100 protein-coding genes and 2 pseudogenes (1 of these 102 running past the window's edge) are annotated in these 114119 nt (G+C 69.7%); 50 read left to right on the forward strand and 52 right to left on the reverse strand.

The features are described 5' to 3' along the window. The 3 genes in view from pqqB to CF165_RS15900 are tightly spaced (at most 54 nt apart) and all read left to right on the forward strand, a layout consistent with a single transcriptional unit that may run on beyond the window. Positions 1-64, forward strand: the final stretch of a protein-coding gene (pqqB, locus tag CF165_RS15890) for a pyrroloquinoline quinone biosynthesis protein PqqB (RefSeq protein ID WP_093948271.1). It extends 770 nt beyond the left edge of the window; only the last 64 of its 834 coding nucleotides appear in the window; its start codon lies beyond the left edge, outside the window; it ends in the stop codon at positions 62-64. 54 nt (positions 65-118) lie between these two features. Next, positions 119-655, forward strand: a complete 537-nt coding sequence (locus CF165_RS15895; protein ID WP_093948272.1) for an ArsR/SmtB family transcription factor — start codon at positions 119-121, stop codon at positions 653-655. Beyond that, positions 652-1884, forward strand: a complete 1233-nt coding sequence (locus CF165_RS15900) for an MFS transporter (RefSeq protein WP_093948273.1) — start codon at positions 652-654, stop codon at positions 1882-1884. The genes CF165_RS15895 and CF165_RS15900 overlap by 4 nt, the downstream gene beginning before the upstream one ends. Here the strand turns inward: CF165_RS15900 and CF165_RS15905 are convergent. Further along, on the reverse strand, positions 1862-2311 hold the full coding sequence (locus tag CF165_RS15905; protein WP_093948274.1) for a MaoC family dehydratase: 450 nt from the start codon (positions 2309-2311) through the stop codon (positions 1862-1864). The genes CF165_RS15900 and CF165_RS15905 overlap by 23 nt on opposite strands. Positions 2312-2375: 64 nt before the next feature. Between CF165_RS15905 and CF165_RS15910 the strand changes: the two genes are divergently transcribed. Further along, on the forward strand, positions 2376-3053 hold the full coding sequence (locus CF165_RS15910) for an ArsR/SmtB family transcription factor (RefSeq protein ID WP_093948275.1): 678 nt from the start codon (positions 2376-2378) through the stop codon (positions 3051-3053). Positions 3054-3234: 181 nt separating this feature from the next. Here CF165_RS15910 and CF165_RS15915 read toward each other — a convergent pair whose 3' ends face one another. Genes CF165_RS15915 through CF165_RS15925 form a run of 3 tightly spaced genes read right to left on the reverse strand, consistent with a single transcriptional unit; the run spans position 3235 to position 5928 of the window. After that, entirely contained in the window at positions 3235-3492 is a 258-nt protein-coding gene (locus CF165_RS15915) for a hypothetical protein (protein ID WP_093948276.1), read from the reverse strand. Positions 3493-3550: 58 nt separating this feature from the next. Further along, positions 3551-4933, reverse strand: a complete 1383-nt coding sequence (locus tag CF165_RS15920) for an amidase (RefSeq protein WP_093948277.1) — start codon at positions 4931-4933, stop codon at positions 3551-3553. Continuing rightward, complete coding sequence (locus CF165_RS15925) at positions 4930-5928, reverse strand: D-2-hydroxyacid dehydrogenase (RefSeq protein WP_093948278.1); 999 nt, start codon at positions 5926-5928, stop codon at positions 4930-4932. Before CF165_RS15925 ends, CF165_RS15920 begins: the two co-directional genes overlap by 4 nt. A gap of 101 nt (positions 5929-6029) precedes the next feature. Between CF165_RS15925 and CF165_RS15930 the strand changes: the two genes are divergently transcribed. The 3 genes from CF165_RS15930 to CF165_RS15940 are packed head-to-tail and all read left to right on the forward strand — an operon-like array spanning position 6030 to position 8298. Next, positions 6030-6770, forward strand: a complete 741-nt coding sequence (locus CF165_RS15930) for a maleate cis-trans isomerase family protein (RefSeq protein ID WP_093948279.1) — start codon at positions 6030-6032, stop codon at positions 6768-6770. Between the two features lie 60 nt (positions 6771-6830). After that, complete coding sequence (locus CF165_RS15935; protein WP_093948280.1) at positions 6831-7577, forward strand: maleate cis-trans isomerase family protein; 747 nt, start codon at positions 6831-6833, stop codon at positions 7575-7577. 1 nt (position 7578) lies between these two features. Next, positions 7579-8298 (forward strand): GntR family transcriptional regulator, encoded by a 720-nt coding sequence (locus tag CF165_RS15940; protein WP_093948281.1) that lies wholly within the window; start codon positions 7579-7581, stop codon positions 8296-8298. Positions 8299-8458: 160 nt separating this feature from the next. Here CF165_RS15940 and CF165_RS15945 read toward each other — a convergent pair whose 3' ends face one another. From CF165_RS15945 to CF165_RS15955, 3 genes are read right to left on the reverse strand one after another with little or no spacing between them, the layout of a single operon-like run. Further along, positions 8459-8929: a DUF4262 domain-containing protein gene (locus CF165_RS15945; protein WP_093948282.1), complete on the reverse strand. Its 471-nt coding sequence runs from the start codon at positions 8927-8929 to the stop codon at positions 8459-8461. A 60-nt stretch (positions 8930-8989) separates the two neighbouring features. Beyond that, positions 8990-10048, reverse strand: coding sequence for a tartrate dehydrogenase (locus CF165_RS15950; RefSeq protein ID WP_093948283.1), 1059 nt, complete (start codon positions 10046-10048; stop codon positions 8990-8992). Continuing rightward, entirely contained in the window at positions 10045-11508 is a 1464-nt protein-coding gene (locus CF165_RS15955; protein WP_093948284.1) for an NAD-dependent succinate-semialdehyde dehydrogenase, read from the reverse strand. The genes CF165_RS15950 and CF165_RS15955 overlap by 4 nt, the downstream gene beginning before the upstream one ends. 90 nt (positions 11509-11598) lie before the next feature. Between CF165_RS15955 and CF165_RS15960 the strand changes: the two genes are divergently transcribed. Further along, positions 11599-12855, forward strand: coding sequence for an aspartate aminotransferase family protein (locus CF165_RS15960; RefSeq protein WP_093948285.1), 1257 nt, complete (start codon positions 11599-11601; stop codon positions 12853-12855). 2 nt (positions 12856-12857) lie between these two features. Beyond that, positions 12858-13355, forward strand: a complete 498-nt coding sequence (locus tag CF165_RS15965) for a DUF3830 family protein (RefSeq protein WP_093948286.1) — start codon at positions 12858-12860, stop codon at positions 13353-13355. A 46-nt stretch (positions 13356-13401) separates the two neighbouring features. On the opposite strand, the gene CF165_RS15970 is transcribed toward CF165_RS15965, so the two are convergent. Beyond that, positions 13402-14223, reverse strand: a complete 822-nt coding sequence (locus CF165_RS15970; protein WP_093948287.1) for an aldo/keto reductase — start codon at positions 14221-14223, stop codon at positions 13402-13404. A gap of 216 nt (positions 14224-14439) precedes the next feature. Between CF165_RS15970 and CF165_RS15975 the strand changes: the two genes are divergently transcribed. The 6 genes from CF165_RS15975 to CF165_RS16000 all read left to right on the forward strand — a co-directional run bounded on the left by CF165_RS15975 (position 14440) and on the right by CF165_RS16000 (position 20109). Next, positions 14440-14811 (forward strand): hypothetical protein, encoded by a 372-nt coding sequence (locus tag CF165_RS15975; protein WP_093948288.1) that lies wholly within the window; start codon positions 14440-14442, stop codon positions 14809-14811. Positions 14812-14816: 5 nt separating this feature from the next. Continuing rightward, a complete protein-coding gene (locus tag CF165_RS15980; RefSeq protein ID WP_093948487.1) occupies positions 14817-15293 on the forward strand; it encodes a roadblock/LC7 domain-containing protein in 477 nt (158 codons plus the stop codon). A gap of 108 nt (positions 15294-15401) precedes the next feature. Then, the gene (locus tag CF165_RS15985; protein ID WP_093948289.1) at positions 15402-16787 is read left to right on the forward strand and encodes an FAD-binding oxidoreductase; all 1386 of its coding nucleotides are present in this window, start codon (positions 15402-15404) and stop codon (positions 16785-16787) included. Next, complete coding sequence (locus CF165_RS15990; protein ID WP_093948290.1) at positions 16784-18346, forward strand: acetolactate synthase large subunit; 1563 nt, start codon at positions 16784-16786, stop codon at positions 18344-18346. Before CF165_RS15985 ends, CF165_RS15990 begins: the two co-directional genes overlap by 4 nt. Before the next feature lie 42 nt (positions 18347-18388). Beyond that, the gene (locus CF165_RS15995) at positions 18389-19192 is read left to right on the forward strand and encodes an SAM-dependent methyltransferase (RefSeq protein ID WP_093948291.1); all 804 of its coding nucleotides are present in this window, start codon (positions 18389-18391) and stop codon (positions 19190-19192) included. Between the two features lie 119 nt (positions 19193-19311). Next, positions 19312-20109 carry an SAM-dependent methyltransferase gene (locus CF165_RS16000; RefSeq protein WP_093948292.1) on the forward strand — a complete coding sequence of 266 codons (798 nt, stop codon included), beginning with the start codon at positions 19312-19314 and terminating at the stop codon, positions 20107-20109. Here the strand turns inward: CF165_RS16000 and CF165_RS16005 are convergent. Both CF165_RS16005 and CF165_RS16010 read right to left on the reverse strand, forming a co-directional pair. Continuing rightward, positions 20106-21506, reverse strand: a complete 1401-nt coding sequence (locus CF165_RS16005) for an MFS transporter (protein ID WP_205660869.1) — start codon at positions 21504-21506, stop codon at positions 20106-20108. The genes CF165_RS16000 and CF165_RS16005 overlap by 4 nt on opposite strands. Before the next feature lie 91 nt (positions 21507-21597). Beyond that, entirely contained in the window at positions 21598-22047 is a 450-nt protein-coding gene (locus tag CF165_RS16010) for a DUF3761 domain-containing protein (protein ID WP_093948294.1), read from the reverse strand. A 142-nt stretch (positions 22048-22189) separates the two neighbouring features. Between CF165_RS16010 and CF165_RS16015 the strand changes: the two genes are divergently transcribed. The 3 genes from CF165_RS16015 (at position 22190) to CF165_RS16025 (ending at position 26099) form a co-directional block, all read left to right on the forward strand. Next, the gene (locus CF165_RS16015) at positions 22190-23257 is read left to right on the forward strand and encodes a sensor histidine kinase (protein WP_093948295.1); all 1068 of its coding nucleotides are present in this window, start codon (positions 22190-22192) and stop codon (positions 23255-23257) included. A gap of 7 nt (positions 23258-23264) precedes the next feature. Next, a complete protein-coding gene (locus tag CF165_RS16020; protein WP_093948296.1) occupies positions 23265-23933 on the forward strand; it encodes a response regulator in 669 nt (222 codons plus the stop codon). 114 nt (positions 23934-24047) lie between these two features. Next, a complete protein-coding gene (locus CF165_RS16025) occupies positions 24048-26099 on the forward strand; it encodes an MMPL family transporter (protein WP_093948297.1) in 2052 nt (683 codons plus the stop codon). Here the strand turns inward: CF165_RS16025 and CF165_RS16030 are convergent. After that, complete coding sequence (locus tag CF165_RS16030; protein WP_093948298.1) at positions 26096-28429, reverse strand: GH92 family glycosyl hydrolase; 2334 nt, start codon at positions 28427-28429, stop codon at positions 26096-26098. The genes CF165_RS16025 and CF165_RS16030 overlap by 4 nt on opposite strands. 139 nt (positions 28430-28568) lie before the next feature. On the opposite strand from CF165_RS16030, the gene CF165_RS16035 reads away from it, so the two are divergent. Then, a complete protein-coding gene (locus CF165_RS16035) occupies positions 28569-28874 on the forward strand; it encodes an antibiotic biosynthesis monooxygenase family protein (RefSeq protein ID WP_093948299.1) in 306 nt (101 codons plus the stop codon). Positions 28875-28920: 46 nt separating this feature from the next. Here CF165_RS16035 and CF165_RS16040 read toward each other — a convergent pair whose 3' ends face one another. Continuing rightward, positions 28921-31092, reverse strand: coding sequence for a 3-hydroxyacyl-CoA dehydrogenase NAD-binding domain-containing protein (locus tag CF165_RS16040; protein WP_093948300.1), 2172 nt, complete (start codon positions 31090-31092; stop codon positions 28921-28923). Between the two features lie 8 nt (positions 31093-31100). Further along, positions 31101-32312 carry an acetyl-CoA C-acetyltransferase gene (locus CF165_RS16045; RefSeq protein ID WP_093948301.1) on the reverse strand — a complete coding sequence of 404 codons (1212 nt, stop codon included), beginning with the start codon at positions 32310-32312 and terminating at the stop codon, positions 31101-31103. A gap of 149 nt (positions 32313-32461) precedes the next feature. Between CF165_RS16045 and CF165_RS16050 the strand changes: the two genes are divergently transcribed. The 3 genes from CF165_RS16050 (at position 32462) to CF165_RS16055 (ending at position 35912) form a co-directional block, all read left to right on the forward strand. Further along, positions 32462-33643 carry a TetR/AcrR family transcriptional regulator gene (locus CF165_RS16050; RefSeq protein WP_093948302.1) on the forward strand — a complete coding sequence of 394 codons (1182 nt, stop codon included), beginning with the start codon at positions 32462-32464 and terminating at the stop codon, positions 33641-33643. Positions 33644-33905: 262 nt separating this feature from the next. Next, positions 33906-34097 (forward strand): hypothetical protein, encoded by a 192-nt coding sequence (locus tag CF165_RS50250; protein WP_143268600.1) that lies wholly within the window; start codon positions 33906-33908, stop codon positions 34095-34097. Between the two features lie 288 nt (positions 34098-34385). Next, the gene (locus CF165_RS16055) at positions 34386-35912 is read left to right on the forward strand and encodes an aKG-HExxH-type peptide beta-hydroxylase (protein WP_240521624.1); all 1527 of its coding nucleotides are present in this window, start codon (positions 34386-34388) and stop codon (positions 35910-35912) included. A gap of 5 nt (positions 35913-35917) precedes the next feature. Here the strand turns inward: CF165_RS16055 and fxsT (CF165_RS16060) are convergent, their stop codons facing one another. From fxsT (CF165_RS16060) to CF165_RS52645, 5 genes are all read right to left on the reverse strand, one after another. Then, positions 35918-40189, reverse strand: a complete 4272-nt coding sequence (gene fxsT, locus CF165_RS16060; protein WP_093948303.1) for an FxSxx-COOH system tetratricopeptide repeat protein — start codon at positions 40187-40189, stop codon at positions 35918-35920. A gap of 1 nt (position 40190) precedes the next feature. After that, the gene (locus CF165_RS16065; RefSeq protein ID WP_093948304.1) at positions 40191-41252 is read right to left on the reverse strand and encodes an AAA family ATPase; all 1062 of its coding nucleotides are present in this window, start codon (positions 41250-41252) and stop codon (positions 40191-40193) included. Next, positions 41230-42807 carry a VMAP-C domain-containing protein gene (locus tag CF165_RS16070; protein ID WP_240521625.1) on the reverse strand — a complete coding sequence of 526 codons (1578 nt, stop codon included), beginning with the start codon at positions 42805-42807 and terminating at the stop codon, positions 41230-41232. Before CF165_RS16070 ends, CF165_RS16065 begins: the two co-directional genes overlap by 23 nt. Positions 42808-42884: 77 nt before the next feature. Beyond that, the gene (locus tag CF165_RS52640) at positions 42885-43046 is read right to left on the reverse strand and encodes an effector-associated domain 2-containing protein (protein ID WP_240521626.1); all 162 of its coding nucleotides are present in this window, start codon (positions 43044-43046) and stop codon (positions 42885-42887) included. A 286-nt stretch (positions 43047-43332) separates the two neighbouring features. Beyond that, positions 43333-43626: a hypothetical protein gene (locus CF165_RS52645; protein ID WP_240521627.1), complete on the reverse strand. Its 294-nt coding sequence runs from the start codon at positions 43624-43626 to the stop codon at positions 43333-43335. A gap of 151 nt (positions 43627-43777) precedes the next feature. Between CF165_RS52645 and CF165_RS50255 the strand changes: the two genes are divergently transcribed. Next, complete coding sequence (locus CF165_RS50255) at positions 43778-44029, forward strand: hypothetical protein (protein ID WP_143268601.1); 252 nt, start codon at positions 43778-43780, stop codon at positions 44027-44029. A 2-nt stretch (positions 44030-44031) separates the two neighbouring features. Beyond that, the gene (locus CF165_RS16080) at positions 44032-45843 is read left to right on the forward strand and encodes an HEXXH motif domain-containing protein (protein ID WP_240521628.1); all 1812 of its coding nucleotides are present in this window, start codon (positions 44032-44034) and stop codon (positions 45841-45843) included. 6 nt (positions 45844-45849) lie between these two features. Here CF165_RS16080 and fxsT (CF165_RS16085) read toward each other — a convergent pair whose 3' ends face one another. From fxsT (CF165_RS16085) to CF165_RS16100, 4 genes are all read right to left on the reverse strand, one after another. Beyond that, on the reverse strand, positions 45850-50289 hold the full coding sequence (gene fxsT, locus CF165_RS16085) for an FxSxx-COOH system tetratricopeptide repeat protein (protein ID WP_093948305.1): 4440 nt from the start codon (positions 50287-50289) through the stop codon (positions 45850-45852). Position 50290: 1 nt separating this feature from the next. Further along, complete coding sequence (locus CF165_RS16090; protein ID WP_167441450.1) at positions 50291-51349, reverse strand: AAA family ATPase; 1059 nt, start codon at positions 51347-51349, stop codon at positions 50291-50293. Further along, entirely contained in the window at positions 51327-52754 is a 1428-nt protein-coding gene (locus CF165_RS16095) for a VMAP-C domain-containing protein (RefSeq protein ID WP_240521630.1), read from the reverse strand. Before CF165_RS16095 ends, CF165_RS16090 begins: the two co-directional genes overlap by 23 nt. Positions 52755-52907: 153 nt before the next feature. After that, entirely contained in the window at positions 52908-53840 is a 933-nt protein-coding gene (locus tag CF165_RS16100) for an effector-associated domain 2-containing protein (RefSeq protein ID WP_093948308.1), read from the reverse strand. Positions 53841-53959: 119 nt separating this feature from the next. On the opposite strand from CF165_RS16100, the gene CF165_RS16105 reads away from it, so the two are divergent. After that, positions 53960-55165: a low temperature requirement protein A gene (locus CF165_RS16105; protein WP_093948309.1), complete on the forward strand. Its 1206-nt coding sequence runs from the start codon at positions 53960-53962 to the stop codon at positions 55163-55165. Here the strand turns inward: CF165_RS16105 and CF165_RS16110 are convergent. Next, complete coding sequence (locus tag CF165_RS16110; RefSeq protein ID WP_093948310.1) at positions 55160-55984, reverse strand: helix-turn-helix transcriptional regulator; 825 nt, start codon at positions 55982-55984, stop codon at positions 55160-55162. The genes CF165_RS16105 and CF165_RS16110 overlap by 6 nt on opposite strands. A gap of 100 nt (positions 55985-56084) precedes the next feature. On the opposite strand from CF165_RS16110, the gene CF165_RS16115 reads away from it, so the two are divergent. The 3 genes from CF165_RS16115 to CF165_RS16125 all read left to right on the forward strand — a co-directional run bounded on the left by CF165_RS16115 (position 56085) and on the right by CF165_RS16125 (position 59497). Then, positions 56085-56885: an SDR family NAD(P)-dependent oxidoreductase gene (locus CF165_RS16115; protein WP_093948311.1), complete on the forward strand. Its 801-nt coding sequence runs from the start codon at positions 56085-56087 to the stop codon at positions 56883-56885. A 93-nt stretch (positions 56886-56978) separates the two neighbouring features. Continuing rightward, on the forward strand, positions 56979-58274 hold the full coding sequence (locus CF165_RS16120) for an acyl-CoA dehydrogenase family protein (RefSeq protein ID WP_093948312.1): 1296 nt from the start codon (positions 56979-56981) through the stop codon (positions 58272-58274). A 20-nt stretch (positions 58275-58294) separates the two neighbouring features. Then, entirely contained in the window at positions 58295-59497 is a 1203-nt protein-coding gene (locus CF165_RS16125) for an acyl-CoA dehydrogenase family protein (RefSeq protein WP_093948313.1), read from the forward strand. Between the two features lie 92 nt (positions 59498-59589). Here the strand turns inward: CF165_RS16125 and CF165_RS16130 are convergent, their stop codons facing one another. From CF165_RS16130 to CF165_RS16165, 8 genes and pseudogenes are all read right to left on the reverse strand, one after another. Beyond that, complete coding sequence (locus tag CF165_RS16130; RefSeq protein WP_093948314.1) at positions 59590-60840, reverse strand: tyrosine-type recombinase/integrase; 1251 nt, start codon at positions 60838-60840, stop codon at positions 59590-59592. Positions 60841-60890: 50 nt separating this feature from the next. Beyond that, positions 60891-61520 (reverse strand): annotated as a pseudogene (locus CF165_RS16135) (replication initiator); the annotation flags it as partial. Further along, positions 61520-61906, reverse strand: coding sequence for a hypothetical protein (locus CF165_RS16140; RefSeq protein ID WP_093948315.1), 387 nt, complete (start codon positions 61904-61906; stop codon positions 61520-61522). The pseudogene CF165_RS16135 and the gene CF165_RS16140, both read right to left, overlap by 1 nt. Further along, entirely contained in the window at positions 61903-63456 is a 1554-nt protein-coding gene (locus tag CF165_RS16145; RefSeq protein WP_093948316.1) for an FtsK/SpoIIIE domain-containing protein, read from the reverse strand. The genes CF165_RS16140 and CF165_RS16145 overlap by 4 nt, the downstream gene beginning before the upstream one ends. 335 nt (positions 63457-63791) lie before the next feature. Beyond that, positions 63792-64037: an AMED_5909 family protein gene (locus CF165_RS16150; RefSeq protein WP_093948317.1), complete on the reverse strand. Its 246-nt coding sequence runs from the start codon at positions 64035-64037 to the stop codon at positions 63792-63794. Next, positions 64024-64290 (reverse strand): hypothetical protein, encoded by a 267-nt coding sequence (locus CF165_RS16155; protein ID WP_093948318.1) that lies wholly within the window; start codon positions 64288-64290, stop codon positions 64024-64026. The genes CF165_RS16150 and CF165_RS16155 overlap by 14 nt, the downstream gene beginning before the upstream one ends. A 246-nt stretch (positions 64291-64536) precedes the next feature. Then, positions 64537-64989 carry a hypothetical protein gene (locus CF165_RS16160; RefSeq protein WP_093948319.1) on the reverse strand — a complete coding sequence of 151 codons (453 nt, stop codon included), beginning with the start codon at positions 64987-64989 and terminating at the stop codon, positions 64537-64539. 22 nt (positions 64990-65011) lie between these two features. Then, positions 65012-65236 carry a hypothetical protein gene (locus tag CF165_RS16165; RefSeq protein ID WP_093948320.1) on the reverse strand — a complete coding sequence of 75 codons (225 nt, stop codon included), beginning with the start codon at positions 65234-65236 and terminating at the stop codon, positions 65012-65014. A gap of 231 nt (positions 65237-65467) precedes the next feature. On the opposite strand from CF165_RS16165, the pseudogene CF165_RS16170 reads away from it, so the two are divergent. Then, positions 65468-66217: pseudogene (locus CF165_RS16170) on the forward strand (DUF5919 domain-containing protein). A gap of 8 nt (positions 66218-66225) precedes the next feature. Beyond that, positions 66226-66696 (forward strand): NUDIX hydrolase, encoded by a 471-nt coding sequence (locus CF165_RS16175; protein WP_093948321.1) that lies wholly within the window; start codon positions 66226-66228, stop codon positions 66694-66696. A 112-nt stretch (positions 66697-66808) separates the two neighbouring features. On the opposite strand, the gene CF165_RS50260 is transcribed toward CF165_RS16175, so the two are convergent. The 9 genes from CF165_RS50260 to CF165_RS16220 form a co-directional block, all read right to left on the reverse strand. Next, positions 66809-68287 (reverse strand): DUF8370 family protein, encoded by a 1479-nt coding sequence (locus CF165_RS50260; protein WP_143268603.1) that lies wholly within the window; start codon positions 68285-68287, stop codon positions 66809-66811. A gap of 817 nt (positions 68288-69104) precedes the next feature. Further along, the gene (locus CF165_RS16185; protein ID WP_093948322.1) at positions 69105-70166 is read right to left on the reverse strand and encodes an alpha/beta hydrolase; all 1062 of its coding nucleotides are present in this window, start codon (positions 70164-70166) and stop codon (positions 69105-69107) included. 113 nt (positions 70167-70279) lie between these two features. Beyond that, on the reverse strand, positions 70280-71128 hold the full coding sequence (locus CF165_RS16190; RefSeq protein ID WP_093948323.1) for an SDR family oxidoreductase: 849 nt from the start codon (positions 71126-71128) through the stop codon (positions 70280-70282). Between the two features lie 28 nt (positions 71129-71156). Beyond that, entirely contained in the window at positions 71157-71699 is a 543-nt protein-coding gene (locus CF165_RS16195) for a GNAT family N-acetyltransferase (RefSeq protein WP_093948324.1), read from the reverse strand. A 9-nt stretch (positions 71700-71708) separates the two neighbouring features. Further along, complete coding sequence (gene map / locus CF165_RS16200; protein ID WP_093948325.1) at positions 71709-72476, reverse strand: type I methionyl aminopeptidase; 768 nt, start codon at positions 72474-72476, stop codon at positions 71709-71711. Between the two features lie 56 nt (positions 72477-72532). Beyond that, positions 72533-73687 (reverse strand): acyl-CoA dehydrogenase family protein, encoded by a 1155-nt coding sequence (locus tag CF165_RS16205; RefSeq protein ID WP_093948326.1) that lies wholly within the window; start codon positions 73685-73687, stop codon positions 72533-72535. Beyond that, a complete protein-coding gene (locus CF165_RS16210; RefSeq protein WP_093948327.1) occupies positions 73684-75669 on the reverse strand; it encodes an acetyl/propionyl/methylcrotonyl-CoA carboxylase subunit alpha in 1986 nt (661 codons plus the stop codon). The genes CF165_RS16205 and CF165_RS16210 overlap by 4 nt, the downstream gene beginning before the upstream one ends. 2 nt (positions 75670-75671) lie before the next feature. Next, positions 75672-77285, reverse strand: coding sequence for a carboxyl transferase domain-containing protein (locus tag CF165_RS16215; RefSeq protein WP_093948328.1), 1614 nt, complete (start codon positions 77283-77285; stop codon positions 75672-75674). A gap of 126 nt (positions 77286-77411) precedes the next feature. Continuing rightward, the gene (locus CF165_RS16220; RefSeq protein WP_093948329.1) at positions 77412-78182 is read right to left on the reverse strand and encodes an SGNH/GDSL hydrolase family protein; all 771 of its coding nucleotides are present in this window, start codon (positions 78180-78182) and stop codon (positions 77412-77414) included. A gap of 196 nt (positions 78183-78378) precedes the next feature. On the opposite strand from CF165_RS16220, the gene CF165_RS16225 reads away from it, so the two are divergent. Further along, positions 78379-78969, forward strand: a complete 591-nt coding sequence (locus tag CF165_RS16225) for an SACE_7040 family transcriptional regulator (RefSeq protein ID WP_167441452.1) — start codon at positions 78379-78381, stop codon at positions 78967-78969. A 46-nt stretch (positions 78970-79015) separates the two neighbouring features. Then, the gene (locus tag CF165_RS16230) at positions 79016-79516 is read left to right on the forward strand and encodes a hypothetical protein (protein ID WP_020641092.1); all 501 of its coding nucleotides are present in this window, start codon (positions 79016-79018) and stop codon (positions 79514-79516) included. Here CF165_RS16230 and metX read toward each other — a convergent pair. Together metX and CF165_RS16240 are read right to left on the reverse strand one after the other, a co-directional pair. Next, positions 79513-80622 carry a homoserine O-acetyltransferase MetX gene (gene metX, locus CF165_RS16235; RefSeq protein ID WP_093948330.1) on the reverse strand — a complete coding sequence of 370 codons (1110 nt, stop codon included), beginning with the start codon at positions 80620-80622 and terminating at the stop codon, positions 79513-79515. The genes CF165_RS16230 and metX overlap by 4 nt on opposite strands. Further along, the gene (locus tag CF165_RS16240; RefSeq protein ID WP_093948331.1) at positions 80619-81932 is read right to left on the reverse strand and encodes a bifunctional o-acetylhomoserine/o-acetylserine sulfhydrylase; all 1314 of its coding nucleotides are present in this window, start codon (positions 81930-81932) and stop codon (positions 80619-80621) included. Before CF165_RS16240 ends, metX begins: the two co-directional genes overlap by 4 nt. A 169-nt stretch (positions 81933-82101) precedes the next feature. Between CF165_RS16240 and rdmE the strand changes: the two genes are divergently transcribed. The 4 genes from rdmE (at position 82102) to ald (ending at position 87777) form a co-directional block, all read left to right on the forward strand. Beyond that, on the forward strand, positions 82102-83646 hold the full coding sequence (rdmE, locus tag CF165_RS16245) for an aklavinone 12-hydroxylase RdmE (RefSeq protein ID WP_093948332.1): 1545 nt from the start codon (positions 82102-82104) through the stop codon (positions 83644-83646). 57 nt (positions 83647-83703) lie between these two features. Next, a complete protein-coding gene (locus CF165_RS16250; RefSeq protein ID WP_093948333.1) occupies positions 83704-85260 on the forward strand; it encodes a PucR family transcriptional regulator in 1557 nt (518 codons plus the stop codon). 163 nt (positions 85261-85423) lie between these two features. Next, a complete protein-coding gene (locus CF165_RS16255) occupies positions 85424-86344 on the forward strand; it encodes a zinc metalloprotease (protein ID WP_093948334.1) in 921 nt (306 codons plus the stop codon). Between the two features lie 317 nt (positions 86345-86661). After that, positions 86662-87777 carry an alanine dehydrogenase gene (gene ald, locus CF165_RS16260; RefSeq protein WP_093948335.1) on the forward strand — a complete coding sequence of 372 codons (1116 nt, stop codon included), beginning with the start codon at positions 86662-86664 and terminating at the stop codon, positions 87775-87777. Between the two features lies 1 nt (position 87778). Here ald and CF165_RS16265 read toward each other — a convergent pair whose 3' ends face one another. Genes CF165_RS16265 through CF165_RS16275 form a run of 3 tightly spaced genes read right to left on the reverse strand, consistent with a single transcriptional unit; the run spans position 87779 to position 90983 of the window. Beyond that, positions 87779-88909 carry an acyltransferase family protein gene (locus tag CF165_RS16265; RefSeq protein ID WP_093948336.1) on the reverse strand — a complete coding sequence of 377 codons (1131 nt, stop codon included), beginning with the start codon at positions 88907-88909 and terminating at the stop codon, positions 87779-87781. 45 nt (positions 88910-88954) lie between these two features. Then, a complete protein-coding gene (locus CF165_RS16270) occupies positions 88955-90313 on the reverse strand; it encodes a sensor histidine kinase (protein WP_093948337.1) in 1359 nt (452 codons plus the stop codon). Continuing rightward, positions 90306-90983 (reverse strand): response regulator transcription factor, encoded by a 678-nt coding sequence (locus CF165_RS16275; protein ID WP_093948338.1) that lies wholly within the window; start codon positions 90981-90983, stop codon positions 90306-90308. Before CF165_RS16275 ends, CF165_RS16270 begins: the two co-directional genes overlap by 8 nt. Before the next feature lie 334 nt (positions 90984-91317). On the opposite strand from CF165_RS16275, the gene CF165_RS16280 reads away from it, so the two are divergent. From CF165_RS16280 to CF165_RS16295, 4 genes are all read left to right on the forward strand, one after another. Further along, positions 91318-92376, forward strand: a complete 1059-nt coding sequence (locus CF165_RS16280; protein ID WP_093948339.1) for an ABC transporter ATP-binding protein — start codon at positions 91318-91320, stop codon at positions 92374-92376. Next, positions 92376-93263 carry an ABC transporter permease subunit gene (locus CF165_RS16285; protein ID WP_093948340.1) on the forward strand — a complete coding sequence of 296 codons (888 nt, stop codon included), beginning with the start codon at positions 92376-92378 and terminating at the stop codon, positions 93261-93263. The genes CF165_RS16280 and CF165_RS16285 overlap by 1 nt, the downstream gene beginning before the upstream one ends. Before the next feature lie 95 nt (positions 93264-93358). Beyond that, positions 93359-97105, forward strand: a complete 3747-nt coding sequence (locus CF165_RS16290; protein ID WP_093948341.1) for an ABC transporter ATP-binding protein — start codon at positions 93359-93361, stop codon at positions 97103-97105. A 98-nt stretch (positions 97106-97203) separates the two neighbouring features. Then, positions 97204-97809: a DUF4291 domain-containing protein gene (locus CF165_RS16295; protein WP_093948342.1), complete on the forward strand. Its 606-nt coding sequence runs from the start codon at positions 97204-97206 to the stop codon at positions 97807-97809. On the opposite strand, the gene CF165_RS16300 is transcribed toward CF165_RS16295, so the two are convergent. Beyond that, positions 97806-98078 (reverse strand): hypothetical protein, encoded by a 273-nt coding sequence (locus CF165_RS16300; protein ID WP_093948343.1) that lies wholly within the window; start codon positions 98076-98078, stop codon positions 97806-97808. The genes CF165_RS16295 and CF165_RS16300 overlap by 4 nt on opposite strands. Before the next feature lie 258 nt (positions 98079-98336). Between CF165_RS16300 and CF165_RS16305 the strand changes: the two genes are divergently transcribed. The 3 genes from CF165_RS16305 to CF165_RS16315 all read left to right on the forward strand — a co-directional run bounded on the left by CF165_RS16305 (position 98337) and on the right by CF165_RS16315 (position 103720). Continuing rightward, complete coding sequence (locus CF165_RS16305) at positions 98337-102047, forward strand: multifunctional oxoglutarate decarboxylase/oxoglutarate dehydrogenase thiamine pyrophosphate-binding subunit/dihydrolipoyllysine-residue succinyltransferase subunit (RefSeq protein ID WP_093948344.1); 3711 nt, start codon at positions 98337-98339, stop codon at positions 102045-102047. A 159-nt stretch (positions 102048-102206) separates the two neighbouring features. After that, positions 102207-102725 (forward strand): GNAT family N-acetyltransferase, encoded by a 519-nt coding sequence (locus CF165_RS16310; RefSeq protein ID WP_093948492.1) that lies wholly within the window; start codon positions 102207-102209, stop codon positions 102723-102725. A gap of 14 nt (positions 102726-102739) precedes the next feature. Next, positions 102740-103720 (forward strand): LLM class flavin-dependent oxidoreductase, encoded by a 981-nt coding sequence (locus tag CF165_RS16315; protein WP_093948345.1) that lies wholly within the window; start codon positions 102740-102742, stop codon positions 103718-103720. On the opposite strand, the gene CF165_RS16320 is transcribed toward CF165_RS16315, so the two are convergent. From CF165_RS16320 to CF165_RS16335, 4 genes are read right to left on the reverse strand one after another with little or no spacing between them, the layout of a single operon-like run. Next, complete coding sequence (locus tag CF165_RS16320) at positions 103717-104601, reverse strand: ABC transporter substrate-binding protein (RefSeq protein WP_093948346.1); 885 nt, start codon at positions 104599-104601, stop codon at positions 103717-103719. The genes CF165_RS16315 and CF165_RS16320 overlap by 4 nt on opposite strands. Continuing rightward, the gene (locus tag CF165_RS16325; RefSeq protein WP_093948493.1) at positions 104598-105281 is read right to left on the reverse strand and encodes an ABC transporter permease; all 684 of its coding nucleotides are present in this window, start codon (positions 105279-105281) and stop codon (positions 104598-104600) included. Before CF165_RS16325 ends, CF165_RS16320 begins: the two co-directional genes overlap by 4 nt. Beyond that, complete coding sequence (locus CF165_RS16330) at positions 105278-105946, reverse strand: ABC transporter permease (RefSeq protein ID WP_093948347.1); 669 nt, start codon at positions 105944-105946, stop codon at positions 105278-105280. Before CF165_RS16330 ends, CF165_RS16325 begins: the two co-directional genes overlap by 4 nt. Next, a complete protein-coding gene (locus CF165_RS16335; protein ID WP_093948348.1) occupies positions 105943-107028 on the reverse strand; it encodes an ABC transporter ATP-binding protein in 1086 nt (361 codons plus the stop codon). The genes CF165_RS16330 and CF165_RS16335 overlap by 4 nt, the downstream gene beginning before the upstream one ends. A 92-nt stretch (positions 107029-107120) precedes the next feature. Between CF165_RS16335 and CF165_RS16340 the strand changes: the two genes are divergently transcribed. Continuing rightward, a complete protein-coding gene (locus CF165_RS16340) occupies positions 107121-108533 on the forward strand; it encodes a bis-aminopropyl spermidine synthase family protein (RefSeq protein ID WP_093948349.1) in 1413 nt (470 codons plus the stop codon). A 63-nt stretch (positions 108534-108596) separates the two neighbouring features. On the opposite strand, the gene CF165_RS16345 is transcribed toward CF165_RS16340, so the two are convergent. Then, on the reverse strand, positions 108597-109778 hold the full coding sequence (locus CF165_RS16345) for an NAD(P)-dependent malic enzyme (protein ID WP_093948350.1): 1182 nt from the start codon (positions 109776-109778) through the stop codon (positions 108597-108599). Positions 109779-110150: 372 nt separating this feature from the next. On the opposite strand from CF165_RS16345, the gene rfbC reads away from it, so the two are divergent. The 4 genes from rfbC (at position 110151) to CF165_RS16365 (ending at position 112460) form a co-directional block, all read left to right on the forward strand. Beyond that, entirely contained in the window at positions 110151-110756 is a 606-nt protein-coding gene (gene rfbC / locus CF165_RS16350) for a dTDP-4-dehydrorhamnose 3,5-epimerase (RefSeq protein WP_093948351.1), read from the forward strand. A gap of 64 nt (positions 110757-110820) precedes the next feature. After that, positions 110821-111294, forward strand: coding sequence for an SRPBCC family protein (locus tag CF165_RS16355; protein WP_240521631.1), 474 nt, complete (start codon positions 110821-110823; stop codon positions 111292-111294). Next, positions 111291-111725, forward strand: a complete 435-nt coding sequence (locus CF165_RS16360) for a MarR family winged helix-turn-helix transcriptional regulator (RefSeq protein ID WP_093948352.1) — start codon at positions 111291-111293, stop codon at positions 111723-111725. Before CF165_RS16355 ends, CF165_RS16360 begins: the two co-directional genes overlap by 4 nt. 66 nt (positions 111726-111791) lie before the next feature. Further along, a complete protein-coding gene (locus CF165_RS16365) occupies positions 111792-112460 on the forward strand; it encodes a hypothetical protein (RefSeq protein ID WP_093948353.1) in 669 nt (222 codons plus the stop codon). On the opposite strand, the gene CF165_RS16370 is transcribed toward CF165_RS16365, so the two are convergent. Beyond that, positions 112457-112930: a hotdog fold domain-containing protein gene (locus CF165_RS16370; protein WP_093948354.1), complete on the reverse strand. Its 474-nt coding sequence runs from the start codon at positions 112928-112930 to the stop codon at positions 112457-112459. The genes CF165_RS16365 and CF165_RS16370 overlap by 4 nt on opposite strands. An 83-nt stretch (positions 112931-113013) precedes the next feature. Between CF165_RS16370 and CF165_RS16375 the strand changes: the two genes are divergently transcribed. Both CF165_RS16375 and CF165_RS16380 read left to right on the forward strand, forming a co-directional pair. Continuing rightward, on the forward strand, positions 113014-113604 hold the full coding sequence (locus tag CF165_RS16375) for an acid phosphatase (RefSeq protein WP_093948355.1): 591 nt from the start codon (positions 113014-113016) through the stop codon (positions 113602-113604). A gap of 1 nt (position 113605) precedes the next feature. Continuing rightward, the gene (locus CF165_RS16380) at positions 113606-114088 is read left to right on the forward strand and encodes a GNAT family N-acetyltransferase (RefSeq protein WP_093948356.1); all 483 of its coding nucleotides are present in this window, start codon (positions 113606-113608) and stop codon (positions 114086-114088) included. Positions 114089-114119 lie beyond the last annotated feature (31 nt).

Genomic DNA, 114119 nt, shown 5'->3' on the forward strand with positions numbered 1-114119 from the left:
GCACGCGGCTGTCCGGGCCGCCGGAGCCGCGTTGCCGCCAGACGGAACGTCGTACCTGCTTTAGGCCACCGGCCACGACCCCCAAATAACTCTTTGGCGGTGGTGGCATACTGGAGGCATGCCCTACGACCACCTCCGGGTCCTGGCCCATCCGCTCCGCCTGCGGATCCTGTCGCTGCTGACGGGCACCCCGCTGAGCGCGGCCGAGGCAGCGCGTGAACTCGGCGAAACCCAGGCGAACGTGAGCTACCACCTCCGCCGCCTGCACGACGCGGGCCTGCTGGAGGTGGCGGAAGAGGTCTACATCCGCGGCGGCCGGGCGAAGCGCTACCGCCACGATCCGGCATCCGGCAAGCGCTTGACCAGCCGCGACCCGGCGGAGGAGAAGCTGGTGACGAAGGCGATCGCGGAAGAGCTGCTCCGCCGGGCGGGGCAGCGCGCCCCGAACCGCCCGGCTTCGCTGACGGACGCGGAGCTGTCGGTGGACCCGGAGGTGTGGTCGCGGCTGCTGAAGCAGGCGACGGCGTTGAGCCAGGAACTCCACGACGCGGCGCGGCCCCCGAGGTCTCCGGGGACAGTGCGCGTCAGCGCGAGTGTGGCGCTGTTCGAACTGGCGACCACTGATCGCGCCGTCGCGGTGGAGGAGCTTCCGTGACCACGTCACTGCTCGCCCCGCTGCGGGAAGCTCGCTTCCGCGCCCTCGTCACCGGGCGGACGTTCGCCTTTTTCGCCAATGCCGTCGCGCCGTTCGCGCTCGCGTTCGCGGTGGTCGACCTCACCGGGTCGGCCGTCGACCTCGGCGTCGTCGTCGGGGCGCGGTCGCTCGCCAACGTGCTGCTCGTCCTGTTCGGCGGGATGCTGGCCGACCGGCTGCCGCGGTCGGTGATCCTGCAGGGCACCGAAACCGCCGCCGCCCTCACGCAGGCGGCCATCGCCGCGAGTGTTCTCGGTGGATTCGCGTCCGTACCGCTGCTGGTCGGGCTCAGCCTGGTCAACGGGGCCGTCTCGGCGATCTCGCTGCCCGCCGCCGCTTCGCTCACGCCGTTGACCGTGCCCGGACCGCTGCTCGCCCAGGCGAACGCACTGGTCCGGCTGCTGTCGAACGCCGGCCGCATCGCCGGCGCCGGCCTCGCCGGGGTCCTCGTCGCCTTCGCGGGTTCGGGTTGGGCACTCGCCGGGAATGCCGTGCTGTTCCTCGCCGCCGCGCTGGCGTACAGGCGGATCCGGCTGCCGCCCGGCGAACGAGTCCCCGGCCGCCGTCCGCTCGCCGATCTCGCCGAAGGCTGGCGCGAGTTCCGCGCCCGGTCCTGGGTGTGGCTCGTGGTGCTGCAGTTCATGATCGTCAACGCGGTCATAGCGGGCGCGCTGCTGGTGATCGGCCCGCTGGTCGCCGACGGCACCTTCGGCCGCACCGGCTGGGGCCTCGCGCTGGCCGTGCAAACGGCCGGGTCCCTGGTCGGCGGCGTCATCGCCGCGCACTGGCAACCACGGCGGATGCTGCTGACCGGCGTCGCGCTCGTCATGGCCCAGGCGCTGCCGATGCTGGCCCTCGGCGAAACGCCGTACCTGCTGCCACTGCTGGCGGCGATGTTCCTTTCGGGCGTGACGATCGAGCAGTTCGCCGTCGCGTGGGACGTGTCGCTGCAGGAAAACATCCCGCAGGACAAACTCGCCCGCGTCTACTCCTACGACATGCTCGGCTCGTTCGTCGCGATGCCGCTCGGCCAGATCACCGCCGGCCCGCTGGCGGAGCACGCCGGCCGCGAGGCGACGCTGCTCGGAGGCGCGGCACTCGTCGTCGGCGCGACGGCGCTCGTGGCGTGCAGCCCGCAGGTGCGAACCCTGGTCCGGCGCGCGCCGGTCAGCCCGGACGCACCAGGATGAAGTTCAGCAGGCTGGCGCTGAACACGATTTCGCCGCCGTCCTCGACGAGCTCGACGCGGGTGCGCACCAGTCCCCGGTCGGGCTTCGAACGGGAGCGCCGAGCCTCGGTCACGGTGGCCCGCAGCCGCAGCACGGCACCCGGACGCACCGGACGCGGCCAGCGCAGCTCGTCGACACCCGGGCTGCCCAGACTGGAGACAGCGGACAGATAGTGGTCCGCGTACAGCCGCATCATCAGGCTCGCCGTGTGCCAGCCGCTGGCGATCAGCCCGCCGAACGGACCGCCCGCCGCCGAGGCCGGGTCGGCGTGGAAGTCCTGCGGGTCGTAGCGCCGGGCGAACTCGACGATCTCGGCCTCGGTCACCGCGACGCTGCCGCACTCGTAGGTGACGCCCCGGACGTAGTCCTCGAAATAGCGATCAGTCACGGCCGCAGGGTGCCACAGGAACAGTTCGATCCGGAGCGAACTGTTCCGCGGCTACGCTGACGCGATGTCCGCCGAGCCCGACATCGCGTCGGTCGCCCATGCCATCGGCGAGCCGGCACGAGCGGCCATGCTGCTGCAGCTGATGGACGGCGACGCGCACACCGCCCGGGCGTTGGCGGCGGTCGCCGGGATCGCGCCGTCCACGGCGAGTTCGCACCTGCGCCGCCTGAGCGAGGCGGGTCTCGTCGAGGTGGCCGAAGCGGGCCGGCGACGCCTCCACCGGCTCGCCGGCCCGGAGGTGGCTCAGCTGGTGGAGGCCTTGGCGGCACTCGCCCCACCCCGGCTGCCGGAACGGCTCCAGCCCGACCGGCGCGCCGGGCCGCTGCTGCACGCCCGCGCGTGTTACGGCCACCTCGCCGGGCAGCTGGGCATCGACTTCGCCGCGGCGCTGCGCGAGGACGGAGTCGTCGGCGACCTCACGCCAGGCGAGACGGGCGTGCTGCACACTTTCGACCACCCGCTGCTGGCGGCACTGGGCATCGGCGAGCTACCGGACACCGGCCCCGCCGTGCGTGGGTGCCTGGACTGGTCCCACGGGACCGTGCACCTCGCGGGAGCGCTGGGGACGGCACTGCTGAGGGCTCTGCTCGGCGCGGGCTGGGTGCGCCGCCGCTCAGGGGGAAGGGCCTTGCGCATCACCGAAGCCGGACGGCACCGGCTCGGCGAACTCGGCCTCGTCTAAGGCTTGCCCTCGGGCCTCCTGCTCGGGCTCGCCGACAACTCCCTGCCTACCGAGGCCGTCCTGCGCAGCTTCCCCGGCACCGCTGCCTGACGTGGTCGAAGCCTCCTGCGCGACCTCGCTGACACTCCTGTCCGACGTGACCTCATCGCGAACGCATTGCCGCTACCGGACCACGCGTTCTCTACCGGCCCACCCGGGGTCCTGACGTCAGGTCGCGGTGGCCGTCGAGGCGCCACCAGTTCTCCAGCGTCTCGCGCAGCGCCTTCAGCAGCTCGCCGCCCGTTTCCAGCGGGACCAGCGCGGCCTTGCCGTCGTCCACCCTCAGCGCCGCGGCCAGCCGGTCGCCCTGCTCGATCAGGCCGACCACCACCCTGGTCGGTTTCCCGGTGACGTCGACGGTCGGGATGGCTCGTTCGTAGCGCCAGCCTTGAGCGTTCACCCGGCCGACAGTGGCACAGCTTTCCCCGTCGCGGACCGGGGTTCACCCTCAAGTGTGGTCAGGCGGCGACCCAGGGCCGCACTTCCTCCAGGAGCTTCGCCACGGCCAGCACCAGGTCGTCCGAGTGCCGCGGCCCGACGATCTGCAGGCCGACCGGCAGCCCCGCCGACGTGCGGCCGGCCGGCACGCTGATCGCCGGCTGCTGGGTCATGTTGAACGGGTACGTGAACGGCGTCCACTCCGGCCACTCGCTCAGCCCGCTGCCCGGCGGCACGTCGTGTCCCGCCTCGAACGCCGCGATCGGGACGGTCGGGGTGATCAGCACGTCGTAGCGGGTGTGGAACTGGCCCATCAGGATGCCCAGCGCGGCCCGCTCGGCGGTGGCGTCGAGGTAGTCGCTCGCCGTCCACGTCCGGCCCAGCTCCCAGACCTTGCGCAGGCCGGGGTCGGTCCGTTCTTCGGAACCCGGCGGGAACGTGTCGAGCAGCTTCGCCGCACCCGAAGACCACAGGATGTCGAACGCCGGCTTCGGGTCGGCGAACCCGGGGTCGGTTTCCTCGATGTGCAGGCCCGCGTCCCCCAGCGCGCGGACCGCCGCCGCGACGATCGCGGCCACCTCCGGGTCGACGTCGACGTAGCCGAGTGTCGGCGAGAACGCCGCGATCAGGCCGCGCACGTCCCGCCGGACCGCCTCGCGGAACGACGCCACCGGCGGCGCCAGCGCGGACGGGTCGCGGGGGTCCGGCATCGACAGCACGTCCAGCAACAGTGCGGTGTCGTCGACCGACCGCGCCATCGGGCCGGCGTGCGAGAGCGGGCCGAACGGGCTCGCCGGGTAGAGCGGGATCCGGCCGTGGGTCGGCTTGAGCCCGACGATCCCGCAGAACGACGCCGGGATCCGCACCGAGCCGCCGCCGTCGGTGCCGACGGACAGCTCGCCCATCCCGGCCGCGACGGCCGCGGCGCTGCCGCCGCTCGACCCGCCCGCCGTCTTCGACGGATCGGCCGGGTTGCGCGTGATGCCGCACAGCGGGCTGTCGGTCACGCCCTTCCACGCGATCTCGGGCGTGGTCGTCTTGCCCAGCAGCACCAGGCCGGCCTCGCGCATCCGCGCGGCGACCGGGCTGTCGACGTCCCACGGCTGGTCCGGGCTGATGCTCTTCGAACCCCGGACGGTCGGCCAGCCCTGGGTGAGGAACATGTCCTTGATCGACGCGGGCACGCCGTCGAGCCAGCCGATCGGGTTGCCGTCCCGCCAGCGGATCTCGGACGCTTTGGCCTGCTCCAGCGCCCGGTCGGCGTCGACGAGGCAGTAGGCGTTGCACTCGCCGTCGCGGGTTTCGATGGCCTGCAGCGCGCTCTGCGTCGCCTCGATCGGTGACAGCTCACCGGTCGCGTAGGCGGCGACGAGTTCGCTGGCGGTCAGCATCCTGTCGTTCATCCGGCTCCCTGGTTCCCCGACGGCACGTAGCCGAGCGTCTTGTCGACGACATTGCGCAGCGGCTCCCCAGCGCGCCAGCGGCGGAAGTTCTCGGTGAACACCTCGACCAGCGTGGTCCGCCAGCCGACGAAGTCACCGGACATGTGCGGCGAAATCAGCACGCCGGGCATGGTCCACAACGGGCTGTCCGGCGGCAGCGGCTCGGTGTCGAACACGTCGAGCGCGGCCCCGGCGATGGTCCGGTTCTCGAGCGCCGCGACCAGGTCGGACGTCACCACCAGCTCGCCCCGGCCGACGTTGACGAACCGTGCGGACGGCTTCATCGCGGCGAACGCCCGCGCGTCGAACATGCCCTTGGTGTGCTCGGTCAGCGGCGCGACGGCGACGACGTAGTCGGCGTGCGGCAGGAACTCCGCGAGCCGCGCGGACTCGTGGACGACACCGAAGTCCGGGTCACCGATGCGTTCGCGACGCCCGGCACCGCTGACCTGCATCCCGGCCGCGCGCAGCAGCCGCGCGATGGCCCGGCCGATCGGCCCGGTACCGACGACGACCACCTCACGTCCGGCGATCCGCTCGCTCTCCCGGTGCAGCCAGCGGCCCTCGCGCTGCAGGTCGTGTGACCGCGCGAAGTCCTTCGCGAAGGCGAGCACCACGCCCAGTACGTACTCCGCGATGGCGTCGTCGAAGACGCCCCGCGAGTTCGTCAGGACGACGTCGCTCTCCCGCAGCCCGGGGAACAGCACCGGGTCGACGCCCGCGCTGGCGATGTGCAGCCAGCGCAGCCGGTCGGCCGCGTGCCACGCACCCGGCACCGCGGTGGAGAGGAAGTCGTAGACGAAGAGGGCGTCCGCTCCGGACAACGCTTCGGCCAGGCCTGCCGCATCCGTGTAACGCACGACCGCCCCGGATTCGACAGCACGCATGTCCGGTGGGCGGGACTCGCCACAGAGCACTGCCAGGACGGGAGCTTCCCGGTCTTCCGAGGCGATCACGTTGACACGGTAAAAGTCACTCGTATGATTGTCAACAATCCGAGGAACGACCCCCGGAGCACCGGACGTGTCACGCACAGACGTATTCCGGAGGCTGAGCCTTGGATTTCGACTTCCTGGCGTTCGAGGGCCCGCTGGCGCAACGCGGCATCGGGGTGATCGCCCCCTTCGACCTCGCGCTGGAGCGCGAGCTCTGGCGCTGGGTGCCGATGGAGGTGTCCCTCCACCTCGCCCGCACGCCCTACGAGCCCGTGCCGGTCAGCATGGAGATGGCCCGCCTCGTCAGCGACAGCCACCACCTGGCCGGCGCCACCCGCGACGTGCTGCACGTCGAGCCCGAGGTCGTCGCCTACCTCTGCACGTCGGGCAGCTTCGTCAACGGCGTCGACTACGAGCGTTCGCTGACCAAGGCGATCTGCGACGCCGGCGCGCCGGACGCCGTCACCACCTCGGGCGCACTGGCCGAAGTGCTGACCCAGCTCGACCTCCACCGCGTCTCGGTGCTCACGCCGTACGACGCCGACCTCACCGGCGCCCTGCACGACTTCCTCGCCGAACTCGGCGTCGAGACCGTGTCCAGCGACCACCTCGGGCTGGGCGGCGGCATCTGGAAGGTGAGCTACCGGACCATCGCCGAGCGCATCCTCGCCGCCGATCACGGCGACGCCGAAGCGATCTTCGTCAGCTGCACCAACCTGCCCACCTACGACCTGATCGAGCCGCTGGAAGCCGCCCTCGGCAAGCCCGTGCTCACTGCCAACCAGCTGACCATGTGGGCATGCCTGCGCCGGATGAACCTCCCCATCGTCGGACCCGGGAGGTGGCTTCGTGACGTGTCGTGAAGGTTTTCCTTGACCGCCCCTCTAGGGTTGTCGACAATTTGCGTCCCCTCCGGAGGTTCCGTGACCACCATCGGTTTCATCTACCCCGACCACGCGGCCGAAGACGACTACCCGCTGGCCGAGCAGCTGCTCGGCGGCGCGGCCGTCGACGAGGGCGACATCCGGCTGGCCGTCGAGCACATCTACGGCACCGACAAGCACGCGGTGGCCGAGCTGCTGGACCTCGGCAGCGAGGCCCGGCTCGCCGACGGTGCCGCCCTCCTCGCGAAGCACGAGCCCGCCGCGGTCATCTGGGCGTGCACCAGCGGCAGCTTCGTCTACGGCTGGGACGGCGCCCGCGATCAGGCCGACCGCCTCGCCGCCGTCGCCGGGGTCCCGGCCTCCAGTACCTCCTTCGCGTTCGTGCACGCCGCGCGTGCCATGGACATCAAGCGGGTCGCCGTCGCCGCCAGCTACCCGGACGACATCGCCCGGCTGTTCGCGGACTTCCTCGGGGCCGGCGACATCGAAGTCGTCTCGATGGCCAGCGCCGACATCGTCACGGCCGCCGAGGTCGGCGCGATGAGCCCGGATGCCGTCGTCGAACTCGCCGTGAGCCACGACCACCCGGACGCCGAAGCCGTCCTCGTGCCGGACACCGCCATGCGCACCCTCGGCGAGATCAACGCCGTCGAAGCCGCGCTCGGCAAGCCCGTGCTGACCGCCAACCAGGTCACGGTCTGGGAGGGCCTGCGCCTGACCGGGCAGCACCGGCTCGTCCGCTCGCTCGGCGCGCTCTTCCGGCCCCTGCCGGACGGGAGAGCCTGAGATGGCCCTGCCACCGGGCACGCTGCCCGAGATCGAACCGGTGAGCCGCGAATCGACGGCCGCCGTCATCGCGCGCCAGCTGCGCGACGCGATCATGACCGGCGCCCTCCCGCCCGGCACCCAGCTCGGCGAAACCGAGCTGGCTTCACGGTTCCAGGTGTCACGGGGGCCGCTCCGGGAAGCCATGCAGCATCTGGTCTCCGAGGGGCTCCTGCGCAGTGAACGGCACCGCGGGCTGTTCGTGATCGACCTCGAGCCCGGCGACGTCTACGACATCTATGCAGCTCGCTCGGCGATCGAACGCGCCGCCATGCTCCGCGCCCTGCGCAGCGGGGACCGCGACCGGATCGCCGACCTGCTCGAACGCACCGTCGCCGAGATGGCGACCGCCGCAAGCGAAGACGACCCGAATGCGCTCTCCACCGCGGACCTCAAGTTCCACGAGGCCCTCATCAACGCCTCCGGCAGCAAGCGGCTCGTCCGGATGGCCCGGACGCTCCTCATCGAGACCCGGATGTGCCTGACCGCGCTGCAGAGTACGTACCAGCGGGTCGAGGAACGCGTGGAAGAGCACACGAAGCTCATCCAGGCGCTGCGGGACGGCGACGAAGAGACGGCGCTGGCGCTCCTGGAGGCTCACATGGAGGACGCCGTGCAGCGGCTTGCGCCGGGCACCAGCCTCCGGGGCGGGCACGCCCCGCCGGTGCCGGGAAACGCGTGACCGAAGCGCCGTCACGCTTGACCGGAAAGCCGACACGCGTGTTCTCAGGGTCGACACGCGGACCCGGACGGCCGGTTCGCGGACCACGAACGACGACACACGGGCATGGACGGCCGGCACGGGCTCCGGGAAGCAGTTGACCGGCACGGCGCATGGGCATTTAGCGGCCACGGCGCACCCCCAGCACCGGCTGGCCGCCTTCGCCGTCGCGGAAGTCGGACGACCACGGCCAGCGACCCTGGTCGTCCGCGTGGACCAGTTGCAGCGCACGGATTTCCGGGCCGAACAGCGCGACCGCGAACACCAGGTGCGCCGACGGTTCCGCGAGCGCGACGACCTCGACCAGCGGGCCGCCCCGCAGCAGGATGCGTTCGCCCGGCGAAGGTGGCGACGCGTGCAGGGAGTGTTCGGCCATGCCGTTGAGCAGGTCGCCCGCCGCGCGCATCGGCAAGCCCGTCACGACCAGCTCCGGCAGGCCGAACCCGCTGAGCCCGATCGTGTAGGCCCACGGCGGGTACAGGCCTGATCTTTCCACTCCCTGCACGAGCCAGCCCCGGTCGGCCACGCCTTCCCGGAGCAGCATCAGGTATTCGGACTGTGGCCGGTCCGGGTTGTCACACTGCCAGCACATCGGTGTCTCCTCCCCCTCGGTGGGCTCGTGGCCACCGTGCCGGAGGGCACCGACAAAAACTCAGCCCAGCGCTTCGGCCACCGCCGTGCCGAGCCGTTCTGTGGTATCCGTGCCGCCGAGGTCCGGGGTGCGCACGCGGCCCTCGTCGAGCACGCGGTCCACCGCGGTCCGGATCGCTTGCGCGGCAACGGTTTCACCCAGGTGTTCGACCAGCATCGCGGCCGCCAGGATCTGCGCCACGGGGTTCGCGATCCCTTGCCCCGCGATGTCCGGAGCGCTCCCGTGGACCGCCTCGAACATGGACGGGAATTCACCCGATGGGTTGATGTTGCCGGACGGTGCCATGCCGAGGCCGCCGGTGATCGCGGCCGCGAGGTCGCTCAAGATGTCGCCGAAGAGGTTCGACGCCACGACGACGTCGAGCCGGTCCGGCGCCTGGACCATCCGCGCGGCCAAGGCATCCACGTGCATCTGTTCACTGTGGACGTCCGGGAACTCCGCCGCGACCTCGGCGAAGATCTCGTCCCAGAACGGCATCGAGTGGATCAGGCCGTTGGACTTCGTCGCCGAGCAGACGCGGGAAGACCGCGTGCGGGCCAGTTCGAACGCGTACCGGATGATCCGGGTGACGCCGACGCGCGTGAAAACCGACTCCTGCAGCACGAATTCGTCGGGCCGGCCGGCGTTGTGCCGTCCGCCGATCGCCGAGTACTCCCCTTCGGAGTTCTCGCGGACGATGACCAGCTCCAGCTCCTCGGCCTTCCGCCCGGCCAGCACGGACGTCGTGCCGGGCAGCAGCCGCACCGGGCGCAGGTTGACGTACTGCTGGAACGCGCGCCGCAGCGGGATCAGCAGGCCCCACAGGGAAACGTGGTCGGGCACGCCGGGAAAGCCGACCGCGCCGAGCAGGATCCCGTCGAACGCCGAGAGCCGCTCGACACCGTCGTCCGGCATCATCGAGCCGAGCCGGGCGTACCGCTCACAGCTCCAGTCGAATTCCGTCCACTCCAAGGAGAAGCCGAAGAGGACGGCCGCCCGGTCGAGGACCTTGCGGGCCTCGACCGTGACGTCCACGCCGATCCCGTCGCCCGGGACGCTCGCCAAGCGGTAGGCCGTCACAGGGCCACCGCGATGTACTTGGTCTCCAGGAACTCCTCGATGCCGACCGAGCCGCCTTCGCGGCCGAGCCCGGACTGCTTGATCCCGCCGAACGGCGCCGCCGGGTTCGACACGATGCCCTGGTTGAGGCCGATCATGCCGGCTTCGAGGGCCTCCGAGACGCGCAGCGCGCACTTGAGATCGCTGGTGTAGACGTAGGAAACGAGCCCGAATTCGGTGTCGTTGGCCTTCGTCACCGCCTCTTCCTCGGTGTCGAACGGCGTGATCGGGGCGACCGGCCCGAAGATCTCCTCGTGCGTCAACCGCGCCTCCTGCGGGACGTCGGTGAGCACGGTGGCCTGGTAGAAGTGGCCGGGGCCGTCGACACCCGAACCGCCGGTGAGCACCTTCGCGCCGCGGTCGGTGGCGTCCTTGACCAGCTCGGTCACCTTGTCCACGGCGTTCTGGTCGATCAGCGGGCCGACCACGACGTCCTTCTCGGTGCCACGGCCCATCGGCAGGGCCTGCATGCGCTCGGTCAGCCGCCGCGCGAACTCCTCGACGACGCCGCGCTGCACGTAGAACCGGTTCGCCGCGGTGCACGCCTCGCCGATGTTGCGCATCTTCGCCTGCATCGCGCCTTCGACGGCCGCGTCCATGTCGGCGTCGGCGAAGACCAGGAACGGCGCGTTGCCGCCCAGCTCCATCGACGTCCGCAGGACCTTGTCTGCGCACTGTTCGAGCAGCTTCCGGCCGACGCCTGTCGAGCCGGTGAAGGAGAGCTTGCGGGCCCGGCCGTCGCGGATCAGCGGCTCCATCACTCCGCCGGAGTCGCTGGTCGTGACGACGTTGAGCACGCCTTCCGGCAGACCCGCCTCGGCGAGGATGCCCGCCAGAGCCAGCATCGACAGCGGCGTCTGCGCGGCCGGCTTGATCACCATCGTGCAGCCGGCGGCGACCGCCGGGCCGATCTTGCGCGTACCCATCGCCATCGGGAAGTTCCACGGCGTGATCAGGATCGTCGGTCCCACGGGCTGCTTCGTGATCAGGAACCGGCCCGTGCCGTTCGGGGCGGTCGCGTAGCCGCCGTCGATGCGGACGGCCTCCTCGGCGAACCAGCGGAAGAACTCGGCGGCGTAGGCGATTTCGCCCTTCGACTCGGCGAGCGGCTTGCCCATCTCCAGGGTCATCAGCAGAGCCAGCTCGTCCTGGCGCCGCATCAGCAGCTCGAAGGCGCGGCGCAGGATTTCGCCGCGCTCGCGGGGCGCCATCTTGGCGAAATCGGCCTGCGCAGCGACGGCGGCGTCCAGTGCCGCGACGCCGTCCGACGGTGAGGCGTCGGCGACGTGGCACAGCTCGTTGCCGGTGGCCGGGTCGACCACCGGGAGGGTCTTCCCGTCCTGGGCGGCGACCCACTTGCCGCCGATGAACAGTTCCTTGCCGACCGCCTCGACGACGCCGGACTCGGTGCTCGCGCTCATCCCGACTTGCTCCTCACGTGTTGTCCCGAGGGCCATGCTATGGATATTGTCAACAATCGACAACCCGCTCAGACGACCGAGGAGCACGCTGTGGCCCAGCTCTCTCCGCTGCTCAAGCAGGCAACGCCCGTCGTGGTCGACCACGGTGAAGGGGTTTACCTCTACGACGTCGAGGGCAAACGCCACCTCGACTTCACCGCCGGCATCGGCGTCACGAGCACCGGGCACTGCCACCCGCACGTCGTGCGGGCCGCGCAGGAGCAGATCGGCAAGCTCGTCCACGGCCAGTACACGACGGTCATGCACAAGCCGCTCCTCGAGCTGACCGAGCGGCTCGGCGAGGTCCTGCCGAGCGGGCTCGACTCGCTCTTCTACGCGAACTCGGGCAGCGAAGCCGTCGAAGCGGCGTTGCGGCTTTCGCGGCAGGCGACGAAACGCCCGAACGTCATCGTCTTCCAAGGCGGCTTCCACGGCCGGACGGTCGCAGCGGCGACGATGACGACGTCCGGGACGCGGTTCAGTGCCGGCATCGGCCCGCTGATTGCGGGCGTGCACGTCGCGCCGTTCCCGTACGCCTACCACTACGGCTGGGACGAGCAGACCGCGACGAAGTTCGCGCTGCGCGAGCTCGACTACCTGTTCCAGACCGTCAGCGCACCGAACGAGACCGCCGCGATGTTCGTCGAGCCCGTACTGGGCGAAGGCGGGTACGTGCCGGCGAACACCGAGTTCATGGCCGGGCTGCGCGAGCGCGCCGACCGGCACGGCATCCTGCTCGTGGTCGACGAGATCCAGACGGGTTTCGGCCGCACCGGGAAGTTCTGGGGCCACGACCACTTCGACGTCTCGCCGGACATCGTCCTCATCGCGAAGGGCCTGGCGAGCGGCTTCCCGCTGTCCGGCATCGCCGCTTCGCAGGAACTGATGGCGAAGGCGTTCCCGGGATCGCAGGGCGGGACCTACGGCGGCAACGCCGTTTCGTGCGCGGCGGCGATCGCGACGCTCGAGGTCATCCAGCGGGAAAACCTGGTGGAGAACGCCGCCGAACGCGGGCGCCAGCTGCTCGAAGGCGCGCGAGTCATCGCGGACAAGACGCCGTCGATCGGCGAGGTGCGCGGGCTGGGTCTGCTGGTCGGCTCGGAGTTCACCACCGCCGACGGCGAGCCGGACGCGGCGACCGCGCAGGCCGCGCAGCAGGCAGCATCGAAGAACGGCCTGCTGCTGCTCACGTGCGGGCCGTACATGAACGTCGTCCGGATGGTGCCGCCGCTGGTCGTCACCGCCGAGCAGGTCGACGACGCGCTGCGGATCTGGGGCGACGTCGTCGCGTCGGTCACGGGGAGCTGAGCATGGCCCGGTACATCACGATCACCCTCGACAAGCGCGGCGTCGCCTGCCGCGCCCGGCTGCTGGACGACGAAGCACCGCGGACCTGCAAAGCGGTCTGGGACGCCTTGCCGCAGAGCGGTTCCGCCTACCACGCGAAGTACGCGCGCAACGAGGTCTACACCCTCGTGCCGCCCTTCGCGGAACCCAAGCCGGGGCGCGAGAACCCGACGATCACGCCGATTCCGGGCGACGTCGTGTACTTCGGCTTCGAAGCCTGGGAGATCGGCAACCCGGCGTACGGCTACGACGAAGACAGCGAAGCGCACAGCGACCAGGGCGCGACCGACCTGGCGATCTTCTACGGACGCAACAACCTGCTGATCAACGGCGACGCGGGCTGGGTGCCCGGCAACGTGTTCGCCACGATCGAGGAGGGTCTGGCCGAGATGACAGCGGCCGCGCAGGACCTCTGGTTGCGGGGTGTCGAGGGCGAGACGCTCTCGTTCGCGCGAGCCTGAACGCCCGGAACGGGCCCGGCCGCGGGGAATCCGCGGCCGGGCCGGTTCACCCGAGCGCGTTCAACCGCTCGAAGTCGTCGTCGGAAAGCACCACGTCCGCTGCGGCACAGTTCTCTTCGAGATGCGCGATCGACGACGTCCCGGGAATCGGGAGGACGACCGGCGAGCGGCGCAGCAACCAGGCGAGGGACACCTGGGTGGGTGTCGCACCGAGGCCGGCCGCGACCTTTCCGAGCACCCCGCCCGCCGTCGCGTGGTCACCCCGCGCGATCGGGAGCCACGGCACGAACGCGATCCCCTCGCGTTCGCAGTAGTCGAGGACGTCGTCGGACGCGCGGTCGGTCAGGTTGTAGCGGTTCTGCACGCTCGCGATCGGCGCGATGGCCCGCGCTTCGGCCAGTTGCGCGACGCTGACCTCAGACAACCCGATCCGCGCGACCTTGCCCTCGTCCCGCAGCCGGGCGAGTGCGCCGACCTGGTCGGCGAGCGGTACCTGCGGGTCGAGCCGGTGCAGCTGCAGCAGGTCGAGGCGTTCGACGCGCAGGCGCCGCAGCGAAAGTTCCGCCTGCTGGCGGAGGTATTCGGGCCGGCCCAGCGGAACCCACTCGCCGCGGCTCGGACGCGCGTGCCCGCACTTCGTCGCGATGAGCAGTCCGCGGTACGGGTGCAGCGCGTCAGCGAGCAGTTGCTCGTTCAGCCCCAGGTCATAAGCGTCCGCGGTGTCGAATAAGGCGACGCCGAGCTCGGCCGCCCGGCGTGCGACCGTCTCGGCGCCGGCTTTCACGTGGTCCCATTCGGTGAGCCGCATGGCGCCGAAACCCAGCCGCCGCACGGAAAAGCCGTCTTCGAAGGTGTACGTCGTGGTCATGCCCGAAGCTTCGCCGCCGCTTCCGTCACCCACCAGAGATTTAGCCTGAGCTAAATACAGACCAAGCACTCTCCGTAACATTACAGAGTGTTGTTAACGCGAACAGTCTATCGCGATTACGCCGTTCAGGGATATCCGGATGCATCGGTCAACTCTAGGGTGATCAAACCTGACCACGCCTGTGCGTCGACCGCCGGAGACGAGGAGAAGATCCCCATGAACATCGAAACGGCGTTGAAGGAAGCCCTTTCCATCACCGGTGCGGTGGGCGCGGCACTGGTCGACTACGAAAGCGGGATGGCGCTCGGCACGCTGGGCGGCGGCGACTGGCTGGACCTGGACACGGCGGCCGCCGGCAACACCGAAGTCGTCCGGTCGAAGCTCAGAGTGATCTCCGCGCTCAGGCTCAACGACGAGATCGAGGACATCCTCATCACACTGCGCCGCCAGTACCACCTGATCCGGCTGCTGCAACCGGCCAAGCACGACTCCTCGCTGTTCCTCTACCTCGTCCTGGACCGGGAGCGGGCCAACCTCGCACTGGCACGGCACCACCTCAAGAACATCGAAGCCGAGCTGGTCGTGTGACCAGTATGCAATCGGACGTACCCGGGACTCCGACCCCGCTGCCCACGCGCGGGAGGAGGGGTGCCGAGAGTGTCCCGCCGCAGCAGAAACTCCGCGAACCCCATCCCGACGCCGAGGCCGCGGCCAAGGCGCTGCGAGAGGTCCGCGACGAGGTCGACCGGGCCAACATCACCGGGCTCCTGCTGGCGAGCCGGGACGGCCTGCTGCTGGCCAGCGACACCCAGGAGATCGAAGACGACAGCGTGGCGGCCATGGCCGCCGCCTCCGTCGGGCTCGCCACGAGGTTCGTCGGGCAAGCCGGCCTCGGCGAGGCGCGGGGAGCGATGTTCCAGGGTTCGCTCGGGCACGTCTGCGTCTTTCCCGTGCAGGGGCCCATCCTGCTGGTCGTGTTCGCGCGGCCGGACACGACCATGGGCCTGTTCAACGTCGTCGCCCGGCAGGCGCTGACACTGCTCCAGGACGCGTTAACCACGACTAACTGACCACGGAAGCTCCTCCGCGCAAAAACGTGAAAAACCTTCATGGCGGCGTACCGGCGGTACGTACTACGCTGCGGTAACCACAGCGACGGCGCGGAGGAGAAACTGCCGATGGGCGACGTGACGGCACGGCTGGCCGAGATCGTCGGGGACAAGAACCTGCTCACGGGCGAAGCGATCTCCGAGGACTACGCGCACGACGAAGCGCTGACGGCTGAGCCGCAGAAGCCCGCGTACGTGGCGAAGCCGGCAACGGCCGAAGAAGTCGCGGAGCTGCTGAAGGCCGCTTCGGAGCACAACGTCCCCGTGACGGCCCGCGGATCCGGGAGCGGGCTGTCCGGGGCCGCCCGGCCCAGAGAAGACGGGCTGCTGATCTCCTTCGAGCGCATGAACGCCGTCCTCGAAGTCGACACCGGGAACCACGTCGCGGTCGTCCAGCCCGGCGTGACCCTCGCCGAACTCGACGCCAAGACCGCCGAAGCCGGGCTCAGCTACACCGTCTACCCCGGTGAGCTCAGTGCGAGCGTCGGCGGGAACGTCGGGACCAACGCCGGCGGGATGCGCGCGGTGAAGTACGGCGTCACCCGCCACAACGTCCTCGGCCTGCAGGCCGTGCTGCCGACCGGCGAAATCATCCGCACCGGCGGCAAGACGTCGAAGGTGTCCACCGGCTACGACCTCACCCAGCTGATCATCGGCTCCGAAGGCACCCTCGCGCTGGCCACCGAGATCACCGTCAAGCTGCACCCGCGGCTGCCCCACGGCGCCACGGTGCTCGCCCCCTTCGGCAACTTCGGCCAGGTGATGGCCGCCGTGCCGGAGATCCTCTCCAGCGGGCTCGCCCCGCACATCCTCGAGTACATCGACAACCTGACGATGGCGGCGATCGTCTACAACGAGAAGCTCGAGCTCGGCGTCCCCGACAAGATCCGCGAGACCACCGAGGCGTACCTCGTGGTCGCGCTGGAGAACCGCGAGACGGGACGGCTCGAGGAAGACGTTGAGACCGTCGGCGAGCTGCTCGGCGAACTCGGCGCGACCGACGTCTACGTCCTCGAAGGCAACGCGGCGCGCAAGCTCATCGAGGCTCGCGAGAAGGCCTTCTGGACCGCGAAGGCGGCCGGTGCCGACGACGTGATCGACGTCGTCGTGCCGCGTACCGCGATGCCGCAGTTCATCTCGAAGGCGCGGGAGCTGGCGCTGGCCGCCGGCGGCGGTGCGCTCGGCTGCGGGCACGCGGGCGACGGCAACGTCCACTTCGGGATCTTCTGCAAGGACGCGGCCAAGCGGAAGCAGCTGCTCACCGATATCTTCGCCTACGGGATGGAACTCGGCGGCGCGATCTCCGGCGAGCACGGCCTCGGTCGTACCAAGGCCGGTTACCACCAGGAACTCGAAGACCCGGCGAAGATCGAGCTGATGCGCCGGATCAAGCAGAGCTTCGACCCCACCGGGATCCTCAACCCCGGCGTTCTCTTCCCCGAAGGAACCGCATGAGCGAGCTGAACGGCGCCCAGTCCCTGATCCGCACCCTGGTCGACGCCGGTGTCGAGGTGTGCTTCGCGAATCCCGGCACGTCGGAGATGCACTTCGTCGCCGCGCTCGACACCGTGCCCGAGATGCGGGGCGTGCTCGCGCTGTTCGAAGGCGTCGTCACCGGCGCGGCCGACGGGTACGCGCGGATCGCCGGGAAGCCCGCCGCGACGCTGCTGCACCTCGGCCCCGGCCTGGGCAACGGCCTGGCGAACCTGCACAACGCGCGCCGCGCGCACACGCCGATCGTCAACGTCGTCGGGGACCACGCGACCTACCACAAGCAGTACGACGCGCCGCTGGAGTCGGACATCGAGGCCGTCGCGGGCTCGCTGGAAGGCTGGGTGCGCCGCTCGGAGCACACGAAGGACGTCGGGGCGGACGCCGCCGCGGCGGTCGCGGCCGCGCAGGACGCGCCGGGCCGGGTGGCCACGCTCATCCTGCCCGCCGACGCGTCGTGGGGCGAGGGCGGCGAGACGTGCGCGCCGATCCCGCCGCGGGTGCCGCAGGCCATGGACGCCACGACCGTCAAGGACGTCGCCGCGGTGTTCGGCACCGGGGAGCCGGTGGCCCTGCTCGTCGGCGGCAGCGCGTGCCGCGAAGAAGGCCTGCGCGCCGCCAGCCGGATCGGGGCTGCGACCGGCGCGAAGGTGTTCGTCGAGACGTTCCCGTCTCGTCTGGAGCGCGGCGCCGGCCTGCCGGCCGTCGAGCGGCTCGGCTACCTCGCCGAGCAGGTCGCCTACCAGCTCGACGGCATCAAGCACGTCGTCGTCGCGGGCACGAAGGCGCCCGTGTCGTTCTTCGCCTACCCGGGCAAGGCCAGCGATCTGGTGCCCGAAGGCGCCCAGGTGCACACGCTCGCGTCGGTCGGCCAGGACGTCACGCGCGCGCTGAACGAGGTCGCCGATCTGGTCGCCGCGGACACCGAACCCGTGCTCGCGGAGGCGTCCCGGCCCGCGCTGCCGAGCGGGCCGCTGACCCCGCAGAACTGGGTCGACGTCATCGGGGCGTTGCTGCCGGAGAACGCGATCATCGCCGACGAGGCCAACACGTCCGGCCTGATGCTGCCGACGGCGACGGCCGGCGCACCGCGCCACGACGTGCTGACGCTGACCGGCGGCGCGATCGGCTACGGCATGCCGGTGGCGACCGGGGCGGCCGTCGCGGCGCCGGAGCGGCCGGTGCTGAACCTGCAATCGGACGGCAGCGCGTTGTACACGATCTCGGCGCTCTGGACGCAGGCGCGGGAGAACCTGAACGTCACGACGGTCCTGCTCAACAACCGCGCGTACGCGATCCTGCGGCTGGAGCTGCAGCGCGTCGGCGCGGCGTCGGGCGGGCCGAAGGCGAACGACCTGCTCGACCTGTCCCGGCCGGACATGGACTTCGTGAAGATCGCGGAGGGCATGGGCGTCCCCGCGTCACGGGCGACGACGGCCGAAGAGCTCGCGGGGCAGCTGCAGCGGGCCTTCGCCGAGCCGGGCCCGCACCTCATCGACGCCGTGGTGCCCCCGCTGCTGTAGAACCGGACTATTCTCCCGTCACACCGACGGCGAGGAGCGACGATGACCGACGAACACGCGAAGCGCGGGATCGACTTCGACAAGCCGAACGCGGCGCGCGTGTACGACTACCTGATCGGCGGCAAGCTCAACTACGCGATCGACCGGATGTTCGCCGAGCAGATCCTCCAGGTGCGGCCGGAGGCCAAGGACCTGGCCCTGCTGAACCGGCGGTGGCTGCGCCGTGCCGTGCGCTTCGGCGCCGAGCAGGGCGTCCGCCAGTTCCTGGACATCGGCTCGGGCATGCCGACGGTCGGGCACGTGCACGAGGTCGTCCAGTCGATCGACCCGGAGTCCCGGGTGGTCTACGTCGACAACGAGCCGGTCGCCGTCGCGCACAGCGAGATCGTGCTGCAGGAGAACGACAACGCGGCGATGGTGCAGGCCGACGCCGAGTTCCCGGCCGACGTCCTCGAGCACCCGACGACCGAGGGGCTGCTGGACTTCAGCCGGCCGGTGATGGTGATCATGGCGGCGTTCATCCACTTCATCCCGGACGAGCGCGACCCCGCCGGGCTGGTCGCGGCCTACCGCGACGCGATCGTCCCGGGCAGCTACCTGGCGCTGTCATCGGGCACGTTCGAGGGCCAGGGCGAGGAGGTGCGCCGCGCGGCCGAGCTCTACCAGAAGAGCGGCACCGACGTCGTCGCGCGGTCGAAGGAGGAGCTGCGCGCGCTGATGGACGGCTTCGAGATCCTCCCGCCCGGAATCGTGTTCACGCCGGAGTGGCGCCCGGACGACCCCGCCGAAGTCGGCGAGCACCCGGAGCAGGCCAGCCAGCTGGCCCTGGTCGCCCGCAAGATCTAGGGATCGAGGACGGCTGCTTCGCAATCGGACACCGCACAGACTGAACGACCCGAGTCACCCCGCGGGCTGACCGGCGGGTCCGGCTATTCTCGCGGCACACCTGATCCAGGGAGCGGCGGATGAGCGAAGACGAGTACGCGCGGCGGGGCATCGACCTCGACAAGCCCAACGCCGCGCGCGTGTACGACTACATCCTCGGCGGGGAGCTCAACTACGCCGTGGACCGGATGTTCGCGGAACAGGTGCTCACCGCGCAGCCGAACGCGCGGGAGCGGGCGCGGCTCAACCGGCAGTGGCTGCGCCGGGCCATCCGGTTCGGGACGGACCAGGGCATCCGGCAGTTCCTCGACATCGGCTCGGGCATGCCGACCGTCGGGCACGTGCACGAGGTGGCCCAGGCGGTCGACCCGAAGGCGCGGGTCGTCTACGTCGACAACGAGCCGGTCGCGGTCGCGCACAGCGAGATCGTGCTGGAGGACAACGACAACGCGGCGATGGTGCACGCCGACGCCGAGTTCCCCGACGACGTCCTCGAACACGACATCACCGAGATGATGCTGGACCTGGACCAGCCGGTGATGGTCGTGATGGCGCTGTTCGTGCACTTCATCCCGGACTCCCGCGACCCGGCCCGGCTGATCGCCGCCTACCGCGACGCGCTCGCGCCCGGCAGCTACCTCGCGCTGTCGTCGGCCACGTACGAGCAGCAGGGCGAAGGCACCACTCGCGCCGTCGAGATGTACAAGCAGAGCGCGAACCCCGTCACGCCGCGCTCGGCCGACGAGCTCCGCGCGCTCGTCGACGGCTTCGAGATCGTCGACCCGGGCATCGTGTTCATCCCCGAGTGGCGCCCGGACGAAGTCCACCCGAATCCTGCGGAAAGCGGCGGCCTGGCGCTGGTGGCGCGCAAGAACTAGACGGCGACCAGCTCCGGCGCGGTCCGCGTCTTCGGGACCAGCGCCGCCAGCAGCACACCCGCCAGCGCGGCGAACGCGGCCACCGCGAACGTCGCGCGGAAGCCGGCCAGCGACGGTACCGGCAGGCCGCCCACCGTGATCGTCAGCTGGGCCAGCATCGCCGCCATGACCGCGCTCGAGACCGCCGTGCCGACCGAGCGCATCAGGGAGTTCAGGCCGTTCGCCGACGCCGTTTCGGTGACCGGCACCGAACCCATGATCAGCGCGGGCATCGCCGCGTACGCGATGCCGACGCCGCCGCCGATGATCACCGACGCCGTGATCAGCTCGAACGCGTTGTCCATCAGGACGATCGCGAACACGTACCCGGTGGCGATCACCAGCGCGCCGCTCATCAGCGTCGGGCGCGGGCCGAACCGGGCGATGAGCCGTGCCGAGACCGGCGAGAGCAGCATCATCACCAGCCCGTTCGGGGCCAGCGACAACCCCGACTCCACCATCGTCTGGCCCAGCCCGTAGCCGGTCGCGGCCGAGGCTTGCAGCAGCTGCGGGAACGACAACGCCATGGCGTACATCGCGAACCCGACCATGATCGAGGCGAGGTTCGTGAACAGCACCGGGCGGCGGGCGGACACCCGCAGGTCGACCAGCGGGTCACGGCGGCGCAGCTGGTAGGTGCCCCAGGCGAGCAGGATGACGACAGCGGCCGCGGCGAGCCCGAGCGTCGGCGCGCTGGCCCAGCCCCAGGTGCCGCCCTTGACGACTGGCAGCAGCAGGCAGAGCAACCCGGCGGCCAGGCCGAACGCGCCGAAGTAGTCGAACGGCGCGGGGGTGCGCAGCGGCGACTCCGGCACCACGGTGAGGATCAGCAGCGCACAGGCCAGCCCGAGGCCGGCCGCGGTCCAGAAGAGCACGTGCCAGTCGGTGTTCTGGGCGACGACGGCCGCGACCGGCAGCCCGATCGCGCCACCGACCCCGAGCGTCGCGCTCATCAGCGAGATCGCGCCGCCGACGCGTTCGGGCGGCAGTTCGTCGCGCATGATGCTGATGCCGAGCGGGATCACGCCCATCGCGCAGCCCTGCAGCCCGCGGCCGAGGATCTGGAACGCGAGCGCGCTCGTCGTCGCGGACACGACCGAACCGGCGATGAGCAGGCCGAGGCTGACGAGGATCATCCGCCGCTTGCCGTAGAGGTCGCCGAGCCGTCCGCTGACCGGCGTGATGACGGACGCGGCCAGCAGTGTCACGGTGACCACCCAGGACGCATCGGCCGCCGACGCGTGCAGCAGCCGCGGGAAGACCGGGATCAGCGGCACGACCAGTGTCTGCATGAACGCCGCGACGAGCCCGCACGAGGCGAGCACGACGACGATCGCGCGGCCGGACCGACCGGACACCGGCAACCCCCAGTGCGTAGTTAGTACACATCATGCAACTTCATGCACTGTACTGACCGGGTACCCGGTTTCGTTCGGAATACTGCCTTCGTCACAGCCAGGTCTTGACGCCGCCGTGGCCGGAGCAGGTACCGGAGCGGTGCTGGCTGTAGCTGTAGGTGCCGTCCTTGCACTGGGCGGTGGCACCCGACGGGTTGTCGCTGGGCCGGTGGACGCAGTTGCCGTCGGAGTTCCGGTAGTAGTCGGCCCCGCACCCGGCCGGTTCCGGCGCGGCTTGCGCGGTGGTCTTCGGCTTGACCACGGTCGTTTTGGGCGCGGCCGCCTTTGTGGCAGGCGCAGCCGTAGTGACCACCGGCGCTTCTGAAGTCGTCGCGACCGGAGTGGTGGTTTCGGTCGGCGCGGGAGACGAATACGCCGGTGTCGAATACGTCGACGTCGGCGTTTCGAGAACGCCTACCGTGCCCTGATCCTTGGGTGGCACGGCACCCACACCGCACCCGGCGACCAGGACACCCACGGCCAGCACCACACCGAACTTCATCCGCACGAGGACTCCTTAGCATGACGAATTAACGTGGCGGGTGTCGATCGAAAGCCGTTCTTCGTTACACCGGAAATGATTTTGGAAAACAATCGGTTCCATTCCGGCCACAGCTGTAACGCCGTGCTCCTAGACTGGGCGCATGTCCTGGTTGCGGCGTTGCGCGGCGGAGCTCGCGGTCACCGTCGCGGTGCTCGTCGGCTCGCTGTTCGCCGTGCTGAACGACGGCGCCAAGCCCGCCCACCACGCCGCGCTCGGCTGGGTGCTGACCGTCCTCTGCTGCGCCTTGCTCTTCCTCCGGCGCCGCTACCCGCTGAGCGTCGCCGGGTTAACGCTCGTTTGCTGCGCCGTCTACTACCCGCTGACCGACCCGGACGGCCTGGTCCTGCTGGCCTTCGCCTACGCGCTGTACGCGGCCGCCGCGGCCGGGCGGATCCGCGGTGCCGTGCTGCTCGTCGTCGCCGCGATGGCGGGCGTCACCGTCGGTGAGATCAGCTCGCGGACCGGCCGGCACGTCGACAACTTCGCGTTCTTCCTGATGACCGGCTGGTTCGTCGCCCTGGTCGCCGGCGGCGCCGTCGCGCACTACCGCGCCGAGGCCGAACGCACCAAGGAAGCCGAGGCCCGGGCGCGGGCCACCGACGAACGCCTGCGCATCGCGCGCGAGCTGCACGACGTCCTCGGCCACCACCTCGCGCTGATCAACGTCCAGGCCGGCGCCGCGCTGCACCGCCGTGACCCCGCACAGGCCGAGGCGGCCCTCGGCACCATCAAGGACGCCAGCAAGACCGCGCTCCAGGAGTTGCGCGCGACGCTCGGCATGCTCCGCCAAGCCGACCGGCCGTCGCTGTCCCGGGTCGCGGAGCTGGCCGAATCGGTCGGCGCGTCCGGGCTGACCGTGCGCACCGAGATCGACGGCGTCGCGCACGACCTGCCGCCGGACGTCGAGCACGCCGCGTTCCGGGTGGTCCAGGAGGCACTGACGAACGTCGCCAAGCACGCCGGCGCGAAGACCGTCGTCGTCCGGCTCGGCTACGGCCCCGACGCGCTGTCCGTGCAGGTCGACGACGACGGCCGCGGCGGTGAGGCCCCGCCGGGCAACGGCATCCGGGGCATGGCCGAACGGGCGCGGGCGCTCGGCGGCGAGCTGACGGCGTCGCCGAAGGAGGACGGCGGTTTCCGGGTGCGCGCCCGGCTGCCGGTGCGATGATGGGCCGATGATCCGGGTTCTGCTCGTCGACGACCAGCGGCTGGTCCGCGCCGGCTTCCGGTCCATTTTGGACGGCGAGGACGACATCACGGTCGTGGCCGAAGCCGCGGACGGGCGCGAGGCGCTGCAGGCCGCGCACGACCACCGCCCGGACGTTGTGCTGATGGACATCCGCATGCCCGTGCTCGACGGCCTGGCCGCCACGCGGCACCTCCTGGCAGACCCCGCACTCGCCGGCACGAAGGTCGTCATCCTCACGACGTTCGACCTCGACGAGGACGTCTACGGCGCGCTGCGCGCGGGCGCGAGCGGGTTCCTGGTCAAGGACACCGAGCCGGAAGAGCTGGTCCACGCCGTGCGCGTGGCCGCCCGCGGCGACGCGCTGCTGGCGCCGTCCATCACCCGGCGGCTGATCTCTGAGTTCGCCGCGCGGGTCACCCGCCCGGGGCCTGCCCCGGCGCTGGACCGGCTCACCGACCGCGAACGCGAAGTGCTCGCCCTGGTCGCGGCGGGCCTGTCGAACGACGAGATCGCCCGCGAGCTCACGCTCAGCCCGGCGACGGCGAAGACGCACGTCAGCCGCATCATGACCAAGACCGGCATGCGCGACCGGGCGCAGCTGGTCGTCCTCGCCTACGAGTCCGGCGCCGTGACACCGCGGTGGCTGACCCCCTGAGCCGTACACCCCCGGTAGTACGGGAAACGACTTAGGGGACACCGCCGGGAGCACGCGAAGTGTCCTCCGCGGCGCGACGCGCGGTAGGGCCCTTCTCGCGAATCCTTGTCCGCCATGGACACCCTCACTCGCCCCTCCGGGGGCCCGCTGGCCAGGCTGGCCGGCTGGGCGCAGCGCCACCGGTGGCTCGCCGTCGCACTCTGGGCGCTGGTTCTCATCGGCGTCACGTTCACCTCCCAGCTCGCCGGGAGCGCGTTCCACGACGACAACTCGCTGCCCGGCACCGAATCGCAGCAGGTCGTCGACCTGCTGAAGAACACCGCGCAGTCCGGCGCGAGCGCGCAGATCGTGCTGAAAGCCGACAACGGGCTCGGCACGCAACGCGCCGCAATCGGACACATGCTCGAGAACGTCCGGTCCCTGCCGCACGTGCGCTCGGTGACCGGGCCGTTCGAGACGCTGTCGCCCGACGGCCGGATCGGCTACGCCACGGTCACCTTCGACGCGGCCTCGACCGACCTTCCCTACGACGACATCGTCAAGTTCGCCGACACCGCGAAGCAGGCCGGGCCGGTCGAGGTCGCCCTCGCCGGGGACCCGATCAAGCGCATCTCCGAGAGCGGCGGTCCCGCGGAAGGCGTCGGCCTGCTCGCCGCGCTGGTCGTCCTCGTGTTCCTGTTCCGCTCGCTGCTCGCCGCCGGGCTGCCGGTCCTCACCGCGGTGTTCGCCGTCGGGAGCACGCTGGGCGTCATCACGGTCGTCTCGCACTTCGTCGACATCGCGAGCTACACCTCGCCGCTGATGATGCTGGTCGGGTTCGGCGTCGGCGTCGACTACGCACTGCTGATCTTCTCCCGCTACCGCGCCGAGATCCTGGCCGGCTTCGACCGCGAAGCCGCCGCCCGGCGGGCCCTCGACACGGCCGGCCGCTCGGTGCTGTTCGCTGGGACGACGGTGATCATCGCCCTGCTCGGGCTGCTCGCGCTGGGACTCGGCGGGCTGCGCGGAGTCGCGCTGTCGGTCGCGCTCACCGTTCTGATGACGATGCTCGCGTCGGTGACGCTCCTGCCCGCGCTGCTGTCGCTGTTCGGCAAGCGGCTGGAGCGCGGGATCCGCCGTCACGCCGTCCGGCGCGAGCACGGCAAGGCGTGGCGACGGCTCGCCGACGGCGTCCAGCGGCGCCCGCTCGCGCCGCTCGCGATCGGCCTCATCGCCCTCATCGGACTGTCCGTTCCGGCCGCGGGCATGCGGCTCGGGTTCGCCGACGCGAGCACCGACCCCGCCGGGTCCACCACGAGGCAGGCGTACGACCTGCTGGCCGAGGGCTTCGGGCCGGGCTTCACCGGGCCGCTCGCGATCGTCTCCGAGGACGGCGACCCCGTCGCGCTGCAGCGGAAACTCGCGTCGACGCCCGGGATCGCCCGGGTCCTGCCGCCGATGGGTCCGACGGTGCTCGCGTTCCCGGCGACGTCACCGCAGGACGCGGCGACCGCCGACCTGGTGACGCGGCTGCGGACCGAGGTCTTGCCGTCACTGCCGGGCCACTACCTCGTCGGCGGCTCGGTCGCGGCCGCGACGGACTTCGCCGGCGCCGTCGCCGACCGGCTGCCGCTGTTCGTGCTGGTCGTCGTCGGGTTGTCCGCGTTGCTGCTGATGGTGGTGTTCCGGTCGATCCTCATCCCGCTCAAGGCGGCGCTGCTGAACCTGCTGAGCATCGGCGCTTCGCTGGGCGTGATGACGCTGGTGTTCGGCGACGGCTGGTTCGGTGCGCAACCCGGCCCGATCGAGGCGTTCGTCCCGGTGATGATCTTCGCGATCGTGTTCGGGCTGTCGATGGACTACGAGGTGTTCCTCGTGTCGCGGATGCACGAGGAGTGGCGGCGCACCGGCGACGCGCGGCGGGCGGTGCGCGAAGGACTGGCCTCGACCGGCGCCGTGATCACCGCGGCCGGCGCGATCATGGTCCTGGTGTTCGGGGCGTTCCTGCTCGACCCGTCGCGGATGCTGGCCCAGTTCGGCCTCGGTCTCGCGGTCGCGGTGCTGCTGGACGCGCTGGTGATCCGCTGCCTCGTCGTCCCGGCGATCATGCGTCTCCTGGGCGCCCGCGCCTGGTGGCTGCCGGCGTGGCTGGACCGCCGCCTCCCGCACTTCGCGCTGGAACCCTAACTCCCCCAGGTGGTGGGCGCCTCGGACAGACGAAAGTCCAGGCTTCCCCCGCGCAGGAAGGAAGCGTCGACCTTCCAGTCGCGCTGCGGCTTGCTCCCGCGGCGGACGTCCTGGACGTACTTCCCGCTGCCCGACGTCGTGATCCGGATCGGCGCGCCACCCGCCGGCCGGATCACGGCGCCCGGGAAGAGCGGGCTCGACAGCAGCAGCTCACCGGTGCCGGGTGTGCGTGGATATATCCCGAGGGCGGCGAAGACATACCAGGCGGACATCGTGCCGAGGTCGTCGTTGCCGGGCAGGCCGGACGGCCCGGTCGTGTAGACGGAGTTCACCAGTTGCCGCACGGTCTCCTGGGTCTTCCACGGCTGCCCGAGTTCGTTGTACAGCCACGGTGCGTGGATGTCCGGCTCGTTCGTCGGGTCGTACTTGAGCGGGCCGCCGCCCTTGAGCTGCCAGTTCCCGCTGCTGTCGTGGAAGAAGCCGTCGAGCCGGGTGATCGCGGCCGCCTTGCCGCCCATCGCGACGGCGAGGCCGGAGACGTCCTGCGGCACCATCCAGGTGTAGGCCGCCGCGCTGCCCTGGGCGAATCCGCGGTCGCTCGCCGGGTCGAACGGCGTCACCCAGCTGCCGTCGACGTTGCGGGCCTGCATGTAGCCGGTCTCCGGGTTGAAGACATTCCGCCAGTACGCGCCCCGGGCGTGCAACTCCGCGGCTTCGCGAGTGCGGCCCAGCAACTCTGCGAAATGTCCGATTGCGAAGTCCGCGACGGAGTCTTCGAGCGTCTCGGCGGCGCCACCCCAGCAGTGGCAGACGTCGTGGGGCGCGTAGTGCGACGTCAGGTACTGCGCGAGGTTCGGCCGCTGGCCGACGCACTGGCCGGGGCAGCCGCCGTCCTGCAGTCCCTCCGGCCGCGGCACGGTCGCCTGCTTGTACAGCGAGTCGAAGGCACCGCGGTAGTCGAAGTTGCGGACACCCATGGCGTAGAACGTCGCGAGGGTCGCCGCCGACGGGTCACCGGTCATGACGTGCGTGGCGCCGTTGACGTGCACCCAGCGGTCCCAGACGCCGTCGTTCTGCTTCGCGTAGTTGTAGAGGGACTGGGCGAAGTTCCCGGCGACGCGCGGTTCCAGCAGCGCCAGCAGCTGCACCTGCGCGCGGTACTGATCCCAGCCGGAGAAGTTCGAGTACTGCGCGTCCTGCCCGCGTTCGACGCGGTGCACCTGCCGGTCCATCCCGAGGTACCGGCCGTCCACGTCGCTGACGAGACTGGGCTGCTGCAGGCTGTGGTAGAGCGCGGTGGTGAAGACGATCCGCTGGTTGGCCGTGCCGCCGCTGACCCGCACGCGGTCCAGCTCGGCGTTCCACGCTTTCCCGGTCTTCTCGGCAACGGTGTTCACCGTGGACTTTTCCGGCTGCTCGGCGCGGACGTTGCGCTCGGCGCCTTCGAGGGAGACGTAGGAGACCCCGATGCGCATGGTGACCTCGCTGCCGGGCGCGAAGGTGACGTAGCCGCCGGAGCCGCGTCCGGCACGGTCCTTGCCCGTCGCGTAGCCTTCGCCGCCGGTCTGGTCCGTGCCGCCAGGCTGGAGCGTCGCGTCCTTCCACGTCCCGGTGCCGGTGACGGGCCGGTCGAACTGCGCGGTGAAGTACAGGCGGTAGTAGGACTTGCGGTTGTTGACGCCGCCGTTCGCGCGGCGGCCGCAGAACGCACCGGTGAGCACGGACCCGGTGATCTCGCGGTTCTTCGCGTCGATGTGGGTCTCGGCGTCTTCGCTGCCGTTGAGCGAGTTCGACGTCCGGAAGAGCAGGGCGGCGGGCTTGTCCTGCGGGTAGGTCAGCGTGGCGATCGCGGTCCGCTCGGTCGCGGCGGCATCGGTCGTGACGCCGTTCGCGAGCCCCAGCCGGTAGCGGCCGGCCGTCGCGGCTTCGTCGGCGTGGCTGAAGTTGCTCGCGTAGACCGTGTCGGCGGTGTCGGCGGTCGGCGAGGAGGTGACGTCACCGGCGAACGGCAGAATCGGCACGTCCCCGGCGGCGCCCGGGTTGCAACCGGCGCCGTTGACGTGGGTCAGGCTGAAGCCGCGGATCCGGGTGGTGTCGTACTGGTAGCCGTTGGCGGCGCCGGTGGACGTCTGGTCGCCGCGGGTGCTGGTCGGGCTCCAGGCGAGCATGCCGAAGGGCGCGGTGGCACCGGGGTAGGTGTTGCCGTCCCCGGCCGACCCGACGAGCGGATCGACGAAGTCGGCGGGACTCAGCTCAGCGGCGCCTGACATCGTTGTCAGAACAGAGGCGAACAGAGCGGCGGCCAGTGCCACCGTGACGGGACGGCGCATGGGCGGAGATTAACCGGGCCCGGTGGCTTTTCGGCGAATTCCAGGTGGACAGGCTCCCGGACACTTCGGCGGGGGCCGGCCACGGCTTTCCGCGCGGAAAGCCGGGTACCGTCGAGCCCCTCGACGGACGGGGGCACCGATGATCGCGCGCACCTGGCGGGGCTGGGCATCCGCCGCGACGGCCGACGACTACCAGCGGCACTACGAAACCGAGGTGGCGGAGCACCTGCGGGAGCTGCCCGGCTTCCGGGGAGCCCGATTGCTGCGCCGGGCTGACGGCGAAGAGGTCGAGTTCACCTCGATCACGTTCTTCGCCGACCTCGACGCCGTACGCGGCTTCGCCGGCGACAGCTACGAAGAAGCCGTTGTCGAAGAGAAGGCACAGCGGGCGCTGAGCCACTGGGACGACCACGTGAGCCACGCGGAAGTCGCCGTCGCACTGTGACGGAACGGGCCGTTCCCCGCGCGGGGAACGGCCCGTTAACCGCCGTTTACTCGTAGATCTCGCCCTTGGCGGCCTTCTCCACCAGCGAAGCGGGCGGCTCGAAGTGGTCGCCGTAGCGGGCGGCCAGCTCGCGGGCCCGGTCGACGAAGCCCTGCAGGCCACCCTCGTACTGGTTGATGTACTGGATGACGCCACCGGTCCACGCCGGGAAGCCGATGCCGAAGATGGAGCCGATGTTGGCGTCGGCCACCGACGTCAGCACGCCCTCGTCGAAGCACTTGACTGTCTCGAGTGCCTCGGCGAAGAGCATCCGCTCCTTGAGGTCCTCGAACGGCACCTGCGCCGAGCCGGACTTGAACGCGTCGCGCAGGCCCGGCCACAGCCCGGTGCGCTTGCCGTTCTCGTCGTACTCGTAGAAGCCCGCGCCGGTCGAGCGGCCCTTGCGGTCGTACTCCTCGACCATCCGGTCGATCACGGACTCGGACGCGTGCGCCTTCCACGTGCCACCCGCGGCCTCGACGGCTTCGCGCGTCTCCTTGCGGATCTTGCGCGGCAGGGTCAGCGTCAGCTCGTCCATCAGCTGCAGCGGCGGCGCCGGGTAGCCCGCCTGCGCACCCGCCTGCTCGATCGACGCCGGTTCGACGCCCTCACCCAGCGCGGCGACGGCCTCGTTGATGAACGTGCCGATCACGCGCGAGGTGAAGAAGCCGCGGCTGTCGTTGACGACGATCGGGGTCTTCTTGATCTGCAGCGTGTAGTCGAAGACTTTGGCCAGCGTGGCCGGCGACGTCTTCTCGCCGCAGATGATCTCGACCAGCGGCATCTTGTCCACCGGCGAGAAGAAGTGGATCCCGATGAAGTCCTCGGTCCGCTGCACGCCCTCGGCGAGGGTGGTGATCGGCAGGGTCGAGGTGTTGGAGCCCAGGACGGCGTCGGCGTTGACGATGCTCTCGATCTCGCCGAACACCTTGTGCTTCAGCTCGACGCTCTCGAAGACGGCCTCGATGACGAAGTCGACGCCCGCGAAGTCGGCCGGGTCACCGGTCGGCTTGATCTTCGCCAGCAGCGCGTCCGACTTCTCCTGCGTGGTCTTGCCGCGCGAGAGGGCCTTCTCCTCGAGCTTGACCGCGTAGCCCTTGCCCTTCTCGGCCGCCTCCTGCGAGACGTCCTTCAGGACGACGTCGATGCCCGCCTTCGCCGAGACGTACGCGATCGCGGCACCCATCATGCCCGCGCCGAGGACACCCACCTTGCGAGCCGTGTACTTCTCGAAGCCGTCCGGCCGCGAGCCGCCGGAGTTGATGGTCTGCAGGTCGAAGAAGAACGCCTTCGTCATGTTCTTCGAGACCTGGCCGGTGGCGAGGTGGATGAAGTAGCGCGTCTCGATCTGGAGCGCGGTGTCGAAGTCGACCTGCGCGCCCTCGATCGCGGCGGCCAGGATCGCCCGCGGCGCCGGCATGTTCGCGCCCTTGATCTGCTTGCGCAGGTTCGCCGGGAACGCGGGCAGGTTGGCCGCGAAGCTCGGGTTCGACGGGGTCCCGCCCGGGATCTTGTAGCCCTTGACGTCCCACGGCTGGACGCCGCCTTCGGGGTTCGCCTTGATCCACGCCTTCGCGGCGGGGACGAGCTCCTCGACCGTGCCGACGAGCTCGTGCACGAGGCCGAGCTCGAGTGCCTTGGCCGGGCGGTGCCGCTGCCCCTGCAGCAGGACGTTCAGCAGCGCGCTCTGGATACCCAGCAATCGGACAGTGCGGACTACGCCACCGCCGCCGGGCAGCAGGCCCAGCGTCACCTCGGGCAGGCCGATCTGGCTGCCCTTGACGTCGGCCGCGATGCGGTGGTGCGTAGCCAGCGCGATCTCCAGGCCCCCGCCGAGCGCGGCGCCGTTGATCGCCGCGACGACCGGCTTGCCGAGCTGCTCGATGCGGCGCATCTGCCCCTTCATCAGGCTGCTGCCCTCGGTCAGTTCGACCGCGTGCTCGGGCTTGGCCTGGATCAGGTCGTTCAGGTCGCCGCCGGCGAAGAACGTCTTCTTCGCGGACGTGATGACGACGCCGGTGATGGAGTCCTTCTCGGCCTCCAGGCGGTCGACGGTCACGCCGAGCGACTCGCGGAAGTCGGCGTTCATCGTGTTCGCCGACTGCTTCGGGTCGTCCAGGGTCAGGGTGACGATGCCGTCTTCGTCCTGCTCCCAGCGGATGGTCTTGCTCTCGGCCATTAGTGTCCTCACACCCGCTCGATGATGGTCGCGACGCCCATGCCGCCGCCGATGCACAGGGTCACCAGCGCGCGACGCGCCTGGCGGCGTTCCAGCTCGTCGACGACCGTGCCGACCAGCATCGCGCCGGTGGCGCCGAGCGGGTGGCCCATGGCGATCGCGCCGCCGTTGACGTTGACCTTCTCCTCGTCGAGGTGCAGGTCCTTGATCCACTTGAGCACGACGGAGGCGAACGCCTCGTTGAGCTCCCACAGGTCGATGTCCTCGGGCTTGAGGCCCGCGGTCTTCAGCACCTTCTCGGTGGCCGGGGTGGGGCCGGTGAGCATGATCGTCGGTTCGGAGCCGACGGTCGCGGTCGCCACGATCCGGGCGCGCGGAGTCAGCCCGAAGGTCTTGCCGACCTGCTCGGACCCGACCAGCACCAGCGCGGCGCCGTCGACGATGCCGGAGGAGTTGCCGCCGGTGTGGACGTGGTCGATCTTTTCGACCGAGTGGTACTTCTGCAGCGCGACGGCGTCGAAGCCGCCCATCTCGCCGATGGTCGTGAAGGCGGGCTTGAGCTTGCCGAGGCCTTCGATCGTCGAGCCGGGACGGCGGTGCTCGTCGTGGTCCAGGATCGTGACGCCGTTGATGTCCTTGACCGGCACGACGGACTTCGCGAAGTAGCCGCCGGACCAGGCAGCCTCGGCGCGCTCCTGCGAGCGGACGGCCCACGCGTCGACGTCCTCGCGCGAGAAGCCCTCCATGGTCGCGATCAGGTCCGCGCCGATGCCCTGCGGGACGATGTAGTTGTCGTAGGCGGTGGCCGGGTCCATGAACAGCGCGCCGCCGTCGGAGCCCATCGGCACCCGCGACATCGACTCGACACCACCGCCGATGACCAGGTGGTCCCAGCCGGAGCGGATCTTCTGCGCGGCGGTGTTGGTGGCCTCGAGGCCGGACGCGCAGAAGCGGTTGAGCTGCACGCCGGCGACGGTTTCGGGGAGGCCCGCGTTCAGCGCGGCGGTGCGCGCGATGACGGCGCCCTGCTCGCCGACCGGGGAGACGACGCCGAGGACGATGTCGTCGATCGCGGCGGGGTCGAGGTTCGGGTGGCGGACCTTGAGTTCGTTGATCAGGCCGACCACCAGGTCGACCGGCTTGGCGCCGTGCAGGGCACCGCCCTTGTTCTTGCCGCGAGGCGTGCGGATCGCCTCGTAGATGTAGGCCTCGCTACTCACTGAACAACTCCTCGCGAGCGTGTCGGACGTCGTCGTACCGTGGCCGAGGATACCGGCCAGTAGGGCTAATGCCCATTAACATATCGCCGGATAACCCCATGGTGTCAATGGGTTGCAGGTGTGCCGTTACCCGCTATCGTGCTTTCACCATGACCGACGTCGAGCGCAGCGTGCGACCGCGCGACCGCAAGGCCCAGCTGGCCGCGGTCGCGGCGGAGCTGTTCCGCGCGCGCGGCTTCCCGGGCGTCGGCATCAAGGACATAGCGGACGCGGCGGGCGTCACCGGCCCGGCGTTGTACCGTCACTTCGCGGACAAGCAGGCGATCCTGGCGTACGTGGTCGTGAGCGGCTTCGAGGACCTGGAGGCGGCGACGGCGGAGGCGCTCACGGACGCCGATTCCCCCGCCGACCAGCTGGAAGCCCTGCTCACACGGCTGGCAACCCAGGCCGTCGAGCGCCGGGAGATCGCGGCGCTCTGGCGTTGGGAAGGCCGGCACCTGCCCAAGGAGGACCAGCGAGAGATCGGCCGCCGCTCGGCTCTGGCGCTGGCGACGTGGGCGAAGGCCCTGCAGATCCGCCGCCCGGAGCTGTCGTCCGAAGACGCCGAACTGCTCTGCTGGGCGGCCCTGTCGGTGTTCGGCAGCGTGTCGGTGCACCACACGTCGGTGGCCCGCCGCCGCTTCGCCGCGCTCTTGGTCGAACTGGCCCTGGATGTGCTGAACGCCACACTGCCTTCGCCGTCTTCCGAGCCTTCTCCGCCTGTGGTGGGCCTGGGTACACCGTCCCGCCGCGAGCAGGTCCTGGCGGCAGCGACGAGCTTGTTCGCCCAGCGAGGCTTCCACGACGTGAGCATGGAGGACATCGGCGCGGCGGCGGGCATAGCGGGCCCGAGCGTCTACCGCCACTTCCCGAGCAAGGCCGCTCTCATGGTCGCGATTGGCCACCGAGCGGCGGACAGACTGGCGCTGGCGGCCGAGCGTGCGCTGCAGACGTCGGACGAACGCTCGGCCCTACGGCGCCTGGCAGCTTCGTACGTGCACACGATTCTGCACACGCCGGAACTGCTGGTGTCGTTCTCCGCGGACCGCGTCACGATGCCCGACCGGGACAAGGCGGACCTGCTGCGGGTTCAGCGGGATTACGTGGCCCAGTGGGTGACACTGCTTTCGTCGGCGCGTCCGGGACTGCCGCCGCGGGAAGCGAAGATCACGGTCCACGCGGCGCTGACCATAGCGAACGACCTGGCTCGCACGCGCCGCGTCGCGAACCGGCAACACTTCGAAGCCGAGTTGACGGCACTTCTGCATACAGCCCTGGGCGTCGCGGACTAGCCCACAGCGCAGACGATCATTGTCGTCGCGACAAATCGACAATAAGTCCGCCCGAAATGCGCCTCTCCTGTCGTACCCAAGAGCAACCGCCGTATAACTCAGCGTGCTTTCGAACAGCTGTTTCATCGCATTCTCCCCCTCAAGTCGCTGCTGCCAGCACAAATAGTTAACAGGGGATCACCCGAATGGCGCAGCGCAACGTGTGTGATAACTTACACTCAGACCCTACCGATTCGACAGTTGTGGAAGAGGAATTTTCGGCATGCGATCGCCGGATGGCAATGGACAACCGGGGATCAAATCCGAACTCCTCGACCTGAGTGCGTTCTCACTGTCGGAACTGCGGAAACTAGATCCCGTCATGCTTCGCCGCTCGATCCGTCACGCCGCGGAACGGACCGCCCACATTCCGGTGACCGCGAGCGGCAGCGGCGGCGCCAAACGGGTCGACTGAGCGCTCCGGAGACACATCGTGCGCACCAAGGACCACCTGGCGTCCCATCCGGACCTGCACTCGATTTCTTGGGACATCTTCGACCGGCTGGCCGTCGGCGGTGGCGGAGTGACCGCCGTGAACCTGTTGCGCAGCGCCGACCGCAGCCGCCGGTTGCTCCTGCTTGCCGGCCTCGCCGAGCGGGCGGAGACGGACGGACGCCTGCCCGGTCCACTCTCATCCGCCGCCGAAGGAGCCTGGGAGCTGCTCGTGCGGGCTCAGGTCGCCGAGCCCGACGCGCTGGAAAGAGTGATCGCCCACCCCTACACCGGGAGCTGGGCCGGGTACCTGACCCGCCTCGTCGAGCAAAACCTCGCCGGTGAATGCCCACTCTGGGTCCACTATGGCTACTTCCACACGCTCGCCGCCGCCGCCGCGATCCACGCGGGCGTGGAGTTCACGATCCGGGTGCCGGTCTGGAACGACACCGTGGTGCTGCCGACGCTGGGCGCGGCCCGGCTGGACGAGGGCGGCGGGTTCACGACCGCCGACGTACACGGAGCCGCGGGCACTTTCACGATCAGCGGCGACCGCTCGCAGGTCGCGCCCGGTTCACCGGCGTGGTTTCCCCTCCGGGAGTTCCGGTTCGAAGCCGGCGGGACAACCCTGGACCTGCGTCTCGACGACCTGGATCCCCATCGCGGCCTCTACCACCCGATTCCGCCGGACCGGCTCGCGGGATCCGCGGCGGCGAGCTGGCAGGACCTGCTGGGCGAAGCCTGGCAGCTGATCGTCGAGCATCTCCCGGAGTACGCGAAGGTCCTTCCGGCCGGCCTGACGTCGATCGTGCCGCAACCGGCAGTCCCGTTCCAGCTCCCCAGCGCGTCGACGGGCGAAGCTTTCGGAAGCGCGGTCATCGCCGCACCGGACGCCGAGGAGCCGGCCACGCTCGCCGCGGCGCTCGTGCACGAGTTTCAGCACATCCGGCTCGGCGGACTACTGCAACTCGTGCGGCTGCACGATGACGACCGCACCGAGCGGCTCTACGCCCCTTGGCGGGAAGACCCGCGACCACTCGGTGGCCTCGTGCACGGGATTTACGCGTTCTTCGGCGTTTCGGCTTTTTGGCGTGCGCTCTCACAGGCGTGCCCGGAAAACCGGTTGGCTGCCTTCGAGTTCGCCCACTGGCGTGCCCAGACCTGGCAAACCCTCGAAGCGATCCGGGACGACGCCGCGCTGACTGCCGCCGGACGACGGTTCCTGGGTGAACTCGCCGGCGTATTCAGGCCATGGCAATCGGAGCCGGTCGCCCCTGAAGCAGTGGAGTGGGCGGAGACGCTGGCCGCGGACCACTACGCCGGCTGGCGGTTACGCCACTTCCGTGCCGAACCTGAAACGACCACCGACGTCGTCCGCGCCTGGTTGCACGGAGAGTCTTGCCCGAGGGTGGTTCCGGGCGGCCGTCTCGACATCGTTTCGGACGGGGAGTGGGCCAACGCCCGCGCCGACCTGATCCGGGTCCGGTTCAGCCGCGACGGCGAAACCAAGCTGTCGCAAGTCTGGCCGGACGTCCCGGGCGCGCTTGAAGGCGACTTCCGGCTGGTCGCCGGTTCGACCGACCAAGCGCGCGCCGCTTATCGGTCCGTCCTCGAACAGGATCCGGACCATCCGGAAGCGCTGATCGGCCTCGGTCTTTCCTTGCCGGACGGGCCGGCCAAACGTGCCTTGCTCGGCACGCCAGAGATGGTTCGCGCAGTTCACCGGATGCTGCGCGATGCGCGAAGGAGCCCGGCTGTGGAGGAATTGGCCGCCTGGATCGGCCAAGCGCCGTCCTGACCGGGCTACAACGGTATCGGGTCGATGTCGCACTCCGCTCGCACCGCGTTCTCCGCTGCCGTGATCGCCGGATGGCCGGGGCGCAGCACCCGGTCTGCCACGACGAGCACGTCCCGGTGCTGACTCGACGCTTCCCGGTTGCGGCCGAGCCGTTCCAGGTCCAGTGCCCGGTTGAGCCGGGCCGCCAGAGTGGTGGGGTGGCTTTCGGGCAGGGCCCGGCGCAGCCGCGCCAGCGTTTCCGTGTTCATCCGCAGGGACCGTTGTACCTCACCGAGCAAGGAGAAGTCGTTCGCCGTGTTGATCGAGCACGCCAGCACGTGCGGGTGGACCGCTCCCAGCCGGTCGTGCAATCCGGCCAGCGCGCGCTCGTCCCTGGCCAGTGCATTCTCTGGATCACCGAGCAGACGCAAGGTGACGCCGATGTCCGCCTCAGCGGCCAGCGTGTGCGGGTGCCGGGCCCCCAAGCTGCTCCGGTACAGTGCCAGCGCCTGCTCACCCAGTTCCAGCGAGGTCGGCAGATCACCGGTGTTGCGCAGGTCGATCGAATGGGCGAGCGCGCACGCCATGGCGTTGGGGTGGTCCGAGCCGTACCTGAGCCGGAACCGCTCCAGCGCGCTGCCCGACAGGCTCAGCGCGGCCTCGTGATAGCCGTCTTTCCGTTGCGCCACCGCGAGGTGGTAGTCCCGGCGGATGACGCCGTCGGTCCCCGAGCCGAACAGCCCCCGGACCCGTTCCACGACTTTCTCCTGCTCGATCCGCGCCCACGAATAGTCACCCAGCTCGCGTCGGCAGATGATCATGATGTTCAGCGTGAGGATGGTTTCCCAGTTGTCGTATCCGAAGACTTCGGACCGACGCTCGTAGGTGTCCTCGCTGAGCCTGCGAGCCTGTTCGTAATCGCCGGCCAGCAGGAGCGAGACGACCAGGTCGTGGGCGGCTTCGAGCGCGGTCGGATCGTCATCGCCGAACAGCGAGCGGACCTTTTCGTAGGTCTGCCGGTTGAGGTCGCGCGCGGCGAAGAAGTCGCCTTTGGCCTTCAGCCCGGTCGCCACCAGGACTTCGGCGCCGAGTGCCTGTTCCGAATCCGGGCCGAAAGTCCGCTGGTAGAGCCGCAACGTCTGCTTGCTGACCTCGGACGACTCCTCATATCGGCCGAGCACCCACAACACGAACCCGAGTTGCTCCGACGTGGCCAGCGTTTGCGCGTCTTCGGCGCCGTACCGCGCCGTCCAGGCGGCGACGACCTCCTCGGCCAGTGCGACCGAGCCCAGGTGATCACCGGAGAAGTACAGGAACTTCACCAGGTTGAGCAGCAATCGCCGAACCCACGGGTCGTCGCAGTCGATCAGCTCGGCGTGCCGGAAGTGCGGCAGCACCATCTGGTACTGCGGCCACTGCCGGGCCGCCTCCGGGTCGTTCGGATCGACGTTGCCGAGCAGGAGATGGGCGCCGTGCTGCATCTGTGAGCGAGTCTCGTCGGTCATCCTCGCGCGCAGCACCAGCTGCGCGAGCCGGTGCAGGAGCAAGGTGCCGCTGCGATGGTCCAGCTTGGCCAGCCGGCACCGGTTGATTTCCCGGAGCGCCCGGTCCAGCAGGACGGGATCACGCATCGCGGTGTCCAGCTCCGGCGCGATCGACACACCGCGGACCCCGGCGAACAAGCTGCGGGAAATCGGTTCTGCGGCGAAGAACGCGCACACCTGGAGCAGCTGGTGCGCGGCCAGGTTGCGTGTCGAGAGCCCGTCGAAGGAGACGTTCCAGGCGGCCGTCACGGAAATCTCGTAGTCCGTCGGACGCGGAGACATGGCGGCGAGTTCGGCCATCTTCTCGTCCAGCAACCGGGTGTACTCGGCGACCGGCATCCCGGTCTCGGCCCGCCACGCCGCGGCCTGGGCAAGTGCGATCGGCAGATCACCCAGCTTTTCCGCGAGGGCATCGGCGTCCGCGGCCGTGAGCGTGGCATCGGGACGGCGCAGGAGATCGATGCTCTCCGCGCGGGAGAACCGGTCGACGAGGAGGGGTTCCGCCGGGAAGGAGCCGGAGGCGGCGTCGCGTGCGGTGACCAGGATCCGGCCCGGTCCGTCGATGGGGAGAAACGGCCGAAGGAACTCAGGTTCGTCGGCAGCGTCGAAGACGAGCAGCCAACGGCGGTATGGCTTGCCGGCGCGGAGAGCGTCCAGGACGGCCGGCACCGCGACGACCGGCTCGTCGGCCCCGGGCAGGCGCAACTGCCGGGCGAGTTCCATCAAAGACGCCCGGATCTGGGTTTCCTGGGTGGCGCTGACCCACCACACGAGGTCGTGGTCGTGGAGCCGCCGGTAGATGTACTCGACCGCGAGCTGGGTCTTGCCGAGACCGCCCGGTCCGTGCAGAACGGCGCTGCCTGCCGATTCCAAACACGCACTGAGGCGGTCGAGCAGGTCCCGGCGGCCGACGAACTCCGGATTGCGGGCGGGAACCGCACCCCACACCACCGGTGCGTCGGTGGTGATCCGCCGAACCCTGCGCAGGGAAGTGGCCGCCTCCTCCCTGACGTTCGCGACCAGCCGCTCGTCCGCGGCCTTCGGCTCGACCGCCGCCGGCGGCCCCAAGCCGTCCGCCGCCTCGTCTTGGCCGGTCGTGTCACTCTCAGCCGCGACCGCGAGTTCCCGTTCCCGCTCCTGCAGGCGTTCGGCGCGCCAGGCGTACGGGCCCGACAGCGCCCGCATCACCACGCGCTCGAGCGTGATGTCCGCGCCCTCTTCGGGCAACGCCGCCCGGTCGGGATCGGCCAGCGCGTCCACGATTCTCAGCAGAACGGGATGCCGCTCGCCGAACCGCTGTCCGGTCACGGTGACGACCTGCACGGTCTCCGCTCGCCGACCGGCCGTGAGCAAGGCCTCGCGGACCGAGGCCGGGAACTCGAACACGGCGTCCTCCTCGACGGGGTCGGGACCGGCCATCGGCCGGCCGAGGAGCCCGCTGGTGAACACCTCGGCAAGGTGCGAAGTGCCTGCCTCGGGCACGAGCTTCGCCAGGACGAACCGGGCGATCGGCAGGCTGACCGGAACCGCCGCCAGCAAAGTCGCGAGGCGGAACGCTGACGGAGTCGCGGTGCCGAGGAACCGCCGAACCCGTTCTTGGGCCGTCGGCGGCAGGGCGGGCTCGTCATCGTCCTCCGATTCGGGCATCGGCTGTTCGCGCGCGAGCAGCACGGTGCCCGGCACCGCCTCGGTGACCGAGCGGGAGATGAACCGGACCCACCAGCCGAACCACCGGCCGTCCAGCTCGAGGACCGGAATGGGCACCGCATCGTCGAGTGCCTTTTCCGGATCGGCCATCGTCATCCAGGCATCCGGGACGTCACACCCGTAGCGGCGGTTCGGCCGGAACGGCCCTGGCGACGTCAGCAACGCACGGTGCAGGGGGATGCCGGCCTTCTTCCACATGTACTGGGGCAGCAGGTGCACCAGAGCGACCGGCATTCCCCGGCTCCACCGCGCGAGCAGCGGCGAAACCAGGTCGCGCCGCCACGCCTCGGCAATCCCATCGGTCAGGACGAGCACCAGCCGGTCGCCGTACCAGTCCAGGAGTTCGGCCACGCTGTGCTGGGGCGCGTCCGGAGTTCCGCCGCGCAGCACGGGCGCGAGGGAACCGTCTATCGCCCGGGACTCCGTTTCCAGGTAGCGGATCCGAACCGTCCGGAACGCTCCGAGCTGTTGCACGAGTTTGAGGAACGACCTGACTTCCGGCTGCCACAAGGCCATCGACGCCCCCGCGTCGACCACGACAGTCAGATCCAGGCCGCGGGTCGTGGTGGCGGGCTTCAGCACCGGGAGCCAGAGGCCGTCCTGGACCGCCTGTTCGGCGGTCAGTTCCTCGTCAAGCTGGACGTCATCCTCGAGCGACGAAGGTCGTAGCTGCTTCAGCGGCCGGAGAGCGCGCAGGATGTCGGGACCACCGGGCATCGTCGGCGATCTCGGCGCCTGTCCGTTCCACGACGGCGAGCCGCCGCGACCGTGGACCTGCCGCGCGAACCCCCCGGCCACCGGCCGGCGCTGACGCCCGGTGGCCGGGGCCGGCTCCCCGGCCGACGGCAACGGCGGACCGGCGACCGGGTCCGGGTCCGGACTCGGCTCGGGCTCCGGCGCCGGCGCCGGCGGGTCGAGCTGCCGTTCCGGTTCGCCCGCCTCGTGCGCCACGGGTTCTCCGAGCGTCGCCGCGAGCCAGACCGCGTCCGCAACCTCGCTCCACGACAGCGGCTCGCCGCCCGCTCGCTCGTGCGGTTCGCCGGCCATCTCAAGGCACCATGGAGTTCAACTGCCGCCAGAGCGCGTCCACCAACCGCGGCCAGGACTCACCTTCGTCGTGGTAGGCGCCCGAAGTTGCGAGGTAGACCGCTTCGAGGAGTTTGTCGACCGGCAGCCCGCCATACGCCTCACTGCGGCTGACGAATTCTTCGATGATGCGCGACCGGTGGGCATCGTTCGGGTCGAGCGCGTGTGCCGCCACCATGGCCGACAGCTGATCGATGTCCGGATCCTTGATTTCGAGCCGGAGACATCTGCGCAGGAAGGCGGGCGGGAAGTCACGATCGCCGTTGCTGGTGATGACGACGAACGGAAAGGCGGCACACCGGACCCGGCCGTCCACGATCGTGGCCGTCGCGTCCGGGTCGGCCGTGAAGACCTCGACCTCACGAGTCCGGCTGCGCATCCGCACCAGCTCGGGAATCGTGAACTCGCCGTCTTCGAACAAGCTGAGCAGGTCGTTGGGCAGATCGGCTTCGCTCTTGTCCAGCTCGTCGATCAGCAGCACGCGTGGTTGCCGGCGCGGGAGGAAAACGGTACCGAGCTCGCCCAGCCGGAGGTATTCGCCGATCGGCGGTTCGAGCTCGCCGTCCCGATGATCGACGGCGGCCCGGGCCCCGGCGGCCTGGGCACGGCCGATCGCGTCGTAGCTGTAGAGGCCGCCCTTGAGCGTGGTGTGGGAGGTGATGGGCCACCGCAGCACCCGGCCGAGTCTCAGCTCCCGCGCGACCCGGTAAGCGAGGCTCGACTTTCCGCTGCCCGGACGGCCGGTCACCAGCAGCGGACGACGGAGGTACAGCGCCGCGTTGACCATGTCGATCTCGTGCGGGTCGACGTGCCGGGCCGCGAGCCGGTGCTCGGAGCCCAGCCGCCGATCCGCCTCGCCCTCGTCCTGCGGCAGGACGTCTCGGGCGGGCAACGGTCCGCCGTCGAACGCCCGCCACGGCGGCGCCGGGGGAAGCAGGTCCGCCAGCGAAGCACCGGCGAGCGGACGGCCGGTGCCACGGTAGATCCACCAGTCCGGTTCCTCAGCATGCTCTACCGCGTTCATCTGTATCCTCCCGCATCGCGTCCGGCAGGTAGGGGCCGTCGTCAAGGAAAAGCAATCTGCTCGGGTCGTCCCACAGGACGACCAGATCGCGGGCGATCCGGAGGTCGACGGGGATGGTCACCTCGCGGAACGCCGCCCGCCGGGAATCCTGGGTCCGGGTGGGCAGGTCGACGAGACCGGAACCGTCGAGGAGCCAAGTCACAACTTCGTGCAGCACCTCGGCGGGAGCGTCCGGGTGCCAGAGCAGCACGGGAATGCCGGAACGCAGTCCCGTTGCGAGCTCGTCACCGCCGGGACGCGGCCGTGTCGGCGGCGGACCGGCGAGGACCATCACCAGCCACTTGCCGTCGCTGAGGATCGCGTCGAGTCGATGGCGCTCGGCGGTATCCCGCGAAGAGCAGTAGTACACCCGTTCAGCGGAGGGATTTCCGGTCATCGCCTCCCACCGGATTCGCCAGGCCCGGTGCCACTGCCGGGAGAACATCCGTTCCAAGGAGCGGATGACGATGGGATAGTCCAGGAACAGTGGCCGGGGATCCCCGGTTTCGTGTTCCTTGCACCACCGGTGCACAGGAAGGTTCACGAGCGCCCGCGGCAGCACGAACTCGAGCGCCACTTCTTCACGGTATTCCGACCAGGCCCGTTCGGCATCGACGATCAGCCGGTCGACGTGGTGTTCGAGCTCGTCTCCGAGAATGGTTGCGATCCCGCCTCTGGCGGGAGGCCAGTCCTGCGGATCCTCCTGGCGCCAGTGGGAAACGACGTGCCGGTCGGGATCGATCCCGTCCACCTCGACCATGATGACCAGGTGCAGGCGCAGCCCTTCACCGCCGTCGACGCGTTCGGCACGCAGTTCACGCAGCCGTTCCTCGCCCTGTAGGCGGCGCGCCTGGCAGCTGTTCCATTCCCGCAGCTCGTCGCCGGGCTGCCGCGCGCATTTCGCGGCCACGAGCTCGACGAAAGCCAAGCAGGGCGGCAGCCCGTGTGCAGGCGTGTTGAACTCGGTCAGCAGGCAAAACGCTTCCCAGGCATCGCCCGGTTCACCGACCGGGCAGGTCGCCGGGCTCGCCGCCCGCCTGACGAGCGCACCGAGGCCGGGCGGCCGGAGCCCGACCAGTACAGATCGCAACCGGATCAATGCGGAATCCGGCAGCAAATCATGCATCCGCGGTTCGTGGACGAGCCGATGCAGCAGCTCGGATTCCCGAGAGGCCGGGCGCAACATCCGGACAGCGTCGTCGAGCGCGTGCATCCCGCCGTCCACCCGGGCGCAGGCGTTGACGAGGTCGATCAGCTGGTCCCGTCCGGTCGCGTGTTCGGACAGCGTCAGCGGAAACCCGAGATTGTCGTGGATCAGTTCCACCAAGAGCGACCGGCTCGGCCGGTCGGCGGCCAGCCCGGCATTGGCGAGGAGATTGACGATCGCCTCCCGGACCGCTACGCGAACCGTGGACGGGAGATGCAGCGCCCGTCCCGGTCCGTGGGTTTGCTCACCGGCCGACACCTGACGAACCACCTCCCCGCCCGGGTGCCCGGGAACCGTGATTTTACCCATCGCATCGACCGGGAATAGGGGCAAAAGGTGGACACGAGATGCCGTGAAAACAGGACATCCGCGGCCGAGGGCGGATCTCACAACTCGTCGATGATCGCGGCGAGAGCGTCGACCTGTGGAGACTCCGGCTCCAGTACCCGGATCGCGTCGAGCAGGTCGGCGAGCCCCCGGGTGAACCGTCGGCAGGTCCGCGCCAGCGCGATCACGTGCAAGCGGTCCTCGGCGTGATACGCCACCACGTCCGCGATTTCCCGGCACGGGAGCAGGTCCAGACTCCGTACACACGGCACGCCAGCAACGCGTCGACCAACGCGGAAAATGTGTCCGCCGCGGGGAGTGGCATTTCGCGCGCCGGGAAGCCGTCGACGGCGGCGCCGAGCAGCCGCAGCCAAGCCTTCGTCTTCGTTTCCACGTCCGAAATGGGGATCCGATGGTAAGAGCGCGCCTCCGCCGCAGGATCGGCTCGCACGACGTCGTGGTAGAACGTATCCGAGACGATCAGCGCCACCGCCGCACGTGAATACTTCACGCGTTCTTGGCACGAGGCGCCTCGACAAGGCGGAAAGTATGAGCGGTTGCGTCGATGACCGTACCGTAGCTGTCTTCCCGATGGACCTGGCTAGCGGGCAGTCGGATCATGGCGCCGTCATGCACGTTCAGCCGGGAGAGGACATCCCAGGGCACGCCCAGCTCGGCTACCGCCCGGCGCACGAGATCCCAGAAACCTTCGTGCACCGACAGGCGGTGTGCCGACGTGCGTTCGGGGTGCCGGGCCATGCCCAGTGCCGTGATCGTCCCGTGGTCCACGGTCGAGTCCATGGGCACCCGACCCCCCGAGTTCGCGGCTCTCATTGTCACAGGTCAAGGCGTTCAACGCCATGCCCGGCCTCGGCCAGGGCGAGTACCGCGGTGAACGACCGGGCGTCGCCCGAACGGCGCACGGCCTCCGTCCCTATCGCAATCGCGGCAAATGCGGGACAATCTCAAGCGGGCCGACGGGGTCCGTTCTCTCTGCGAGAGGGGAATCGCGATGCAGGCTTCACGCTCCGGCAAGGAAGCGGGAATCGAATCTGCAGTCCTCGATCTGGGTGGTGTCTCGCTGTCAGAGCTGCGCACCTTGGACGGCTGCGAATTGCGCAAAGCATTGCGACACGCGGCGGAGCGGGTTTCCTATATCCCGGTGACCGCCAGCGGCAGCCAAGGAGCCCGGCGAGTCGACTGACTGTGACCACCGACGGACTGGTCCCCCACCACCTGCCGTGGACCGATTTCGACGCATTCGCCCGCGGTGGCGGCGGTCCGGCCCTGGTGCGGCACCTTCGCGCGACCGAGCGGAGCAGACGGTTGCTCCTGCTGCGGGGAATCATCGACCAGGCGGCCAAGTCCCCTGATGTCTCCGCTCCGCTGCCACCGCCCGAATGGGCGTGGGAGCTGTTGGCCCGGATCGAGGAACAGGATCCGGCCGCGGTCGAAACAATTCTGGCCCATCCCTACACCGGGAGCTGGGCCGGCTACACCACCCGGCTGTGCCGACAGGACGTGACCGGAGTCTGCCCTTTCTGGGTCCACCTCGGCCACGTGCACTGCCTGGCCGCCGCCGCGGCCGTCCGGGCCGGAATCGACTTCGAGGCGGAGCTCCCGATCTGGCAGGGAACCGTGTCGCTGCCCACGCTCGGCGTGGTCCGGCTGCATACGGGAGAAGCGTTCGGCGTAGCACGGGTGTCCGCCGGGAACGACGGGATCGTCTTCCGGAACCGGCACAGAGAAGTGCGCCTGCCGGACGACCTGAGCACCGAAACCGCGGGCTGGCAGCCCGTCCGACCGATCATCAGCTGGCACGGGGACCTGCGGCTTTCGCTCAGGCTCGACGACCTCGATCCCTATCGCGGGCTCTACGAACCGATCCCGCCGAAGCGGCTCTCGCCGCTGGAAGTCGAATCGTGGCGCAGTGTCGTCGCCGGCGCGTGGCAGCTGCTCACCACGAACCTGCCTGACGTGGCCGAAGCCTTGACCGTGGGTCTCGAGTCGCTGGTGCCTGCTCCGGCCGTCGCGTTCAAGCTGCCCAGCGCGTCGACCGGCGAAGCGTTCGGAAGCGCGATCGTGGCGTACAGCAGTGATCCCGAACAGCTCGCCGCCGCGCTCGTCCACGAGTTCCAGCACATCCGGCTCGGCGGTGTCCAGCACCTGGCCGCCTTGCACACCGACGATCCTCGCGAGCGGTTGTACGCACCTTGGCGAGACGATCCACGCCCCATCGGCGGGGTGTTGCACGGGATCTACGCGTTCTTCGGGGTCACAGCCTTCTGGCGAGCGCTGGCCGCGGCCGAACCGGGCAATGCGCTGGCCGCCTTCGAGTTCGCATTGTGGCGGAAAGCGTCCTGGCGCACCCTGCGTGCGGTGTATCCGGACGAAAGCCTCACCGATATCGGGCGAAGGTTCCTCGACGGGATCTCGGTCAAACTCGCCCCGTGGCAAGAGGAGCCAGTCGCCGCCGGGCCGGCAGCCTGGGCGTCGATGTCGGCCCGCGACCACTATGCAACCTGGTGCCTCCGGCACCTGCGCCCGGACACCAATGCCGTCTCAGCGCTCGCCGGGGCTTGGCGCCGCGGAGATTCGTGGCCCAAACCCGGCCGACTACCGGAACCACGGACACCGACGCCCGTTCCGGACGGCAGCTGGACCGACGCTCGGACCGACCTGATCCGGCTCCGGCTGGGCCGGAACGGCAACACCGCGTTGCGCACGCACGGTCCGACCGTCCCCGGCGCAACCAAAGCCGATCTGGCTTTGGTGAGCGGGGACCACGAGTCGGCGGTGGACGGCTATCGAACCATGCTGACAACGAATCCCGACCTGCCGGCCGCACTCGTCGGTCTCGGGCTGGCCTTGGCGGCGCGCGGCACGGGTCCGGCCGCCAGGGCGTTGTTGCATCACCCCGAACTGGTCCGGGCGGTGCATCGATCGGTCCGCGAGGAGACGAGTACCACGCCTCATGTCGAAACTGTCGCCGGGTGGATCGGCCGGTTCACCCACTGACCGGAGCTACAGCGGCATCGGGTCGATGTCGCAGTCGGCGCGGACTCCTTCCGAGGCCGCGATCGTGCCAGGATGCGCGTCGCCCAGGACGTGCCGGTAGCGACTCATGACGTCCGCGTAAATCTCGTCCGCCTCTTCGGTCCGGTTGAGCCTTCTGAGGTCCAATGACCAGTTGAGCTGGACTGCCAGCGTTGTCGGGTGGTCTTCGCCGAGAACCCGGCGTGAACGTTCCAGCAGTTCCGCATCGCGCTCGGCAGCCTCTTCGACGCGATCGAGTGCCGCAAGGTCACTCGCGACGTCGATCCCGCACACGATCGTGTGCGGGTGATCCTCGCCAAGCAGGAGCCGGAACTCCTCCAACGACCGCTCGTCGAGGGCGCGAGCACTCGACGGATCGCCGGACAGCCGCAGGGTCACACCGAGGTCGAGTGCCGCGGAGAGAGTGTGCGGGTGCTTTTCTCCCAAGCTCTCACGGTAGAGGTCGAAGACCTCCTCCCCCAGTTCACGGGCCTTGGCGAACTCGTGAGCGTGCCGCAAGTCGATCGAATATCCGAGAGCGCACGCCAGTGCGTTCGGGTGTTTGTTGCCGTACCGGATCCGGAAGCGGCGGAGGGCGTCCTCGGAGATCTTGCGTGCCTCGTCGTGATCGCCGTCCTTCCGACACGCGACCGCGAGGTGGTACTTGCGGCGGAGGGTGCTGATGCTGTCCTCGCCGTAGAACAACGCGACCCGATCGGTGATCTGCTGCTGCTCGATCCTCGCCCACGGGTAGTCGCCCAGCTCGCGCCGCGCGATCACCATCAAGACCTGTGTCGTGACAGTCGACGCATTGTCGTACCCCAAGACCTCCGCGCGTCTACGATAGGTGTCCGTGGCCAGTTCATTCGCCTGCCGATACTCCCCGACCAAGAGCAACGCCGTGACATAGTCGTTGGCGGCGATCAGCGTGAGCGGTTCGTCGTTCCCGAACAAGCCACGTGTCTTGACGAAGATCTCTTCGTTCCGCTGGACGGCTTCCGCAAAGTCACCCCTTGCCTTCAAGATCAGCGCATAGGTCAGCGCAGCGGAGAACGTCTCTTCCCGGTCGGCACCAACCGACTCCTGATAACGGTCGAACGTATGCTTGCTGATTTGCGCCGCATCGGCGTAGCGCCCCACGGCCCACAGGTAGAACGCCAGCCGCTCGGACGCCTCCAGCTCCTGCATCGGCGGGTCTTCGATGGGCGCTTCGCCCCTGCCCTGCCGTTCGAGCCGGTCCCGCTCCCACGCCTGCACCGCACGTTCCGCGAGCGTGACCGCACCTTCGTGGTCACCCCAGTGGTAGAGGAACTGCATCAGGTTGATCACCAGCTGCCGCACCCACTGGTCCGTGCATTCGATCAGCTCGGCGTCGTAAATGTGTGGCAGTACTTCCTGGTAGCGCTGCCACTGTCGAGGTGATTCCGGGTCCCTCGGGTCGAGGTTCGCCAGCAGCTCGTGTGCGCCGTGACGCATTTCGTTGCGACGCTGCTCCGTCATGCGGTTCCGGAGGACGATTTGCACGAGCCGGTGCAGCAGGATGGTGTCGGTGCGGTGGTCGATCTTCGCGAGGCCGAACCGGTTGATGTCGCGAACGGCCCGGCCCAGCTTGATCGGATCGCGCAGTGCGGCGTCGAGTTCGGGTGACACCGTCAGCCCGCGGACTCCGGCGAACAGGCTGCGCGACACCGGTTCGGGGGCGAAGAACGCACAGACCTGCAACAGCTGGTGCGCGGCCGGGCTGCTCACGCTCAGCTGGTCGAACGACACGTTCCATGCCGCCGCGACCGAAGTCTCGTAGTCCTGGGGGTTCGACGTATCGAGGATCTCCGCCACCTTCTCGTCGAACAGCCGGAGGTATTCCCTGGCGGTCATCCCGGTTTCGGCCAGCCACGCCGCCGCCTGCTCGATGGCCAGCGGCAGGTCGCCCAGCTTCTCGGAGATGCGGTCGGCGTCCGAGTCATCCAATTGGGGGCCGCGCCGGCTCAGCAGCATCTTGCTTTCACTGCGCTCGAACACGGCCACCTCGAGAGGGCGCGCGATGGCCGACCAGTTCGGGTTGCGCGATGTCACCAAGATGTCTCCGGGGCCGCCGACCGGGAAGAAGGGCCGGACCATGTCCGGGTCTTCCGCCGAGTCGAAAACCAGCAGCCATCGCCGGTACGGCCGGCCGAGCCGCAACGCTTCCTTCACCGCGGGTACCGCGGTGTTGGCCTCTGTCGCCCCTGGCAGGCGGAGGTGCTGGGCCAGCTCCGTAAGCGACGCGTGGATCTGGGTCGACCGCGTGGCCTGGATCCACCAGACGATGTCGTAGTCCTGCAGGTGCCGGTAGATGTACTCGGTGGCCATCTGGGTCTTGCCGATACCACCCATGCCGTGCAAGGCGGCAGGCAGGACGGCCGTCGTCCCCGCGCCCAGTTTTTCACTCAACTGGGCCAGCAGTTCGCTACGGCCGGTGAAATTGGGGTTCGGTGGCGGAATTGCACCCCAGATCGGGGGTACCTCTTCACCCGAACGCCGTACTTGACGTGAGGTAGACGCGCCGACACTGGCGACCACACTTGCCTTCTCGGTGGTAACCGGTTTTTCACCGGTTGAGGCTAGATCCACCAGTGCTCGGCCCCCACGGTCGGTAGCGGTGTCGCCAGAGGGTCCTGCGAGCTCCCCACCCAATACCTCACTTACCCGTAGCCCATTATCATCCTCGGTCTTACTCGGGTCGGCGACCCAGGCAAGCTTATCCAGTCCGCCCGGCTTCGCAAGTCTGCCTTGTTTCGCCAGTCTGCTCAGCCGGTCGGCCCTGGAGAGGTACGGGCCCGACAGGGCGCTCATCACGTCTCGTTCGAGTGCTATCTCCTCACTCGTCGCCGTCTCGGGCTCCGGATCCGGCGTCGAATCCGGGTCCACCAGCGCCGACTGAAGCCTTGCCAGCACTGAGTTCTGACTGCCGATGCGCCGCGACGCCACGCGGACGGCGTGGGCGGTATCCGACCTTCGTGCGCCGCTGAGCAACACCCTTCTCGTCTGGCCGGAAAATTCCCATGGCGTCGTCCTGTCCCATGGGTGCCGGGTTCCGTCGTTTTGGAGCAACCCGCTCGTGAATACCTCGACCAGGTGATCCGGGCCTGTTCCGGGGAGCATTTCCTCCTGGACCGCGGAGGCCACTTCGATATCGACCGGGACCGCCGCCAAGAGCGTGACCAGCCGAAATGCCGATGGTGAAGCCCGGCTGTGAAAATCTCTCACCTGGTCCTGGGCGGTGACCTCATTCTTCGACCGCTCCGGATTGTCACTCGATTCAGGGACAGATACCGCCGGACGCTCGCGAACCACCAGCACCGAGCATTTCCGCGGTTCGTCGGCCCTGCCGGTGACGACCTCAGCCCACCTGCGGAACCAGCGTTCCTCCAGTTCCAGTACCGGGACCGCGATCGAGTCTCCGGTCAGCTCCGCTCGCTCGAGACCGTCGGGCAGCAGGTCGGTCAGGCGGACCCGGTACGAGTCGTTGGGCCGGACCGGGCCCTTCGTCGTGATTTCGGCGTTCTGGGCGTCGACGCCCCCACGGACCCACAGCCGTCTCGGCAGCAGGTGGACGATCGCGACCGGGACTTTGCGGCCCCACCGGGCGATCAGCGGCTGCACCAGGTCCCGGTGCCAGGCGTCGCTGATGCCGTCCGTCAGCACGAGCATCACCCGGCGCCCGGAAGAGCCGACGGGCTCGCCCGCGCCCCGCGCCGGGCTTTCCGGGGTTCCGCCGCGCAGCACCGGCTCAAGGACCATGCCGCCTTCGGCGCGCCCGGCCTTCCCCGTCTCGAGCAGCCGCACCTGGACCGACCGGAAGACGCCGAGCCGCCGCTGGCACAGCGTGACGAACGCCGCGACGGTCGGCGCCCACAACGCCATCGACGGCGCCTGCTCGACCACGAGCGTCAAGTCGAGCCACGGCTGCCGCTTCCGCTTGGTGACCGGGAGCCACATCCCCGCTTCCGCGCTGGCCTCGGCGGTCTGCTCTTCGTCGAGTTCGACGTCCTCCGGTTGTGCCGAAGGCACCTTGCGCTTGAAGGCCCGGAAGGCGCCCACCAGCTTGCCGACGTCGGGCAACGGCGAAGCGGCGCCGGGCGCCGGCGTCCCCTCCTTTTCCGGCAGGCCGCCCGCGGGCAGGGCTCCCTGACCGGTTCCGGCTCGGATCGGGGCAGGCTCAGGCAGGTCGGGCGGTGCCCCTGCTCCGGCGCGCTCGGGTTCCTCCATCGGAGGAGGATGGGCCCGGCCGATTTCGGGCGGCTCGGGGCGGTGTGGAGACACGGGTGGTTCCGCGGGACGCGGCGGCTCGGTCGTGTTCGCGGCGATGGCGGCCATCAGCCACAAGCCGTCCGCGACCTCCCTCGCGGTCAGGTCGTGGTCCTCCGGACCTCCCGGGGCGCCCGGCATTTCAGTGACCCTGCTGGTTCAGCTGCTGCCACAGCGCCTCGACCAGCAACGGCCAGCCGGGGTCGTCGGGTTGGTAGGCGCCGGAGGTCGCCAGGAAGATCGCGTCGAGCAGCTTGTCCGCCGGCAGTCCACCGAGCGCCGTGCGCCGCGCGACGAAGTCCTCGATCAGCACTCCTCGCTGCCGCGGGTCCAGTGCGTGCGCGGCGACGATGGCGGCGAGCTGCGCCGGATTCGGGTCTTTCATCTCCAGGCGCAGGCAGCGGCGCAGGAAGGCGGGCGGGAAGTCCCGCTCCCCGTTGCTGGTGATGACGACGACGGGGAACGCCGAACAGCGGACGACGCCGTTCTCGATCTCGGCGGTGTAGCCGGGATCGGCCGTGAACACTTCGGCCACCGGCGACTGGCGGGCGTCCCGCGCGAGCTCCGGGATGAGGAACTCGCCGTCCTCGAAGATCGAGAGCAGATCGTGGGGCAGATCGGATTCGGCCTTGTCGAGCTCGTCCACCAGGAGTACTCGCGGCAGGCGGCGCGGCAAGAACGCGGTTCCCAGTTCGCGCAACCGGACGAAGTCGCCGATGGGCGGTTCCTCCGCGCCGTTCTCCACCGGGCCGGCGCGGCGCGCGGCCGACGCCTGAACCCGTCCGATGGCGTCGTAGTCGTACAACCCGGACTTCAAGGTGGTCTGCGAGGTGATCGACCAGCGGAGCACCCGGCCCAAGCGCAGCTCGCGGGAGATCCGGTAGGCCAGGCTCGACTTGCCGCTGCCGGGTTTTCCGGTCACCAAGAGGGGACGGCGCAGGTACAGGGCCGCGTTGACCATGTCGACTTCGGCGCGATTGGCGTGCCCGGCGGTGAAGCTCAGTTCCACGCCCAGGCGCCGGTCGGTCTCGGCGTCGTCCTGCGGCACGTCGGCGGCGAGCGGCTCGCCGTCCCACCGGAAGTCACGCCACGGCGGCGGCGGGGGCAGCCGATCGGCCAGGTGCGTGTCCTGCAGGGGATGTCCGGTGCCTCGGTAAATCCACCACTCAGGCGTGCGATCAGGAAGCTCGGTCGTGCTCATTGGCACCTCCTCCCCCGGCCGGGCCCTTTCCGCCATCGCCGAGGGGGAGCGTGCGGCTCGGGTCGTCCCATAGCACCACCAAGTCCCCTATGACGCCGTCATCCGGAGACGACGACCGATTTACCAGTGCGTCGAGACGGTGCTTGCGGGTCAGTGCTGGCAAATTCCCCAAATCATCACTACCGGCCAACCAGGCTACCACCTCGCGCACGACTTCCGAAGAGACCGTTGGATGCCAAACGATCACGGGCAGTCCGGCGCGCAAAGCGGCGAAAAGCTCATCTCGCCCCGGAATCGGGCTCACCGGCGGTGTCTGCGTCAGAACGGCCATGAGCCACCGCTCGTCGCTGAGAATCGCGTCGAGGCGATGATGATCTTCGGTGTCCTCGTGGTTGCAGAAATACACTCGTTCGAACGACGGCTCCTCGGTCCAGGCCGCCCATCTCCGGCGCCAAACCCGGTGCGAACGCCGGGAACTCATCCGTTCCAGTGAACGAATAACCGTCGGATAAGTCATGTACAGCGGTTGAGGCTCTCCGATGTCACGCTGCGTGTTCCAGGTGTGCACCGGAAGGTCCAACAGCACGCGCGGAAGCACGAACTCGAGAACGGCTTCGGCATCGCGTGTCGACCACGCCTCTTCCGCCACCGAGATCACTTTCGCCACTTCGTCCTCGAGCCCGGCCGACGTCGTCCAAACGGTTTCCCCACGAGGTGGTGGCCACTCGGCGGGATCATCCTGCCGCCAGTGCGAAATCTCGTACAGATCCGCTTCGACGGGATCGGGGCTGATCATGATGGTCAAGTGCAACCGTCCCGACGCCGACGGCGTGACGTGGGCCCGAAGCTCCCGGAGCGCATCTTCGAGCCGCAGGTGGTGCGCCTGTCCGTCAGTCCATTCCCGGAGCCGTGCGGCCAGTCGGTCGTCGCACTCGGCCGCGATCAGCTCGGCGAAGGCCACGACCGGCGGCAGTTCCCCGGGGGCTGCATTGAAGTCCGCAAGGCCGAAGAAGGCTTCGGCCGCGTCCGCGTAACGCGGTGCCGGTACGACATACCGGGCGGCGCGGCGGACGGCCGCCCGGAGCCCGGGCGGCGAGAATCCCTCGAGCTGACGGCGGAATTGCTCCTGTTCCGCCTCCGATACCACATCCCGCAACGGCAGGGAATCCACCAAAGCGCGGAACTCCGTGCATTCCTTCGTACCCGGCCGGAGGAACTCGAGCACATCGGCCAGTACCGGCAACCCCTCTTCGATCCCGCTGCACCCGTTGACGATTTCGATCAACTGCGCGCGCGGCGCCAGCTGATCCGGCACGGTGAAGGGATTGTCCAGCGCTCTTCGGAGTTCCGCGACCATCAATGTGCGGATCGACTTGTCATCGGCGAAGCCGGCGACCACCAGCACGTCGACGAGTGCCCGGCGAATCGCTATGCCGATTTGGGGGCGCCCATGCGTTGTCGACACCGGCGTACCACCTCCCGCCCCCGCGAAGTGCCCCGAAGATCGCGAGTCTACCTATCCGGTGCATCGCGAAAAGGGGCAAAAGGCGGACAACTGCTAACGAACTCCGTACGCCGAGCGGCTCGCGATCACCGCGCCGAGCTTCTCGACCTGCGGCGACCCCGGATCGAGCATGCGCACGGTGGCGAGCAATTCCTCCAGTCCGCCGTCGTACCGTTCGCACGTGCGCGCCAATTCGATCACGTGCAACCGGTCTTCTGCCTGGTGCGGCACCGCGTCCGCGATCTCGCGCCGGGAAAACATCTCCAGCAGGAGCCGGCGGCTTTCCGCGTTTCGCACGCACGTGATCGCCAGCAGCGCCTCGACCAGCGCCGTGAACGGAAGCGGCCGGTCCGCTCGGTCGACGGCCGGCGCCGTTGCCGACACGGTGATCCCGGCGAGCGGGGCACCCAAGAGCCGCAACCACGCCCACGCGTCGTGCTCCCCGGTTTTGACCTTCACCGGGATCCGGCGGTAGGACCGTGGATCGGCGGCCGGGTCCTGGGAGACGACGTCCTGGTAGATCAGGTCCGATGTGATCAGCGCGAGGTCCGCCCCCGACTGCTTCTGCGCCGCCTTGGCCTCCGGTGCGTCGAGGATGCGGAACGTCGCGCTCACCGCCTTGCTGACCGAACCGTCGCTGCCCTTGGCCACTTCGCCGGCGTGCAGGGCCAGCCGGAGCCGAATCTGGGCTTCCGCCGCGTGGACGTGGTTGTAGCGGCACAGCTCGGCGTGCATCCGGGCGGGGAATTCGGCGACCAGGTCCGCCTTCCCGATCTCCGGCGGCAGGAGGAACATCGCGCCGTCGCCGGTGTTCTCCACGAAGCAGACGTCCCATGGGATGCCGGTTTCCGCGAACGTCGTGCGCAGCACGCGCCAGAGGCCATCATGCATCTCGCGCAGGTGGGCCATGGTGCGGCTCGGGTTGTTGTACCCGGCGACGTCCACAGCCATGATCGTCCGGTGCAGCGCGGCCGGATAGGAATGCACGGCCCACCTCCCCACGTCCCGTCGCTCATTGTCCCAGAACCATGCACGTTCGGCCATGTTCGCGCAGGGCGTTACGACAAAACTGGAACCTCCTGACATGTTTTCGTCCATAATTCGGCGTGCCCACGACACGCCTGCACCTGGTGAGCGCGGAAGAGGATCACCGCGTCTCGACCATCGAACTCTTCTTCGACCTGGTCTTCGTCTACGCCATCACCCAGACCACCCAGCTGATGGCCGACCACCTCAGCCCCCTCGGGGTCGGGCAGGGGCTCGCCATGCTCGCCGTCCTGTGGTGGTGCTGGTGCAGCTATGCCTGGCTCGGAACCACCATCCACGTCGACCACGGGATCGCGCGGCTCGCGATGTTCGGGGCCATGGCCGTGATGTTCCTGGTGTCGCTGACCATTCCCGAGGCCTTCGTCGATCACCCCGGCGGGTTGTTCGCGCCCGTGCTGTTCGTTGCCTGTTACGCCCTGGTGCGGCTGCTGCACCTGGTTGCCTACCTGGGCGCTGCGAAGCACGATCCCGGGCTCCGGCGTGTTCTGCTCAAGATGTTCGTCGGGCTGCTGCCGAGCGTCCTGCTCCTGGCCGTGAGCACCGCGCTCACCGGGCCGTGGCAGCTGGGGCTGTGGGTCGTCGCGCTGCTCGTCGACTACCTCAACGTCTACCTCACCGGACCCGACGGCTGGCGGCTGAACTCGCCCGCGCACTTCGCCGAACGGTTCGGGCTCATCGTCATCATCGCGCTCGGTGAATCGATCGTCGCCATCGGCATCGGGATCGGGGCACTGCCGATGTCGTGGCTGGTCGCCGGGGCCGCGGTGTGCGGGCTCGCACTGGCCGCCGGCATGTGGTGGACGTACTTCGACGTCGTCGCGCGCGTGTCCGAACACCGGCTGACCCGGGCAACCGGGGTCGAACGGGCGAAGCTCGCCACCGACTCCTACACCTTCCTGCACCTGCCGCTGATCGCCGGGATCGTGCTCGTCGCCCTCGGGTTGAAGAAAGCCTTCCTCTACATCGCCGACACCGAGCACCACACGCCCGGCGAAGCACTGCACGGCGTGCCGATCTGGACGCTGTCCGGCGGGCTCGCGCTCTACCTGATCGCGCTGAGCGCCCTGCGCAAGCGCAACCTCGGCAGCTGGAACCACCAGCGGCTCGTCGTCGGCGTCCTGCTCGTCGCGGCGACGCCGTTGCTGGAGCACGTGCCCGCCGCCGTGCTGCTGCTGATCTTCGCCGTCCTGGTGCTCGGGCTCATCGGCTTCGAGCGGCTGCGCTTCGCCGAGTGGCGCCGGAACGTCCACGCCGAGCACTCATAACAGCTCCGGGCCGACGACCGAAAGCAGCTGCAGCTTCTCGGCGTCCTCGGTGCCGGGCGTCGCGGTGAACACCAGCAGCACCTGCGCGAGGTCGTGGGTGAACAGCAGCTGGCAGTCGAGCGCTATCTCGCCGAGGTTCGGATGCACGATCGTCTTGCGGCGCTCGGCGGGCACCGCGACTTCGTGCGCTTCCCACAGCTTCGTGAACTCCACGCTCTTCGCCGTCAGCAGCCGCGCCAACTCGACAGCCCTCGGGTCGGTCGCGCTGGCGGCCCGCAGGCTCGCCACCAGGAACCGGGCGTGGCGCGGACGGTCCGGCTCGGGGTAGATCCGCTGCTCCGCCGGGTCGGTGAACCACCGGTAGGCGGCGCTGCGCGCGGGCCCGCTGTGGCCGGTTTCGTTCCCGAGCAGGGCCTCGGCCTGCCGGTTCTGCACGAGCGTCTCGCCGAGGTCGGACATGACCTGGGCGGGCGTGTCGTGCAGCCGGTCCAGCACGCGCATCAGCGGCGGGCTGACGTGGTCCGCGCGCGAAACGCGGCTCGGCGCGGTGTGCCCGGCCAGCCGGAACAGGTGGTCGCGCTCGTCCAGGGTGAGCCGCAGCCCGCGGGCGATCGCCGCGAGCATCTGTTCCGACGGCCGCGGTCCGCGCTGCTGTTCGAGGCGCGTGTAGTAGTCGGTGGACATGCCCGAAAGCGTCGCGACCTCTTCGCGGCGCAGACCGGATGTACGGCGGCGCTGCCCCGGCGGCAGTCCGACGTCGTCCGGGCGCAGGGCCTCCCGTCGGCGGCGCAGGAAGTCGGCGAGTTCGGTGCGGTCCACATCGTCGATTATCGGCGCCTGCACGGCCGGCGCCAGGGATCGCCGATCCCCCGATCAGCGCGCTCTGCCGCGGCTCTCCCGGCGCGCCGACGCTGAGCGCATGACCACTTACCTTGTCACCGGGGCCGGCGGCGGCCTCGGCGCTGTCACCGCCCGCGAACTCGCCGCCGGCGGCGCCCGCGTCGTCCTCGCCGTGCGCGACCCCGCCCGCGTCACGCCCCCGCCGGGCGACACCGAAGTCCGGCGCCTCGACCTCGCCGACCTGGCTTCGGTGCGCGAGTTCGCGGCCGGCTGGTCGGGCGACCTCGACGTCCTGGTCAACAACGCCGGCGTGATGGCCGTGCCCTACGCGAAGACCGTCGACGGCTTCGAGACGCACATGGCCGTCAACCACTTCGGCCCGTTCCTGCTGACGAGCCTGCTGCTGCCGCACGTGACCGGCCGGGTGGTGACGGTCTCGTCGGGCCTGGCGCGGCTGGGGAAGATCCGGCTCGACGACCTGAACTGGGAGCGCCGCCGCTACTCGGCGCTGGGGGCGTACAACCAGTCGAAGCTGGCGAACCTGCTGTTCACCCACGAACTCCAGCGGCGGCTCACCGAGGCCGGGCGTGACACGCTCGCCGTCGCGGCGCATCCCGGCGTCGCGCGGACCGGCATCGACCGGCACTACCGCGGCGTCTCCGCCTTCACCCTGAAAGCGCTTTACCCGGTGATCGCGCAGAAGAAGCCCGAGTACGGTGCCCTGCCGATCCTGTTCGCCGCGACCGAAGACGTCCCGGGCGGTGCCTACGTCGGTCCCGGCGACCGGTCGGGTGGACGACCGAAGCTCGAACGCCACCGGACGGACACCCACCTCGCCCGCGAACTCTGGGAAATCTCGGCCCGGCTCACTCGTAAGTGACCCCGCTCTGGCGCGACGCGGCTTTCCCAGCTAACCTACTCGCCAGTAGGTACGGATGGAGGGCACATGGCTGCGCCAAGGAAACGGGACGCGATGGGCTGGGGCCTGTCCGCGCTCACCCGGCTGGCCGGGAGCAAGGTCGTCGAGCGAGCCGGGCTGCGCAAGCCCCTCGAGGGCCTGGTCACCTCGGGGACCCGCAACGGCTTCCGCGTCGCCGGCGCGGCTACCCGGTCGTTCAAGTCGGTACAGAAGCTGGGCAAGCCGGCCCGGCTCGCGCCGTCCGCGGACACCGGGTTGTTCGACCTGACGCCGACCGAGGACCAGCAGCTCATCGTCGAGACGGTGACGGAGTTCGCCGCCGAGCAGCTGCGGCCGGCCGCCGCGGACGCCGACGCGAAGCTCGAGGCGCCCGAGGGGCTGCTGAGCCGGGCCGGCGAGCTGGGCATCAGCCTGGTCGGCATCCCCGAGGAGCTCGGCGGCGTCGGCACCGAACGCTCGGTGGTGACCAACGCGCTCGTCGCGGAAGCGCTTGCGCACGGCGACCTCGGCCTGGCCGTGGCCGTGCTCGCGCCGTCCGCGGTGAGCACCGCGCTGGTCAGCTGGGGTGACGAGCAGCAGCAGGCCGACTACCTGCCCGCGTTCACCGGCGAGCACGTCCCGGCCGCGGCGCTGGCGCTGCAGGAGCGGAAAGCGCTCTACGACCCGTTCAAGCCCGCGACGAAGGCGCGTCGCACGCCGAAGGGCTACCAGCTCGACGGCGTGAAGTCGCTCGTGCCGCGCGCGGCGGCGGCCGAGCTGTTCATCGTCTCGGCCGACCTCGAAGGCCGTGGCCCGGCGCTGTTCCTCGTCGAGTCGTCGAACGCCGGCGTCTCCATCGAGAGCGAGCCCGCGATGGGCCTGCGCGGCGCCGCGACCGGCAAGCTGCACCTGGAGAAGGTGGCGCTGCCCGCGGGCGCGCTGCTCGGCGGCGGCAAGCTCGACGTCTTCACGGAGGCGGTCCGGCTGTCGCGGCTGGGCTGGGCGGCGCTGGCCGCCGGCACCGCGAAGGCCGTCCTCGACTACGTCGTCCCTTACGTCAACGAGCGGACGGCGTTCGGCGAGCCGATCAGCCACCGGCAGGCGGTGGCGTTCTCCGTGGCCGACATCGCGATCGAGCTGGAGGGCCTGCGGCTGGTCACGCTGCGGGCGGCGGCGCGGGCCGAGCGGGGCAAGCCCTACGCCCGCGAGGTCGCGCTGGCGCGGAAGCTGGCCGTGGACAAGGGCATGCAGATCGGCAGTGCGGGCGTGCAGCTGCTCGGCGGGCACGGCTTCGTCAAGGAGCACCCGGTCGAGCGCTGGTACCGCGACCTGCGCGCCATCGGCGTCATGGAAGGCGCTGTCCTTCTCTAGGCTTCGGAAAGGCGTTAACGATGATTAACCTGGAAGTTCCCAAGAAGGCCGGCGCGCTGATCAACCAGGCGTACCAGGCCGCGGCCGAGGTGTTCCGGCCGATCTCGCGCAAGTACGACCGCGCGGAGCACACGTACCCGGCCGAGCTGGACATGTTCGCGGCGCTGCTGGACGGGCTCAACTCCTCCGGCGAGGGCGGCGCGGGCGCGGCCGGCGTGCGCCGTTCGAAGGACGAGAACGAAAAGGGCAACCGCAACGGCGCCAACCTGAACGTGGTCCTCGGCACGATCGAGATGTGCTGGGGCGACGTCGGCCTGCTGCTGTCGATGCCGCGCCAGGGCCTCGGCAACGCGGCGATCGGCTCGGTGGCGACGGACGAGCAGCTCGAACGCTTCTCCGGCATGTGGGCGGCGATGGCGATCACCGAGCCGTCCTGCGGCTCGGACTCGGCGGCCATCACGGCGACGGCCCGCCTGGACGGCGACCACTACGTCCTGAACGGCGAGAAGATCTTCGTGACGTCCGGCGAGCGCGCCGACGCGGTGGTCGTGTGGGCGACGCTGGACAAGACCAAAGGCCGCGCGGCGATCAAGTCGTTCGTGGTCGAGAAGGGCACGCCGGGCTTCGAGGTGGTGCGCGTCGAGCACAAGCTCGGCATCCGCGCCTCCGACACGGCGGTGCTGCGCTTCGAGAACTGCCGCGTCCCCAAGGAGAACCTCCTGGGCACGCCGGAAATCGACACGGCCAAGGGCTTCGCCGGCGTCATGCAGACGTTCGACAACACCCGACCCCTGGTGGCGGCGATGGCGATCGGCGTGGCCCGCGCGGCGTTGGAGGAGACCAAGCGGATCCTGTCCGAGGCCGGGGTGGAGATCGACTACGACCGCCCGGCGAACGCCCAGCACGCGGCGGCCGCGGAGTACCTGAAGCTGGAAGCGGACTACGAGTCGGCGTACCTGCTGACGCTGGAATCGGCGTGGATGGCGGACAACCGCAAGCCGAACTCGCTGCAGGCGTCGATGGCGAAGGCCAAGGCGGGACGCTCGGTCGTCGACATCGCCCTGAAGTGCGTCGAACTGACCGGGGCTTACGGCGAGGAGTCTCTCCTCGAGAAGTGGGCTCGTGACGCGAAGATCCTGGACATCTTCGAGGGGACGCAGCAGATCCAGCAGCTCATCGTCGCTCGCCGGATCCTTGGGAAGTCCTCGGCCGAGCTGAAGTAGTTGTGCTGTAACGGAAATCCGCCCGGTCGCGGGCCCTTCTTGGGGCGTTGCGACCGGGCGGCTTTCGCGTCGGTTGGGGCGGGGTTTCATGATCAGGCCGCCTCCAGGCCGTCATCGAGGGCAGGCCGTCCGAAGACCGCGTCGACGGCCTCCCGTGCCCGCTGGTGGCTCGACGGCACGAGGTGCGTGTACGTCCGGAGCGTGAAGCCTGGGTCCGCGTGCCCGAGGTAGTCGGCCAGCTCCGTAATCGAAACCGCACGGGCCAAGAGAGTTGACGCGTAGAAGTGACGGAGCGCATGCATCCCGTCCGCGCGACCTCGGTACGTGATCCCGGCCGTCCGGAACGCTCCGTGCCAGACGACCTTCGTGAACAGGTCACCGGAATACAGCCGGCCAGCTTCGCCGGTCATCAGCAGTCGCGCCGTCACTGGATCACCGTCCGCGCTCTGCCACGGCAGTGTGACGGCTACGGACGGGAACCGGTCCTCGTGGTCGTCGATCTCGGCCAGCATGGCGGCCGACAACGGGATGGTCCGCTCCTTGCCCCGCTTGGGGAGCGCGAACATCATCACGCCCCTGACCGTCTTGATCTGACGGCGGATCCGCACGGTCATCGCCGTCCGGTCGACGTCGTCGGGCGAGAAACCCAGAATCTCACCCTGCCGAAGGCCGAACCCAGCACCCAGCGGAACAGCGATCTTGAACCGATCCGCGAGCCCCGACCGCACCACCTGAACTCGTTCCTCCGGCCATACGACGATCGGCGGGCTACTCGCGACCGGCCGCCGCACGGTCTTCGCGTGGCACGGGTTCTCACGGATCCGGCGATCGTCCACGGCCGAATCCATCACGCCGGACACGGTGTTGAACAAGACCGCCTGATAGTTGTCCGAGAGCTTCCGCTCTTCCATCGAGCCGACCCAGTCACGAATGGTCGACGGCTTGATCTGCCCGACCTTCTTGGTCTCGAAGACCGGGTAGATCTGGCTTTCGAGCCGACTGAGGATGGTCGACCGCGTGCCCGGGTCCGGGGACTGGCTTTTCACCCAGCTCTCCGCCTGCTGGCGGAACGTCGTCATCGAGGCCCGCGGATCGATGTACTTGTCTTCGCGCTTGTCCGACTCGACGCCGATGAGGAAGTCCTCAGCGCGCTTCTTCTGCTTGTCCGCGAACGACTTCGAGCGTTCGTTGTTGTCCGGGTCGAGGTAACGGACCTTGTACCGCAGCCCGATGCCGTACAGCTCGGACCGTTCCATCACGGGCTTGCCCCGCGCGTTGAGGATGACCTTTTCGGTGACCGCATCCCGCGCGGGGCGAAACCAGCGGTCTTGGATGTGTCCCATCAGGCCGCCTCCGCGTCGACCCAGGCGCGCAACTTGGCCGGGTCATAGCGCAGGTCGACCGGCGAGCCGTCGCCACGAACCGGGCCGTAGGTGTCGCAGGTCAGGGTCACAAACATCGACGGCCGGAACTTCCCCGCGAACTCACGCCCGACCGTCGTCTTCGCGACCTTCCGGCGAGGGAGGTTCGGCGCGTCCTGCCGACGACGAGTCGACCGCTTCACCGCCCGCTTGGCTGGCACGTCCAAGGCAGGCAAGCGGCCCCGCATCCCGAGTTGCCGAAGTTCCACATCAACCCCGGCGACCTCCTCGCGCAGTTCCTCGGCCTCCGCCTGGTCGTGCTCGACCACCTCCCGATACGCCGCGACGAGGTCCGCCCGGTAGGTCAGCAGCTCGGTGTGGTCATCGGACGGCGGAGCTGGAGTGAGGGTGGGTTCCTCGGTCAGGTGCCAGCCCTCGCGGCACTGTGCCTGCCGCAGCGCCTTCGCCTTCCGCGCACACGGCAGGCACACCGACTCCACCGTGGACCCGCACGGCACCGGGACGTACCGCAGTTCGCCGGTAGCGGTGTCGCCGACCTCCATAGTGAACGGCCGGACGCAGACGCCGTGCTTCTCCGCCGTCGCCCGGATGACGTCAGCAGCGAGCGGGATGCGCATCCGTTCCGCGCGTGTCTCGCCCATCAGGCCGCTACCTCCCCAGGCGTGGACCAGCCGCGCAGCAGATAGACGGGCATGTCCTGCTTCGCCCCGGCCGGGAGGTCCGGGAACGTGCTCGGCTCGAACCGGACCACGCCGAAGACGAGGACCGGGATGCCGCAGGGTGTCCGACCGGTGATCGAGATGTGCACCCACTTCCCGTCGACCAGCCGCCACAGCCGCGCCGAGATGTCCTCGAGCGTCTGGCTCCACACCAGCAACGCCCGAGCGACCGCCGCCAGGCCGTCAACGTCCAGTTGGACCGTGATCGGGCTGGACCAGGCGTTGACGTCAACCGACGCAGCCGGCGGCAGCTGATACGAGTCGAGGTGGTCGCGGATGGCGTCGAGGAAGATCATCAGCCGGTTCACGCGGCCACCCCCTCACCGCCGTGTCGCAGATCCGCGACACCCCCGTTGGTCACGTACTCCTCCAGGGCCTTGACCGTGGCGTCGGAGATCCACCCCGCGCGGATGCGCAGGGGTTCGCGGATGCCTTCGCCCCAGACGTAGCCCACGCCGGCCTCCGAGTCGCCGATCCGGTTCGCCCACGCCCCGCGCTCGTATGCGCCGTCGCCGAGGACCATGCCCACGTGCGTCTTCGAGGTCACGCGCAGGCACACGCGCCGGGTGAACAGCTCCCGGACCGGGACGGTGTCCTTGGTGGGCTCCTGGACGTAGCCACGGACCGAGATCCCCAACGCCCGACCCTGCGTCGTCAGCAGCGCGACACGCTCCACAATGGCCTCACGGGTCTTGCGGTCGGTGTACTGGGTCAGCGCACCGATCTCGTCGAACTCCAACAGCTCCAACGGATACTCCGTCGACACCGGGACAGTCCTCAGCCGACCGGCGAAGGTCCGTTTGCGGGATTCCATCTCCTCAACCAGGCCGTCAAGCAGCTCGACCGCGTCCTTGCCACCGACCGCGTAACGGGAGAAGATCCCGCGCCCGTAGGCCAGTTCCATGCCCTTCGGGTCAATGCCGGACATGCGCACCACCCCGGCCCGGATCGCCGACGCAGCCGCCACCAGCGGGCACCACATCACCGAGTTCTTGCCCGCACCCGAAGCCCCGGCGGTCAGGCAGTGCGCGCCCGAGCCCAGCAACGGCACCCGCCAGTCACGCCCGTACTCAGTCCGCCCCGCCCAGACATTCCGCAGGTCCACGCCGGTCGAGTCGACGCCGTCGGGGCCCTGGGGGCCGGCCACACCGCCGCTGAGCAGGTCACGGCGCTGGAAGTCGATCGACACGACATTAGGAGCCAGCTCACGGACCTGGCAGCGAGCAACCTTCCGCGCGACGGCCAGCGCCCGAGCGGCCTCGTCGAAGTCCTCCGGCTTCTGCCCGGCCACCAGCTCCACCCGCACCTCATCCCACGAGGCACCCGACCGCACGTCGAGCACCTTGGGCAACCGGGTGCCGGAGCGAGTCGAGGTCGAGCGGGAGAGGGCGCGTCGTCGGCCCACGAGATTGACGTTCACCACGACCGGCAGCGCCTCGTCCCGCACCGACAGGCCGCAGGCATGCAGCCACTCCGGAAGTTTCCGGCCGTAGACCGCCCATCGGGCCCACCAGGAGCGCAGGAACCGCCAGCACCACTGATCGAACGAGACGGCGTCGATCGCCCACCACGCCGTCAGGATTACCGCGACGTTGCCGAGGGTGATCGCCAACGATGGCCAGCCGCCCAGCTCACACCAGGCGTAGACCGCGACGACGGCGAGGCTGGTCCGCCACCGCGTCACGACCTGCGCGAGCATCCACACCACGGCCTTGCACAGCCACCACAGCGCCACGAACACCACGGCCGCCGCAGCCAGGGCTTCCAGGATCGATGCCAGGGCACGTCCGGCCTTGTGTAGCACCCACACACCGAGCCCCAGCCCAGCCAAAGCCACTATTGCGAAGCCGGGAGACATCACCGACCACCCCGCCTCACGTCGAGGTTCAGCGGCAGCATTCCCAGACAGGGAGCGCACTTGGTCTCGCCGGGCAAGAGTTTGGCGAATCGTTTGCAGGAGGCGCAGCGCGTTCGGGTGACCCCCGTTGACGCTCGCCGGTTGTCGTCGTTTAGCGTTGTCATTGTTCACTTCCGCTGGTTGTGGACAGCGCAGGAGCGGCAAGGTTGGTAGCCAGGCACCGCTTCTGCGCCTTAACGGATCACACGTCCCCACATCAGGACGTGCCTCATCGCCGCACGTCATAGCGTGCGTTTTTCGCTACTACTGTTGACTTTTCGCTCGTCTACATGTGACTAGTCAGCAGACTTAGCCTCCGCCTGAAGCTCCGCCGAGATCTCACCCGCCTGCCGTTCTTCGTATCCGGCCCAGTACAACGCCTCGTGGTGATGCCCCCGGTCAACGTCGGCGACGGCCTTGTACAACCGGGCGTTGCCGAGCCGGAACGCCAGCCACACCGACGGGTTCGCGTCCTTCGGCGGTCGGCGGTCCATCACCACCTCGTGGGCGTCCCGCAGCGTCTTCGGCTCACCCTTGCGCATCCTCACGCCTCCCCGCGCGGGCTTCCAGCAGCGCCGCCAGGTCCTCGGCGTGGTCGCGGAGCCGGCGCAGGAACACCGCGCACCCCATCCACGCGGCCTGATCCTCCGGCGGCACCAGCGTCACCACGCACACCCCACCAGCCAGCACCAGGACCGGCGGATGCGACGCGCCCGTCCCGGTCTCCTCCACCGTCACCTCGGTACCCGCGCCCACCGTCCACCGCAGGCCCAGCCCGTCCCACGTTGCCGTCATGCTCTTCCCACTCCCGGGCCAGGTCAGCGAACCCCTCGGCCGCCGACTCCAACGCCGCCACACACCACCACGGCAACCCGCGCGCCCGCGCCAGCTCGTGCCACGCCCGCGACACCCGCCGAGCAGCGTTCGCCGTGTTCGTCGCACTCACCGGCGACAGCACCGCACGGCCGTGCTCCCACGCGGCCATGTAGTCCCGATACGCCTGCTCCCACGCCTCGACCTGCTCGCGGAAGCCCATCCCTGTCACGCCGCCTTCGCCGTCTCACTGGTCCCGCCGGACCGGGACGGCTTCGCGTTGCCGGTGGCCTGCTTGAAGCCGGTCGCGCGGAACACGTAGGACTGGTACTTGAACTCACCCTGCCCAGCCACGCGTGGCTCTGCCGTCAGCCCGTCCAGCTCGATCGGCCGCATCCCCGGCAACGCCTCCGACGTCGTCGGCACCGGCTGCACGTCGGCGAGAAGCGTGATCTCGAACGACGCCCGCTTCGCGCGGGTCTCGGCCGGGTCGGTGACCATGACCTTCCACTGCCGCTTACCGGTCACCTCGTCGACCCGCTGCCGCACCGGGCGATTCGCGGCCCGGTCCTCACGCGACTGGTACTCGTTGTCCGGCGACACCTCGCCCACCATCACCAAACCCTGCGGAAACGCGTCGTCGAAGTCGATGCCGAACCGGTGTCCCTTGTCGATAGCCATGCTGAATCCCTTGCGTCGTTTGTTAGTCGGTTTCTTCGGGCGGTTCTCCGCCTCGTGCCGCTGCGGCGTCCAGTGCCGCGCTCACCTCGTCCAGTTCCCTCCGCAGTACGGCGATGGCGTCGGAGTCCACGAGCAGGACCACCGGGAACGCCTTGCCGAACCGGACTTCCGCGCGGTTTGCGTACGTCAGCGCCGTGACACGAATCGGCAGATCAGCCGTGACGTGGATCTGAACCGTGTCGCGCATGCCACGCCGCGCCTACGCCGCACGTCGGCGAGGTACCGCCCGCTTGTCCGAGCCAGCTAGCCGGACAGTCGTTTCAGTGGTCACGCGTTCCTCCTCGGTGTCCTGGCACCGGGCCTGCCCCGGCAACCTGACACCCAGACTCCGCCAAAACGCGGGACGTGATCACCACGTGGCGGGACATCTCGGGACGTCCCTGGTACCGTCGAAGACGTCCCTACACGTCCCAAGGGGTTGCCGACGCCGAACGAACGCCTGCGTGACGCGCTCCTGCGCAACGGCCTGACGCTGGAGCAGGTCGCCAAGGCCGTCGGGGTCGATCAGAAGACCGTCGAGCGCTGGATCACCAAGAACCGGACGCCCTACCCCAAGCACCGGCACAAGATCGCCGCCATGGCGCGTGAGTCGGAGACCTACCTGTGGCCGGACTCCGTGGCTCCCGAGCGCAAGGCCGAGACGGCCGCCGCCGAGCTGGTGCAGGTCTTCCCACACCGCAACGCCGTCCCCGTCGAGCTGTAGGACCGGCTGATCAAGGAAGCACCGGAGACCGTCGAGATCCTGGTACACGCAGCCTTGTTCCTGGTCGAACGCCCGCGGTTCATCAAGGACCTGACAGCCAAGGCAGCGGCCGGCGCGAAGATCCGACTCGTGTTCGGAGACCCCGAGGGCGACAGCGTCGCCCTACGCGGCGAGGAAGAGCAGCTCGGCGACGGGACGCTCGCGGCCCGCATCCGCAACGCCCTGGCGTTCTACCGGCCACTCATCGGCGTCGACGGCGTGGAGATGCGGTTCCACAACACGACGCTCTACAACTCGATCTTCCGGTTCGACGACGAGATGATCATCAACACGCACGTATACGGGTTCCAAGGAGCCCACGCCCCATCCCTCCACCTGCGGAGACTGTCCGCCGGGGACCTCTTCGAGACCTACTCGGAAAGCTTCGAGTCAGTCTGGAACCTCGCCAAGCCGGCCATCTTCTAGGAGGCAGCATGACCCGAGTCGACTACTACAACGACCCGAATGCACCCGAGGCCAACAGCATCGCGGTAGCCGTGTCCGCGTTCATCCAAGACGACGAGGGCCGGATCCTGATGATCAGGCGCACCGACAACGACCTGTACTCAATCCCGGGCGGCCAGCTCGAACTCGGCGAGACGTTGTCACAAGCGGCAGTGCGTGAGGTTCGCGAAGAGACCGGCATCGAGTGTGCCATCACCGACGTCATTGGACTGTACTCCGACCCCAACCACGTCATCGCATATGACGACGGCGAAGTCCGCCAAGAGTTCTCAATATGCTTCCGCGCCGTCGCTTCTGGCGGCGGCTTGCGTACAAGCAGCGAGAGTAAAGAGGTTTTCTGGATCGAGCCTTCACAGCTGAGCGATCTAAAAATACACCAATCGATTCGCTTGCGACTGCAGCACGCGATTGCAATGTTGCCCACTCCATTCTTCACGTAGATTCACAAGTCCGCCAGCCAAACAAAGAAGAACCCCAACATCTCGTCGCGAAGTCCCACGCCAGCCACCGAAAAAATTCCGCTTGGTCATCTCATCCACATCCCACTTCCTGCTATTCGTCGAATTCAGGATCCAAAACAGTCGCATCGATACCCTGATTCTCGTCCGTAATATTACTTGCCGACGCCCTCGGCCTCGCATCGACGATCGAGCTGTGAATATTGAACCCAGTGCTTCTTGCAAGAACAGAAGTAGCGCCAGCCAACTTTGCGCAGCGATCCCTCTGCGTCTTCGTATTGCCAAATCTTACCGCAAGGAACCAGCCATTCTGGCACTCCCCACTGTTCATGTAAGAAGTCAGTTGATGTTCGAGTCCCTCCCAGAATTTTCCATTAGAAACCTTTTTTATTTCCAGCACAAGTCTGACGTTCACATCTTTCGTGAGAATGAAGTCGGCAGGACCCTTTCCCAGCTCAACTTCTCGATCAATTACAATACCGTAGGCTTTACAGTATGACTGCACCACGCCTTTAAATAGCAGCTGAATTGCTAATTCACGCTTAGGGAAACCTGAGTCGTCGTTGTAAAGAAGTCGCCATAGACCCTGCTCTTCGACCACGTGAGTGAATTCCAATACCACTTTTTCAACGAAGGCAATTAGGTCCTCTTTGCTCTCGACAGAAGCCAGAGGGAGAGGGTACCGATCTGCAATATCACTTGTTCTGGCCTGCCAACTGTGCAGTCCGACCGGATCGCGGTCTATCGGATATGGATCTGCGGGTTTGCTTTCACTCTGAGACGACCATTGCCTCACGCGCTCAGTATTGGAGCGCGCCAAGCGAAGAATATCCTCCTTGTTTAGCTTTCCAGAAATATGGAGGTTGAGGTCATCTCGCAAGTCAGGCTCAACATACTCCCACCAATCGACGGCATTCAATGCAGGCAGTTCGCGAAGAAATCTACGCGGCACCAGTATAACGGCACGACCTGACACCGGATTTAAAGGCAACCGAAAGGTCCCTGTTAGCCATCGCTTACGCATGTCATCGAAGATCGAATGCTCGACCTTTAAGTCACTGCAGGGTATTCCCAAGTCTTCGCAAGTCTGTTGAGTATACTCGATGAGCCGAGGCTTTAGAATATTGCAGGTAATGTCTGATATCCTGTCCCGGCCAATCCTTCCGACGAGCAGCCCCAACTCCTCGAAGTGAACCAAATCCGCCAGACCCAATTCTATCGCATCGCTCATGGCCGTAACCATCAGGCGCGCGAAGCCTTTTCCCGTCCCTGCTCCATTTTGCCCTTCAGTAACGAAACCGAGACCGAACTCCCGAGGCTCGGGAAATTCCATCAGACGAAGCGTCTTGCCGTACTGAAGACTCGATTTATTCTTATGATGTCCCGATAGCATCTCGAAGGCCACCTGAAAGTAGGCGATAATCTCTCCATGAGCCGACCCCCATGGGCTTTCTTCCGGTTCTTTGAATATCTGAAATGGATCGACAAACAGCTGAGTATCGGCCTCCAGGATTGGATCGAACCAGTCGTACTGTTCCGGATTTTGGATTCCGAACCTCTCGGAGAAATACAACAGACCCCTCCTTCAAGCACGAACGCTGCTACTAAAGATTTTCTCAATTCGCACACAGCGCGACCTGTCGGACATGGTGGTCAGCAACCCAATCGAGCCAGTCACGGAATCGCTCCTTAGGCCATCAAGTACGCTGCTAATCGATCGAATACTGCCGAACTTGGCTCTATGGAATCAAGGGCACGCCGCCGGTGGCGGCGCGCCTGTCGCCTACGTAGCCCCTCGCCTGGGCGGCCGCATCCGCTTCCGACACGGCGGGCTGCCGCTCCGCTCCGCCCGCCGGCCGGGCGGTGCGGCCGCCAGCGGGTCACCTGGCGCAGCGCCGCACGGCGGCGGCACACGGTCCCCAGAGCCAACGTTGGCCTCCTCTTCGAGCGGCTGTGCCATACGGGTCGTTCGTAACTCGATCTCCGTTACGCACCGTCGTGGGAGACCTCCATCCCGACGCCTGATCGTGACAACGGCCGGTAGCACCGCGTCAAGACGGTGAAGCGTGTCTTGACCCGGCACCACCGGCCGCGTGCTGGCTTCGTATCGGGATGCAGGGGTAGGTGTGGCTGGTCCGCCAGGCCGTCAGAGGCCAGGGAGCAGCGACAGACAACGAGAACTAACGAGACGCATCAGCGCAGCTCAGAGGCTGTTTACGGCGAGAGGAGCGAGGCCAGCGAAATCCGGCTGAGAAATTCTGGACATCTTCGAGGGGACGCAGCAGATTCAGCAGCTCATCGTGGCCCGCCGGGTGCTCGGCAAGACTTCCGCCGAACTCAAGTGAGTCAGGAGGGGCACCCTCAATCCACGGGTGTGCCCCTCCTGATCTTCAGGAAGCCGCGATCCGGTCGTCGAGGAACTCGTCCAGGTAGCGCCAGGTCGTGCCGCGGGCTTTGCGGCCAGTGAGGACGCCCAGGTGACCGCCGGGCGCGGTCTTGAAGCGGACCTCCGGGGCCTTGTCCAGCAGCTCCACCACCCGCTCGACCGACGGCCGGGGCGCGATCGTGTCGTTTTCGCCCGCCACCACCAGCGTCGGCACCCGGACCGACGACAGCGAGATGATCCGGCCGTTCAGGTCCACCTTGCCCTCGGCCAGGTCGTTCGTGCGGAACAGCCGGTGGTACAGCTGGCCGAACGTCCGCCCCGGGTAGGCGTACATGTTGCTCATGAAGTGGTCGACCGCCTCGATCTGGGCCAGGTAGTCGCGGTCGTCGAGGTGGGACAGGATCGCCAGGGGTTTCGTGATTTCCTTGCTGATGCCCGTCGCACGGAAGACGCGGCTGACCAAATAGGACGGTGCGCCGCCGAACACGCGGTAGATCGGGGTCAGCAGGTGGCCGCGCGTCAGGTCGACCAGCGGGCGGAACGGCGCCACGATCGGGATCGCCGTGAAGTCCACCGGTGAGCCGATCGCGGTGATCGACGCGATCGGCAGGTCCGGCCGGTCGGCGTTCACCAGCAGCGAGAAGATCCCGCCCAGCGACCACGACACCAGGTGCACGTCCTGCCCGCCGGCGTCGAGGCTCACCTTGCGGATCGCCCGCGGCAGCACCTCGTCGATCCAGTGCTCGATGCCCAGGCGCCGGTCGGAGAAGGCGACCATGCCGTAGTCGACGAGGTAGGTGTTGCGGCCGCCCTCGACCAGGTGCTCGATGAAGCTGCAGCCGCGGCGCAGGTCGAAGCAGATCGCCGGCGCGGCGAGCGGCGGCACCAGCAGGATCGGCGGCCCGGACACCGGGCGGCTGCTGTGCGTCATCCGGTACAGCGACCGGTTCGGGCCCTGGTCGATCAGCACCCGCGGCATCGGGCGCAGGTCGGCGACGCCGCCGTGCAGCACCTTGCCGACCACGTTCGACGCCGCGGCGGCCAGCCGTGCGGGTGGTGAAGCCATTTTCTCGTGCCTCCCAAAAGCGGATTCGGAGGCAATCTTGCCGGGCGAAGCGGGCGGACTCAACATCACCACCCCCGCAAGCACCCGGCAAGCACGTCCAATTCGGACAGTCGCTAGTCCGTCCGAGTTACCCCCGGCCCGCTCTCCGCGGCCCGCGCTTCGTACGCCGCGCGGGCCGGGGAATGGGCTGCCGAAGCCAAAAGCCGGTCCGCCTTCAACGCCCGCGCGAACGCTTCGCCCGCCCGGCGCGGGAGCAGCCGGGTGAGCTTGCCCATAGTGCCCAGCGACCGGGGCACGAAAACGTCGAAACGAGGCTTGCGCAGCGTGGATACGATGGCGTCGGCCACATCTTCCGGCCGCACCGACTTGAACATCTTCGCTTCGCCGAGGCCGCTCGCGAGCTCCGTCCGCACGATGCCCGGCATCACGCACGAGACGTGGACGCCGCTGCCGTGCAGCTCCAGGTGCACCGCTTCGGAGAACCCGACGACGGCGTGCTTGGTGGCGCAGTAGGTCGCCGCGCCGGGGAAGCCGGCCTTGCCCGCGAACGACGCGACGTTGACGATGTGCCCGCCGGCCCGCGGCCGCATCCGCTTCACCGCCTCGCGGGTGCCGTGGATGACGGCGTGGAGGTTGATCTCCAGCTGACGCCGGGTCGTCGCGTCGCTCTCCTCCTCGATGGCGGCGAGCGGCATGATGCCGGCGTTGTTGATCAGCACGTCGATCCGGCCGTGACGCCGCTCGACCTCGTCCAGGAACGCGGTGAACCCGCGGATGTCGGTGACGTCCAGCGGCAGCGCTTCGGCCCCCAGCTCCCCAGCCGTCTTCTCGGCCCGGACCTGGTCGAGATCGCCGATCACCACGCGCGCGCCCAGCCGGGACAGCGCGGACGCGGTCACCGCGCCGATCCCCTGCCCACCGCCGGTGATGACGACGACCTTGCCCGCGAGCTCCTCGGCCATGGCGACTCCTTCGTCTGTTGGCAACGCGTCAACAGTGTCGCCCGCGCCGCCGGATCCCGCTACCCAGGCGCCTCTCCAGCACCTGCCCGACCCAGTCGTCGACAGTGAACCGGACCGTCGGCGAGAACCCCTGGCTCTCGTAGTACCGCTGCAGGTCGCCATCGCCGCCGGCCCAGCAGTCGACGCGCACCAGGTCGATGCCCCGCCGTCCCGCCTCGTCGAGCGCGTACTCGAGGAGCCGCCCGCCGACGCGCTGCCCGGTGAACCGCCGCGACGTGATCAGCAGCCGGATGTACAGTTCACGCTCGTTAACCGGCGGCACGTGCGGGTCGTGCTCCTCCGAGACGATCAACGCGCCGGCGGGTTCCCCGTCGACCACCGCGATGCGCAGACCCGGGTCCGCCACCATGCCCTTCACCCGCTCGACGCGCTTCGGGACCGCACTCCACGGCTCGGTCCCCCACTGCTTCGAGCTGCCGCGGGCGACCAGCCATTCCACGGCTTCATCGAAGAAGCACAGCAGCGTGTCAGCGTCCCCGGAATCACCCGATCGTATGACGAAGTGGCTCATGAACCCTGTTTACCGCACGGTGAGCACCCGCGGGCCGTCTTCAGTGATCGCGATGGTGTGCTCGACGTGCGCCGCCCGGCTGCCGTCCGCGGTGAGGATCGACCAGCCGTCGTCGGCGTACCGGTAGGCGTCGGTCCCGCCCGCGACGAGCATGGGCTCGATAGCCAGCGCGAGCCCGGGCTTCAGGCGCATCCCCCGGCCCGCACGGCCCTCGTTCGGCAGGTGCGGGTCCTCGTGCATCAGGCGGCCGATCCCGTGCCCGCCGTGGTCCTCGACCATGCCGAAGCCCGACGCGCGGCCGGCGACGCCGATCGCGTAGGAGATGTCGCCGAGCTTCGCGCCCGGCTGGGCGGCGGCGATCCCCGCGGCCAGCGCGCGCTCGGTCGCCTCGATCAGCGCGAGGTCGGCCGGGTCGGCGTCGCCGACGACGAAGCTGATCGCGGCGTCACCGTTCCAGCCGTCGACGATCGCCCCGCAGTCGATGCTGACCAGGTCGCCGCCCTGGATGCGGTACGCCGTCGGGATCCCGTGCACGACGACATCGTTGACGCTGGTGCAGAGCACGTTGGGGTAGGGCGTCGGCGCGGACCGCGGCTGGTAGTGCAGGAAGGACGGTTTCGCCCCGGCGTCGCTGATGAACTGCGCGGCGACTTCGTCCAGTTCACGCAGGGAGACGCCGACCGCGGCGGCTTCCTTGACCGTCTGCAGCGTCTTCGCCACCACTCGCCCGGCTTCGCGCATGACCGCCAGCTCGGACTCCGTCTTGATCTCAACCATGCCGATAACTATACCGGTATAAGTATTGGTGTCGAGACCGGTGCCCGGCTCGGGCGTCAGGCGACGCCGAGGTGCCGCGAGATCAGCATCTTCTGGACCTCGCTGGTGCCCTCGCCGATCTCCAGGATCTTCGCGTCGCGGTAGAAGCGGCTCACCGGGAACTCGTTCATGAAGCCGTAGCCGCCGAAGATCTGGGTTGCGTCGCGGGCATTGTCCATCGCCGCGTTCGAGGCCACCAGCTTCGCGATCGACGCCTCCTTCTTGAACGGCTCGCCGCGCAGCATCTTCGACGCCGCCTGGTAGTACGCCAGGCGCGCCGTGTGCGTGCGGACCTCCATGTCGGCGATCTTGAACTGGATCGCCTGGTACTCGCCGATCCGCTTGCCGAACGCGACGCGGTCCTTCACGTACTTGAGGCACTCGTCGACGCAGCCCTGGGCCAGGCCCACCGACAGTGCCGCGATCGCGACCCGGCCTTCGTCCAGGATGGACAGGAACTGCGCGTACCCGCGGCCACGGACGCCCACCAGGTTCTCGAGCGGCACGCGGACGTCCGAAAAGGACAGCTCGTGTGTGTCCGAGCAGTTCCAGCCGACCTTCGAGTACTTCGGCGCCACCTGGAACCCCGGTGTGCCCGAAGGCACGATGATCGCCGAGATCTCCTTGCGGCCGTTCTCCATCACGTCCGTCACCGCCGTCACCGTGACGAGCCGGGTGATGTCGGTGCCCGAGTTCGTGATGAACGCCTTGCTGCCGTTGATGACCCACTCGTCACCGTCCTGGGTGGCACGCGTGCGCGTCGCCCCGGCGTCCGAGCCACCGCCCGGCTCGGTCAGGCCGAAGCCGCCGAGGGCCGTGCCTTCGCACAGGGCGGGCAGCCACTTCTCCTTCTGCTCCTGCGTTCCGAAGCGGAAGATCGGCATCGCGCCCAGCGAAACCCCGGCCTCCAGGGTGATCGCGACCGACGAGTCGACGCGCGCCAGCTCCTCCAGCGCCAGGCACAGCGCGAAGTAGTCGCCGCCCATGCCGCCGAACTCCTCGGGGAACGGCAGGCCGAACAGGCCCATCTCGCCCATCTTCGCGACGATGGCGTACGGGAACTCCTCCTTCTCGTACAGCTCGCCGATCACGGGCGCGACTTCGGCGTGCGCGAAGTCCTCGACGGTCTTGCGGAGGGACTCGTACTCCTCGTCCAGGCGGAAGTCGATCACTGCTGCTCCTCTTGGGGCGTGACTACGGCAAGGGTTTCGTCCAGCGCGACCTGTTGGCCGGCCCGGACGGGGAGTTCGCCGACCACGCCGTCGATCGGCGCCGTGACCGTGTGCTCCATCTTCATCGCTTCGACGACCAGCAACGGCGTTCCGGCCTTCACGACGTCACCCGTGGCGACCTTCACGACGAGCACCGTGCCCGGCATCGGGCTGGTGACCGGGCCGGCCCCGGCGGTCTCACCCCGCGCCGAGAGCACGAACTCCTGCTCCCCGAAGGGAAAGCTGAAACCGTCGCGCGCCAGCCAGACCGTCCGATCGGGACCGCAGGCCTGCCGGTAGCGGTGGAACCCTCCGGCGTGCCGGATCTCCAGGACGTCGCCGTCGCGCCGGGCCGAGACCTGGACCGGCGAAGCGTCGTCGACGAACACCGTCGCCGAAGACGGCGTCCCCTGAACCCGGACCACCGCGCGGGCGGCGCCGGACTTCAGCCGGAACGTCACCCCGCCGGAGCCACCCATCCGCCAGCCGTCCGGCACGTCCCACGGGTCCACCACGGGCCCGGACGGCTGCAGCTCCAGGAACCGGTCCAGGGCGGCCGCGACGAAGAACTCCGCGGGCACGTCCGGCGAGACCAAAGTGGACAGACTGCGGTCGACCAGCTCGGTGTCGAGACGGCCGGCGCGGACGTCGGCGTCCGCCAGCAGCCCGCGCAGGAACGCGGTGTTCGTGCCGATACCCAGCAACGCCGTGTCGGCCAGGGCCAGGTCGAGCCGGTGCAGGGCCGCCGCGCGGTCCGGGCCCCACGCGATGACCTTGGCCAGCATCGGGTCGTAGTTCGAGCCGACCACCGCGCCGGGCGTCATCCAGGAGTCGACGCGGACCCCGTCGCCGGACGGCTCGTGCACCGCCAGCACCGTGCCGCCGGTCGGGATGAAGCCTCGCGCCGGGTCTTCGGCGTACACGCGGGCCTCGACGGCGTGACCGTTCAGGGTGACGTCCTGCTGCGTGAGGGAAAGCTCTTCGCCCGCCGCCACCCTGACCTGCCATTCGACCAGGTCGAGGCCGGTGACCAGCTCGGTGACGGGGTGCTCGACCTGCAGCCGGGTGTTCATCTCCATGAAGAAGAACTCGTCCGGGCTCTTCGCCGACATGATGAACTCGACGGTGCCCGCGCCGACGTACCCGACCGAACGCGCGGCCTCGACCGCCGCCGAGCCCATCTTCTCGCGGGTGGCCTCGTCGAGCAGCACCGACGGCGCTTCCTCGATGATCTTCTGGTGCCGCCGCTGGAGACTGCATTCGCGCTCGCCGAGGTGGATCACGTTGCCGTGCGTGTCGGCCAGCACCTGGATCTCGATGTGCCGCGGTGTCGTGACGAACCGCTCCATGAGCAGCGTGTCGTCGCCGAAGGAACCCTTGGCCTCGCGCCGCGCCGATTCGATGGCGGCGTCCAGCTCGTCAGGAGCGTGCACCAGCCGCATGCCCTTGCCACCACCGCCGGCGGACGGCTTGAGCAGCAGCGGGTATCCCACCTTCGCGGCGGCTTCCGCGAAACCGCCTTCGGGAATGTCCACATCGGACGCGCCGGGCACGACCGGGACCCCGGCCTTCGACACCGTCGCCTTCGCGCGGATCTTGTCGCCCATGGCGTCGATCGCCGCGACCGGCGGGCCGATGAACACGAGCCCGGCGGCCTCGCAAGCACGCGCGAACTCGGCGTTCTCCGCCAGGAAGCCGTAACCCGGGTGCACGGCCTGCGCACCCGAAGACACGGCGGCGTCCACGATGGCCGGAATCGAGAGATAGCTGCGAGCGGCTTCCGCCGGGCCGATGCGCACCGCCGTGTGCGCCTCGCGGACGTGCCGGGCGTCGGCGTCCGCGTCGCTGTACACCGCGACCGCGCGGATGCCGAGGGCCCGCAGGGTGCGGATGACCCGGACCGCGATCTCGCCCCGGTTCGCTACCAGCACTGAGTCGAACATCATCACATCCGGAAGACGCCGTAGTTGACTTCACCGAGAGGAGCGTTGGCCGCGGCCGAAAGGGCCAGGCCGAGCACGGTGCGGGTGTCCGCGGGGTCGATCACGCCGTCGTCCCACAGCCGCGCGGTCGAGTAGTACGGGCTGCCCTGCGCCTCGTACTGCTCGCGGATCGGGTCCTTGAACGCCTCTTCGTCCTCCGAGGACCACTCGCCGCCGCGCGCTTCGATGGCGTCACGGCGGACCGTCGACAGCACCGACGCCGCCTGCTCGCCGCCCATCACCGAGATCCGCGCGTTCGGCCACATCCACAGGAAGCGCGGCGAATACGCCCGCCCGCACATCGAGTAGTTCCCGGCGCCGAACGAGCCGCCGATAACGACCGTTAACTTCGGCACCCGCGCGCAGGCCACCGCGGTGACCATCTTCGCGCCGTGCTTCGCGATGCCGCCGGCCTCGTACGCGCGCCCGACCATGAACCCGGTGATGTTCTGCAGGAACAGCAGCGGGATCGAGCGCTTGTCGCACAGTTCGATGAAGTGCGCGCCCTTCATCGCCGACTCGGCGAAGAGCACGCCGTTGTTCGCGATGATGCCGACCGGGTGGCCGTGGATCCTGGCGAACCCGGTGACCAGCGTGGCGCCGTACTCCTTCTTGAACTCGCCGAACCGGCTGCCGTCGACGATCCGGGCGATCACCTCGCGGACGTCGTAGGGCACGCGCGGGTCGGTCGGCACGACGCCGTACAGCTCGGCCGGGTCGACCGCCGGCGCTTCGGTCGGCACGACGTCCCACGGCCGCGGCGTACGCGGCCCGAGCGTCGAGACGATCGACCGGACGATCCGCAGCGCGTGCGCGTCGTCGTCGGCCAGGTGGTCGGTGACGCCGGACTGCCGCGCGTGGACGTCGCCGCCGCCGAGCTCCTCCGCCGTCACGACCTCGCCGGTCGCGGCCTTCACCAGGGGCGGGCCCCCGAGGAAGATCGTGCCCTGGTTCCGGACGATCACGGCCTCGTCGCTCATCGCCGGGACGTACGCGCCGCCCGCCGTGCACGAACCGAGCACCGCGGCGACCTGCGGGATGCCGCGGGCGGACATCGTCGCCTGGTTGTAGAAGATCCGGCCGAAGTGTTCACGATCCGGGAAGACCTCGTCCTGCCTGGGCAGGAACGCGCCGCCGGAGTCCACCAGGTAGACGCACGGCAGGTTGTTGTGCAGCGCGACCTCCTGGGCGCGCAGGTGCTTCTTCACCGTCATCGGGTAGTACGTACCGCCCTTGACGGTGGCGTCGTTGGCGACAACCACGCACTCGCGGCCGGAGACCCGCCCGACCCCGGTGATGATCCCGGCGGAGGGGGCCTCGTCGTCATAGAGCCCGTTCGCGGCCAGCGGCGAGAGCTCCAGGAACGGCGAACCCGGGTCCAGCAGCGTGTCGACGCGGTCGCGCGGGAGGAGCTTGCCGCGTTCGACGTGCCGGGTGCGCGCCTTCTCCGGCCCGCCGAGCCGGGCGCTCGCCAAACGTTTGCGGAGGTCCTCGACCAGCTCCGCGTGGGATGTGGCGTTGCGGGCGTAGGCCTCGCTGTCCGGGGCAGCCGAAGTCCCCAGTGCCGGCGTGTCCATGGGCTCCCTCGACGTTAGCGGTCGTTAACCTCCACCTCGATGTTAGCGACCGCTAACGTGGGTGTCCAGTCGCCGGAACGCGGGAAGGCCACCCCGGCGGACCGGGGTGGCCTTCCGAGGTGCGGCTCAGCCGATGGCCGCCCGCAGCGGGGCGTAGTAGCCGCCCGACTGCCCGGCCGCGGTCGGGTGATAGGACTCGATCACCGGCCAAGTCAGGCTGTGCAGGTAGTCGTCGGCCGACGAGCAGATGTTGTGGCCGGCGAACGACGGCCGGACGTCGACGAACGTCGCCCCGGCCGCCGCGGCGCGCTGCTGGACGACCGACGCGAGCGTGTCGGCACCCGAGTTGATCGCGGTGCGCTTGGTGTTGCTCAACCCGACCCAGCAGGACCCCGGCACGGTGTAGAAGCGCGGGTAGGACAGGACGACGAGCCGGGCACCCGGCGCCTTGGCCTTGATCGCGTTGTAGGTGTTGGTCAGCAACGGCGGCAGCGTGTTGTTGACGTACGCCTTCGCCGTGTTGACGCGGTTGACGCAGTCGGAGTCGCTCCCGAGGGTGCAGGACGTCATCACGTCGGCGAAGCCCGCGTCGTTCCCGCCGACGGTCACCGTGACGAGCGTGGCCGACGAAGGGATCGAGTTCGCCTGGTTGATCACATTCCCGGTCTTCGCCCCCGAGCAGGCGAGGAAGGTGAACGACGTGCCGCTGTGGGCGTTGGCCCAGAGCTGCGGATAGGCCTTCGAGCTGCGGTAGCAGCTCCCGGAACTGCCGTAGCTGCCGGCTCCGACTCCCGAGGAGTAGGAGTCGCCGACCGCGGCGTAGACGGTCCCGGCGGCCTGGGCGAGGCCCGTTACGCCGAGAGAAGCAACAACAACGGCCCCCAGGGCCGTACTCAACCGTAGAAGGGATCGCCTGTAATTACGGGTGGGAACAGCCATGGGTCACTCCTTTGTGACAGGGCCGACCCAAATAGAACAGCAGGTGGAAGCCCCACAAGGAAGAGGCGGTTACCAGTAAGTAACCCACTCGGCTCACACCGGAAGGCGGGAAGGCGTGTTAGCGCTCGCTAACACGCCGCTCTAATATGGCGGGATGCCGGCCAACCCCACGCCGCTCGTGAACGGCGAGAAGGCGAACAGGCGCGAACAAATCCTGTCCGCGGCCGCCGAACTGTTCGCCCACCACGGCTTCCACGGCGTCGGCATCGACGACATCGGCGCCGCGGTCGGCATCTCCGGCCCGGCGCTCTACCGGCACTTCCGCAGCAAGGACGCGATCCTCGGCGAGATGCTGAACTCGATCAGCCGCTACCTGCTCGACGGCGGCACGACGTGGGCGAGCCGGCCCGGTGACGCGGACAACAGGCTGGCCGGGCTCGTGGCGTTCCACGTCGGCTTCGCCCTCAACCATCCATCGCTGATCACCGTCCAGGAGCGCAACCTCGCGAACCTCACCGACGCCGACCGCAAGCAGGTGCGCGCGCTGCAGCGCCAGTACGTCGAGGTGTGGGTGCGCGTGATCCGCGAAGCGGTCCCTGGCCTGGGAGAACTGGAGGCCCGGTCGGCGGCACACGCGGTGTTCGGACTGATCAACTCGACGCCGTACAACCGCCATCTCGGTGACGGTGAACTCGCCGAACTGCTCTCGCGGCTCGCGCTGGGTGCCCTCCGCGCGGCCGGATGACCGACCCGGATCAAGGTATCCCCACGAGTGGCGTCGCTGGTGTTTGATGGGGCACGTGGATGCGGACTGGAACGAGCAGGAGCTCGTCGAGAAGGCTCAGCGCGCGTTGACCGCGCTGAGCCTCGGTGACGACGCCGAAGCCCTCGTCGAGGTCGCGCCGACGGCCGTCGAACCGCAGGCCCGCGCGGACGAGACGAAGGCGTTGATGCTGCTGCTCTTCGGCGAGTGCAGTGCGATGGTCTCCACCCTCGGCGACGGGGGCAGCGCGCCGGTGAAGGTCCAGGTGTTCGACGAGGACGGCGAAGAGGTCTCGATCGACCAGGCCGACCCGCCGGTCCGGACCGCGGTCCGGACGCTGCTCGCGGAGGTGCACGGCAACACCGAAGCCGCGCAGGAGCAGGTCGAGATCGCGCTGGCCAACGCGGCGCCGGAGGAGGTCGACAGCCTGGTGCTGCAAGCACTGCGCTGGACGATCCGGCTGTCGGTGGAGTGCCTGGACCGCGACCTGCCGGTGGCACCCTGGATCTCGGAAGCCGTCTCGGACTAGCCCAGCAAGGCCTTGACCAGGGCCGCGATCGGCCCGGTTTCGATGAGGAACGAATCGTGGCCGTACGGCGACGACACCACCGACGCCTCGGGCGCGCCCGGGATCCCGGCCGCGAGTTCCGCCGACTGGTACAGCGGGTAGAGCCGGTCGCTGTCGACGCCGCCGATCACCGCCCGCGCCGTCACCCGGCCCAGCGCGGCCGCCACGCCGCCGCGGCCGCGGCCGACGTCGTGGGTGTTCATCGACTCCGTCAGCACCAGGTAGCTGTTCGCGTCGAACCGGCGCGCCAGCTTGCCGGCGTGGTGGTCCAGGTAGGACTCGACGGCGAACCGCCCGCCCCGCAAGGGGTCTTCGCCGTCCTGGGCCGCCCGGCCGAACCGCCGGGCCAGCTCCGGCTCGCTGCGGTAGGTGACGTGCGCGATCCGCCGCGCGATGCCCAGGCCGAGGTGCGGCCCGGACGCCGCGGAGTAGTAGTCACCGCCGTGAAAGGACGGATCGCTGCGGATCGCGTGCAGCTGCGGCGCCGCCCACGCGATCTGCTCGGCCGACGCCCGCGCGGTCGACGCCAGCACCAGCACCGAAGCCACCCGTGCGGGCAGCGAAATCGCCCATTCGAGGGCACGCATCCCGCCCATCGACCCGCCGACGATCGCCGCCCACCGGTCGATGCCCAGTGCGTCCGCCAGCACCGCTTCGGCCGCGACCTGGTCCCGCACCGTCACCACCGGGAACCGGCTGCCCCAGGGCCGTCCGGCCGGGTCCGGCGACGACGGCCCGGTCGACCCCTGGCAGCCGCCCAGCACGTTCGGGACCACGACGAACCAGCTGCTCGTGTCCAGGGCCTTCCCCGGCCCGATCAGCCCGTCCCACCAGCCCGCGCTGGGGTGCCCCGGCTCGGCGGGCCCGGCGGCGTGGCTGTCGCCGGTCAGCGCGTGCTCGACGAGGACCGCGTTGGACGCGTCGGAGTTCAGCGTCCCCCAGGTTTCGTACGCGAGCGAAAAGGACGGCAGCACACCACCGGCCTCCAGCGCGAGCGCGCCGGGGCCGGTGACGAACTTCCGGCGGCCCGGCGGATCGCCGGCCCGCCAGGCGCCGCTGACGCTCACAGTGCGGCCTTGGCCGCCCGGAATCCGGCTTCGAGATCGGCCTTGAGGTCTTCGATGCCTTCCAGCCCGACGGCCAGCCGGACCAGCCCAGGCGTGACGCCGCTGGAGAGCTGCTCGGCCGGCGTCAGCTGGCTGTGGGTGGTCGAGGCCGGGTGCACGATCAGGCTGCGGACGTCGCCGATGTTCACCAGCTGGCTGTGCAGCTCGGTGCCGTCGACGAACTTGCGGCCTGCCGCAATGGCACTGTCGCCGCCGCGCAAATCGAACGACAGGACCGCGCCCGCGCCGCGCGGGAGGTACTTCCGCGCGTTGGCGTAGTGCGGGCTCGACGGCAGACCGGCGTAGTACACCTTCTCGACCTCGTCGCGCTGTTCGAGCCACTCGGCCAGCGCCTGCGCGTTCGCCACGTGCCGTTCGAGGCGCAGCGACAGCGTCTCGATGCCTTGCAGGATCAGGAAACTGTTCAGCGGCGCGATCGCCGCGCCGGTGTCGCGCAGGATCTGGACGCGTGCTTTGGCCGCGTACGCGCCCGGGCCGAGCGCTTCCCAGTACTTCAGGCCGTGGTAGCTCGGGTCGGGCTCGGTGAAGCCCGGGAACTTCGCCGGGTCCTTGCCGAAGTCGAACGTGCCGCCGTCGACCAGCACGCCGGCCACCGTGGTCCCGTGCCCGCCGAGGTACTTCGTCGCGGAGTGCACGACGACGTCGGCGCCGTGCTCGATCGGGCGCAGCAGGTACGGCGTCGGCACGGTGTTGTCGACGACGAGCGGGACACCCGCTTCGTGCGCGACGTCGGCGACGCCCCGGATGTCGAGGACGTTGCTACCCGGGTTGGCCAGCGTCTCCGCGAAGAACAGCTTCGTGTTCGGCCGGACGGCGGCGCGCCACTGCTCCAGGTCGTCCTGGTCCTCGATGAACGTGACCTCGACGCCGAGTTTCGGCAGCGTGTAGTGGAAGAGGTTGTAGGTGCCGCCGTAGAGCGACGGGCTCGAGACGAAGTGGTCGCCCGCGCCCGCGAGGTTCAGGATCGCCGCCGTCGTCGCGGCCGAGCCGGATGCGAACGCCAGCGCCGCGACGCCGCCCTCGAGCGCCGCGAGCCGCTGTTCCAGCACGTCCTGGGTCGGGTTCATGATCCGCGTGTAGATGTTGCCGGGCTCGGCGAGGCTGAACAGGTCCGCACCGTGCTGGCTGTCGCGGAAGACGTACGACGTCGTCTGGTAGATCGGGGTGGCCCGCGCGCCCGTGGCCGGGTCCGGCGCGGCGCCCGCGTGGATCTGCTTGGTCTCGAAGGACCACGCCGAAGTCTCGGTCATCGGTTTCTCCTTGCGGCTCAAGGGGTTCTGGAGGGCTGCCAGGCCGAAACTACTGCGGCCGAACGGAGCACCCAACTGCTCCCACGTCCTGAGAGCAAGCCTATTGCCGAAGAGATCGCTCTGTGATTAAGATACTTTTTCGATGAGATTCACAGACGGGGAGGAAGTCATGACGGAGCGAGTGCAGGTCCTGGTCGTGGGGGCCGGGCTGGGCGGGCTGACCGCGTCGCTGTTCCTGGCACGGGAAGGGGTGGACGTGCTGACCGTGGAACGGCATCCCGGGACGTCGATCCACCCCCGCGCCGCCGGGCAGGGCTGGCGCACGATGGAGCTGTTCCGCTGGGCGGGCATCGACCGCGATGTCCTGGCCGCGAGCCCGCGAGCGGGACTGCGGATCACGGTCGCGACCAGCCTCGCCGGCCACGTCCTGCACCGGATCGTCGAAGACGGCGGCGAGTTCGACGTCTCGGCCTCGACCACCCTGCCCGCCGGCACGGCGGGACAGGACGTCGTCGAACCGATCCTGCTGGCCCACGCCGAGAAAGCCGGCGCACGGGTGCGGTTCCGGACCGAACTCGCCGAGCTGACGCAGGACGGCGACGGCGTGACCGCGACGTTGCGGCACCGGGATTCGGGCGAGGAGACGGTGGTGCGCGCCGACTACGTCGTCGCGGCCGACGGCGGCCGCAGCGGCATCCGGCGGCGGCTGGGCATCGGGACCACCGGGCCGGACGCGCTGAGCCACTGCCTCGGCGTGGTGTTCGACGCCGACCTCGGCGACCGCGTCCAGCCCGGGGTGGCCGACCTGTTCTACCTGCGGCACCCGGACTTCACGGCCGCGCTGGTGAACACCGACGTGCCGAACCGGTACGTCTTCGCGCCGGACTACCACCCGGACCGGGGCGAAAGCCCGGCGGACTTCCCGCACGACCGGCTGGTCGCGCTGATCCGCGCCGCCACCGACCTGCCCGGCCTCGAACCCGAGATCGTCTGGACCGGCTCGTGGGAGATCGCCGCGCGGCTCGCCGACCGGTTCTCCGCCGACCGGGTCTTCCTGGTCGGCGACGCGGCGAAGGTGACCCCGCCGACCGGCGGGATGGGCGGCAACACCGCGATCGGCGACGGCGCGGACATCGCGTGGAAGCTCGCCGCGGTCCTGCGCGGCGAAGCGGGCCCGGCGCTGCTGGACACCTACGAAGCCGAGCGGAAGCCGATCGCGCGGATGGTCATCGACACTTCACTGCACAACATGAAGGAGCGCATGCACCCCGATCTCGACGTCTCCGGGTGCACGAAAGCCGAGGACCCGCTGGGAATCCAGCTCGGGTTCCGCTACCGCTCGACGGCGGTGCTCCCGGAAGGGCCGGACGACGGCGAGCGCGTCGAAGACGTCCACGCGCCGACCGGGCGGCCCGGTTTCCGGGCGCCGGTCCTGGAGTCCACTTTGGACCTTCTCGGGCAGTCGTGGGTGCTGCTGTGCGCGGCCGACGGCACGCGGTGGCGTCCGGCCGCGGCGGACATCGCGGCGGAACTGGGCGTCCGCCTCGACTGCCAGGTGGTCGACGGCGACACGTTCGCGTCCCGGTACGGCCTTGCGGCGGGCGGAGCTTCGCTGGTGCGCCCGGACGGCATCGTCGCGTGGCGTTCCCGGCAGCCGGCCGGGGACCCGGCGGGCGAGCTGCGCGAGGTCCTGACGGCGGTCCTTTCGCGTTAGCCACGCCGCGGGCGAGCCGCCCGGGCGCGGATCGGGGTTCTCGGCGAGAATGATCCCGTGGTCTCGGTGCGCAGCGTGGTCGACCGGGTGGGGCCGACGCTGCTCCACGCGCTCCAGGTGCCCGACGACTCGCCCGCGGTCGCCGACGTCGTGATCGCCGAGCCCGGCGGCGCGGTCACCCTCTCGGCGGGCGACCTCGTGCTCGGCGTCGCCACGGTCGGCCCCGAAGACGCCGCCGAGCTGGTGAAACAGAGCGCCGCGCAGGGCGCCGCCGCCGTGCTCTTCAAGCCGCCGACGGCCGCGAAACCCGCCGTGAAACGGGCCGCGAAGGCCGGCGGGATCGCGCTCATCCAGGTGCACGCGGCGACGTCGTGGGCCCAGCTCGTCTGGCTGCTGCGGACCGTCCTCGACGCCCTCGCCGACGAGTCCGAGGACCTCGACCCCGGCTCCGGCGACCTGTTCCGGCTGGCCGACGCCGTCGCGAGCGTCGTCGACGCGCCGGTGACCATCGAGGACACCAACTCGCGCGTGCTCGCCTACTCCGCGCGCCAGGACCTGACCGACCCGGCCCGCGTGGCCACGATCATGGGCCGCCGCATCCCGGACGACGTCCTCGCGCGGTTCCGGTCGCGCGGGGTGTTCCGCGAGCTGTCCCGCGGCCGCCAGACGATCTTCGTCCCGGCCCAGCGCGACGGCACGCTGCCGCGGCTGATCGTGCCGATCCGGATGGGCGGCGAGCTGCTCGGCTCGATGTGGGCGGTGGTCGCCGGGCCGGTGTCCGACGAGCGCGCGGCCGCGTTCGCCGACGCCGCCCCGGTCGTCGCGCTGCACCTGCTGCGGCGCCGCGCGCACACCGACGCGCAGCGCCGCGCGTCGGCCGAGCTGCTGCGCGCGATGCTCGAAGGGCGGGCGAACCCGCGCAAGGCGATGGCCGAGCTGGACCTGGCCGACGAGCCGCACCGGGTGGTCGTCATCGAGGTCACCGGCGGCGACGGCCGCGACGCGGAGGGCCTGCGGCTCGCCCTGCTCGAACGGATCTCCCAGGGCATCGGCACCCGTCCGGTGGCGACCGAGCTGGGCGGCCTGCTCTACGCCGTGGTCCCGGACCGGCCAGGCCCCGGCGGCTGGGCGGAACTGCGCCAGGCTCTCGTCGCGACGGGACCGTCTCGTCGCACTGGTGCTCCGCGCGCGGCGGCGGGCGCCCCCGGCGAGATCGGCGACCTCTCGGCGTCACGCGCCCAGGCCGACGAAGCCCTCGGCCTGCTGCGCGCCGAGCTCACCGGCGAGCGCGTGATCGCCTTCGACGAAGCCTGGACGGCGTTGACGCTGCACCGCGGCGCGACGGCGGCGGCCGCGGCGAAGGTCGCCGACCTCGGCCCGCTGGGCGCCCTGCGCGCCCACGACGAGGCGAGCAAGGCCGGCTACGTCGAGACGCTCTACGAGTGGCTGCGGCACCCCGGCGACCCGCGGGCGGCCGCGCGGGAGCTGCGGATCCACCCGAACACCCTGCGGTACCGGATGCGGAAGCTGCTGGAGCTGGTGCCGCTGGACCTCGACGATCCCGACGTCCGGCTGGCGCTGCTGACCCAGCTCGTGGCCCTGCGCTGGAGCTGATGGGCCATTCGGCCTAGCGCTGGACTTATGCGTTACTCCGCATGGATCGCGCCGATCGTACGGATTGTCTTTTCCAGCCGAAAGATGGTGGATTCGCCAAGATCCGTGCCGCATTTTCTCTTCACCACCCGGGGTAGCCGGGTCGTGCAAGAGGAGTTCCTCCATGAGCAGTTCGAAGCGCTTCGGCAAGGCCGTCAAGCTGGGTGCGGTGTCCGCGCTCTCCCTGGTGGCCTTGACCATCCCGGCCACAGGCGCCGGGAGCGCCGTCGCGGCACCCAGCGGCGACTGCTTCACCCCCGCCCACGCCGCGGACCGCAGCAAGGACGGCCACGCCGACACCGTGTCGCCGGCGGAGGCGGCCCGCATCGAAGCGGACATGCAGAGCAAGCTCGCCGGCAAGCGCACCGCGCGTTCGGCCGAGACCGCCGCCGCGGTTTCGATCCCGGTGTACTTCCACGTGATCACCAGCGGCTCGACGGGCAACCTGCCCGCGTCGACCATCACCAAGCAGATCTCGGTGCTCAACAGCGCCTACGCGTCGAGCGGCTTCAGCTTCTCGCTGGTCAGCACCGACTACACGAACAACTCCACCTGGTACAACGGCATCACCGACGGCACGTCGGCCGAGCGCAACATGAAGAACGCGCTGCGCAAGGGCGGCAAGAACGCGCTGAACATCTACACCGCCAGCCTCGGTGACAGCCTGCTCGGCTGGGCGACGTTCCCGTCGAGCTACGCGTCGCAGCCGAAGCTGGACGGCGTCGTCATCCTCGACGAGTCACTGCCGGGCCGGTCGGCGGCGAACTACAACGAGGGCGACACGGCCACCCACGAGGTCGGCCACTGGATGGGGCTGTACCACACGTTCCAGGGCGGCTGCTCCGGTTCGGGCGACTACGTGTCGGACACCCCGGCCGAAGCGACGGCGACGTCCGGCTGCCCGACGAACAAGGACACCTGCACGTCGACGGGCAAGGACCCGGTCCACAACTTCATGGACTACAGCTACGACAGCTGCATGTACGAGTTCACCGCGGGCCAGGCCACGCGGATGAAGAACTCCTGGACGGCGTACCGCGCCTGACAGCCGCTTCCCGCGGCAAACCCGTGAAGGCCACCTCACCGAGGTGGCCTTCACGGCTTTTCCGGCACCTGGTAGCTGAGGTCGTTCGCGACCAGCCGGGTCGTCGGCCCAGGTCCCGCACCAGCTTCCGGCACTCCGCGCGCATGCGTTCACGTTGCAACTTCAAGTGAGGTCCAGGTCAACAGCCTTGTCCGCTGAGCACCATGAATGCTCGGAAGAACTGTCCGGACAGCACGATGACACCTCCGTCCGGGTGGCTCACCGTGAGTGGCAACACCGCACCGATTCCGGACGCAGACCGACCCAGGAGGCCGACCGTGCGTATCGCCGTTCCCCGTGAAATCAAGAAGCACGAGTACCGGGTCGCGCTGACCCCCGCCGGGGTGCACGAGCTGGTCAGCCGCGGGCACGACGTCTTCGTCGAGACCGGCGCCGGGGCGGGTTCCTCGATCACCGACGAGGAGTACGTCGACGCCGGCGCGAAGATCCTCGCCACCGCCGACGAGACCTGGGCCGAGGGCGAGCTGGTGCTCAAGGTCAAGGAGCCGATCGCCGAGGAGTACCCCCGGCTGCGCGCCGACCAGGTGCTGTTCACCTACCTGCACATCGCCGCCGACCGGCCGCTGACGGACGCGCTGCTGGCCGCGGGCACCACCGCGATCGCCTACGAGACGGTGCAGACCGCGACCGGCGCCCTGCCGCTGCTCGCCCCGATGTCCGAGGTCGCGGGCCGGCTGGCCCCGCAGGTCGGCGCGTTCTCGCTGATGAAGCCGAGCGGCGGGCGCGGTGTCCTGCCGGGCGGCATCCCCGGCGTCCACCCGGCGCGCGTCGTCGTGATCGGCGGCGGCGTCGCGGGCCTGAACGCGGCCCGTGTCGCGCTCGGCCTCGGCTCGGACGTCGAGATCCTGGACACCAACGTCGACCGCCTCCGCCAGATCGACAACGACTTCGGCGGCCGCATCCGCACGGTGACGTCGAACCGGCTGTCGGTCGAGGAGTCCGTGCTGCAGGCCGACCTGGTCATCGGCGCGGTGCTCGTCCCCGGCGCGAAGGCGCCGAAGCTGGTCTCGAACGACCTGGTCGCCCGCATGAAGCCGGGCAGTGTGCTCGTCGACATCGCGATCGACCAGGGCGGCTGCTTCGCCGACTCGCGCCCGACCACGCACGACGACCCGACCTACACCGTGCACGAGTCCCTCTTCTACTGCGTCGCGAACATGCCCGGCGCGGTGCCGCGGACGTCGACCTACGGCCTCACGAACGTCACGCTGCCCTACGCGGTCCAGCTGGCCGAGCACGGCTGGAAGGCCGCGCTGCAGGCCGACGCCGCGCTGGCGAAGGGCCTCAACACGCACGACGGCGCCCTGACGAACGGCCCGGTCGCGGTGGCCCACGACCTGCCGCACACGCCGCTGGACACCGTCCTCGCCTGACCTACCTCACCCGAGCGGGTTCCTGTCGCATCGCGGCAGGAGCCCGCTCCCCCTTCTTCCGGCAAACACCGCCCAGCAGCCGCCGCCCGAAGGCGATCGACGGCAGTTCGACCCACCGCCGCAGCCCGCAGGCGAAGAGCAGCGCGACGGCGGCCGTCGCGACGGCCTTGCCCAGCCCGGTCGGGAACACCAGGCCGGTCACGCCCGCGGCACCGGTCTGGACGAGGTAAAGCGCGTACGACCGATCACCGATGTACGTCAGCACACGGCTCGAGAGCAGCCGCCGGACCGGTCCCTGCACGACCGCCGCCACCAGCAGCAGCGCCGAGCCCGCCGCGTAGACCGGGACGACGAACTGCCAGTGCCCGCCGAACTGCTGCCCCAGCGGCTTCACCGACAGCTGCAGCACACAGAACCCGAGCGCGACCAGCACCGCCGCGGCCGGGCTGGTCAGCGGCCGGAACACGGCGAACCCGCGCGGGTGGTGCAGCGCCGGCGCGAGCAGGCAGCCGACGACCAGCGAGCAGTAGTGCACGCTGAGTTCGGCCCACCGCTGCGACGGCGCGAGCGGCAACGCTCCGAAGAGGACACCGGTCACCACGCCCGCGGCGATCAGCAGGCGCAATGCGGTCTTGCCGGTCCGGGCGAACGACGTCAGCACGAGCAGCGCGGGCCAGACGAGGTAGAACTTCTCCTCCACACCCAGCGACCACGACGTCGGGTACGGCGTGTTGAAGCCGACGAGCTCGTTGCCGAAGACCAGGTAGAACGGCATCGCGTCGGCGAGCCGGCTGCTCCGGTACGCCCCAGCGAGGGTGACGGCCAGCGCCGTCAGGCCGAGCAGCAGGAAGTACACCGGCATGATCCGGAAGACCCGGCGGACGTAGAAGCGGCGCAGCGAAACGACGCCGGTGCGGTCCTCTTCGCGCAGCGCCAGCGTGGTGATCAGGAAGCCGGACAGCACGAAGAACAGCTGGACGGCGATCCAGCCCTGCAGCCGGTCCACGACCGGGCCGCCGTAGTGGAAGAACACGACAGCCAGCGCGGCGAGGGCGCGCAGGCCGGTCAGGCCCGGGAACCACGAGGAAGCCCGGTATTCGGCGTGGTCCAGAGGCCGCCAGGAAAGGGTCATGCCCGCAGCGTCGATCTTGAACGCTGAACCGGGCCTGAAGCGGGCTTAAGACGTCTTCAGCTCCGGCAGCCGGACGACGAACCGGCTGCTGTCCTCGACCGCCGCCGTGCCGCCGTGGGCGCGGGCGATGTCCGCGACGATCGCCAGGCCCAGGCCCGAACCGCCCTCGTCGCGGTCGCGGGCGTCGTCCAGCCGGACGAAGCGGTCGAAGACGCGATCGCGATCGGCTTCGGGGATGCCCGGCCCGTCGTCGTCGACCGTCAAGACGACCTGACCGTCCACTGCGGACACCGTGACGGCGACGCGCGAGACGGCGTGCCGCTGCGCGTTGTCGACGAGGTTGCGGACGAGCCGTTCCAGCCGCGACCGGTGGCCGCGCACCACCGGCGTCCCGGTGACCTCGACGTCGATCCCGCTGCGGCCGGCCACGACGGCACCGACCACTTCGGACAGTGCGACGGGCTCCAGCCGGTCGGGACCGGCGTGGTCGAGCTTGCCGAGCAGCACGAGGTCCGCGACGAGGTCCTGCAGCCGGGTGACGTCGAGCAGCGCGTTCTCGCAGGCCCGCCGCCAGTCGAGCCGGTCGGGGTGGGCCAGGAGCACTTCGAGCTGGGTCCGCAGCGACGCGAGCGGGGTCCGCAGTTCGTGCGACGCGTCTGAGGTGAACCGGCTCTGCCGGGTGACGGCCTCGTCGAGCCGGGCGAGCATGGTGTTCATCGTCCCGGCCAGCCGCGCGATCTCGTCGCCGGTGCGCGGGTCCGGGACGCGGCGGCCGAGGTCGTGCGCACCGATCTCGGCGACCTCGCCGCGGATGGCCTCGACCGGGCGCAGCGACCGGCGCACGGCGAGCCACGCGATGACGCCGATGAGCAGCGCGACCGCGGGGACGCCCGCCGTGAGCACGGTGCGGGCGGAATCGACCGCCGCCTGTCCCTCGGGGTCGATCTGCGCGCCGGCGAACACGTCGTACTTGCTGTCGCCGCTGTCGGCGTGCACGACGTGCAGGGTGAGGTCGTCGTCGAGCCCGCGCAGCTCGGGCGCGCAGCCGACGGACTCCCGCGCGGACCGGTCGTACTGGTACGGCCGCAGCGTGACCTCGGTGTCGTAGGTGGCCAGCGTCGCTTCGCGCAGGACCGGACACGACGCGACCGACGTGCCCTGCCGGTCCTTGACCTCGTAGATCGAGTCGCGGACGAGCAGCGCGAGGTCGGCGGGCCGGGCCCCGGTGTTCAGCAGCTGGACGATCGCGTCGGCGTGGGCGTCGGCGAGCTGGGTGGCGGCGTTCTCGAGGCGGCCGCGCGCCTGCAGGACGAACCACACGGACACGGCGCCGAGCGCCACGGCGGACGCGGCGAAGGCGGTCACGGCGACGCGGAACCGGGTGGCGCGCCAGAAGCTAGGCACCCGCGGTCACCACGTGGTAGCCGGCGCCGCGGACCGTCCGGATGGTCTCGGCCCCGAACGGGACGTCGATCTTGCGCCGCAGCGCGCTGACGTGCACCTCCACCAGGTTGGCGGTCGCGGAGGCGGCGAAGTCCCAGAGGTTGTCGAGCAGCTCGGCCTTGGTGACGACCTGCCCGGGCCGCTGCATGAGGTAGGCGAGGAGGGCGAACTCCTTGCCGGTGAGCGTGATGTCCGCCGTGCCGCGACGGCAGGTCCGGCTGGCCTGGTCGAGTTCGAGGTCCCCCAGTTTGAGGACGCCCGCCCGGGTGGCGCCGCCACGCCGGATGAGCGCGCGCAGACGGGAGAGGAGGACGCCGTAGGAGAAGGGCTTGGGGAGGAAGTCGTCGGCCCCGGTGTCGAGGGCCTCGATCTCGTCGTCCTCGCCGTCCTTGGCGGTCAGCATGAGGATGGGCGTGCTGTTCCCCTGCTCCCGCAGCCGGCGGCAGACGCGGTAGCCGTTCAGCCCGGGCAGCATGATGTCCAGGATGATGGCGGAGTAGGGGTGTTCGGTGGCGTGCCAGAGGGCATCCCGCCCGTTGTGGGCGACGTCGACGGCGTACCCCTCGGCGGTCAGCCCGGCCCGCAGCGCCTCAGCCAGCCGCCGTTCATCCTCCACGAGCAAGATCCGCATCGCGCCACGATGCCACAGACCTGCGCTGACAGCGGGATCCCGGGTTCTTCTGACATAAAGGGGCGACCCGCTCAACCAGCCTGGGGGTCACTGGGAGCGGGCCGCCGTCTTCTAGCTTAGAGGGCTCACCGCGACTTCGCTGCACCGGGTCGGCAAGTCGCACGAATTCTTTACCAAGTTGATCTGACCCGGCTCGCGAAACCTCAGGTCAACGCACCCGGTGGTAGCGGAACGTGACGAAGGTCGCTCTCCACGGGTTCGCGCGTTCCGTGCGCGCGGCCGGCGCGGGTAGGGCAGGATGACGCCGCATCAGCGGGGAACGTTAGGGGACGGTATGCACGACGGCAGTGGCCGGATTGTGGTGCAGAACCTGAGCAAGCAGTTCGGCGCGGTGAACGCGGTGCAGAACCTCAGCTTCACGGTCGAACCGGGTTCGGTGACGGGCTTCCTCGGCCCGAACGGTGCCGGGAAGACGACGACGTTGCGGATGTTGCTCGGGTTGGTGACGCCCACGTCGGGAATGGCGACGATCAACGGCCGCCCGCACTCGCAGCTGGGGAACCCGGCGCGGGTGGTCGGTTCGGTGCTCGAGAACGAGGGGTTCCACCCGAGCCGGACGGCGCGCAACCACCTCCGGGTGTACGCCGCGGCCATCGGCGTGCCGGACCGGCGCGCGGACGAGGTGCTCGGCCTGGTGGGCCTGGGCAGCGCCGCGGACCGGAAGGCGGGCGGGTTCTCGCTCGGCATGCGGCAGCGGCTGGCGCTGGCGACGGCGCTGCTGGGCGATCCGCAGGTGCTGGTGCTCGACGAGCCGACGAACGGCCTCGACCCGGAGGGCATCCTCTGGCTGCGCAACTTCCTGCGGTCCTACGCCCGCGAGCAGGGGCGGACGGTCCTGGTGTCGAGTCACCTGCTGAACGAGGTCGAGCAGCTGATCGACCAGGTCGTGATCATCAGCCAGGGCGTCACGCGCTACTACGGCCCGCTGGAGCAGCTGCGCCGGAGCCAGCAGTCGCGGGTGCTGGTGCAGCCGGCGGACCCGCCGGCGCTCGTGAAGGCGTTGCACGAGAACGGCATCACCGGGGTTTCGCCGACACCGGACGGCCGGGTCTCGGTCGCCGGGTCGAGCGTCCAGCAGATCGGTGACATCGCCGCGAAGGCCGGGATCGCGGTCTACGGGATGCAGGAGGACCACGCCGACCTGGAGCGGATGTTCTTCCAGCTGACGCAGGGTCAGTACACCGGCGCGCCGGGTCAGCCGCCGCCGGGTTACCCGCCGCAGCCGCAGTACCAGGGTCCGCCGCCCGGTTATCCGCCGCAGCAGCACTACCAGCAGGGCCCGCCGTCGGGTCCGCAGCAACAGCAGCAGTACTGGGGAGGTCCGCAGCAGTGATGGGCAACCTGATCAAGGCGGAGTTCCGCAAGACGCTCTCGCTGAACACGTGGTGGGTGCTGCTGATCCCGCTGGCGCTGGTCGCGTTCTGGCTGACCTTCGCGTGGGGCAGCCTCACGAACGACTTCGCGGACTTCCTGGGGTCGAAGGACGCCCGGGAGCTCACCGAAATGGTCGGCCTCGACCCGAGCCAGATCCCGGTGGGGCTGCTGGCGCTGGCACACGGCGTGAACATCGCGCAGCTCGTACCGGCGCTGTTCGGCGTCTTCGCGCTGGCCGGCGAGTACCGCAGCAAGACGATCACGACGACCTTCCTCACCGCGCCGAACCGGGTCTCGGCGCTGACCGCGAAGATGCTCACCTACGTCGCGTGGGGCGCCATCTACGGCGTGGTCAGCTTCGGCGTCTCGGCGCTCGCGGTCATGGCGTCGGTCGACTCGGGCCGCTGGCCGTCCACGGGCCAGTGGCTGGCCGCGCTCGGCGGGACGGTGCTGGCCTCGGTGCTGGTGACGTTGTTCGGCATCGGGTTCGGCGCGGTGCTGCGCAGCGTGCCGCTGGCCGTGGTGCTGCTGATGGTGTGGTTCCTGATCGTGGAGAACGTCCTGGTGATCGCGTTCTGGGGCTGGGGCGACGTCCGCATCCTGGGCGGGATCCTGCCGAACGGCACCGCGAACGGGATCGTCGGCGGCATCGCGGCGGACGCCTTCGGGTTCAACTCGCTCAACCTGCCGGACAGCGTGGACTCCGGGTCGCAGCTGATCCTGCAGCTGACCGCGGGCGCGCCCGGCGTGCTCTCGTGGTGGGCTTCGGCGCTGATCTTCTTCGCGTGGACGATCCTCTTCTTCGGCCTCGGCTGGGCGGGCAACCAGAAGCGTGACATCACGTAGTTTTCCCTTGCGGTGAAGGCCATCCCGGTTGTCCGGGGTGGCCTTCACCGCGTTCGGGGAAATAAAATGTCGGTGGTCGCGCTTACTGTTGGAACGTGACCACCGCTCCGCCTCGCTCCCGTCAAGAGCTCCCATCCGCCGAGACGACCGGCTGGATCCGCCGGCTGTCCGCCGCGGCGTGGGAGCACCGCGTGCTCGTCGTGCTGTCGCTGCTCGCCGCCGCGCTCGGTGTCGGCGTGCAGGCCGCGAGCCCCCTGCTGGTGCGCACGGCGGTGGACGACGCGGTGGCCGGGCAGACCGGCGGGCTGCCCGGGATCGCCGTCTTCCTGGTCACGCTGCAGCTGGTCGCCTTCGGCACCGCGTTCGCGCGCCGCTACCTCGGCGGGAAGCTCGCCCTCGACGTCCAGCACGACCTGCGGCAGCGCGTGTTCAACGCCGTTTCGCGGCTGGACGGCGGCAAGCAGGACGCGCTGCGCACCGGCCAGGTGGCCTCGCGCGCGATTTCCGACCTGCAGCTGGTGACCGGCATCCTGATGCAGGTCCCGCTGTCGTTCGGCTCGGTCGTCTTCGCGGTGCTGTCGTTCGCCGCGATGCTGTGGCTGTCGCCGGTGCTGACGCTGATCGCGCTGGTCGTCACGCCCGCGGTCGGCATCATCGTGACGCGCAGCCGCAAGCGCCTGTTCCCGGCGACGTGGTCGGCGCAGCAGCGCGCGGCGGACGTCGCGCAGCAGGTGGAGGAGACCGTCACCGGCGTCCGGGTGGTCAAGGGGTTCGGCCAGGAGACGCGGGAAGTCTCGAAGCTGGAAGGCACCGCGCGCAAGTTGTTCGGGGAGCGGCTTCGCGCGGCGAAGCTGTCGGCGGTCCCGACGGCGACCACCGCCGCCCTGCCCGCCGCCGGCCAGGTCGCCGTGCTCGGCATCGGCGGCGTCCTGGCGCTGAACGGCTCGATCACCCTCGGCACGTTCCTGGCCTTCGCCACCTACCTCGCCACGCTGATCGGCCCGGCCCGGATGCTGTCCGGCCTGGTCGTGCAGGCCCAGCTGACCCGCGCCGGCGCCGAGCGGGTGTACGAGCTGATCGACGCGCAGCCGGAGGTCGTCGACGCGCCCGACGCGCGGCCGCTGCCGGACGGCCCGCTCGGTGTCGAACTCGACGGCGTCCGGTTCGGCTACACGCGCACCGAACCGGTGCTGGACGGCCTTTCGGTCACCGCGAACCCGGGCGAGACCCTCGCGCTGGTCGGCACCGCGGGCTCCGGCAAGTCGACGATCTCCCTGCTGCTGCCCCGGTTCTACGACGTCCACGCGGGCGCGGTGCGGGTCGGCGGACTCGACGTCCGTGACGTCCCGCTGCGGCAGCTGCGGCAAGCGATCGGCGTCGTGTTCGAGGAGGCGTTCCTGTTCTCCTCGTCGATCCGGGACAACATCGCCTACGGCCGCCCGGACGCGAGCGACGAAGAAGTCGTCGCGGCGGCCAAGGCGGCGGAGGCGGACGGCTTCATCCGCGCGCTGCCGGACGGCTACGACACGCTGGTCGGCGAGCGCGGGCTCACGCTCTCGGGCGGCCAGCGGCAGCGCCTCGGGCTGGCCAGGGCCCTGATCACCGACCCGCGGATCCTCGTCCTCGACGACGCGACGTCGGCCATCGACACCGTGACCGAGGCGGCGATCCACGACACCTTGCGGTCGGTCACCGCGAGCCGGACCACCCTGCTGATCGCGCACCGGCGCTCCACCCTGGCCCTGGCCGACCGGATCGCGGTGCTGGACGAAGGCCGCGTGGTCGACGTCGGCACCGAGGCCGAGCTGCTGGCGCGCTGCCCGCTGTTCCGCGAGCTGGTGGCGGGCCCGGGCGACGACGTCGAAGAGAAGCACCGCTGCGAGGGCCTCGACTGCGGTCAGGACGGGATCACGCCGGCGCTGTGGCCGCGCGACGAGAGCCGAGACGAAGCCGAGGCCTTGGCCGAAGCCGCGCGGATGCGCAGCGGCGACCCGAACAGCAGCGGGTTCGTCGGCGGTGGCGGCGGCCTGGACGTGCCGCCGACGCCGGAGCTGATCGAGGGCGTGCGCAAGCTCCCGCCGGCCGTCGACGAGCCGCGGGTGCCCGGCGTGGACGTCACCGCGCCCGACCCGAAGTTCCGGCTGGCCGGGCTGCTGCGGCCGGTCCGCCGGCCGTTGGCCCTGGTGATCGGGCTGGTGGCGGCGGACGCGCTGGCGTCGATCGCGCTGCCCGGGCTGTACCAGTTCGGCGTCGACCACGGGGTGCGCACCGGCGTCGAGTGGATGATCTGGCTGGCCGCCGGCATCGGCGCCGCGGTGATCGCGGCCGACTGGCTGGTGGTCTTCGCGCAGACGCGGCTGACGTCACGGGTGGGCGAGACGGTGCTGTACGCGCTGCGCGTCCGCAGCTACGCGCACCTGCAGCGGCTCGGGCTCGACTACTACGAGCGGGAGCTGTCCGGGAAGATCATGACCCGGATGACGACGGACGTCGACGCGCTCTCGACGTTCCTGCAGACCGGGCTCGCCACGGCGGTGGTCAGCGCGCTCACGCTGGCCGGGATCACGGCCGCGCTGCTGGTCACCGACGCCGGGCTGGCGCTGTACGCGCTGGCGATGGTGCCGGTGCTGGCGGTGGCCACGGTGATCTTCCGGCGGTCGGCGTCGAAGGCGTACAACGAGGCCCGCGAGCGGGTCAGCGTCGTGAACGCGGACATGCAGGAGAACGTCAGCGGGTTGCGCGTCGCACAGGCGTACACGCGCGAAGACCGCTCCGCGGAAGCGTTCGCTTCGCGCAGCGACGACTACCGGCGTTCGCGGTTGCGGGCCCAGCGGTACGTCGCGACCTACTTCCCGCTGGTGGCGCTGCTGTCGGACCTCGCGACGACGACGGTGCTGGTGGCCGGCGCGAACCGCGTCTCGGCGGGCACGCTGTCGGCCGGCGTGCTGCTCGCGTTCCTGCTGTACCTGCAGCAGTTCTTCTCGCCGATCCAGCAGCTGTCGGCGGTGTTCGACGGCTACCAGCAGGCGCGCGTCGGCCTGAACCGGATCGGCGACCTGCTGCGGACGCCGACGTCGGTGCCGGCGGCCGAGCGCCCGGTGGCGGTGCCCGAGCGGCTGCGCGGCGAGGTGTCGTTCAAGGAGGTCGACTTCGCCTACACCGGCACCGAGACGAAGGCGCTGGAGCAGTTCTCGCTGGACGTCGCGGCCGGGGAGACGATCGCGCTGGTCGGCGCGACCGGCGCCGGGAAGTCGACGGCGGTGAAGCTGGTGGCGCGCTACTACGACGTCACCGGCGGCGAGGTCCGGATCGACGGCACGGACGTCCGCGAGTACGAGCTGGCCGGGGTGCGGCGCCGGATGGGCGTGGTGCCGCAGGAGGCGCACCTGTTCTCGGGCACGGTGGCCGACAACGTCCGCTACGGCCGCCCGTCGGCTTCCGACGCGGAGGTGGAGGCCGCGGTGCGGGCGGTGGGCGCGCTCGACGGCGTCGCGGCCCTGCCGTCGGGCTTCCTGCAGCCGGTCGGCGAGCGCGGCCGGTCGCTGTCGGCGGGTCAGCGCCAGCTGGTCGCGCTGGCCCGGGCGGAGCTGGTGGACCCGGACGTCCTGCTGCTCGACGAGGCGACAGCGGCCCTGGACCCGTCGACGGAGGCAGCGGTCCTCCGCGCGACGGAGACGGTGGCCCGCCGCCGCACGACGTTCGTGGTCGCCCACCGCCTGGCCACGGCGGCCCGCGCGGACCGCATCGTGGTCCTGGACCACGGCCGCATAGTCGAAACCGGAACCCACGAAGAACTCCTGGCCGCGAAGGGCCACTACGCCAGGCTGTGGGCCCTCGGCTGAACGTGCGGGAAGAGGCATCACCCGTGCAGACACGCGTGATGCCCTCTTGCGCACGAAAGTCCGTGGCAGGGTGACCCGGGCGCTGGGAGCATGGCGGCATGTTCGAAGAGCAGCGCGTCCCCGACCGGCAGATCCGGGCCGCGCAGACGGACACGACCGTCCGGGTCTACCAGGCCTATTCGCCCGAGATCGCCGACGCCGCGCTCGAGAAGCAGACTTTCGTCGCGCCGTTCAAGCGGGACCGGATGACGTGGATCAAGCCGTCGTTCCGGTGGATGGCCTACCGCTGCGGCTACGGGCGCAAACCGGGGCAGGAGCGGATCCTCGCGATCGATATCACTCGTGACGGTTTCGAATGGGCCCTCGCGCACGCCGCGCTCAGCAAACCCCGCCGCGACCAGGACACCGCCGCCTGGAAGCAGCAGCTCAAGACCAGCCCGGTCCGCATCCAGTGGGATCCCGAGCGAGATCTCGACCACACCGCGCTGAACTTCCGCGCCATCCAGATCGGTCTGAGCGGCGAAGCCGTCGACCGCTACGTCGACGAGTGGATCACCGGTATCACCGACGTCACACCGGTCATGCGCGACATCGCCGGGCTCCTGGCCACCGACCAGCTCCACCTGGCGGTCAAGCTCGTCCCCCATGAGCCCCCGTACCCACTGAGCGAAGACCTCGCCCGGGCCATCGGAGCGTCCGCTTAGGGCAGCGCCCGCCACTTCAGTGACCCCAGACCGGCCGCCTCGACGTCCGGCCGCGACGCCCACCGGACCGTGCCCGGCCGGACGTGCACCCCGGCGCCGACCAGCCAGTCCGGCTCAGCCGGCTCGACCCACTCCATCTCCTCGAAGTCGGCCGGCGTCGGCCACACGGCGGAGCACGAGTCGCACCGCAGCACGACCGCGCCGGACTCGGTGACCAGCGGCCGCACCAGGCCCTGGTCCCAGAACGACGGACATTCGACCAGCCACATCCTCCCAGTGGAACGCGCCGCCGTGAACGGCCACGGGCCGGAGGACGAACCGGGGAGGAAGAGCCCGGAAACCCTGTACCGGGTCCAGGGCTTAAGGTTCCCTTAGCACATCTTGATCGTGTCAGTGACCGATACCCTAGTGCGCCACGCCTCACACAGGCCGGTTCCATCACATCGCGGTCACCGAGGGGGTTAGCCTGGTAGGCGCATCAGCGGATTCAAGATCGAGATCGAGACGGATAGAGGCGAGCCCCAGCCGTGTCCAGCAGCAGCCCTGCGTCACAGTTCGGCCCCAACGAGTGGCTGGTCGAAGAGATGTACGACCAGTTCCTCGCCGACCCTTCCTCAGTCGATGCCGCATGGCACGACTTCTTCGCGGACTTCAAGCCGACGCAGAACGCGCAGGCCAAGGCGGACACCGCCCGGCAGCAGCAGCAGGCCGATGTCAAGCCGGCCACCAACGGCCAGGCGGCGCAGCCCTCGGCCAAGGCCGTGCAGAACGCGGAGTCGGCGGCCAAGCAGTCGGCCACCAAGCCGGCCCCCTCGAAGCCGGCACCCAGGCAGGCGGCCCCGAAGCCCGCCGCCAAGGCCGAGCCGAAGGCCGAAGCCAAGCCGCAGGCGAAGGAAGAGCCGGAGTCGAAGCAGCTGCGCGGCGCCGCGGCGGCCATCGCCAAGAACATGGACGCCTCGCTGAGCGTCCCCACCGCGACCAGCGTGCGCGCGGTCCCGGCGAAGCTGATGGCGGACAACCGCATCGTCATCAACAACCACCTCAAGCGCACCCGCGGCGGCAAGATCTCCTTCACGCACCTCATCGGCTACGCGATGGTGCGGGCGCTGAAGAGCTTCCCGAACATGAACCGGCACTACCAGCTGATCGACGGGAAGCCGTTCGCGGTCACGCCGGAGCACGTCAACTTCGGCCTCGCGATCGACATGAAGGGCAAGGACGGCTCGCGCAACCTCGTCGTCGCCTCGATCAAGGGCGTCGAGGACATGACGTTCCTGCAGTTCTGGCAGGCCTACGAGGACATCGTCAAGAAGGCCCGCAACAACAAGCTCACCGCGGACGACTTCGCCGGCACCACGATCTCGCTGACCAACCCGGGCGGCATCGGCACCAACCACTCGGTGCCCCGCCTGCAGGCCGGCCAGGGCGCGATCATCGGCGTCGGCGCCATGCAGTACCCGGCCGCCTTCGAGGGCACCAGCGAGAAGACGCTGGTCGACCTCGGCATCAGCAAGATCATGACGCTGACCTCGACCTACGACCACCGCATCATCCAGGGCGCGGAGTCGGGCGAGTTCCTCAAGCGCATCCACCAGCTGCTGCTCGGCGAGGACGGCTTCTACGACGACGTCTTCACGAGCCTGCGCCTGCCGTACGAGCCGATCCGCTGGGTCGCCGACATCCCGGACGGCCCGGTCGACAAGACCGCCCGCGTGATCGAGCTGATCGACGCGTTCCGGATGCGCGGCCACCTGATGGCCGACACCGACCCGCTGAACTACCGCCAGCGCAGCCACGCGGACCTGGACGTGCTGTCCCACGGTCTCACCCTTTGGGACCTCGACCGCGAGTTCCCGGTCGGCGGCTTCGCCGGCCAGGAGCGGATGAAGCTGCGCGACATCCTGGGCGTGCTGCGCAACTCGTACTGCCGCACGGTCGGCATCGAGTACACCCACATCCTCGACCCCGAGGAGCGCCGCTGGATCCAGGAGCGCGTCGAGATCCCGCACGAGAAGCCGGACCCCGCGGTCCAGAAGTACGTGCTCTCGAAGCTGAACGCCGCCGAGGCGTTCGAGACGTTCCTGCAGACCAAGTACGTCGGCCAGAAGCGCTTCTCGCTCGAAGGCGGCGAGACGGCGATCCCGCTGCTCGACACCATCCTCGACAAGGCCGCCGAGCACGAGCTGGACGAGGTCGTCATCGGCATGCCGCACCGCGGCAGGCTGAACGTCCTGGCCAACATCGTCGGCAAGCCGATCAGCCAGATCTTCCAGGAGTTCGAGGGCAACCTCGACCCGGGCCAGGCGCACGGCTCCGGTGACGTGAAGTACCACCTCGGCGCCGAGGGCAAGTACTTCCGGATGTTCGGCGACGGCGAGACGAAGGTGTCGCTGACGGCGAACCCGTCCCACCTGGAGACGGTCGACCCGGTGCTCGAGGGCATCGTCCGCGCCAAGCAGGACATCCTCGACAAGGGCGGCGAGGGCTACACCGTGCTGCCGGTCCTGATGCACGGTGACGCGGCCTTCGCGGGCCAGGGCGTCGTCGCCGAGACGCTGAACCTGTCGCTGCTGCGCGGGTACCGCACCGGCGGCACCGTGCACGTCATCGTCAACAACCAGGTCGGCTTCACGACCGCGCCGGAGCACTCGCGCTCGTCGCAGTACGCCACCGATGTCGCGAAGATGATCGGCTCGCCGATCTTCCACGTGAACGGCGACGACCCGGAGGCCGCGCACTGGGTGGCCAAGCTGGCCGTCGAGTACCGGCAGGCGTTCCACAAGGACGTCGTCATCGACCTCATCTGCTACCGCCGCCGCGGCCACAACGAGGGCGACGACCCGTCGATGACGCAGCCGGCGATGTACGACATCATCGACACCAAGCGCTCGGTGCGGAAGACCTACACCGAGTCGCTGATCGGCCGCGGCGACATCTCCGTCGAAGAGGCTGAGGCCGCGCTGCGCGACTTCTCGAGCCAGCTGGAGCACGTCTTCAACGAGGTGCGCGAGCTGGAGAAGCACCCGGCGAAGGCCAGCCCCTCCGTCGAGGAGGAGCAGCAGGTGCCGGCCAAGGTGGCGACGGCGATCACCGGCGAGACGCTGGAGCACATCGGCGACGCGTTCGTGAACGTGCCGGACGGCTTCACCCCGCACCCGCGCGTCAAGCCGGTCATGGAGCGCCGCCACAAGATGTCCCGCGAGGGCGACATCGACTGGGCGTTCGGCGAATTGCTGGCGTTCGGGTCGCTGGCGATGGAGGGCCGGCTGGTCCGGCTGTCCGGCCAGGACTCGCGGCGCGGCACGTTCACCCAGCGGCACTCGGTCTTCATCGACCGCAAGACCGGCCAGGAGTACTCGCCGCTGCAGAACCTGGCCGACGGCCAGGGCCGCGTGATGATCTACGACTCGGCGCTGTCGGAGTACGCGGCCGTCGGCTTCGAGTACGGCTACTCGGTGGCGAACTCCGAGGCGCTGGTGATGTGGGAAGCGCAGTTCGGTGACTTCGTCAACGGCGCGCAGACCGTCATCGACGAGTACATCTCCTCGGGCGAGGCCAAGTGGGGCCAGCGTTCGGACGTCGTGCTGCTGCTGCCGCATGGCCACGAGGGCCAGGGCCCGGACCACACGTCCGGCCGCATCGAGCGGTTCCTCTCGCTGTGCGCGGAGGGCTCGATGACGGTGGCGGTGCCGTCCACCCCGGCGAACTACTTCCACCTGCTGCGCCGCCACGCCCTCGACGGCATCCAGCGCCCGCTGGTCGTCTTCACGCCGAAGTCGATGCTGCGCAACAAGGCCGCGACGTCGGGTGTCGAGGACTTCACCGGCGAAAGCCGCTTCATGTCCGTCATCGACGACGTCACGCCGGACCCGGCGAAGATCCGCAAGGTGCTGCTGACCTCCGGGAAGCTGTACTGGGAGCTGGTGGCCGAGCGGACGAAGCGCGAGGCCGACGACGTCGCGATCGTGCGGATCGAGCAGTACTACCCGCTGCCGAAGAAGAAGCTGCTGGCGGCGCTGGAGCGGTACACGAACGCGACGCAGGTCGCGTGGGTCCAGGAGGAGCCGGAGAACCAGGGTGCGTGGCCGTTCTTCGGCCTGAACCTGCCCCGGAAGTTCCCGGAGGTGCTCTCGGGCCTGCAGGTCGTCTCGCGTCGCCCGATGGCGGCCCCCTCAGCCGGCTCGTCCAAGGTGCACGAGGTGGAGCAGAAGGCGCTGATCGCGAAGGCGTTCGACTGATCGCTTGACCACGACGAAGGCCTCCTCGCCATCCACAGGCGAGGAGGCCTTCGTCGTCGCACCCCCCGGAACTGTCGGTGCCCTCCGGTAGCGTGGAAACCGGGGGGCGCAGCCCAAATCGATTGCCCTCCGCCGCCGGTTCACGGCAAGGTGGCGATCATGCTGATCCGCCGGGAGACGCCCGCCGACCGCACCGCGATCCACGCCGTCCACAGCGCGGCGTTCCGGCGCGAGGAAGGCGTGACCCCCGTCGAGGCGCCCCTCGTGGACGAACTCCGTGCCGAAGGCGACCTGATCGGCGCGTTGTCGCTGGTGGCCCTCCACGAGGGCGACGTCGTCGGGCACGTGTGCTGCAGCCGGGCCCGCGTCGGCGACGACCCGGGCGCCGCCGTCGGGCTCGGTCCGCTCGGCGTGCTGCCCGCACACCAGGCGAGCGGCGTCGGCTCGGCGTTGATGCACGCGGTCGTCGGCGCGGCGGACGCGCTCGGTTACGGCCTGGTCGTCCTGCTCGGCGAGCCCGCCTACTACTCGCGGTTCGGGTTCGTCACGGCGTCGGACCTGTCGATCACCGCACCGGAACCGCGGTGGGGCCGGTACTTCCAGGCGCGGACGCTCTCCGCGTACCAGCCCACCCAGGCGGGCGCGTTCGAGTACGCGCCGGCGTTCTCCCGAATCTGAAGAGGAGCCTTCGCATGTACGAACCCCGCTCGTCCGTGGGCGTCCGCATCAACCGCGAGCAGCCGCCGTCCCGGCTGATCGAACTGGCCAAGCAGGCCGAAGCCGCGGGGCTCGACGAAGTCTGGCTGGTCGAGGACTGCTTCTGGGCGGCCGGCATCGCCACGGTCTCGACGGCGCTGGCGGTGACCTCGACGATCAAGGTGGGCATCGGGGTGCTGCCGGCGGTCGCGCGCAACCCGGCGATCGCGGCGATGGAGATCGCGGCGCTGGCCGAGCTGCACCCGGGCCGGCTGATCGCCGGGTTCGGGCACGGCGTCCCGTCGTGGATGCGCCAGATCGGCGCGTACCCCGCTTCGCCGCTGGCAGCGCTGGAAGAGACGCTGGTGGCGGTCCGCCGGCTGCTGGCAGGCGAGCGGGTCTCGGTGACCGGCAAGCACGTCAGTCTCGACGAGGTCGAGCTGGTCTTCCCGCCGGCCTCGCCACCCCCGCTGGTGGCGGGCGTCCGCCGCCCGAAGTCCCTGGCGATCGCGGGCGCGAACGCCGACGGGACCATCCTCGCCGAGCCGTCGCCGCCGGAGTACGTGCGGACGGCGCTGGCGGGCATCGCTCCCGGCCGCGCTGCGGAAGGCGCACCGCCCCACCACGCACTGGTGACGTACAACTGGCTGGCACTGGGCGACCGCGAGCGCGCCCGCCGGACGGTGGCGGAGTCACTGACCCCGGGCGCGCGGGTCCAGGTGGAAGGGCTGCCGTTCGCCTCGGAACTGCTGGAGCTGGTCGACTCGACGTCCACAGTGGACGAACTGGCGGCGGGCCTGCGTCCGGAGTGGATCGACCGGCTCGCCATCTGCGGCGACCTGGACGACTGCGTGGCAGCGGTCCGTTCCCTGCATGAAGCGGGCAGCGGCTCGGTCGTGTTGCTGCCGCTGCCGGAGGAGCCGCCGGAGCGTGGCATCGAGGACGCGGGCCGGGTGGCCGAGGCCCTGCGCGGCTAGGACTTCAAGTTGTTGCGGGCGAGGAAGTCCTCGGCGATGTCGAGGGGGTTGCGCTTTTCCTCGGTGAACTCGACGTTGAGCCGCGTCAGCTGCTCGGTCGTCAGCGCCGCCGACACCCGGTTCAGTGCGGCCACCTCGGCTGGGGACAGCGTCCCGCGCGCCACCAGTGGCACGATGTTCTGCGCCGGGAACATGTTCTTGTCGTCGACCAGCGGCACGAACCCGTTCGCGGCGATCGTCGACGACGTGCTGAACAGGTCCGCCACCTGCACCTCGCCGGACTTCAGCGCCGCCACCGTCACCGGCCCGCCGGTGTCGGTCGTGCGGATCTCCTTGAACTCGCAGCCGTACAGGGACTTGATCTTGTCCTTCCAGCGGCTGCTCCACTGACCCGGCCCGCCGAACACCAGCTCCCGGCACCGCCGCCCCAGGTCGGAGAACGTCTTCACCCCCGCGGAGGCCAGCTGCGGCCCGACGACGAGCAGGTCCTTGTCCTCGGCCGGCGCCTGGTCCAGCACCTCGAACCCGGCCGGGATCTGGCGGCGCAGCTGCGCGTAGACGTCCTGGGGTGTCGTCGCGGTGGTGTCCTTGTCGAAGTACCGCAACAGGTTCCCGCTGTAGTCGGGCACGACCGACAGCGACTTGTCCTGCAGTGCCTTGACGACGACTTCGCGGCTGCCGACCGGCGGCCGCACGGTCACGTTCGTGGCACCCGCGTTTCGCAGCGCGCCGGCGTAGATCTGGGCCAGCAGCAGGCTTTCCCCGACGTCGGACGCGCCGATGATGATGTCCCCCGTCGCGCCGCCCTCGCCGCCGCCCGCCAGCGGGTTGCCGCAGCCGGCCGCCAACACCAAAACCACCAGCAAGACCAGCCGCTTCACGCCGTCACCTTCTTCTCCGCCGCGGCGAGCCGGACACCCCGCGGCACCAGAGCCCGGTTCAAGACCGCGAAGAGCAGATCCAGGACGATGGCCAGCAACGTCGTCAGCAGCGCGCCCGCGATGACCTCGGAATAGTCCAAAATGGCCAGTCCGTCGAGCAGGAACCGGCCCAGGCCACCGAGTCCGACGTACGCGGCCACCGCGGCGGTCGCCACCAGCTGCAGCACGGCGTTGCGGATGCCGCCGAGCACGAGCGGCAGCGAGATCGGCACCTCGACCTGCCACAGCCGCTGCCAGCCGGTCATGCCGACGCCTTCGGCGGCGTCGACCACGCCGTGGTCGGTCGCCTGCAGCCCGGCGTACGTCCCGGCCAGGATCGGCGGCACGGCCAGCACGACGAGCCCGATGATCGTCGAGGTGACACTCTCGGTGAAGAGCAGGAACAGGAAAGTGACGAGCCCGAGCGTCGGCAGTGCGCGGATCGCGTTGCCGGCGCTGACCAGCGCGACGCCGCCGCGTCCGGTGTGGCCCACGAACAGCCCCAGCGGGACGGCGATGACCAGCGCGATCGCCAGCGACAGGAACGTGTAGCCGAGGTGCTCCAGCAGCCGCTGCGGAACGCCGTCCGGGCCCGACCAGTGGGCCGGGTCGCCGAACCAGCGGAAGAGATCGGTGATCACGGCGCCCCCACCCGGGTCCACGGCGTCAGCAGGTTTCGCGAGCCCACCAGCACCAGGTCGACGACCAGCGCCAGCAGCAGCGTCAGCACGATGCCGACGACGATCGGCGAGAAGTACTCGCGCTGGAAGCCGTCGGTGAACAGCACGCCCATCCCGCCGGTGCCGATCAGCGCGCCGACGCTGACCAGGCTGATGTTGCTGACCGACGCCACCCGCACGCCGGCCGCGAGCACCGGCACCGACAGCGGGAGTTCGACGGCGAAGAACCGGCGCAGCGGCTTGTACCCGACGGCGGTGGCGGCGGCGATCACCGGCGGCGGCACGGCGTCCAGCGCGTCGAGCACCGGGCGGACCAGCAGGGCCGTGGTGTAGATCGTCAGCGCGACGACGACGTTGACGCTGTCCAGGATCTTCGACCCGATCAGGCCGGGGATGACGACGAACAGCGCGAGCGACGGGATCGTGTAGAGCAGGTTGGCCAGCACCATGACCACCTGCCGGACGGGTGACCAGCGGTGGCCCAGCCAGCCGGCCGCGATCGCCAGCACGATCCCGACCACGAGCGGGAGCAGCGCGAGGTAGACGTGATCCCCGAGGTCACCGAGGATCTGGACGCGGTTGTTCGCGCTGCTCAGGTAACGCCCGAGCTCGTCGAAGAAACTCATGACGCCTGGGGCGTGCCCTCGATGACGTCCAGCACCTGCCGCGCGACCACGGCGCCCAGTACCCGGTGGTCTTCGTCCACGACCACGCCGAGGCTGGCGGGCGACGACAGGGCGGCGTCGAGCGCGCCGCGGATCGGCGTCCCCCGCACCCAGAGCGAACCCCCCGCCACGAGGCCGTCTTCACTGAGCGGTCCGTCCACTGTGGAGTTCGGCGGCAGCCAGCCGCGGGGTTGCTTTTCGGTGTTGACCGCGAGCCGCCAGCCGTCGCTCGCGGAGACCGCGGAGCCGATCTCGACCAGCTCCAGCTCCTTGACCTCGACGCCGTCGGCGGAGAGGAACGACAGGCCGCGGTAGCCGCGGTCCCGGCCGACGAACGACGCGACGAAGTCGTCCACCGGGTGCCGCAGCACGTCGGCGGGCGTGCCGTACTGGGCGAGCTTGCCGCCGACCCGCATCACCGCGACCTTGTCGCCGAGCCGGACGGCCTCGTCGATGTCGTGGGTGACGAACACGATCGTCTTGCCCAGCTGCGACTGCAGCCGCAGCAGCTCGTCCTGCAGGCCTTCGCGCACGATCGGGTCGACGGCGGAGAACGGCTCGTCCATCAGCAGCACCGGCGAGTCCGCGGCGAGCGCGCGGGCGACGCCGACGCGCTGCTGCTGGCCGCCCGAGAGCTGCGCCGGGTACCGCTTGCCGAGCTCGACCGGCAGGCCGATGATCTCCAGCAGCTCGGCGGCCCGCTTGCGCGCCTTCGCCTTGTCCCAGCCCGAAAGCAGCGGCACGGTGGCGATGTTGTCCAGCACCGTCCTATGTGGAAAGAGGCCGGCGTGCTGGATGACGTAGCCGATGCCGCGGCGCAGCAGCGCCGGGTCGCCCTCCGCGACGTCCTTGCCGTCCAGCAGCACCTGGCCGGCGGTCGGCTCCACCATCCGGTTGATCATCCGCAGCGACGTCGTCTTGCCGCAGCCGGACGGGCCGACGAACACGGTGATCGTGCCGTCTTCGACCGTGAGGCTCAGCTTGTCGACGGCGACCGTCCCATCCGGATACTGCTTGGTCACGTCGCGGAATTCGATGGTCACTGCCACTCCCCATGTCCCGGTCCGTCCGACCGTAGCCGAGTCGGCGGTGGTTGGCACGCTGTTCCGGCAGGTGGCTACTACGCTCAGAGCCCGTGAAGGCACTCGACGACGTCCTCGCCGCGCACGGCGTCGGCGTCCGCCCGCTGTACCGCGTCATCGACCTGCTGCGCACCGGCGACCACGACCTCGGCGAGCTGGTGCGGCTGAGCACGGCCCCGCGGCGCAGCGTGGAGGCGGTCCTCGCCGCGCTCGGCGACGACCTGGACCGCAGCGGCGACCGGCTGCGGATCGCCCCCGGCGTCGCGGCGTCGTACCTGCAGTACAACGCGCCCCGCTACGCCGACCCGCTCGACGAAGCCGTGGCGGCGCACGAGCTGCTGCCGAAGGTCGCCGAATGGGTGGCGGAGGTGCCGTCGCCGCTGGCCGCGCTCGACCACGTGCAGGCCACGCCGGAGACCGTGCTGCGCCGCGCCCTCTGGCTGGACGCGCAGTACGACCTCGCCTCGACGCGGCTGCTGTTCCTCGGCGACCACGACCTGACGTCGCTGGCGGTACGGGCGATCTGCCCGTCGGCATCGCTCACGGTCGCCGACCTGGACGAGCGCGTCCTCGCCTACCTCGACGACCGCGGCGGGCGCGAAATCCGGACGGTGCACGCGGACCTGCGCGTCGGCCTGCCGCCGTCGTTCGGAGGTGCCTTCGACCTCGTGTTCAGCGATCCGCCGTACACGCCCGAAGGCATGGGGCTGTTCGCGGCGCGCGGAGTGCAGGCGTTGCGGGAGCCGAGCGAGGGACGGCTGCTGCTGGCGTACGGCTACAGCCCGCGGCACCCGGCGCTGGGCGCGCAGGTGCAGCGCTCGCTGGCGACGCTCGGGCTGACGTTCGAGGCGATCCTGCCGGGCTTCAACCGGTACTTCGGGGCGCAGGCGATCGGCAGCGCGGCGGACCTGTACGTCTGCCAGCCGACCGCGAAGGCCAAGAAGATGCGCAGCGGCAAGGCGATCTACACGCACGGGCCGCAGTCGGTGGAGGCCGCCGGGACGAAACCGGCCCTGCTGAAGAAGCTGCAGGAGATCGCGGTCGCGGGCGGGCTCTCGCTCGAGTCGCGGCCGGTGGACTGGTCGATCTCCGGACCCGAGGGCGACGCGGTCGCGATGGACCTCTCGGCCGACCCGGGCCCCTGGCTGCTGCGGACGCTGCTGGGCACGAACGCCCGGCGGCTCGCGCTGCTGGTGCCGAACGCGCACCCGGACCTGGCGGACGAGCGTTCCCAGACGTCCCTGGCGGCGCTGATCCGCGGCAAGTACACCCTGCGGTACCTGCGGAGCACGCCGGACAACCGGCACGCGGTGGTGGTCGCGGACGCGGTCGAGCACCAGGACGAGGTCCTGACCCGCGCCCACGCCCGCCTGGCGAACGTCTCCCTGACCGTCCCCGAGGACCTCACGGACCTGCGCCTGGTCGACGTCCCCCGCCACCGGCTCACCGAACTGCTCGGTTCCTGAGCCTGTCGCGGCCGGTCGTGAGTGAGAAACAGCGTTCTAACACTGTTTCTCACTCACGACCACTCAGTCCGTGACGCCGTCCGCCTCGGCGGCCTTCGCGACCGCGGCCGCGACCTCCGGGGCCACGCGCGGGTCGAGCGGGCTGGGGACGATCCGGTCCGGGCCCAGGTCGTCCATCGCCACCGAAACGATCGCCTCGGCGGCCGCCAGCTTCATGTTCTCCGTGATCGCCCGGGCGCCGGAGTCGAGCGCGCCGCGGAACACGCCGGGGAACGCCAGCACGTTATTGATCTGGTTCGGGAAGTCGCTGCGCCCGGTGGCCACGATCGAGGCGTACCGCGCGGCCACGTCCGGGTGAACTTCGGGGTCGGGGTTGGACAGGGCGAAGACGATGCCGCCGCCCGCCATCCGGCCCAGCAGGGACTCGTCGATCGTCGCGCCGGACAGGCCGAGGAACACGTCCGCGCCTTCCAGGGCCTCCGCGAGGCCGCCGCGCAAGCCCGCCTTGTTCGTCGTCGCGGCCAGCCGCGCCTTGACCGGGTTCAGGCCGTCGCGGCCCTCGTGGATGATGCCGCGCGAGTCGAGCACCGTGACGTCGCCGATGCCGGCCCCCTGGAGGATCTTCGCGCAGGCCACACCCGCCGCGCCGGCGCCGGAGACGACGACGCGCTGGTCGGCGATCGCCCGGTCGAGCACCAGGTTGGCACCGCGCAGCGCGGCCAGCGTGACGATCGCCGTGCCGTGCTGGTCGTCGTGCATGACCGGGCAGTCCAGCGCCTCCTTGAGCTTGTCCTCCAGCTCGAAGCACCGCGGCGCGGAGACGTCTTCCAGGTTGACGGCCCCGAAGGAGGGCCGCAGCCGCACCAGCGTCTCGACGATCTCGTCGACGTCGGTGGTGTCGAGCACGAGCGGGATCGAGTCGAGCCCGCCGAAGGTCTTGAAGAGGACGGACTTGCCCTCCATGACCGGCAGGGACGCGCTGGCGCCGATGTCGCCGAGGCCGAGCACCGCCGTCCCGTCGCTCACCACGACGACCAGGCGGTCCGCCCACGTGTACCGCTTGGCCTTGGCGGCGTCCTCGGCGATCGCGCGGCTCACCTTCGCCACACCCGGGGTGTAGGCGATCGAAAGGTCACGCGGGCTGGAAATCGGCCGGGTGGCCGCCACCGAGAGCTTGCCGCCCTCGTGCCCGGTGAAGATCTCTTCGTCGGTGACCGGCGCGACAGTGCCGGTGGGGTCGCTCATGGGGTTTCCTGTCGTCGTTTCCGTCATTCCTCCAGTGGGAATGACGGAACTCACGGATCGGACGTGGGTCACTGGAATTCTCCTGGGCATGCGAGCGGGGGACCACGACGGCGGGAGAAGGCGCACCCTGCTGACGTGGGAACTTCCTCCGGCACGGCAGCCCAGCGCGGTAGCGCCGGCCTGTCGGCGAGGCGTCACGTCGGCCATCGGTGCCTTGGGTCTGGCGATGACCGCGGACGCGGCGGTTCGTTCATTGTGACAGGTCCGCCGGCACCCGCGACCCCTCGGTGCGGTTGATGTCACATCCGCGGCTAATTGCGGCAATTCCCAAGACGTCTGTCCGGTTTTCTTGGCACCCGATATGATGCCGCCATGCAATTCCGCCGGCTGAGCGTCCCGGACGCCTACGAGTTCTCCCCCCGGGCGTTCCCCGACGAGCGGGGCCTGTTCGTCGCCCCCTTCCAGGAGGCGGCCTTCCGCGAGGCGGTCGGCCACCCGCTGCGGCTCGGCCAGACCAACCACAGCGTGTCCCGGCGCGGCGTCCTGCGCGGCATCCACTTCGCCGACACGCCGCCCGGCCAGGGGAAGTACATCTACTGTCCGCGCGGTTCGATGCTCGACGTCGTCGTCGATCTCCGCGTCGGCTCGCCGACGTTCGGCGAGTGGGACGCGGTCCGGCTCGACTCGACCGAGTACCGCGCCGTCTACATCGCCGAAGGCCTCGGCCACGGCTTCATCGCGCTCGAAGACGACACCGTGATGAGCTACCTCTGCTCCGAGCCGTACACGCCTTCGGGTGAACACGGGATCAGCCCGCTCGACCCGGCGTTGAACCTGCCCTGGCCCGCCGGCATCGAGCCGGTCCTCTCGGACAAGGACCGCGTCGCCCCCACGCTCGCCGAAGCCCGCGACAGCGGCTTGCTCCCGCTCTACAGCGACTGCGTCGCCTACTACGACAAGCTGCGCTCGGCGAACTGACCACCACCGATTCGGCCCGCAAGGCCTCTTGCGCAACTAGTAAGCGCGCATATAGTCTGTCCGCATGGCAATTTACGAGTACGAGCACAGCGAGCTGTCCACCGCCCCCGCCGCCGCGATCTGGCCGCTCTGGGCCGACACCGGGCGCTGGCCGGAGTGGGACGCGGGCGTCCGGTCGGTGGTCCTCGACGGCCCCTTCGCCGTCGGCACCAGCGGCACGATGACGATGGACGGCATGCCGCCGATCCCGTTCACGCTCACCGAGGTCACCGACGGCCGGAGCTTCACCGACGAGACCCGGCTGCCGGACGCGCACCTGCGGTTCGAGCACGTCCTGACCGACGTCGACGGCGGCACGCGGATCACCTACCGCGTCACCATCGACGGCCCCGAGGGGTTCGGCCCGCAGGTCACGTCGGACACTCCCGACGCCATGCGCGCACTCGCGCGGCTGGCTGAGGCTGCGACATCCGGGGCTTCGCCCCAGGCCGGGGGCTCCGCCACCCGGAACCCCCGAAAGACAGGGTCACGGGTATGACCGCCCCGGAATCCCGCCTGCCGGGCCCCGAACGCAGCCCCGGCTTCCTGCTGTGGCGCGTGACACTGGCCTGGCAGCGGGCGATGCGGGCCGCACTGGCCCCGCACGACCTGACGCACGTCCAGTTCGTGCTGCTGACGACGACGTGGTGGCTCACCCGTTCGGGCGAGCCACCGACCCAGCGGCAGCTCGCCGACCAGGCGGGCACGGACACGATGATGACCAGCCAGGTCGTCCGCAAGCTCGCCGACCGCGGCTTGCTGGCTCGCGCCGACGACCCGGCCGACGCCCGCGCGAAGCGGCTGGAAGCGACCCCCGCCGGCCTCGAGCTGGTCGCGAAGGCACTCAAGGACGTCGAAGCCGCCGACGCCGAGTTCTTCTCGGCCACCGACGACGGCTTCGTCGACTCGCTGGCGAAGCTCGGCCAGTGAACCCCGGGCCTCCCCTGGGGGCGATCCCGGATGTCCCGGCGTCGCGGTGCGAGCAGGCTCACCGCCATGAAACTTCTCGCCCTGGGGGCGGCCGCGGTCGCCACGGCCGCGCTGGCGCTGACACCCGGCTCGGCTTCCGCCGACGAACTGCCGTCGTTCGACTTCACCGACTGCCCGGCACCGCCGCCGAACGCGGACCCGGGCACGTGGCGCTGCGAAGCCTTTGTGTCCCAAGGAAAACTGACGATCGGCGACCAGGAGATCCCGCTCGGGGAGATGCGGCTGACGTTCAGCGAAGGCCGGGTGGACGGCCAGTACGCGCAGGCGTTCGGCGCGCTGCGGCACGCTCCGGTCCGCGTGCCCGGCCTGGCCGGAACGACGCTCCAGCTGCGCTACGGCGGCTATTCGGACTTCCAGGGCAACGACGTGCGGCGCGGTGAGCTCGACATCTACGCGGTGCTGCGGCATCCGTTGCTGCGCAAGGAATGCAGCATCGGCACGGCGGCGGCGGCGCTGCACACCGTCGTCCACGACGACCCGGCGCTGCCGCCGACGGTCCTCTCCAAGAACCCGCCGACCTTCCACTTCGGCGTCGTGGACCCGGACCTGGCGCTGCCGGCCACCAGCGGCTGCGGCCCGCTCGGCAAGGTCGTCGACCGGCGGCTGGGCCTGCCGTCGCCGTCCGGCGAAAACACGTTCCACCAGACGACGTACGTGCAGTACAAGCAGCTCTAACGCTTCTTCGGCGTCACCCAGACGGTGATCGTCCCGGTGACCACGGGCCTGTCGTGCTTGTCCGAAATGGTCACCGGGACTTCGAGGTCGAAGCCCTCGTCGCCGAACTCCGGCAGCTCGGGCAGCGCGGCGACCGCGCGCAGGCCCGTCTCCGCCTTCGCGACGTACTGGACGTTCATGCCCTTCGGCAGCCAGCGGTGCGTCGTGGGGACGGTGGCCTCGGCGAGCATGCCCATCGCGATTTCGGCGAGGTTGCAGGCGGCGATCGCGTGGAACGTCCGGATGTGGTTGTAAACACCCCACCACTTCGGCGCGGTCACCTCGCAGTGGCCGGGACGCAGCTCGCGCACCGAGGGCAGCACCGTGCGGAAGTAGGGCACGCGCAGGCAGATCGCGGCGCTGAACAGCTGTTTTCCACCCGGCTTCGCGGCCAGCTTGTGCCACAGGGCGAACGTCGGCGTCTCGGGCATGGGTCTCTCCTCGAACTAAGCTACCGTTCAGTAGCTAAGCAGAGGCCCTGCCGGGTGGCAAACCGCCGGATATATTCGCCGGTGTGGCGAACCGTCTCTTCCTCCTCCGGCACGGCCAGACCGAATGGTCGGTGAACGGGCGGCACACCGGCCGCACGGACATCCCGCTGACCCCCGCCGGGGAAGGCCAGGCGCTGGCCGCGGGCGGCACGCTCCGGAGCCTGGTCGGCGGGCCGTCGCTGGTGGTGTCGAGCCCCCGCGCGCGGGCGCTGCGGACGGCCGCGCTGGCCGGCCTGCGCGTCGACGAAGTCACCGAGGACCTCGCCGAATGGGACTACGGCGACTACGAGGGCATCACCACACCGCAGATCCGGGAAACCGTGCCCGGCTGGACGGTCTGGACCCACCCGATCCCCGGCGGCGAAAGCGCTTCGGACGTTTCCGCCCGCGCGGATCGCGTGCTGGACCGCGCCCGCCGCGACACCGAAACCGGTGACGTGATCCTGGTGGGGCACGGGCACTTCAGCCGCGTGCTGGTGGCGCGCTGGCTCGGCCTGCCCGCGACCGCGGGCGTCCACTTCGGACTGGACGCGGCCGGCATCGCGGTGCTCGGCGACGAGCGCGGCGAACCCCAGATCGAACACCTCAACCTGCCGCCGGCTCTGGAGGACTGACGTGCCCGACGACCGCATCCGCCGGATCCGCCCCGACGACGTCGAGGCCGCCGTGCGTCTCGCGTACGCCCTGGCCGACTACGAGCGAGCGCCCGACGAGTGTCACCTGACGGCCCCGCAGCTGCACGACGCCCTGTTCGGCGAGAACCCCAAGCTGTTCGGGCACGTGGCCGAAGTGGACGGCGAGGTCGTCGGCTTCGCGGTCTGGTTCCTCAACTTTTCGACCTGGCGCGGCGTGCACGGGATCTACCTGGAGGACCTGTTCGTCCTGCCCTCGCAGCGCGGTTCCGGGCTCGGCAAGGCCTTGCTGGCGGCCCTCGCGGCCGAATGCGTCGCGAACGGCTACGCGCGGCTCGAGTGGTCGGTCCTGGACTGGAACCCGGCCACGGAGTTCTACAAGGCCCTCGGCGCGGTCCCGATGGACGAGTGGACCGTCAACCGCCTCACCGACGAACCCCTCCGGGCCCTCGCCGCCCAAGCCTGAACGTCATGAAAGAGTCGTTCAGGACCTCCGA

This window comes from Amycolatopsis vastitatis (assembly GCF_002234595.1).
GTDB lineage: Bacteria > Actinomycetota > Actinomycetes > Mycobacteriales > Pseudonocardiaceae > Amycolatopsis > Amycolatopsis vastitatis.

Excerpts from the sequence above, each read along its gene's own strand:
- CF165_RS16295 (WP_093948342.1), top strand. The coding sequence starts at position 97,204 with ATGTTCGAAGAGCAGCGCGTCCCCGACCGGCAGATCCGGGCCGCGCAG.
- CF165_RS16265 (WP_093948336.1), bottom strand. The coding sequence starts at position 88,909 with ATGACCCTTTCCTGGCGGCCTCTGGACCACGCCGAATACCGGGCTTCC.
- CF165_RS16330 (WP_093948347.1), bottom strand. The coding sequence starts at position 105,946 with ATGAGTTTCTTCGACGAGCTCGGGCGTTACCTGAGCAGCGCGAACAAC.
- rdmE (WP_093948332.1), top strand. The coding sequence starts at position 82,102 with ATGACGGAGCGAGTGCAGGTCCTGGTCGTGGGGGCCGGGCTGGGCGGG.
- CF165_RS16035 (WP_093948299.1), top strand. The coding sequence starts at position 28,569 with ATGATCGCGCGCACCTGGCGGGGCTGGGCATCCGCCGCGACGGCCGAC.
- CF165_RS16275 (WP_093948338.1), bottom strand. The coding sequence starts at position 90,983 with ATGCGGATCTTGCTCGTGGAGGATGAACGGCGGCTGGCTGAGGCGCTG.
- CF165_RS15940 (WP_093948281.1), top strand. The coding sequence starts at position 7,579 with ATGGCCCTGCCACCGGGCACGCTGCCCGAGATCGAACCGGTGAGCCGC.
- CF165_RS16030 (WP_093948298.1), bottom strand. The coding sequence starts at position 28,429 with ATGCGCCGTCCCGTCACGGTGGCACTGGCCGCCGCTCTGTTCGCCTCT.
- CF165_RS16065 (WP_093948304.1), bottom strand. The coding sequence starts at position 41,252 with ATGAACGCGGTAGAGCATGCTGAGGAACCGGACTGGTGGATCTACCGT.
- CF165_RS16190 (WP_093948323.1), bottom strand. The coding sequence starts at position 71,128 with ATGGCCGAGGAGCTCGCGGGCAAGGTCGTCGTCATCACCGGCGGTGGG.
- CF165_RS16365 (WP_093948353.1), top strand. The coding sequence starts at position 111,792 with ATGAAACTTCTCGCCCTGGGGGCGGCCGCGGTCGCCACGGCCGCGCTG.
- CF165_RS50250 (WP_143268600.1), top strand. The coding sequence starts at position 33,906 with ATGCGATCGCCGGATGGCAATGGACAACCGGGGATCAAATCCGAACTC.
- CF165_RS52645 (WP_240521627.1), bottom strand. The coding sequence starts at position 43,626 with ATGGACTCGACCGTGGACCACGGGACGATCACGGCACTGGGCATGGCC.
- CF165_RS16160 (WP_093948319.1), bottom strand. The coding sequence starts at position 64,989 with ATGGCTATCGACAAGGGACACCGGTTCGGCATCGACTTCGACGACGCG.
- CF165_RS16130 (WP_093948314.1), bottom strand. The coding sequence starts at position 60,840 with ATGGGACACATCCAAGACCGCTGGTTTCGCCCCGCGCGGGATGCGGTC.
- CF165_RS16165 (WP_093948320.1), bottom strand. The coding sequence starts at position 65,236 with ATGCGCGACACGGTTCAGATCCACGTCACGGCTGATCTGCCGATTCGT.
- CF165_RS16145 (WP_093948316.1), bottom strand. The coding sequence starts at position 63,456 with ATGTCTCCCGGCTTCGCAATAGTGGCTTTGGCTGGGCTGGGGCTCGGT.
- CF165_RS16280 (WP_093948339.1), top strand. The coding sequence starts at position 91,318 with ATGCACGACGGCAGTGGCCGGATTGTGGTGCAGAACCTGAGCAAGCAG.
- CF165_RS15895 (WP_093948272.1), top strand. The coding sequence starts at position 119 with ATGCCCTACGACCACCTCCGGGTCCTGGCCCATCCGCTCCGCCTGCGG.
- CF165_RS15995 (WP_093948291.1), top strand. The coding sequence starts at position 18,389 with ATGACCGACGAACACGCGAAGCGCGGGATCGACTTCGACAAGCCGAAC.
- CF165_RS15975 (WP_093948288.1), top strand. The coding sequence starts at position 14,440 with ATGAACATCGAAACGGCGTTGAAGGAAGCCCTTTCCATCACCGGTGCG.
- CF165_RS16010 (WP_093948294.1), bottom strand. The coding sequence starts at position 22,047 with ATGAAGTTCGGTGTGGTGCTGGCCGTGGGTGTCCTGGTCGCCGGGTGC.
- CF165_RS16050 (WP_093948302.1), top strand. The coding sequence starts at position 32,462 with ATGACCGACGTCGAGCGCAGCGTGCGACCGCGCGACCGCAAGGCCCAG.
- CF165_RS15955 (WP_093948284.1), bottom strand. The coding sequence starts at position 11,508 with ATGAGCGCGAGCACCGAGTCCGGCGTCGTCGAGGCGGTCGGCAAGGAA.
- CF165_RS16125 (WP_093948313.1), top strand. The coding sequence starts at position 58,295 with ATGATTAACCTGGAAGTTCCCAAGAAGGCCGGCGCGCTGATCAACCAG.
- CF165_RS16210 (WP_093948327.1), bottom strand. The coding sequence starts at position 75,669 with ATGTTCGACTCAGTGCTGGTAGCGAACCGGGGCGAGATCGCGGTCCGG.
- CF165_RS16345 (WP_093948350.1), bottom strand. The coding sequence starts at position 109,778 with ATGAGCGACCCCACCGGCACTGTCGCGCCGGTCACCGACGAAGAGATC.
- CF165_RS16315 (WP_093948345.1), top strand. The coding sequence starts at position 102,740 with ATGTACGAACCCCGCTCGTCCGTGGGCGTCCGCATCAACCGCGAGCAG.
- CF165_RS16040 (WP_093948300.1), bottom strand. The coding sequence starts at position 31,092 with ATGGCCGAGAGCAAGACCATCCGCTGGGAGCAGGACGAAGACGGCATC.
- CF165_RS16155 (WP_093948318.1), bottom strand. The coding sequence starts at position 64,290 with ATGACGGCAACGTGGGACGGGCTGGGCCTGCGGTGGACGGTGGGCGCG.
- CF165_RS15980 (WP_093948487.1), top strand. The coding sequence starts at position 14,817 with ATGCAATCGGACGTACCCGGGACTCCGACCCCGCTGCCCACGCGCGGG.
- CF165_RS16000 (WP_093948292.1), top strand. The coding sequence starts at position 19,312 with ATGAGCGAAGACGAGTACGCGCGGCGGGGCATCGACCTCGACAAGCCC.
- CF165_RS16015 (WP_093948295.1), top strand. The coding sequence starts at position 22,190 with ATGTCCTGGTTGCGGCGTTGCGCGGCGGAGCTCGCGGTCACCGTCGCG.
- CF165_RS16360 (WP_093948352.1), top strand. The coding sequence starts at position 111,291 with ATGACCGCCCCGGAATCCCGCCTGCCGGGCCCCGAACGCAGCCCCGGC.
- CF165_RS50255 (WP_143268601.1), top strand. The coding sequence starts at position 43,778 with ATGCGGGACAATCTCAAGCGGGCCGACGGGGTCCGTTCTCTCTGCGAG.
- CF165_RS16355 (WP_240521631.1), top strand. The coding sequence starts at position 110,821 with ATGGCAATTTACGAGTACGAGCACAGCGAGCTGTCCACCGCCCCCGCC.
- CF165_RS16020 (WP_093948296.1), top strand. The coding sequence starts at position 23,265 with ATGATCCGGGTTCTGCTCGTCGACGACCAGCGGCTGGTCCGCGCCGGC.
- CF165_RS16195 (WP_093948324.1), bottom strand. The coding sequence starts at position 71,699 with ATGAGCCACTTCGTCATACGATCGGGTGATTCCGGGGACGCTGACACG.
- fxsT (WP_093948305.1), bottom strand. The coding sequence starts at position 50,289 with ATGCCGGGCGCCCCGGGAGGTCCGGAGGACCACGACCTGACCGCGAGG.
- CF165_RS16025 (WP_093948297.1), top strand. The coding sequence starts at position 24,048 with ATGGACACCCTCACTCGCCCCTCCGGGGGCCCGCTGGCCAGGCTGGCC.
- CF165_RS16230 (WP_020641092.1), top strand. The coding sequence starts at position 79,016 with ATGGGGCACGTGGATGCGGACTGGAACGAGCAGGAGCTCGTCGAGAAG.
- fxsT (WP_093948303.1), bottom strand. The coding sequence starts at position 40,189 with ATGGCCGGCGAACCGCACGAGCGAGCGGGCGGCGAGCCGCTGTCGTGG.
- CF165_RS16070 (WP_240521625.1), bottom strand. The coding sequence starts at position 42,807 with ATGGGTAAAATCACGGTTCCCGGGCACCCGGGCGGGGAGGTGGTTCGT.
- CF165_RS16285 (WP_093948340.1), top strand. The coding sequence starts at position 92,376 with ATGGGCAACCTGATCAAGGCGGAGTTCCGCAAGACGCTCTCGCTGAAC.
- CF165_RS16215 (WP_093948328.1), bottom strand. The coding sequence starts at position 77,285 with ATGGACACGCCGGCACTGGGGACTTCGGCTGCCCCGGACAGCGAGGCC.
- CF165_RS15965 (WP_093948286.1), top strand. The coding sequence starts at position 12,858 with ATGGCCCGGTACATCACGATCACCCTCGACAAGCGCGGCGTCGCCTGC.
- CF165_RS15990 (WP_093948290.1), top strand. The coding sequence starts at position 16,784 with ATGAGCGAGCTGAACGGCGCCCAGTCCCTGATCCGCACCCTGGTCGAC.
- CF165_RS16240 (WP_093948331.1), bottom strand. The coding sequence starts at position 81,932 with ATGACCGAGACTTCGGCGTGGTCCTTCGAGACCAAGCAGATCCACGCG.
- CF165_RS16310 (WP_093948492.1), top strand. The coding sequence starts at position 102,207 with ATGCTGATCCGCCGGGAGACGCCCGCCGACCGCACCGCGATCCACGCC.
- rfbC (WP_093948351.1), top strand. The coding sequence starts at position 110,151 with ATGCAATTCCGCCGGCTGAGCGTCCCGGACGCCTACGAGTTCTCCCCC.
- CF165_RS15920 (WP_093948277.1), bottom strand. The coding sequence starts at position 4,933 with ATGAACGACAGGATGCTGACCGCCAGCGAACTCGTCGCCGCCTACGCG.
- CF165_RS16115 (WP_093948311.1), top strand. The coding sequence starts at position 56,085 with ATGACCACTTACCTTGTCACCGGGGCCGGCGGCGGCCTCGGCGCTGTC.
- map (WP_093948325.1), bottom strand. The coding sequence starts at position 72,476 with ATGGTTGAGATCAAGACGGAGTCCGAGCTGGCGGTCATGCGCGAAGCC.
- CF165_RS15970 (WP_093948287.1), bottom strand. The coding sequence starts at position 14,223 with ATGACCACGACGTACACCTTCGAAGACGGCTTTTCCGTGCGGCGGCTG.
- CF165_RS15910 (WP_093948275.1), top strand. The coding sequence starts at position 2,376 with ATGTCCGCCGAGCCCGACATCGCGTCGGTCGCCCATGCCATCGGCGAG.
- CF165_RS15985 (WP_093948289.1), top strand. The coding sequence starts at position 15,402 with ATGGGCGACGTGACGGCACGGCTGGCCGAGATCGTCGGGGACAAGAAC.
- CF165_RS16120 (WP_093948312.1), top strand. The coding sequence starts at position 56,979 with ATGGGCTGGGGCCTGTCCGCGCTCACCCGGCTGGCCGGGAGCAAGGTC.
- CF165_RS15945 (WP_093948282.1), bottom strand. The coding sequence starts at position 8,929 with ATGTGCTGGCAGTGTGACAACCCGGACCGGCCACAGTCCGAATACCTG.
- CF165_RS16150 (WP_093948317.1), bottom strand. The coding sequence starts at position 64,037 with ATGCGCAAGGGTGAGCCGAAGACGCTGCGGGACGCCCACGAGGTGGTG.
- CF165_RS16370 (WP_093948354.1), bottom strand. The coding sequence starts at position 112,930 with ATGCCCGAGACGCCGACGTTCGCCCTGTGGCACAAGCTGGCCGCGAAG.
- CF165_RS16225 (WP_167441452.1), top strand. The coding sequence starts at position 78,379 with ATGCCGGCCAACCCCACGCCGCTCGTGAACGGCGAGAAGGCGAACAGG.
- CF165_RS16185 (WP_093948322.1), bottom strand. The coding sequence starts at position 70,166 with ATGGCTTCACCACCCGCACGGCTGGCCGCCGCGGCGTCGAACGTGGTC.
- CF165_RS16090 (WP_167441450.1), bottom strand. The coding sequence starts at position 51,349 with ATGAGCACGACCGAGCTTCCTGATCGCACGCCTGAGTGGTGGATTTAC.
- CF165_RS16255 (WP_093948334.1), top strand. The coding sequence starts at position 85,424 with ATGAGCAGTTCGAAGCGCTTCGGCAAGGCCGTCAAGCTGGGTGCGGTG.
- CF165_RS16300 (WP_093948343.1), bottom strand. The coding sequence starts at position 98,078 with ATGTGGCTGGTCGAATGTCCGTCGTTCTGGGACCAGGGCCTGGTGCGG.
- CF165_RS16175 (WP_093948321.1), top strand. The coding sequence starts at position 66,226 with ATGACCCGAGTCGACTACTACAACGACCCGAATGCACCCGAGGCCAAC.